Origin of the sequence: Aeromonas sp. R4-3 (genome assembly GCF_040908275.1) — a bacterium.
In the GTDB taxonomy this organism is placed as follows: Bacteria; Pseudomonadota; Gammaproteobacteria; order Enterobacterales; family Aeromonadaceae; genus Aeromonas; species Aeromonas rivipollensis.
Map to the genome: position 1 here is coordinate 1 of NZ_JBFODK010000020.1, position 112,024 is coordinate 112,024.

Annotated in this window: 107 protein-coding genes, 4 tRNA genes and 1 pseudogene; 54 read left to right on the forward strand and 58 right to left on the reverse strand. The window is 62.6% G+C overall.

The genetic code is table 11. The features are described 5' to 3' along the window. Window positions 1-3: 3 nt before the first annotated feature. The 10 genes from AB5Y91_RS03640 to pncC form a co-directional block, all read right to left on the reverse strand. Window positions 4-80, reverse strand: a tRNA-Arg gene (locus AB5Y91_RS03640). A gap of 26 nt (window positions 81-106) precedes the next feature. After that, a tRNA-Arg gene (locus tag AB5Y91_RS03645) sits at window positions 107-183 on the reverse strand. A gap of 98 nt (window positions 184-281) precedes the next feature. Then, window positions 282-358 (reverse strand) — tRNA-Arg (locus tag AB5Y91_RS03650). 3 nt (window positions 359-361) lie between these two features. After that, a tRNA-Ser gene (locus AB5Y91_RS03655) sits at window positions 362-454 on the reverse strand. A 213-nt stretch (window positions 455-667) separates the two neighbouring features. Then, window positions 668-856, reverse strand: a complete 189-nt coding sequence (gene csrA / locus AB5Y91_RS03660; protein ID WP_005315760.1) for a carbon storage regulator CsrA — start codon at window positions 854-856, stop codon at window positions 668-670. Window positions 857-949: 93 nt separating this feature from the next. Beyond that, the gene (locus AB5Y91_RS03665; RefSeq protein ID WP_139744991.1) at window positions 950-2,197 is read right to left on the reverse strand and encodes an aspartate kinase; all 1,248 of its coding nucleotides are present in this window, start codon (window positions 2,195-2,197) and stop codon (window positions 950-952) included. A gap of 16 nt (window positions 2,198-2,213) precedes the next feature. After that, on the reverse strand, window positions 2,214-4,838 hold the full coding sequence (gene alaS / locus AB5Y91_RS03670; RefSeq protein ID WP_307765342.1) for an alanine--tRNA ligase: 2,625 nt from the start codon (window positions 4,836-4,838) through the stop codon (window positions 2,214-2,216). A 277-nt stretch (window positions 4,839-5,115) separates the two neighbouring features. Next, complete coding sequence (locus AB5Y91_RS03675) at window positions 5,116-5,616, reverse strand: regulatory protein RecX (RefSeq protein ID WP_163135674.1); 501 nt, start codon at window positions 5,614-5,616, stop codon at window positions 5,116-5,118. Between the two features lie 47 nt (window positions 5,617-5,663). After that, the gene (gene recA / locus AB5Y91_RS03680) at window positions 5,664-6,725 is read right to left on the reverse strand and encodes a recombinase RecA (RefSeq protein ID WP_106885048.1); all 1,062 of its coding nucleotides are present in this window, start codon (window positions 6,723-6,725) and stop codon (window positions 5,664-5,666) included. 80 nt (window positions 6,726-6,805) lie between these two features. Further along, window positions 6,806-7,297 carry a nicotinamide-nucleotide amidase gene (pncC, locus tag AB5Y91_RS03685; RefSeq protein ID WP_368169185.1) on the reverse strand — a complete coding sequence of 164 codons (492 nt, stop codon included), beginning with the start codon at window positions 7,295-7,297 and terminating at the stop codon, window positions 6,806-6,808. A 249-nt stretch (window positions 7,298-7,546) separates the two neighbouring features. Here pncC and AB5Y91_RS03690 point away from each other — a divergent pair, with 249 nt between their 5' ends. Then, window positions 7,547-7,954 (forward strand): Spy/CpxP family protein refolding chaperone, encoded by a 408-nt coding sequence (locus AB5Y91_RS03690; protein ID WP_239497146.1) that lies wholly within the window; start codon window positions 7,547-7,549, stop codon window positions 7,952-7,954. Between the two features lie 270 nt (window positions 7,955-8,224). Next, window positions 8,225-10,795 carry a DNA mismatch repair protein MutS gene (gene mutS / locus AB5Y91_RS03695; RefSeq protein ID WP_368169104.1) on the forward strand — a complete coding sequence of 857 codons (2,571 nt, stop codon included), beginning with the start codon at window positions 8,225-8,227 and terminating at the stop codon, window positions 10,793-10,795. A 79-nt stretch (window positions 10,796-10,874) separates the two neighbouring features. Here mutS and AB5Y91_RS03700 read toward each other — a convergent pair whose 3' ends face one another. Together AB5Y91_RS03700 and AB5Y91_RS03705 are read right to left on the reverse strand one after the other, a co-directional pair. Beyond that, complete coding sequence (locus AB5Y91_RS03700) at window positions 10,875-12,473, reverse strand: BCCT family transporter (RefSeq protein ID WP_106885050.1); 1,599 nt, start codon at window positions 12,471-12,473, stop codon at window positions 10,875-10,877. Window positions 12,474-12,482: 9 nt separating this feature from the next. After that, a complete protein-coding gene (locus AB5Y91_RS03705) occupies window positions 12,483-13,010 on the reverse strand; it encodes a hypothetical protein (RefSeq protein ID WP_111913441.1) in 528 nt (175 codons plus the stop codon). A gap of 163 nt (window positions 13,011-13,173) precedes the next feature. Here AB5Y91_RS03705 and AB5Y91_RS03710 point away from each other — a divergent pair, with 163 nt between their 5' ends. Then, complete coding sequence (locus AB5Y91_RS03710) at window positions 13,174-13,653, forward strand: MarR family winged helix-turn-helix transcriptional regulator (RefSeq protein ID WP_025325615.1); 480 nt, start codon at window positions 13,174-13,176, stop codon at window positions 13,651-13,653. Window positions 13,654-13,718: 65 nt separating this feature from the next. Here AB5Y91_RS03710 and AB5Y91_RS03715 read toward each other — a convergent pair whose 3' ends face one another. Further along, window positions 13,719-14,300 carry a YjaG family protein gene (locus AB5Y91_RS03715; RefSeq protein WP_106885051.1) on the reverse strand — a complete coding sequence of 194 codons (582 nt, stop codon included), beginning with the start codon at window positions 14,298-14,300 and terminating at the stop codon, window positions 13,719-13,721. A gap of 161 nt (window positions 14,301-14,461) precedes the next feature. Here AB5Y91_RS03715 and AB5Y91_RS03720 point away from each other — a divergent pair, with 161 nt between their 5' ends. Further along, the gene (locus AB5Y91_RS03720) at window positions 14,462-15,406 is read left to right on the forward strand and encodes a D-2-hydroxyacid dehydrogenase (protein WP_106885052.1); all 945 of its coding nucleotides are present in this window, start codon (window positions 14,462-14,464) and stop codon (window positions 15,404-15,406) included. A 66-nt stretch (window positions 15,407-15,472) separates the two neighbouring features. Here the strand turns inward: AB5Y91_RS03720 and mepM are convergent, their stop codons facing one another. Next, window positions 15,473-16,810, reverse strand: a complete 1,338-nt coding sequence (gene mepM / locus AB5Y91_RS03725; protein WP_111913439.1) for a murein DD-endopeptidase MepM — start codon at window positions 16,808-16,810, stop codon at window positions 15,473-15,475. A gap of 270 nt (window positions 16,811-17,080) precedes the next feature. Between mepM and AB5Y91_RS03730 the strand changes: the two genes are divergently transcribed. Together AB5Y91_RS03730 and AB5Y91_RS03735 are read left to right on the forward strand one after the other, a co-directional pair. Next, on the forward strand, window positions 17,081-18,379 hold the full coding sequence (locus AB5Y91_RS03730) for a LapD/MoxY N-terminal periplasmic domain-containing protein (RefSeq protein ID WP_368169105.1): 1,299 nt from the start codon (window positions 17,081-17,083) through the stop codon (window positions 18,377-18,379). Continuing rightward, complete coding sequence (locus AB5Y91_RS03735; RefSeq protein WP_368169106.1) at window positions 18,376-19,317, forward strand: TAXI family TRAP transporter solute-binding subunit; 942 nt, start codon at window positions 18,376-18,378, stop codon at window positions 19,315-19,317. The genes AB5Y91_RS03730 and AB5Y91_RS03735 overlap by 4 nt, the downstream gene beginning before the upstream one ends. Here AB5Y91_RS03735 and AB5Y91_RS03740 read toward each other — a convergent pair. Together AB5Y91_RS03740 and znuA are read right to left on the reverse strand one after the other, a co-directional pair. Further along, the gene (locus AB5Y91_RS03740; protein ID WP_368169107.1) at window positions 19,312-19,986 is read right to left on the reverse strand and encodes a transglutaminase-like cysteine peptidase; all 675 of its coding nucleotides are present in this window, start codon (window positions 19,984-19,986) and stop codon (window positions 19,312-19,314) included. The genes AB5Y91_RS03735 and AB5Y91_RS03740 overlap by 6 nt on opposite strands. A 76-nt stretch (window positions 19,987-20,062) precedes the next feature. Beyond that, window positions 20,063-21,001 carry a zinc ABC transporter substrate-binding protein ZnuA gene (znuA, locus tag AB5Y91_RS03745; protein ID WP_368169108.1) on the reverse strand — a complete coding sequence of 313 codons (939 nt, stop codon included), beginning with the start codon at window positions 20,999-21,001 and terminating at the stop codon, window positions 20,063-20,065. 94 nt (window positions 21,002-21,095) lie between these two features. Here znuA and znuC point away from each other — a divergent pair, with 94 nt between their 5' ends. Both znuC and znuB read left to right on the forward strand, forming a co-directional pair. Then, window positions 21,096-21,860 carry a zinc ABC transporter ATP-binding protein ZnuC gene (znuC, locus tag AB5Y91_RS03750; protein ID WP_262112744.1) on the forward strand — a complete coding sequence of 255 codons (765 nt, stop codon included), beginning with the start codon at window positions 21,096-21,098 and terminating at the stop codon, window positions 21,858-21,860. A 20-nt stretch (window positions 21,861-21,880) separates the two neighbouring features. After that, the gene (gene znuB / locus AB5Y91_RS03755; protein ID WP_025325606.1) at window positions 21,881-22,660 is read left to right on the forward strand and encodes a zinc ABC transporter permease subunit ZnuB; all 780 of its coding nucleotides are present in this window, start codon (window positions 21,881-21,883) and stop codon (window positions 22,658-22,660) included. Between the two features lie 97 nt (window positions 22,661-22,757). Here znuB and AB5Y91_RS03760 read toward each other — a convergent pair whose 3' ends face one another. After that, the gene (locus AB5Y91_RS03760; RefSeq protein WP_025325605.1) at window positions 22,758-23,648 is read right to left on the reverse strand and encodes a LysR substrate-binding domain-containing protein; all 891 of its coding nucleotides are present in this window, start codon (window positions 23,646-23,648) and stop codon (window positions 22,758-22,760) included. 91 nt (window positions 23,649-23,739) lie between these two features. On the opposite strand from AB5Y91_RS03760, the gene AB5Y91_RS03765 reads away from it, so the two are divergent. Continuing rightward, window positions 23,740-24,597, forward strand: a complete 858-nt coding sequence (locus tag AB5Y91_RS03765) for a DMT family transporter (RefSeq protein ID WP_368169109.1) — start codon at window positions 23,740-23,742, stop codon at window positions 24,595-24,597. 1 nt (window position 24,598) lies between these two features. Here AB5Y91_RS03765 and AB5Y91_RS03770 read toward each other — a convergent pair whose 3' ends face one another. Further along, the gene (locus tag AB5Y91_RS03770) at window positions 24,599-25,180 is read right to left on the reverse strand and encodes a uracil-DNA glycosylase family protein (protein WP_368169110.1); all 582 of its coding nucleotides are present in this window, start codon (window positions 25,178-25,180) and stop codon (window positions 24,599-24,601) included. A gap of 101 nt (window positions 25,181-25,281) precedes the next feature. On the opposite strand from AB5Y91_RS03770, the gene rarD reads away from it, so the two are divergent. Next, the gene (gene rarD / locus AB5Y91_RS03775) at window positions 25,282-26,175 is read left to right on the forward strand and encodes an EamA family transporter RarD (RefSeq protein WP_163147994.1); all 894 of its coding nucleotides are present in this window, start codon (window positions 25,282-25,284) and stop codon (window positions 26,173-26,175) included. Further along, window positions 26,172-26,516, forward strand: coding sequence for a GIY-YIG nuclease family protein (locus AB5Y91_RS03780; RefSeq protein WP_368169111.1), 345 nt, complete (start codon window positions 26,172-26,174; stop codon window positions 26,514-26,516). Before rarD ends, AB5Y91_RS03780 begins: the two co-directional genes overlap by 4 nt. Before the next feature lie 56 nt (window positions 26,517-26,572). Here the strand turns inward: AB5Y91_RS03780 and pspG are convergent, their stop codons facing one another. From pspG to AB5Y91_RS03800, 4 genes are all read right to left on the reverse strand, one after another. After that, window positions 26,573-26,791 (reverse strand): envelope stress response protein PspG, encoded by a 219-nt coding sequence (gene pspG, locus AB5Y91_RS03785; protein ID WP_163147996.1) that lies wholly within the window; start codon window positions 26,789-26,791, stop codon window positions 26,573-26,575. Window positions 26,792-26,839: 48 nt separating this feature from the next. Next, the gene (locus tag AB5Y91_RS03790) at window positions 26,840-27,046 is read right to left on the reverse strand and encodes a PspC domain-containing protein (protein WP_005331055.1); all 207 of its coding nucleotides are present in this window, start codon (window positions 27,044-27,046) and stop codon (window positions 26,840-26,842) included. 2 nt (window positions 27,047-27,048) lie between these two features. Beyond that, entirely contained in the window at window positions 27,049-27,711 is a 663-nt protein-coding gene (gene pspA / locus AB5Y91_RS03795; protein ID WP_163147997.1) for a phage shock protein PspA, read from the reverse strand. A gap of 209 nt (window positions 27,712-27,920) precedes the next feature. Further along, complete coding sequence (locus AB5Y91_RS03800; protein ID WP_106885064.1) at window positions 27,921-28,649, reverse strand: 1-acylglycerol-3-phosphate O-acyltransferase; 729 nt, start codon at window positions 28,647-28,649, stop codon at window positions 27,921-27,923. Between the two features lie 176 nt (window positions 28,650-28,825). Between AB5Y91_RS03800 and AB5Y91_RS03805 the strand changes: the two genes are divergently transcribed. From AB5Y91_RS03805 to AB5Y91_RS03820, 4 genes are read left to right on the forward strand one after another with little or no spacing between them, the layout of a single operon-like run. After that, window positions 28,826-29,203, forward strand: a complete 378-nt coding sequence (locus tag AB5Y91_RS03805; protein ID WP_005331045.1) for a hypothetical protein — start codon at window positions 28,826-28,828, stop codon at window positions 29,201-29,203. A gap of 50 nt (window positions 29,204-29,253) precedes the next feature. Further along, window positions 29,254-31,296: a protein-disulfide reductase DsbD family protein gene (locus AB5Y91_RS03810; RefSeq protein WP_368169112.1), complete on the forward strand. Its 2,043-nt coding sequence runs from the start codon at window positions 29,254-29,256 to the stop codon at window positions 31,294-31,296. After that, complete coding sequence (locus AB5Y91_RS03815) at window positions 31,293-32,024, forward strand: DsbA family protein (protein ID WP_368169113.1); 732 nt, start codon at window positions 31,293-31,295, stop codon at window positions 32,022-32,024. The genes AB5Y91_RS03810 and AB5Y91_RS03815 overlap by 4 nt, the downstream gene beginning before the upstream one ends. Window positions 32,025-32,027: 3 nt before the next feature. After that, the gene (locus tag AB5Y91_RS03820; protein WP_303806882.1) at window positions 32,028-32,555 is read left to right on the forward strand and encodes a protein disulfide oxidoreductase; all 528 of its coding nucleotides are present in this window, start codon (window positions 32,028-32,030) and stop codon (window positions 32,553-32,555) included. Between the two features lie 79 nt (window positions 32,556-32,634). Here AB5Y91_RS03820 and AB5Y91_RS03825 read toward each other — a convergent pair whose 3' ends face one another. Next, window positions 32,635-33,054, reverse strand: coding sequence for an EF-hand domain-containing protein (locus AB5Y91_RS03825; RefSeq protein WP_106885069.1), 420 nt, complete (start codon window positions 33,052-33,054; stop codon window positions 32,635-32,637). Window positions 33,055-33,414: 360 nt separating this feature from the next. Here AB5Y91_RS03825 and AB5Y91_RS03830 point away from each other — a divergent pair, with 360 nt between their 5' ends. The 9 genes from AB5Y91_RS03830 (at window position 33,415) to AB5Y91_RS03870 (ending at window position 38,920) form a co-directional block, all read left to right on the forward strand. Continuing rightward, window positions 33,415-33,699 (forward strand): J domain-containing protein, encoded by a 285-nt coding sequence (locus AB5Y91_RS03830; protein ID WP_163135706.1) that lies wholly within the window; start codon window positions 33,415-33,417, stop codon window positions 33,697-33,699. A gap of 7 nt (window positions 33,700-33,706) precedes the next feature. Beyond that, window positions 33,707-34,237 carry a hypothetical protein gene (locus tag AB5Y91_RS03835; RefSeq protein WP_168236347.1) on the forward strand — a complete coding sequence of 177 codons (531 nt, stop codon included), beginning with the start codon at window positions 33,707-33,709 and terminating at the stop codon, window positions 34,235-34,237. Between the two features lie 13 nt (window positions 34,238-34,250). Further along, window positions 34,251-35,012, forward strand: coding sequence for a hypothetical protein (locus tag AB5Y91_RS03840; RefSeq protein WP_163135710.1), 762 nt, complete (start codon window positions 34,251-34,253; stop codon window positions 35,010-35,012). Window positions 35,013-35,022: 10 nt separating this feature from the next. After that, window positions 35,023-35,925, forward strand: a complete 903-nt coding sequence (locus AB5Y91_RS03845; RefSeq protein ID WP_168236346.1) for a hypothetical protein — start codon at window positions 35,023-35,025, stop codon at window positions 35,923-35,925. 341 nt (window positions 35,926-36,266) lie between these two features. Then, complete coding sequence (locus AB5Y91_RS03850; RefSeq protein ID WP_163135714.1) at window positions 36,267-36,482, forward strand: glycine zipper 2TM domain-containing protein; 216 nt, start codon at window positions 36,267-36,269, stop codon at window positions 36,480-36,482. 196 nt (window positions 36,483-36,678) lie between these two features. Further along, window positions 36,679-36,930, forward strand: coding sequence for a hypothetical protein (locus AB5Y91_RS03855; RefSeq protein WP_162520044.1), 252 nt, complete (start codon window positions 36,679-36,681; stop codon window positions 36,928-36,930). Window positions 36,931-37,001: 71 nt separating this feature from the next. After that, the gene (locus AB5Y91_RS03860; protein ID WP_368169114.1) at window positions 37,002-37,376 is read left to right on the forward strand and encodes a hypothetical protein; all 375 of its coding nucleotides are present in this window, start codon (window positions 37,002-37,004) and stop codon (window positions 37,374-37,376) included. 69 nt (window positions 37,377-37,445) lie between these two features. After that, on the forward strand, window positions 37,446-37,889 hold the full coding sequence (locus AB5Y91_RS03865) for a GNAT family N-acetyltransferase (RefSeq protein WP_368169115.1): 444 nt from the start codon (window positions 37,446-37,448) through the stop codon (window positions 37,887-37,889). Between the two features lie 233 nt (window positions 37,890-38,122). Beyond that, entirely contained in the window at window positions 38,123-38,920 is a 798-nt protein-coding gene (locus AB5Y91_RS03870; RefSeq protein WP_368169116.1) for a CPBP family intramembrane glutamic endopeptidase, read from the forward strand. Between the two features lie 114 nt (window positions 38,921-39,034). Here the strand turns inward: AB5Y91_RS03870 and AB5Y91_RS03875 are convergent, their stop codons facing one another. The 12 genes from AB5Y91_RS03875 to nudF all read right to left on the reverse strand — a co-directional run bounded on the left by AB5Y91_RS03875 (window position 39,035) and on the right by nudF (window position 51,824). Then, the gene (locus AB5Y91_RS03875; RefSeq protein ID WP_168236341.1) at window positions 39,035-39,247 is read right to left on the reverse strand and encodes a hypothetical protein; all 213 of its coding nucleotides are present in this window, start codon (window positions 39,245-39,247) and stop codon (window positions 39,035-39,037) included. A gap of 211 nt (window positions 39,248-39,458) precedes the next feature. Next, window positions 39,459-40,697, reverse strand: coding sequence for an ATP-binding protein (locus tag AB5Y91_RS03880; RefSeq protein WP_168236340.1), 1,239 nt, complete (start codon window positions 40,695-40,697; stop codon window positions 39,459-39,461). A gap of 89 nt (window positions 40,698-40,786) precedes the next feature. Then, entirely contained in the window at window positions 40,787-43,081 is a 2,295-nt protein-coding gene (gene parC, locus AB5Y91_RS03885) for a DNA topoisomerase IV subunit A (RefSeq protein WP_368169117.1), read from the reverse strand. A gap of 78 nt (window positions 43,082-43,159) precedes the next feature. After that, on the reverse strand, window positions 43,160-45,055 hold the full coding sequence (gene parE, locus AB5Y91_RS03890; RefSeq protein ID WP_111913471.1) for a DNA topoisomerase IV subunit B: 1,896 nt from the start codon (window positions 45,053-45,055) through the stop codon (window positions 43,160-43,162). Window positions 45,056-45,366: 311 nt separating this feature from the next. Next, a complete protein-coding gene (locus tag AB5Y91_RS03895; protein ID WP_368169118.1) occupies window positions 45,367-47,379 on the reverse strand; it encodes an FUSC family protein in 2,013 nt (670 codons plus the stop codon). Window position 47,380: 1 nt separating this feature from the next. Then, entirely contained in the window at window positions 47,381-48,247 is an 867-nt protein-coding gene (locus AB5Y91_RS03900) for an HlyD family secretion protein (protein WP_163135731.1), read from the reverse strand. Beyond that, window positions 48,240-48,482 carry a DUF1656 domain-containing protein gene (locus AB5Y91_RS03905; protein WP_106885084.1) on the reverse strand — a complete coding sequence of 81 codons (243 nt, stop codon included), beginning with the start codon at window positions 48,480-48,482 and terminating at the stop codon, window positions 48,240-48,242. Before AB5Y91_RS03905 ends, AB5Y91_RS03900 begins: the two co-directional genes overlap by 8 nt. A 96-nt stretch (window positions 48,483-48,578) precedes the next feature. Then, entirely contained in the window at window positions 48,579-49,202 is a 624-nt protein-coding gene (locus AB5Y91_RS03910) for an NUDIX hydrolase (protein ID WP_368169119.1), read from the reverse strand. Between the two features lie 2 nt (window positions 49,203-49,204). Then, window positions 49,205-49,792: a YqiA/YcfP family alpha/beta fold hydrolase gene (locus AB5Y91_RS03915; RefSeq protein ID WP_368169120.1), complete on the reverse strand. Its 588-nt coding sequence runs from the start codon at window positions 49,790-49,792 to the stop codon at window positions 49,205-49,207. A 13-nt stretch (window positions 49,793-49,805) separates the two neighbouring features. Continuing rightward, window positions 49,806-50,624 carry a 3',5'-cyclic-AMP phosphodiesterase gene (cpdA, locus tag AB5Y91_RS03920; RefSeq protein WP_368169121.1) on the reverse strand — a complete coding sequence of 273 codons (819 nt, stop codon included), beginning with the start codon at window positions 50,622-50,624 and terminating at the stop codon, window positions 49,806-49,808. 27 nt (window positions 50,625-50,651) lie between these two features. Beyond that, complete coding sequence (locus AB5Y91_RS03925) at window positions 50,652-51,098, reverse strand: DUF1249 domain-containing protein (protein ID WP_368169122.1); 447 nt, start codon at window positions 51,096-51,098, stop codon at window positions 50,652-50,654. An 84-nt stretch (window positions 51,099-51,182) separates the two neighbouring features. Further along, entirely contained in the window at window positions 51,183-51,824 is a 642-nt protein-coding gene (nudF, locus tag AB5Y91_RS03930; RefSeq protein ID WP_025325572.1) for an ADP-ribose diphosphatase, read from the reverse strand. A 307-nt stretch (window positions 51,825-52,131) separates the two neighbouring features. On the opposite strand from nudF, the gene tolC reads away from it, so the two are divergent. Continuing rightward, window positions 52,132-53,457, forward strand: a complete 1,326-nt coding sequence (gene tolC, locus AB5Y91_RS03935) for an outer membrane channel protein TolC (RefSeq protein WP_106885089.1) — start codon at window positions 52,132-52,134, stop codon at window positions 53,455-53,457. Between the two features lie 109 nt (window positions 53,458-53,566). On the opposite strand, the gene hldE is transcribed toward tolC, so the two are convergent. Beyond that, on the reverse strand, window positions 53,567-54,994 hold the full coding sequence (gene hldE, locus AB5Y91_RS03940) for a bifunctional D-glycero-beta-D-manno-heptose-7-phosphate kinase/D-glycero-beta-D-manno-heptose 1-phosphate adenylyltransferase HldE (RefSeq protein ID WP_106885090.1): 1,428 nt from the start codon (window positions 54,992-54,994) through the stop codon (window positions 53,567-53,569). 251 nt (window positions 54,995-55,245) lie between these two features. Here hldE and lpxL point away from each other — a divergent pair, with 251 nt between their 5' ends. Next, complete coding sequence (gene lpxL / locus AB5Y91_RS03945; RefSeq protein ID WP_290029442.1) at window positions 55,246-56,169, forward strand: LpxL/LpxP family Kdo(2)-lipid IV(A) lauroyl/palmitoleoyl acyltransferase; 924 nt, start codon at window positions 55,246-55,248, stop codon at window positions 56,167-56,169. 67 nt (window positions 56,170-56,236) lie between these two features. Here the strand turns inward: lpxL and AB5Y91_RS03950 are convergent, their stop codons facing one another. The 3 genes from AB5Y91_RS03950 to AB5Y91_RS03960 all read right to left on the reverse strand — a co-directional run bounded on the left by AB5Y91_RS03950 (window position 56,237) and on the right by AB5Y91_RS03960 (window position 60,011). Next, a complete protein-coding gene (locus tag AB5Y91_RS03950; protein WP_368169186.1) occupies window positions 56,237-58,216 on the reverse strand; it encodes a bifunctional 2',3'-cyclic-nucleotide 2'-phosphodiesterase/3'-nucleotidase in 1,980 nt (659 codons plus the stop codon). Window positions 58,217-58,343: 127 nt separating this feature from the next. After that, window positions 58,344-58,964 carry an L-lysine exporter gene (lysE, locus tag AB5Y91_RS03955; RefSeq protein WP_106885093.1) on the reverse strand — a complete coding sequence of 207 codons (621 nt, stop codon included), beginning with the start codon at window positions 58,962-58,964 and terminating at the stop codon, window positions 58,344-58,346. 264 nt (window positions 58,965-59,228) lie between these two features. After that, entirely contained in the window at window positions 59,229-60,011 is a 783-nt protein-coding gene (locus tag AB5Y91_RS03960; RefSeq protein WP_368169123.1) for a LuxR family transcriptional regulator, read from the reverse strand. Between the two features lie 64 nt (window positions 60,012-60,075). On the opposite strand from AB5Y91_RS03960, the gene AB5Y91_RS03965 reads away from it, so the two are divergent. The 8 genes from AB5Y91_RS03965 to AB5Y91_RS04000 all read left to right on the forward strand — a co-directional run bounded on the left by AB5Y91_RS03965 (window position 60,076) and on the right by AB5Y91_RS04000 (window position 70,644). Further along, window positions 60,076-60,702 (forward strand): acyl-homoserine-lactone synthase, encoded by a 627-nt coding sequence (locus tag AB5Y91_RS03965; protein ID WP_368169124.1) that lies wholly within the window; start codon window positions 60,076-60,078, stop codon window positions 60,700-60,702. Between the two features lie 239 nt (window positions 60,703-60,941). Beyond that, window positions 60,942-61,841, forward strand: a complete 900-nt coding sequence (locus tag AB5Y91_RS03970) for a LysR family transcriptional regulator ArgP (protein ID WP_368169125.1) — start codon at window positions 60,942-60,944, stop codon at window positions 61,839-61,841. A 100-nt stretch (window positions 61,842-61,941) separates the two neighbouring features. After that, on the forward strand, window positions 61,942-63,978 hold the full coding sequence (locus tag AB5Y91_RS03975; protein WP_368169126.1) for an exoribonuclease II: 2,037 nt from the start codon (window positions 61,942-61,944) through the stop codon (window positions 63,976-63,978). 673 nt (window positions 63,979-64,651) lie between these two features. Further along, window positions 64,652-66,580, forward strand: coding sequence for a PTS mannitol transporter subunit IICBA (locus AB5Y91_RS03980; protein WP_368169127.1), 1,929 nt, complete (start codon window positions 64,652-64,654; stop codon window positions 66,578-66,580). Between the two features lie 37 nt (window positions 66,581-66,617). Then, window positions 66,618-67,763, forward strand: coding sequence for a mannitol-1-phosphate 5-dehydrogenase (locus tag AB5Y91_RS03985; protein WP_163148016.1), 1,146 nt, complete (start codon window positions 66,618-66,620; stop codon window positions 67,761-67,763). A 114-nt stretch (window positions 67,764-67,877) separates the two neighbouring features. Beyond that, the gene (locus AB5Y91_RS03990) at window positions 67,878-68,399 is read left to right on the forward strand and encodes an MltR family transcriptional regulator (RefSeq protein ID WP_025325560.1); all 522 of its coding nucleotides are present in this window, start codon (window positions 67,878-67,880) and stop codon (window positions 68,397-68,399) included. Window positions 68,400-68,523: 124 nt separating this feature from the next. Next, window positions 68,524-70,311 carry a sodium:proton antiporter gene (locus AB5Y91_RS03995; RefSeq protein WP_171275346.1) on the forward strand — a complete coding sequence of 596 codons (1,788 nt, stop codon included), beginning with the start codon at window positions 68,524-68,526 and terminating at the stop codon, window positions 70,309-70,311. 84 nt (window positions 70,312-70,395) lie between these two features. Further along, complete coding sequence (locus tag AB5Y91_RS04000) at window positions 70,396-70,644, forward strand: hypothetical protein (protein WP_025325558.1); 249 nt, start codon at window positions 70,396-70,398, stop codon at window positions 70,642-70,644. Between the two features lie 39 nt (window positions 70,645-70,683). On the opposite strand, the gene AB5Y91_RS04005 is transcribed toward AB5Y91_RS04000, so the two are convergent. After that, window positions 70,684-71,202, reverse strand: a complete 519-nt coding sequence (locus tag AB5Y91_RS04005; RefSeq protein WP_106885100.1) for a mechanosensitive ion channel domain-containing protein — start codon at window positions 71,200-71,202, stop codon at window positions 70,684-70,686. Between the two features lie 9 nt (window positions 71,203-71,211). Further along, the gene (gene zntB / locus AB5Y91_RS04010; RefSeq protein WP_111910684.1) at window positions 71,212-72,177 is read right to left on the reverse strand and encodes a zinc transporter ZntB; all 966 of its coding nucleotides are present in this window, start codon (window positions 72,175-72,177) and stop codon (window positions 71,212-71,214) included. A 139-nt stretch (window positions 72,178-72,316) separates the two neighbouring features. On the opposite strand from zntB, the gene AB5Y91_RS04015 reads away from it, so the two are divergent. Together AB5Y91_RS04015 and AB5Y91_RS04020 are read left to right on the forward strand one after the other, a co-directional pair. Beyond that, a complete protein-coding gene (locus AB5Y91_RS04015) occupies window positions 72,317-72,769 on the forward strand; it encodes a YaiI/YqxD family protein (protein ID WP_139744100.1) in 453 nt (150 codons plus the stop codon). Window positions 72,770-73,304: 535 nt separating this feature from the next. Then, window positions 73,305-76,301: a beta strand repeat-containing protein gene (locus AB5Y91_RS04020; protein WP_368169128.1), complete on the forward strand. Its 2,997-nt coding sequence runs from the start codon at window positions 73,305-73,307 to the stop codon at window positions 76,299-76,301. Between the two features lie 196 nt (window positions 76,302-76,497). On the opposite strand, the gene AB5Y91_RS04025 is transcribed toward AB5Y91_RS04020, so the two are convergent. Beyond that, window positions 76,498-77,703 carry a NupC/NupG family nucleoside CNT transporter gene (locus AB5Y91_RS04025; RefSeq protein WP_106885103.1) on the reverse strand — a complete coding sequence of 402 codons (1,206 nt, stop codon included), beginning with the start codon at window positions 77,701-77,703 and terminating at the stop codon, window positions 76,498-76,500. A gap of 531 nt (window positions 77,704-78,234) precedes the next feature. On the opposite strand from AB5Y91_RS04025, the gene dbpA reads away from it, so the two are divergent. From dbpA to AB5Y91_RS04040, 3 genes and pseudogenes are all read left to right on the forward strand, one after another. Then, entirely contained in the window at window positions 78,235-79,614 is a 1,380-nt protein-coding gene (gene dbpA, locus AB5Y91_RS04030; protein WP_303806900.1) for an ATP-dependent RNA helicase DbpA, read from the forward strand. Between the two features lie 90 nt (window positions 79,615-79,704). After that, the gene (locus AB5Y91_RS04035) at window positions 79,705-79,995 is read left to right on the forward strand and encodes a YkgJ family cysteine cluster protein (RefSeq protein WP_139744102.1); all 291 of its coding nucleotides are present in this window, start codon (window positions 79,705-79,707) and stop codon (window positions 79,993-79,995) included. Between the two features lie 33 nt (window positions 79,996-80,028). Then, window positions 80,029-80,139, forward strand: a pseudogene (locus AB5Y91_RS04040) (YkgJ family cysteine cluster protein); the annotation flags it as partial. A 33-nt stretch (window positions 80,140-80,172) separates the two neighbouring features. Here the strand turns inward: AB5Y91_RS04040 and AB5Y91_RS04045 are convergent. Continuing rightward, window positions 80,173-80,580 carry a hypothetical protein gene (locus AB5Y91_RS04045; protein ID WP_368169129.1) on the reverse strand — a complete coding sequence of 136 codons (408 nt, stop codon included), beginning with the start codon at window positions 80,578-80,580 and terminating at the stop codon, window positions 80,173-80,175. Between the two features lie 259 nt (window positions 80,581-80,839). Between AB5Y91_RS04045 and AB5Y91_RS04050 the strand changes: the two genes are divergently transcribed. Further along, the gene (locus AB5Y91_RS04050) at window positions 80,840-82,234 is read left to right on the forward strand and encodes a PepSY-associated TM helix domain-containing protein (RefSeq protein ID WP_368169130.1); all 1,395 of its coding nucleotides are present in this window, start codon (window positions 80,840-80,842) and stop codon (window positions 82,232-82,234) included. A gap of 77 nt (window positions 82,235-82,311) precedes the next feature. Here the strand turns inward: AB5Y91_RS04050 and AB5Y91_RS04055 are convergent, their stop codons facing one another. From AB5Y91_RS04055 to AB5Y91_RS04075, 5 genes are all read right to left on the reverse strand, one after another. Continuing rightward, complete coding sequence (locus AB5Y91_RS04055; protein WP_171275341.1) at window positions 82,312-82,530, reverse strand: DUF6500 family protein; 219 nt, start codon at window positions 82,528-82,530, stop codon at window positions 82,312-82,314. Window positions 82,531-82,543: 13 nt separating this feature from the next. Next, window positions 82,544-83,557: a GTP-binding protein gene (locus tag AB5Y91_RS04060; protein WP_368169131.1), complete on the reverse strand. Its 1,014-nt coding sequence runs from the start codon at window positions 83,555-83,557 to the stop codon at window positions 82,544-82,546. A 158-nt stretch (window positions 83,558-83,715) separates the two neighbouring features. Beyond that, on the reverse strand, window positions 83,716-83,913 hold the full coding sequence (locus AB5Y91_RS04065; RefSeq protein ID WP_025325546.1) for a YbdD/YjiX family protein: 198 nt from the start codon (window positions 83,911-83,913) through the stop codon (window positions 83,716-83,718). A gap of 59 nt (window positions 83,914-83,972) precedes the next feature. Further along, window positions 83,973-86,099, reverse strand: coding sequence for a pyruvate/proton symporter CstA (gene cstA, locus AB5Y91_RS04070; RefSeq protein WP_368169132.1), 2,127 nt, complete (start codon window positions 86,097-86,099; stop codon window positions 83,973-83,975). A 286-nt stretch (window positions 86,100-86,385) separates the two neighbouring features. After that, on the reverse strand, window positions 86,386-87,291 hold the full coding sequence (locus AB5Y91_RS04075) for a 1,4-dihydroxy-2-naphthoate polyprenyltransferase (protein ID WP_162520039.1): 906 nt from the start codon (window positions 87,289-87,291) through the stop codon (window positions 86,386-86,388). 209 nt (window positions 87,292-87,500) lie between these two features. On the opposite strand from AB5Y91_RS04075, the gene AB5Y91_RS04080 reads away from it, so the two are divergent. From AB5Y91_RS04080 to AB5Y91_RS04115, 8 genes are all read left to right on the forward strand, one after another. Continuing rightward, a complete protein-coding gene (locus tag AB5Y91_RS04080) occupies window positions 87,501-88,820 on the forward strand; it encodes an isochorismate synthase MenF (protein WP_368169133.1) in 1,320 nt (439 codons plus the stop codon). A gap of 30 nt (window positions 88,821-88,850) precedes the next feature. Next, window positions 88,851-90,584 (forward strand): 2-succinyl-5-enolpyruvyl-6-hydroxy-3-cyclohexene-1-carboxylic-acid synthase, encoded by a 1,734-nt coding sequence (menD, locus tag AB5Y91_RS04085; RefSeq protein WP_368169134.1) that lies wholly within the window; start codon window positions 88,851-88,853, stop codon window positions 90,582-90,584. A 135-nt stretch (window positions 90,585-90,719) separates the two neighbouring features. Continuing rightward, a complete protein-coding gene (gene menH, locus AB5Y91_RS04090; RefSeq protein ID WP_368169135.1) occupies window positions 90,720-91,487 on the forward strand; it encodes a 2-succinyl-6-hydroxy-2,4-cyclohexadiene-1-carboxylate synthase in 768 nt (255 codons plus the stop codon). A 98-nt stretch (window positions 91,488-91,585) separates the two neighbouring features. Next, complete coding sequence (menB, locus tag AB5Y91_RS04095) at window positions 91,586-92,434, forward strand: 1,4-dihydroxy-2-naphthoyl-CoA synthase (RefSeq protein WP_205597051.1); 849 nt, start codon at window positions 91,586-91,588, stop codon at window positions 92,432-92,434. Continuing rightward, complete coding sequence (gene menC, locus AB5Y91_RS04100; RefSeq protein ID WP_106885114.1) at window positions 92,434-93,363, forward strand: o-succinylbenzoate synthase; 930 nt, start codon at window positions 92,434-92,436, stop codon at window positions 93,361-93,363. The genes menB and menC overlap by 1 nt, the downstream gene beginning before the upstream one ends. Before the next feature lie 10 nt (window positions 93,364-93,373). Then, entirely contained in the window at window positions 93,374-94,783 is a 1,410-nt protein-coding gene (locus AB5Y91_RS04105; RefSeq protein WP_368169136.1) for an AMP-binding protein, read from the forward strand. Window positions 94,784-94,960: 177 nt separating this feature from the next. Beyond that, the gene (locus AB5Y91_RS04110) at window positions 94,961-97,705 is read left to right on the forward strand and encodes a collagenase (protein ID WP_368169137.1); all 2,745 of its coding nucleotides are present in this window, start codon (window positions 94,961-94,963) and stop codon (window positions 97,703-97,705) included. A 154-nt stretch (window positions 97,706-97,859) separates the two neighbouring features. Beyond that, window positions 97,860-98,810, forward strand: coding sequence for an ElyC/SanA/YdcF family protein (locus AB5Y91_RS04115; protein WP_368169138.1), 951 nt, complete (start codon window positions 97,860-97,862; stop codon window positions 98,808-98,810). A gap of 60 nt (window positions 98,811-98,870) precedes the next feature. Here the strand turns inward: AB5Y91_RS04115 and AB5Y91_RS04120 are convergent, their stop codons facing one another. Both AB5Y91_RS04120 and AB5Y91_RS04125 read right to left on the reverse strand, forming a co-directional pair. After that, window positions 98,871-99,485 carry a superoxide dismutase gene (locus AB5Y91_RS04120; RefSeq protein ID WP_368169139.1) on the reverse strand — a complete coding sequence of 205 codons (615 nt, stop codon included), beginning with the start codon at window positions 99,483-99,485 and terminating at the stop codon, window positions 98,871-98,873. Window positions 99,486-99,508: 23 nt separating this feature from the next. Beyond that, window positions 99,509-99,934: a hypothetical protein gene (locus tag AB5Y91_RS04125; RefSeq protein ID WP_106887797.1), complete on the reverse strand. Its 426-nt coding sequence runs from the start codon at window positions 99,932-99,934 to the stop codon at window positions 99,509-99,511. Between the two features lie 280 nt (window positions 99,935-100,214). On the opposite strand from AB5Y91_RS04125, the gene AB5Y91_RS04130 reads away from it, so the two are divergent. Next, complete coding sequence (locus tag AB5Y91_RS04130) at window positions 100,215-101,126, forward strand: lipase family alpha/beta hydrolase (protein ID WP_368169140.1); 912 nt, start codon at window positions 100,215-100,217, stop codon at window positions 101,124-101,126. Continuing rightward, on the forward strand, window positions 101,123-101,872 hold the full coding sequence (locus AB5Y91_RS04135) for a lipase secretion chaperone (protein WP_368169141.1): 750 nt from the start codon (window positions 101,123-101,125) through the stop codon (window positions 101,870-101,872). The genes AB5Y91_RS04130 and AB5Y91_RS04135 overlap by 4 nt, the downstream gene beginning before the upstream one ends. A 45-nt stretch (window positions 101,873-101,917) precedes the next feature. On the opposite strand, the gene AB5Y91_RS04140 is transcribed toward AB5Y91_RS04135, so the two are convergent. Genes AB5Y91_RS04140 through sgrR form a run of 3 tightly spaced genes read right to left on the reverse strand, consistent with a single transcriptional unit; the run spans window position 101,918 to window position 104,846 of the window. Further along, a complete protein-coding gene (locus tag AB5Y91_RS04140; RefSeq protein ID WP_290029480.1) occupies window positions 101,918-102,631 on the reverse strand; it encodes a hypothetical protein in 714 nt (237 codons plus the stop codon). Between the two features lie 29 nt (window positions 102,632-102,660). Next, window positions 102,661-103,056, reverse strand: coding sequence for a thioesterase family protein (locus tag AB5Y91_RS04145; protein WP_171275328.1), 396 nt, complete (start codon window positions 103,054-103,056; stop codon window positions 102,661-102,663). A 50-nt stretch (window positions 103,057-103,106) separates the two neighbouring features. Then, window positions 103,107-104,846 carry an HTH-type transcriptional regulator SgrR gene (gene sgrR, locus AB5Y91_RS04150; protein ID WP_368169142.1) on the reverse strand — a complete coding sequence of 580 codons (1,740 nt, stop codon included), beginning with the start codon at window positions 104,844-104,846 and terminating at the stop codon, window positions 103,107-103,109. Between the two features lie 100 nt (window positions 104,847-104,946). On the opposite strand from sgrR, the gene AB5Y91_RS04155 reads away from it, so the two are divergent. The 3 genes from AB5Y91_RS04155 to AB5Y91_RS04165 all read left to right on the forward strand — a co-directional run bounded on the left by AB5Y91_RS04155 (window position 104,947) and on the right by AB5Y91_RS04165 (window position 107,271). Beyond that, complete coding sequence (locus AB5Y91_RS04155; protein WP_163155370.1) at window positions 104,947-105,123, forward strand: hypothetical protein; 177 nt, start codon at window positions 104,947-104,949, stop codon at window positions 105,121-105,123. 151 nt (window positions 105,124-105,274) lie between these two features. Continuing rightward, window positions 105,275-106,543, forward strand: a complete 1,269-nt coding sequence (locus AB5Y91_RS04160; RefSeq protein WP_368169143.1) for an O-acetylhomoserine aminocarboxypropyltransferase/cysteine synthase family protein — start codon at window positions 105,275-105,277, stop codon at window positions 106,541-106,543. 101 nt (window positions 106,544-106,644) lie between these two features. Next, a complete protein-coding gene (locus tag AB5Y91_RS04165; protein WP_368169144.1) occupies window positions 106,645-107,271 on the forward strand; it encodes a glutathione S-transferase family protein in 627 nt (208 codons plus the stop codon). A 150-nt stretch (window positions 107,272-107,421) separates the two neighbouring features. On the opposite strand, the gene AB5Y91_RS04170 is transcribed toward AB5Y91_RS04165, so the two are convergent. Next, window positions 107,422-108,597, reverse strand: a complete 1,176-nt coding sequence (locus AB5Y91_RS04170) for an iron-containing alcohol dehydrogenase (protein WP_234691724.1) — start codon at window positions 108,595-108,597, stop codon at window positions 107,422-107,424. Window positions 108,598-108,959: 362 nt separating this feature from the next. Here AB5Y91_RS04170 and AB5Y91_RS04175 point away from each other — a divergent pair, with 362 nt between their 5' ends. Further along, window positions 108,960-109,544 carry a hypothetical protein gene (locus AB5Y91_RS04175; protein ID WP_163135791.1) on the forward strand — a complete coding sequence of 195 codons (585 nt, stop codon included), beginning with the start codon at window positions 108,960-108,962 and terminating at the stop codon, window positions 109,542-109,544. Window positions 109,545-109,654: 110 nt separating this feature from the next. Here the strand turns inward: AB5Y91_RS04175 and AB5Y91_RS04180 are convergent, their stop codons facing one another. The 4 genes from AB5Y91_RS04180 to AB5Y91_RS04195 all read right to left on the reverse strand — a co-directional run bounded on the left by AB5Y91_RS04180 (window position 109,655) and on the right by AB5Y91_RS04195 (window position 111,852). After that, window positions 109,655-110,092 (reverse strand): hypothetical protein, encoded by a 438-nt coding sequence (locus AB5Y91_RS04180; RefSeq protein ID WP_106885127.1) that lies wholly within the window; start codon window positions 110,090-110,092, stop codon window positions 109,655-109,657. 224 nt (window positions 110,093-110,316) lie between these two features. Then, entirely contained in the window at window positions 110,317-111,063 is a 747-nt protein-coding gene (locus tag AB5Y91_RS04185) for an SDR family oxidoreductase (protein WP_111910704.1), read from the reverse strand. A 42-nt stretch (window positions 111,064-111,105) separates the two neighbouring features. Next, window positions 111,106-111,351, reverse strand: a complete 246-nt coding sequence (locus AB5Y91_RS04190) for a DUF3624 domain-containing protein (RefSeq protein WP_106885128.1) — start codon at window positions 111,349-111,351, stop codon at window positions 111,106-111,108. A gap of 27 nt (window positions 111,352-111,378) precedes the next feature. Further along, the gene (locus AB5Y91_RS04195; RefSeq protein ID WP_368169145.1) at window positions 111,379-111,852 is read right to left on the reverse strand and encodes a GNAT family N-acetyltransferase; all 474 of its coding nucleotides are present in this window, start codon (window positions 111,850-111,852) and stop codon (window positions 111,379-111,381) included. Window positions 111,853-112,024 lie beyond the last annotated feature (172 nt).

Here is a 112,024-nt window from a genome sequence, read left to right on the forward strand (position 1 = left end):
AAATGGTGCGCCCGAGAGGATTCGAACCTCTGACCACCTGGTTCGTAGCCAGGTACTCTATCCAGCTGAGCTACGGGCGCTCATAAATCGTTGATTTCACTTTAAATGGTGCGCCCGAGAGGATTCGAACCTCTGACCACCTGGTTCGTAGCCAGGTACTCTATCCAGCTGAGCTACGGGCGCCCTGATTTAAAGCGATAAAAAAAGCTTACTCAACAGTAAGCCTTTTCTAGCGTATCAACCTGCTGACGGCCGATACATGACTCATCATGAGTCGAATATGGTGCGCCCGAGAGGATTCGAACCTCTGACCACCTGGTTCGTAGCCAGGTACTCTATCCAGCTGAGCTACGGGCGCAAATGGCGGAGAAGGGGGGATTCGAACCCCCGATGCGGGTATAAGCCGCATACTCCCTTAGCAGGGGAGCGCCTTCAGCCTCTCGGCCACCTCTCCGTTTGCGGGGCTGATAATACTTCACAGGGATTTTTAGTCAAACACTTTTTTGGAGAAAACAGCGTGTTCGCTCAGCATTTGGTCAAAGCGTGGAATATTCAAGCAATATCGACACTTACCCCCTGCTTTCGGGCCCTGCAAGACGATTTGCAGGGCCCGGAAAAACAAAAGGCGACACCTGAGATGTCGCCTTGAAGCTGCCAATGGGATGGCTTAGAAATTCGGTTGGCCCGGTACTTTCTCGGCCTGTATCCGCATGTAGATCTCTTCGCGGTGTACGGAGACCTCTTTGGGTGCGTTCACACCGATACGAACCTGGTTACCCTTAACGCCCAGCACGGTGACAGTCACTTCGTCACCGATCATCAGGGTTTCCCCTACACGACGAGTCAAAATAAGCATTCGCTTGCTCCTGTATCCTGTTTTGTATTTATATCGATATGCGCCATTATCTTACAAAGATACCGATATGGTAAATGGTTGAAACTAAATCAATCAGGGATTGTTCCCCAAGGGCTGCTCATGAGGCTCATTATCCAGCCCGAACGCTGAGTGCAACGAACGCACGGCCAGCTCCAGGTACTTCTCGTCAATCACCACGGATATCTTGATTTCAGAAGTGGAGATCAACTGCATGTTGATCCCCTCCTCGCCCAATACCTTGAACATGGTGCGCGCGACCCCGGGATGATTCCACATGCCGACCCCGACGATGGAGACCTTGGCGATCTCCCCGTTGCCCTGCACGCAGGCTGCCCCCAACAGGGTGGCGGTCTCCTCCAGCAAGGCGCGAGCCCGGCGATAGTCATCGCGATTCACCGTGAAGGTGAAGTCGGCGGTGCCATCCCCCATGGTGTTCTGCACTATCATGTCGACATCTATGTTGGCGTCGCTGATCGGATTCAGGATCTGCGCGGCCACCGTCGGCCTGTCCGGCACACCCAGAATGGTCAGGCTGGCCTCGTTGCGATTGAACGCAATGCCGGATACCAGGGGTGCTTCCATTCTCTCACCTCCATATGTGATTAAGGTTCCCTCTCCGTCGACAAAACTCGACAGCACCCGCAGCGGTACGCGGTACTTGCCCGCGAATTCCACCGAACGGATCTGCAGCACCTTGGCCCCCAGACTCGCCATTTCCAGCATCTCCTCGAAGGTGATGGTGGAGAGGCGGCGTGCCTTGGGCTCGATGCGCGGATCCGTGGTATAGACCCCATCCACATCGGTAAAGATCTGGCATTCATCGGCCTTGATGGCCGCCGCCACGGCAACCGCCGTGGTGTCCGAACCACCTCGCCCCAGGGTGGTGATGGCGTTGTGTTCATCACGGCCCTGGAAGCCGGCGATCACCACCACCTTGCCCGCACCCAGCTCGGCCTGAACCTGCCCGGTGTCGATCTGGGTGATACGCGCCTTGCCATGGGCGGAATCGGTGTGGATACGAACCTGATCACCGGTCATTGAGACCGCAGGACAACCCCGTTTGTTCAACGCGATGGCCAGCAGCGCTATGGTGACCTGTTCACCGGTCGAGACCAGCACATCCATCTCGCGCCGGTTGGCATCCGGATCCAGCTGCTGGGCCATGCCCAGCAACCGGTTTGTTTCGCCCGACATGGCGGACACGACCACCACCACATCATGCCCCTGGGCGCGGCTCAGCTGAACACGATCAGCTACCGCCTCGATCCGCTCCAGCGTGCCGACCGAGGTGCCGCCGTACTTCTGTACATAGAGTGCCACAGATCACCTCGCCCGTTTACAGGCGCTCTTCCAGCCAGGAGTGAACGGATTGCAGGGCCGCCGGCACCGCATCAGGTTGGGTACCACCCGCCTGGGCCATGTCAGGACGACCACCGCCCTTGCCACCCACCTGCTGGGCCACCAGGTTGACCAGCTCGCCGGCCTTCACCTTGGCGGTCAGATCGCTGGTCACGCCGGCGATCAGGTTGACCTTGTCCTCGCTGCTGGTTGCCAGCAGTACGACACCGGACTTCATCCGGTTCTTCAGCTCGTCCAGCATGCCGCGAAGGGACTTGGGATCGGCCCCGTCCAGCGCCGCGATCAGCACCTTCTGGCCCTTGATCTCGATGACCTGGCTCAGCAGGTCGCTGCCAGCCTGAGCGGCCAGCTTGGCCTTGAGCTGCTCCAGCTCGCGCTCCATCATCCGGGACTTGTCCAACAGCTGGCGCACCTTGCTGCCGATGGAGAACTGGTCCCCTTTCACCAGGGCCGCAGCTTCTTCAAACTGCTCTGCCAGCTGGTGCATGAAATCGATGGCGCCCTTGCCGGTCACAGCTTCGATGCGGCGCACCCCGGCGGCAACACCGCTCTCGGCGATGATCTTGAAGAAGCCGATGTCACCGGTACGCTTGGCGTGAGTACCGCCACACAGCTCGGTGGAGTAATCACCCATGCGCACGACACGCACGTCGTCTTCGTACTTCTCGCCAAACAGCGCCATGGCGCCAGCGGATTTGGCCGCTTCCAGATCCATCACCTGGGTGACGACATCGTGGTTGGCACGGATCTGGGCGTTGACCAGCTCCTCGACTCGGCGAATGGTCGCCATGGTCAGGCCTTCGAAGTGGGAGAAGTCGAAGCGCATGCGCTCCGCCCCGACCAGGGAGCCCTTCTGGGTCACGTGATCACCCAGCGCCTGGCGCAGGGCCGCGTGCAGCAGGTGAGTGACAGAGTGGTTCAGAGCCACGGCCTGACGGCGCTCCCCGTCGACCACGGCTTCCACCTCGGCGCCCTTCTCCAGGGTACCCAGCTCCATATAGCCCTTGTGAATGATGGCATTGCCCGCATACTGGGTGTCGGTCACGGCGAAGATGCCGTCATCCACTTTCAGAATGCCGCTGTCGCCCACCTGGCCACCGGATTCGGCGTAGAAGGGGGTCTCGGCCAGCACGATCACCGCTTCTTCACCGGCGATCAGCCCACTCACTTCGACAGCATCCTTGTAGATGCCGACCACCTGAGTCGTTTGGCTCAGCTGCTTGTAACCGGTAAATGGGGTCTCGAAATCGAGTTTCAACACCTCGTTGTAGTTCACGCCGAAGCTGGAGGCCTCCTTCGCACGGGCGCGCTGCTTCTCCATCTCGGCCTTGAAGCCTTCCTCGTCGATACCGATCTCGCGCTCGCGGACCACGTCGGCGGTCAAGTCCGCCGGGAAGCCGTAGGTGTCATACAGCTTGAACACCACCTCGCCCGGGATGACCTTGGCATCGCCCAGGTTTGCCAGCACCTCTTCGAGCAGCAGCAGGCCCCTGTCCAGGGTACGGACGAACTGCTCTTCCTCGATGCGCAGCACGCGCTCGACCAGCGGCAGCTGGGCGATGAGTTCGGCAGCCACGTCCTTCATCTGCACCGCCAGCTCGGCGGCCAGCTTGTAGAAGAAGATCTCGGTGGCACCCAGCTTGCGACCGTGGCGCACGGCGCGGCGGATGATGCGACGCAGCACATAGCCACGGCCTTCGTTGGAGGGCATGACGCCGTCAGCCACCAGGAAGGCGCAGGAGCGGATATGGTCGGCGATGACGCGCAGGGACTGGTTGCTCAGATCCTCGGTGCCGACGATCTCGGCGGCCTTCTTGATCAGCGCCTGGAAGATGTCGATCTCGTAGTTGGAGTGCACGCCCTGCATGATGGCGGAGATACGCTCCAGGCCCATGCCGGTGTCCACGGACGGACGGGGCAGCGGCTCCATGGTGCCGTCAGCCTGACGGTTGAACTGCATGAAGACCACGTTCCAGATCTCGATGAAACGGTCGCCGTCTTCCTCCGGTGAGCCGGGAGGGCCACCCCAGAGGTGATCGCCGTGGTCGTAGAAGATCTCGGTGCAGGGGCCGCAGGGACCGGTATCACCCATCTGCCAGAAGTTATCTGAGGCAAAGGCGGCACCCTTGTTGTCGCCGATGCGCACTATGCGCTCGACCGGCACGCCGATCTCGTTTGCCCAGATGTTGAAAGCTTCGTCGTCCGTTTCATAGACGGTCACCAGCAGGCGCTCTTTGGGCAGCTTGAGGGTACCGGTCAGGAATTCCCAGGCAAAACGGATGGCGTCCTGCTTGAAGTAGTCACCGAAGCTGAAGTTGCCCAGCATCTCGAAGAAGGTGTGGTGACGAGCGGTATAGCCGACGTTTTCCAGGTCATTGTGCTTGCCGCCGGCCCGTACACAGCGCTGGGCCGTGGTCGCGCGGTTGTAGGCACGCTTCTCTGCGCCAAGGAACACGTCCTTGAACTGGTTCATCCCTGCGTTGGTGAACAGCAAGGTCGGATCGTTGTGCGGCACCAGCGAGCTGGAGGAGACAACCTGGTGCCCCTGGGAGCGGAAATACTCGAGAAACGCTGCGCGTAACTCTGACGTGGACATATACATGGAAAATCCTGCTTGATTCGGATACGGACTTTTAATCGCAATAATGTAAGTTTTCTGCGGGGTAAAGTAAAACGCGCGGGCCCGTCACGGGTGAAAAAGCCCCCAATGGACGGGGCAGCGGCAGGACGCCGTACAGGAGCAAGCCGAAAGGGGAGTCGGCTGGGTGGCGGATCATGGCGCCGCGGCCATCTGAAACAGGATAAAACAGGGAAAAGGCCCTCCCTTATCTGCACGCGTCGCAGGAACACGCCACGGCTCCATGGCCAGCACCGGCCCTTTATTCCTCCCCTTGCTGCAGTGCCGAGATGGCGTAACGCGCCTGATCCTGGGTAAAGCCCCGCCCAAGCAGGTACTTGAGCCATTTCATCCGCAGCTTGAAATCCCCCAGATCGGCGACTCTGGCACGCCGCTCCAGCAGGGCGAACGCCAGCTCGAACCAATCCAGCTCCGGCTGGTCGAATGCGGCGTCTATCTGCATATCGTCCAGCCCCTTGCGGCGCAGATCGAAGCGGATCTTGATGGGACCATGCCCCTTGGTCGCACCGGCCCGCACCGCCATGGCGCCGTAACGATCGTCATTGACCCAGTTGTAGCCGCGGCAATACTCGACAACCGCCTCGATCACCTCTTCATTGAAGCCCTGCAGCCGTAGCCGCTTGGCCAGCTCGGACTCGGCGCTCTCACGGCGAGCCAGACTGCGCATGGCAAAGGCGCGGGCGGCGGCAAACAGTTCTTCAAAGGAGAGTTCAACGGGTTCGGGGGAGGATTCATCGACCATAAATGACAAGGCCGGGTATTAACCCGGCCTTCCTTATTCCTTATTCCTTATTCGAACTCTTGTTCGCTTTCGTCTTCAAACTCTTCGGCGACCGCGGCCACCGGCTTCTCGACCGGTACGGCACCGGAGAGCAGCAGCTCACGCAGGCGGGCTTCCACCTCGGCGGCCATCACCTTGTTCTCGGCGAACAGCTTCATCACGTTGGCCTTGCCCTGACCTATCTTCTCGCCGTTGTAGCTGTACCAGGCACCGGCCTTGTCGATCAGCTTGTGCTTGACGCCCAGATCAACCAGCTCGCCCTCTTTGGAGATGCCGGCACCGTAGAAGATCTGGAACTCGGCCTGCTTGAAGGGCGGGGCCACCTTGTTCTTGACCACCTTGACGCGGGTCTCGTTACCGACCACTTCGTCGCCGTCCTTGATGGCGCCGATGCGACGGATATCCAGACGGACGGAGGCGTAGAACTTGAGCGCGTTACCACCAGTGGTGGTCTCGGGGCTACCGAACATGACGCCGATCTTCATCCGGATCTGGTTGATGAAGATACACAGGCAGTTGGCGTTCTTGATGTTGGCGGTCAGCTTGCGCAGGGCCTGGGACATCAGGCGGGCCTGCAGGCCGACGTGAGAGTCACCCATCTCGCCTTCGATTTCCGCTTTCGGCGTCAGGGCCGCCACAGAGTCGACGATGATGACGTCAACGGCGTTGGAGCGCACCAGCATGTCGCAGATCTCCAGCGCCTGTTCACCGGTATCCGGCTGGGAGATCAGCAGGTCGTCGACGTTGACGCCCAGCTTGGCAGCATAGATAGGATCGAGTGCGTGTTCCGCATCGACGAAGGCACAGGTCTTGCCTTTCTTCTGGGCTTCCGCGATCACCTGCAGGGTGAGGGTGGTTTTACCTGACGATTCCGGGCCGTAGATCTCGACGATACGACCGCACGGCAGACCGCCGATGCCCAGCGCCACGTCCAGGGAGAGGGAGCCGGTGGAGATGGCTTCGATATCCATGGTCTTGCTGTCGCCCAGACGCATGATGGAGCCTTTGCCAAACTGCTTTTCGATCTGGCCCAGCGCAGCCGCCAGTGCCTTCTGTTTGTTCTGATCCATGCCAATCTCCGCTGGGAATCGTGATGTAGAAGTGAAGTTGGGCTAAGTATACTGTTTATGCATACAGTATCAAGCCCAATTTATCTGAGCAGGGCCAGCAGTCCGGACAAGGCCTGCCTGACCGCCTGCTGGCGCACCTGATGGCGGTCGCCATCGAAGCGGGCGAGCAGGGATTGATGACGGCCCGTGCGATCCGCCCAGGCGAACCAGACGGTGCCGACCGGCTTGTCGTCACTGCCGCCACCGGGCCCGGCAATGCCGCTGATGGCGACGCAGATCCCCGCATCGGAACGGGCCAGGCCCCCTCTAGCCATCTCCAGCACCACGGCCTCGCTGACGGCGCCATGGCGCAGCAGGCTGTCGACGCTCACCCCCAGCATCTGCTGCTTGGCCTCGTTGGTGTAGGTGACAAAGCCGCGGTCGAACCAGCCTGAGCTGCCCGCAATATCCGTGATGGCCGTGGCAACGCCGCCCCCGGTACAGGACTCCGCCGTGGCTGCGAACCAGCCTCGTGCCTGCAATGCCTCGCCGAGCTCCCGGGATAAACGGTCGATCTCTGCCTCAAGCCCCATCATCATGCCCTCTCTGGCCCCTTGCGGGGGAAACATGGGGGTCATTATGCAGTCGCCCCGAATCGCGAGCAACCGACCCGGGGCCGGCTGCGTCAGCGACCGACCGGCATGGCCCTGCCGGACATTAGACGCAAGTGCGCCACAGCGGCAAGTCGCCAACGCTTAAGCTCCAGTACATGGGGGCTTCCTATAATCAGCAGGCACCGCCCTGTATGCGGTTTCTATCTTTTGGGATACTGGAGAAAGCAGATGAAGCATCAATTTAAAGTCGCCATGACTGCCCTGGCGATCTGTTTTGCCACCAACACCTTTGCCGCCGAGAGCGCCCCCGAGCTGCAGAGCGAAACCACCCTGGCGCAAGAGCTGAACCTCTCCACCGCACAGGTTGAGCAGATCAAGAGCCTGCGTGAGCAGGCGGCCAAGGAACTCGGTTCGGTCAAGCTCGACGCCATCGGTCAGGACGTCATCATCAACATGATCAAGACTGGCAAGTGGGACGAAGCCGCCGCCAAGAAGCAGTTGCAGACCATCAGCAACGTGCAGGCCGAGGCCCGCTACTACCGTGCCCATTACCTGTTCGAAGTCAGCAAGGTGCTGACCCCGGAGCAGAAAACCAAGCTGCACGAGATGCTCAGTGGCAACGAAGCCATGTATTGAGAGACGGCTCCCGTTTCTGTGACGCCAAATCCCCGCGCTGATGGCGGGGATCTTGCCCCTCCCCCCCCTCCACGCCTCGCACCCCCGCCCCTCTTCGCTTCTGATCCCGGTGACGGCCTGCCAACGCCACCCGGCCCCTGAAACCTCAGGACTGCCTTCCCCAAAGCGAGATAACCCCTCACCATCTCGGCCCGAGCATGTAGAATGGCCACCAGATTCAGACCCATTACGGCAGACGCTTGCCCGCAAGAGCACCTTCTGGAATAGAACATGACAGCACAGCACCAAGCCACCAGCGCCAACCTGAGCGCCCACACCCCCATGATGCAGCAGTATCTTGGCCTCAAGGCCGAGAACCCGGAGATCCTGCTGTTCTACCGGATGGGCGACTTCTACGAGCTGTTCTATGACGATGCCCGCAAGGCGTCCCAACTGCTCGACATCTCCCTGACCAAGCGCGGCCAGTCCGCGGGCAGCCCCATTCCCATGGCGGGCGTCCCCTATCACGCCATCGAGGGCTATCTGGCCAAGCTGGTGCAGCTCGGTGAATCCGCCGCCATCTGCGAGCAAGTGGGGGACCCCGCCACCAGCAAGGGGCCGGTGGAGCGCAAGGTCATTCGCATCATCACCCCGGGCACCGTCTCCGACGAGGCGCTGCTCAGCGAGCGACAGGACAACCTGATCGCCGCCGTCTACCACGATGGCCGCCGCTTCGGCTACGGCACCATGGACATAGGCTCAGGCCGCTTCTTCATCAACCAGTTCGACAAGGAAGAGACCCTGCTGGCGGAGCTGCAACGCACCAATCCTGCGGAGCTGCTCTACCCGGAATCCTTCGAGTTCCTGCGCCACGTCGAGGGTCGCCGCGGCCTGCGCCGCCGCCCGGAGTGGGAGTTTGAGCTCGGCACAGCCCGCAAGCTGCTCTGCCAGCAGTTCGGCACCCAGGATCTGGTGGGCTTTGGGGTCGAGCAGAGCGAGACAGCCCTCTGCGCCGCCGGCTGCCTGATGCAGTACGTGAAAGACACCCAGCGCACCGCCCTGCCTCACATCCGCAGCGTGCGCCTCGAGCAGCCCGATCATGCGGTCATCATGGATGCCGCCACCCGCCGCAATCTGGAGCTGACCCAGAACCTGGCGGGGGGCTATGAAAATACCCTGGCCGAGGTGCTGGACCGCACCGCCACCCCCATGGGCAGCCGGTTGCTCAAGCGCTGGATCCACCAGCCGATCCGCGATCGGGTGATCCTGAAGGGTCGCCAGAGCACCATCAAGGAGCTCATCGAGCAGAACCTCTATAACGAGCTGGGCAACCTGCTGCGTCAGGTGGGCGATGTGGAGCGGGTGCTGGCGCGCCTCGCCCTGCGCTCGGCCCGCCCGCGCGATCTCACCCGCCTGCGTCAGGCCTTCGCCCAGTTGCCCGAGTTGCAACGCCTGCTGGCCGGCAACGAGCACGAAGCGGTGCAGCAGCTGGCCGAGCGTGCCAGCACCTTCCCCGAGCTGCTCGACCTGTTGGAGCGCGCAGTGATGGAGGTACCGCCGGTGCTGATCCGCGATGGCGGCGTCATCCGTGACGGCTTCAATCAGGAGCTGGACGAGCTGCGGGATCTGGCCAACGGCGCTACCGCCAGCCTCGCCCGCATCGAGGAGCGAGAGAAGCTGCTGACCGGCATCAACACCCTCAAGGTGGGTTACAACAAGGTGCACGGCTTCTATATCGAGGTGAGCCGCGCCAACAGCCATCTGGTGCCGGCCCACTACATCCGCCGCCAGACCCTCAAGAACAACGAACGCTACATCATCGACGAGCTGAAGAAGTACGAGGACAAGGTACTCACCGCCCAGGCTCAGGCGCTGGCGCTGGAAAAACGCCTCTACGAGGAGCTGCTCGATGCCCTGCTGCCCCACCTTGGCGACCTGCAGGAGTCCGCCGCCGCGCTGGCGGAGCTGGACGTGCTGGCCAATCTGGCGGAGCGGGCCGAGACGCTGGACTATCGTTGTCCGACGCTCATCGATGAGGATCAGATCCTGATCGAGGCGGGCCGCCATCCGGTGGTGGAGCAGGTGATGAGCGATCCCTTTATCGCCAACCCCATCCGGCTTGAGCGGGAGCGGCGGATGCTGATCATCACAGGCCCCAACATGGGCGGTAAATCCACCTACATGCGCCAGACCGCGCTGATCGTGCTGCTGGCTCATATCGGCGCCTTCGTGCCCGCCGACAGCGCCCGCATCGGCCCCATCGACCGTATCTTCACCCGCATCGGGGCGTCTGACGATCTCGCCTCCGGCCGCTCCACCTTTATGGTGGAGATGACCGAGACCGCCAACATCCTCAACAACGCCACCGCCCGCAGTCTGGTGCTGATGGACGAGATTGGCCGCGGCACCAGCACCTACGATGGTCTCTCCCTGGCGTGGGCCTGTGCCGAACAGCTGGCGAGCAAGATTGGCGCTTACACCCTGTTCGCCACCCACTACTTCGAGCTGACCCGTCTGCCGGAGCTGATGAGCGGGCTGGCCAACGTCCATCTGGATGCGGTGGAGCACGGCGACACCATCGCCTTCATGCACGCGGTGCAGGAGGGGGCGGCCAGCCGCTCCTACGGTCTGCAAGTAGCGGCGCTGGCCGGGGTGCCGAAATCGGTGATCCATCAGGCCCGCCACAAGCTGGCAGAGCTCGAAAGCGCCACCCCGGTCGCAGCCGGTGAAAGCCGCCCGGCCCCGGTGAGCCTTGCCCCGCAGCCCCATCCGGTGGTGGAAGAGCTGGAAGCGGTGCGCCCGGACGAGCTGAGCCCCCGTCAGGCGCTGGACCTGCTCTATCGCCTCAAGCAGATGCTCTGACAGCTGCGCCGGAACACAGGCAATGAAAAAAAAGGGGAACCTCGCGGTTCCCCTTTTTTGCCTCAATGGCACTGGGCCATCAACCCGGACCTATGCGATCCAGCAGGCTCAGATTGACCGAGCCGGGATGGCGTTTGAGCTTCTGCCGGTATTCGAACTGGTGCTGACTCTCCTGCTTGAGCCCCTGCATCAGCGAATAGCACATGGCCAGCATGATCAGCGAGAAGGGCAGCGCGGCTATGATGCTGGCCGCTTGCAGGGCAGCCAGGCCGCCGGAAACCAGCAAGATGGCCGCCACCAACCCCTGACCCAGTCCCCAGATGGCGCGGTGCAGCACGGGGGGATCCTGATCGCCGATGGAGAGCAGGGTGGTGATGACCAGCGTGCCCGAGTCGCTGGAGGTGATGAAGTAGGTGCAAATGAGCAAGGTCAGCACCCCTTTCGCAATCCAGCCAAAGGTCTCCCAGTGCAGCAGCTCCACCGTCTTGTAGAGCGCCAGAGTCACGTCCTGATTGACTGCCGCCACCACGCCACCACCGCCGAACAGCTCCAGATGCATGGCGGTACCGCCGAACACAGTGAGCCAGAACATGCCGAGCAGGGAGGGCACCAGCAGCACGCCAAGCACGAACTCGCGAATGGTGCGCCCCTTGGAGATGCGGGCGATGAACATGCCGACGAAGGGGGCCCAGGCTATCCACCAGCCCCAGTAGAAGGCGGTCCAGCTCGATTGCCAGGCCGAGGTGCCGTTGGCCTCTGTGTTGGTCCAGAAGCTCAGTTTGACGATGTTTTGCAGGTAATCACCGATGTTCTGCACATAGGCGTTGAGGATATAGGTGGTTGGACCCAGCACCAGGAAGAGGGCGAGGATGAAGGCGCTGAGCCAGATGTTGAGCTCGGAGAGGATCTTCACCCCGCGCCCCACGCCTGAGATGGCCGACAGGGTGGCGATCAGGCTGATGCCGCCGATGAGCCAGAGCTGGCTGTGCTGGGAGACTTCCATGCCGAACATCTGGTTGAGGCCGGTGTTCATCTGGGAGACGCCAAGACCCAGGGAAGTGGCCACCCCGAACACTGTGCCGAACACCGCCAGCACGTCGGCGGCGTGGCCCCAGAAGCCGTAGATCCGCTCGCCGAGAATAGGGTAGAGCACGGAGCGAATGGCCAGCGGCAACTTGCGACGGTAGCTGAAGAAGGCCAGCGACAGGCCGACGATCACATAGATGGCCCAGGGGTGCAGACCCCAGTGGAAGAAGGTGAGGCGCATGGCGATCTGGGCCGCTTCCGGCGTCATCCCTTCGGTGACGAAGGGGTTGCCCTGCAGGTGATACATGGGCTCGGCTATGCTCCAGAACACCAGGCCTATGCCCATGCCGGCGCTGAACAACATGGAGAACCAGGCGAAGTAGCCGAACTCCGGTACCTGGTCGTCGTCGCCCAGTCGAATGCTGCCAAAACGGCTGAACATCAGGTAGACGGCGAAGAACAGGAACAGGGCAACCACCAGAATGTAGTACCACTTGAAGCCTGCAATGATGGTGTCCTTGGCGCCGGTGAACCAGGTTCCCGCGGTATCCGGGTCAAACACGCCAAACAACAGGAACAGGGTCACGACGGTGAGGGCCGTCATGGCCATGGTGGGATTGAGGCCTTTCAATAGCCCTTTGGTTGCTCTCATCGGGCCTCCTTAGTCATTGTTGAAAAAATCTTCACCCACGTGATCCCCCGCACCACCGATGGCGCGATAGACCAGTCGACCCGCCACCCGCTCGCGGTGATCCACCAGGGTGACCGAAGGCTGGCCGTTCACGGCGTGACGCTTGCCGAGGAAGATGGCCATGGGCACCCCCAGACTGGAGATCCCGCTGGTGATCCAGAGCCGGTTGAAGTCATAGGAGCCGCCGATGAACTCGAGCTGGGCCAGGCCATTGTCCAGACCGGCCAGGTAGAAGTTCATGGCACTCTCGTCGGGGAAGAGGTGCACCAGCACATAGGCGTAGCGCAATTCGTTCACCAACTCCTTTAGACTGAAAGAACCTGTGTCGCTGCAGGAGAGCGGCAGCTCACCATCGTAGTGATGCACCTGCAGGTTGTTGGGATCCTCGTCATAGGCGGGCTGATAACGCACGAAAGCCGAGGTATCTGGCAGTTCATAGCGGACCCTGACCACGCGAAGGTCGGCAACCAGGGACTTGATATCCAGGTCGTCATTCATTATGTCACTCCTCAAATATCGGGTTTAAATGCGGCAATTGTCCAATAACCTAACATAAAATTCATTAGAGCAGAAATGATTACACCAAAAACCATATTGACCTTGTTGGGGATTAGGCGGAGAATTTTGCGCCTCTCCACTGCCCTGCGATGACCCCGACTCCATGGAAAAACATGATGAAGTGCTGATTGCTCTGCGCCAGATCATCCGTGCCATCGACATGCACTCCAAACGCCTGATCAAGGAGGCCGGGCTGACGTCGCCGCAGCTCCTGCTGCTCAAGGGGATCAACGAGCTTGGCCAGATCTCCATGCGCCAGCTCGCCGATCACACCAACATGAGCCAGGCTACCGCGACCACCATCATGGACAGGCTAGAGAGCCGCCAGCTGGTGCAGCGCATCCGCAGCGAAACCGACAAGCGCAAGGTGCATGCGACACTGACTGACGCGGGTCGCGCCCTGCTCGCCCAGGCCCCCACCCCGCTGCAGGAGAGCTTCATCCAGCGCTTCCAGGCCCTGGAGAACTGGGAACAGGGACTGCTGCTCTCCTCCCTGCAACGGATCTCGGCCATGATGAATGCCGACGGCATAGACGCGGCTCCCGTGCTGAGCGTCAGACCGCTCACCGAAGAGCGCGCCTGAACAAAAGACGGCCATAAAAAAAGCTCCCGAATGGGAGCTTTTTTTATGGGAAGCATGCGGGGAGATCACTCTTCCAGGCTGATGCCTATGTTGGAGACGCCGCCCTGGGCCGCAAAGGTGCGGATGGCCAGGATGCGATCGCTGTCGCGCTCATGGGCGACCTGCTTGAGCAGTTCGACCTGGAACTCCAGTTCTGCCTCGATGTATTCGTGCTCGTAGAGCTCTTCGTCACTGAGATCCCGCTCTTCCAGCATCTCGATGAAACCGGCCACTGTACCGACCGAAGCGTGGCTGGCATCCATGGCTTCTTCCCCCACCCGGCAGATCACCGAGTTGTAGGCACAGCCCAGCGCCACACAGGCATCCAGCGCCGGGTAGGCCCCGTAGGATTCAAACTTGCCAGGCTCGGGAATATAGACCTCGAACGCCTCCAGGATGGCCCCCAGATTAACGCGGGATCCCTTCACGGTGAGGTAGTTCCACATCTGATCCAGCGCGTGGCGAAACGCCTTCGCATCCCCGAAACCGGCTGCCTGGGTAAACAGCACATAGTTGGGGTACATGCGCTCTGCCAGCGCCAGGGTGTAGACGGTCTGCTGCCAAGGCTGCAGCTCGGCCAGTCGCTTATAAAACTTGTCACCAAACACTGGAGTCGGATCCTTTGCAAAATGTGGGGCAGATTGTAGCCCACGAGGGGCGTGGCGAAAACGAAAAAGCGCCCTGGTCGACTATCTTGCCCGATCAACTGGGGTAAGATGAGGACAGACCCCTCCTCCGCCGTGCCGCAAACATGATAAGGAACAAGAGTATGAGCCAACGTACCCTGCTTCTGCTCAGCCAGGACAACAACCACTATGAGCGCCTGCTCAAGGCCGCCCGCCTTCCCCATTTGCACATACTGCGAGCCGACAACCAGAGCGATGCCGAGAAGATGATCGGTGATGCCCACATCCTGATGGCAGAACCGGCACGGGCCAGACCCCTGCTGGCCAAGGCCGACAGGCTGAGCTGGCTCCAGTCCACCTACGCCGGGGTCGACGTGCTGCTGGATGCCAGCTGCCGCCGCGACTACCTGCTCACCAATGTGCGCGGCATCTTCGGGCCGCTGATGAGCGAGTATGTGTTCGGCCACCTGCTCAACCTGTCGCGCCAGTTGCCGCTCTACCGCGAACAGCAGCAACAACGACTGTGGCAGAGCCATCCCTATCAGGGGCTCAAGGGACGCACCATGCTGATCCTGGGCACCGGCAGCATAGGCCAGCACATAGCCCACACCGCCAAGCACTTCGGCATGCGGGTGCTCGGCATCAGCCACAGTGGCAATGAGCGCGCCGGCTTCGATCAGGTGTATCAGCTGCCGACGCTGAACAAGATGCTGGCCCAGGCCGACGTCATCGTCAGCGTACTGCCGGCGACCCGCGAGACCCGCCATCTGTTCACCGCCGATCGCTTCAACCACTGCAAGCCGGGGGCCATCTTCTTCAACGTCGGCCGGGGCAATGCGGTCCATGAAGGGGATCTGCTGGCGGCATTGCGCGGCGGCAAGCTGGGCACTGCGGTGCTGGATGTGTTCGAGCAGGAGCCCCTGCCCGCCGACAGCCCGCTCTGGCATCAGCCCAATCTCATCATCACCCCCCACAACAGCGCCTACAGCTTCCCGGAAGATGTGGCCCAGATCTTCATCCGCAACTACATCCGCTTCATCGACGGCCAGCAACTCGATGGCCGCATCGACTTCGACAAGGGTTACTGAGCCCAACCACCAGCAAAAAGGCCCCGCCACATTGGCGGGGCCTTTTTTGTATCCGCAGAGAGGGGCTCAACCCGCCTCCATCTCCTTGCGATAGCTCTTCACCTTGGCAAGGAATTGGCGCTTGTCCTTGCCGGAGAGCGGCTCCGCCATCGGCAGCTTGACCTTCATGGGGTCCACCGGGCGGTTGTTGACTCGCACCTCATAGTGCAGATGGGCACCGGTAGAGCGGCCCGTGTTGCCGGAGAGCGCTATCTTGTCCCCCATCTTCACCTTCTGGCCGGGTTTGACCAGCAACTTGCTCAGGTGCAGATAGCGAGTCATCAGGGTGCGGCCGTGCTTTATCACCACATAGGTGCCCGCGAGGGGGTGGCGGGTCGCCTTGAGTACCACACCGTCACCGGTCGCCATCACGGGCGTCCCCACCGGCAGGGCAAAGTCAGTCCCCTCATGGGGGCGGACCTGGCCGGTAATGGGGTGGCGTCGGGCCGGGTTGAAGTTGGAGCTGACCCGATAGCGACTATGGGTCGGATACCGGCGGAAGCCGCGCTCCAGGCTGTTCGCCTGGCCGTCATAATAGTTGCCATCTTCCGACAGCCAGGCCGATACCGCCTTGCCCTGGCTGAACACTTCGACGCCCAGCAGTTGGGTGTTGCCCGTGCTCTTGCCCTCGACAGTCTCCTGTCTCACCAACACCTTGAACTTGTCGCCTCTTTGCAGATCCTTGGCGAAATTCAGGCGCCACTGGAACAGGTTGGCAATCTTCTGGATGTGGTTGGCCGGGATCCCCGCGTTGCGGGCGCTGACGTAGAAGCTGCCATTGATGACGCCGTCATAACTCTTCTGCTGCCACTGCACCTCTTCATTGAGCATGTTGGCGCTGTAAGTGTCGTCGGTACGCTCCAGCACCAGAGTCTGCTTGATGTTCAGGCGGATCTTCAGTTGCTGCAGTATGTTGTCCTGATCGATCAGCAACTCTATGGTCTGGCCAGGCTTGAGGCGGGCCAGATTGTTCTTGGCATCCGCATCCAGCACCTTGTAGAGGGTGGTGGTGGAGAGGCCGAGATTGTTGAAGATGGTGGTCAGGTTCTCGCCGTTGCGTACCCGGTAATCCTGCCACTGGGGCGTGGCATCGGCCGGAATGTCATCTTCCGGCGCCGCGGCTTCCACCAGTTCGTGATCCGGGATGTCGTTAAAATCCGTATTGTCTTCGTTGGTTGCCGTGCCAGTGGTGGCAATGGGCAACTCCAGACGCAATGGCCGCTCAAGGATGTCACCTGGAGCTGGCAATACGGCTACCGCTGACAGCGTCATGGCCGTGAGCAATAGCATGGCGTAAAAATGTTTGCGGGGAACCGGGGGTTCCCAATTGGCAGCCTGTGCTACCAAGGGACGGAGACGTTTCATCCGCTATCCTGTTATTAGATCTAAGGGTGGTAGTTGTGGGTCTGTTTTTATGATTTTTTATTATGAAAACCGAATATCTGGGTTTTAGACCTAAATACTTACAAAAAGTTCATCGCGATATGCACGAAACTCACATTTTATGCATAACCTTCCTGCATGGGCAGAAATGATCGCCTTTTTCAGCCATTTTTTTCTATTTTTAAGAACCAAGTCCGGTTGCGTTCACCCCCGGACCATCAGATGTTGCAAAAACATTTCCAGGGAGTGGGTATGTCATTGGCAAGATTGTTAAATGTAATCATTCTGATCCTGTTCACCATTGGTGCCATCCTGCTGCTCATGCTGGAGATCACCACGGTACGGCAGTCCATCCTCGATCAGATGTCGGCCAACCTGGAGACGGCCATCACGGCCCTGGGTCTGGTACTGCAAGGCACCCTGCTCAACGATGACAAGGTGCTGGCGGAAACCATAGTCAACGCCATGTTCGATGGCGGCTTCGTCAGCTCGGTCACGCTGCTGGATCCCGATGGCCAGTTGCTGTTCCAGAAAGTCTTCCACACGGCCCAGCAAAATATCCCCAGCTGGCTGCCGGCTGTCGTCCACATGCCACCTGTCAAGATCGAGCAGGAGCTCACAGATGGCTGGCGCATTCTGGGCACCCTCACCCTCGAGGGCCACGAGGGATACGCCTACCAACACCTCTGGAACGCCATCAGCCGCACCGGACTGGCACTGCTCGCGGGTCTGCTGGTATTCACTCTGGTGATCACCTGGGTGTGCGGCCGCCTGCTGCGCCCCCTCGAACAAGTCAGCCTGCAACTGGTGCAGATCCGCAAACGCCAGTTCAGCGGCAATCTGCCAACCCCATGGCTTCGCGAGTTGCAGGAGGTCGTGGTCTCCATCAACCAGCTGGTCTCCGAGCGCAAGCGGGATCTGCTGCAGCAAAGGCTCAAGATCACCCAGCTCGGCAAACATGACAGCCTGCAGGCCCATCAGAAACTCGCGGGGTTGACCGACATCGCCAACGGCATGTATCTGCAACACTTTTTCTCCACTCAGGGAAACATCCGCCTCTATAGCCGGTTACTGCCCCAGACCCCACCAACCACGGACAGCTCGCCGGATGAGATCCGGGCGCTGCTCAACGACTGGCTGACTCAGAAGACGGAAGGGCTACAGCTCCCCCTCAGCCTGCTCAATCATCCTGACTGGGCACAGTTCGCCTCCTCCCTGGCCAGCGCCAGGGGCAAGACCCTGGACTGGCGCTGGGATCTGGCCAGCTTCCCTCCCCTGGCCGAGGAGCGCCTGGGGGCGCTTCAGGCTCAGGGGGTCGAGATGGCATTCAGCAATGTGCCCATGAACAACGACAACCTGACAAAGCTAGACCCCATCAAGCCGGTCTTCATCAGCTGCCAGCTGACCCAGGTCCCCCTCTACTGGAACCTGCTTTCCCAGTGTCTGCATGCCTCCGGCTATACCCTGCTGGCAGAAGCCGGCGACATCAACGACACGGATACCCTGCGCAGTTGGGGCATCGATGGCTATGCCAGCCAGGAGGCATCATGAGAATCCCTATCCTATTGCTTGCCCTGTTGTGGCAGCCCGGCTCGCATGCGGTGTCCATGACCATAGGCACGGGGGGAGAACAGGGTATCTATTACCAGGTCATCAAGGAGTTCTGTCGACTGGCTCACAAGAGCGACCCCACACTGCAATGCAAACCCCAGGCCAGTTCGGGCTCCATCGAGAATCTGCGGCAGTTGCAAGCCGCAGAGATCCCCTACGCCCTCGTCCAGTCTGACTGGCTCTATCAGGCCAGCCAGGGCACGGGACCCTTCGCCAAGCAACCCCAGCCCGAATTGAGAACCCTCTTTGCCACCCATGCTGAGCCTTTCACCATAGTGGTGCGGGCCGATGGCGACATCACCACCCTGGAGCAACTCAAGCTGGCCCCCATCGGCATGGGACTCAAGAGCTCGGGCACTCGCCAGACGGCGATGGCACTGTTCAACGTCTTGGGGGCAAAGGAACAGGATCTCGATCTGAAGAGCGTGGCCAATCTGTCCGAAGCCTTGTGCAGCAAACAGATCGATGCCTATGGGTTGGTGATGGGGCACCCGAACCGCATCGTGCTGGAGACATCCAAACGCTGCGCCATCCGTTTCATGGCCATCGAGGGCACGACCCGGGATCAACTACTGCAAGGCGTCAAATACTACCAGCGCAGCCAGGTACCGGCCCGCATCTATCCCGGCAACCTGAAAGCCACCCCCACCTTTGCCATCGCCGCCACCCTGGTGACCAATGCCGCCACGCCGGATGAAGACGCCTATCGCCTGACCAAGGCCATGCTGAGCCAGCAGACCAGTTTCAACGAGCAGACCTATGGCTATGCCAACCTGTTCCACAAGGCGCGCAACAAGATTGGTCCTGTGCTGAACGCCCCGCAACATCCGGGGGCGGCAAGGTATTTCGAGGAGTTGAAGGCCGCAGGCAAGCTATAGCTGGCGGCGAGGGGCACGCAGATGTTCGCTGGAGAAGCGGCTCTGCATCGACTTCCATTGGGTCAGGCGATCGGCACTCCCGGCCAGGGTCCCCTCACGGCGTGACTTCATGACCCAGATGCTCTTGGCATCGAAGCTGTACACGGGTTGCAGGTCATTGCGCTTGCTGCCGGGCAGGATGCGACCATTGATGTTGTCCAGCACCAGAGGGTCGGACTTGGTCGTCGGGAAATAGAGCGTCACCATGTGAAACTGGTTGTAGCGGATCGCCTTCACATAGGCCAGCCGCAGTTTCTTCTCGTCGACGCCGAGCTCCATCAGGGTGTAGTACTTGGAGATGCTGTAATCCTCACAGTCACCCCCTCTGGCCCCGATGAATTCCAGCGGATTGGCCCAGTAGTCCTCGTCCCCCCAAAGCCTGGGATCCTCGCTGTAGGTCAGATTGTTGAAGTAGTTATTGACCAGTTCCAGCTTCTGCTGATCCGTGGTGCCCGCTCTGGGCGCGAGCAGGCGTGAAAAGGCCTCGGCGCGCTGGATAGCCCTGGCGCCATAGACTTCCTGCATTTTTGCCTTCAGCTCGGGGCTGGCAATGTGCTCGGACAGGCGGGAGGCCTGCACGCTGGCACAGAGCAGTGCCAGGGTGCAGATGGGGACAAGCAATAATTTCATAACTGACGCTCCATATCAGACGCTGGAGGTCAGTATAGTTGGCCGCGGCCGCCCCATAGGGCGAGTCTGGGATGACTCAGCGGCACTGGGCGAAGGCGTCTGCCAGCTGTTGCATGAAGTGCGGATAAGCATCAGCACCAAGCGGCACCTGCTCACCCACTTCATCCAGCAGCAACACCTTGGCGCCTGTGTTGCGGGCGACCGATTCGATCACCGCAGGCGAGAATTGCGGCTCGGCATAGATGCAGCTCGCCTGCTTCTCTTCAAGCGCCTTGCGGATCTCCACCAGTGTCTTGGCGCCGGGGCGACGCTCCGGGCTCACGGTGAAGTGGCCCTTGGAGCTCATGCCGTAGTGACGCTCCCAGTAACCATAGGCCTCGTGAAACACGAAATAGCCCTTCTGGTTCACCGCCTTCATCTGTTCGGCGATCACCTTGTCCTTGGCGTCCACCTTGGCATCGAATGCGGCAAGGTTGGCGGCATAACGGGCCTGATTGGCTGGATCCTGCTTGCCAAGCTCGGTCGCGATCGCCTTGGCAATCACCTTGGCCTGGGTCGGCCCCAGCCAGATATGGGGATCAACCCCCTCGTGGTGATGCCCCTCATGACCTTCATCGCGGTCATCATGCCCATGGGCGGCGTGATCATGGTCGTGGTCGTCATGATGAACGGGATCCTGGCTGCCCTGAGTCGCGTAGTTGAACAGCGGCATCCCCGGAACCTGGGTCAGGGTCAGCTTGTGGGGATGATCGGCCAGCGGCTTGGCCATGAAACCTTCCAGCTCGGGGCCGACCCACACCACCAGATCGGCGTCATTGATGCTGCGAATATCGGAAGGGCGCAGGGAGAAGTCGTGGGGAGAGGCACCGGTTGGCAGCAAGACTTTGGGCTCGCTCACGCCATCCGTGATGGCCGCCGCGATAAAACCAAGGGGTTTGATGGTGGTCAGCACCTCGAGGGCGCGGACAGGCAGACTCACTGCCAGCAGCGCAGTGATCAGAGTAAGAATTCGCATAGAGGTCTCGTCAGGGAGTGAGTGTGTGATAATATAACAAACCAACGTCGCTGTTATATTATAACTCTCACAGGCTGTAAACCCCGGAGCTGTCATGACCCAACTGGTGGAGCTGAAAGAGGTCTGTCTGTCATTTGACGGACGGTCCGTGCTCGACAAGGTCTCCTTTACCCTGAACAAAGGCAAAATCACCACGCTAGTCGGCCCCAACGGGGCGGGCAAGAGCACCCTGAGCAAGCTGGTACTGGGCCTGCTCAACCCGGACTCCGGCAAGATCATTCGTCGTCGCGATCTGCGGGTCGGCTATGTTCCCCAGCGCCTCTATCTGGATCCCACCCTGCCGCTGACGGTGCGCCGCTTCCTGCAGCTCGGCAAGAACAGCCGCCTCTCCATCGAGGAAGCGCTGGAGCGGGTCGGCGCCCAGGAGCTGCTGGACAACCGGATGCAGAAACTCTCCGGCGGCGAGATGCAGCGAGTGCTGCTGGCCCGTGCCCTGCTGGTCAAGCCCGAGCTGCTGGTGCTGGACGAACCGGTCCAGGGGGTGGATATCACGGGCCAGATCGAGCTTTACGCCCTGATCGGCCAGCTGGCGGCCGAGTTCAACTGCGCCGTGCTGATGGTCTCCCACGATCTGCACCTGGTGATGGCCAGCACCCACGAGGTGATCTGCCTCAATCGCCACATCTGCTGCCACGGCGAGCCGGAGAGCGTGGCGCGCCACCCCGAATTTGCCCGCCTGTTTGGACGCCCGGAGCGGGAGGTGCTGGCGGTCTATACCCACCATCATCACTGCGACGGCGAACACCATCATCATGAGCCGCAGGTCCCCGTCATCCGCCTGCCGTCTCGCAATCCATAAGCGCAGTTAAGGACATTCAAGTGGACAGCTTTCTGTTATATGCCCTCGCGGCCGGCCTCGGCATCGCCCTGCTGGCCGGGCCTCTCGGCAGCTTCGTGGTGTGGCGCAAGATGGCCTACTTCGGCGACACCCTCTCCCACGCCTGTCTGTTCGGCATAGCGCTGGGCATACTGCTGCAGGTGGATCTCACCCTGGCGGTGGTAGTCTGCTGCCTCGCCATGGCCATGCTGCTGGTGATCATGAGCCGCAACCAGCAGGTGGCGACCGACACCCTGCTCGGCATCCTGGCCCACAGCGCCCTCTCCCTTGGCCTGGTCACCTTGAGCTTCATGGACAATGTACGGGTGGATCTGATGGCCTACCTGTTCGGCGACCTGCTCTCGGTGCAGCCCATGGACCTGCTCTGGATCTACGGCGGCGGCGCCCTGGTGCTGCTCACCCTGTGGCGGCTGTGGGATCCCCTGCTCTCCATGACCATCTCGGAGGAGCTGGCGCGGGTGGAAGGGGTGCGGGTCGACGTGCTGCGCTGCGTGCTGATGCTGCTGATAGGCCTGGTGATCGCCGTGGCCATGAAGTTTGTCGGGGCGCTGATCATCACATCCTTGCTGATCATTCCCGCCGCCACCGCCCGCCGCTTCAGCCAGACGCCGGAGCAGATGGCCGGCTTCGCGGCCCTGATCGGCTGTCTCGCCGTGCTGGGGGGCCTGACCCTCTCCTGGTACCAGGACACCCCCGCAGGCCCCTCGGTCGTGGTCTGCGCCACCAGCCTCTTTATCCTGAGTCAGTTCAAGAAAGCCTGAGCCTGGAGTGGCCTGATCCTAGTTATCAGGCCACTCCGAATCTCGGCCCCTCGTTCATCCCCTGCCCTTTGTTTATCCTGAGCCGGCAGCCCACCGGCTAGAGCGGCATGCTCTGGCGCGTCTCCATCATCAGCCATTGGCGCAGCCGGCTGATGGCGGGCTCATGGGCCCGGGATCGCTTGCAGGTGAAGTAGAAGGCATCCCCCGTCTCCAGCTGGTGCACCGGCAAGGCCACCAGCTGGGGATCGTCCGGTCGCAGCATGTAGTCGTTCACAAATGCCACCCCCTGATCCCAGGCCGCCGCCTCCATCGCCAGCAGCACATGACTGAAGTGGTGCATCCGCGCCTCGTCCGGAATGACCAGCCCCCCCGCCTTGGCCCAGCGCTGCCAATCCTCCCCCCGCGCCTTGTAGATGGACTGCACCGAGAGCAGCGGCAACTGCCAGATGGCGGCAGGCCACTCTCCCTCCACCTGCTGCAACAGGCGACGGCTGCAGACCGGAAAGAGCCGCTCCCGATAGATGAGATCGTGGCAATAGCCGCGCCCGTGGGGGGAGACGGTAATGAAGCAATCCGCCACCCGATCGGAGAGTTCGGGATCTTCCGCCACCATCTCGAGGCTCAGATCCAGCTCGGGGTAGAGCTGGCGCAGCCCGGCCAGCCTGGGGATCAGCCACTTCACCGCGAACGAGCTGTAGACCGCGAGCCGCAGCCGCATCTCGCCGCCACCGCGCAGCTGTTCGCTGCTCTGGGCTATCTGGCCGAGCCCGGCGGAGATCCCCTCGAAATAGCTCTCCCCCTGGGCGGTCAGTGACAGCAGGCGCCCCTGGCGCAGCAGCAGCCGCTCCCCCAGAAAGTCCTCCAGCAGGCGGATCTGGTGGCTGACCGCGCTCTGGCTGACATTGAGCTCCAGGGCCGCACGGGAGAAGCTGAGCAGGCGGGCAACCGCCTCGAAGTATTGAACGGCGCGCAGGGGAGGTAGCTTCATTATCCAAAATTCTCATGGATGGTGATTTTTTATCATTTTACTGGATAACGGGCGTCAGACTACCCTTCCCTCATCTAACGTGGGAGGTGGTATGAACGCAGTCGGGATTGGCATCCTCTATCTGGTGCTGGGCAACATGGTGGCGGTCTTCTCCGATGCGCTGGTCAAGGTGCTGGAGCCGAGCCAGCCGGTGTTCCAGTTCGTCTTCTTCCGCCAGCTCTCCGCCGCCCTCCTGCTGGCACCCTGGCTGCTCTGGTCCTGGCGCCGCAACCCGCCGGTGGCCATCAAGTGGCACCTGCTGCGGGCCCACATCTGGGCGATCGGCGTCTGCCTGATGGTGGTCGCCCTCACCCGCTTGCCGCTGGCTACCGCCAATGCCCTCTTCTATGCGGCCCCGCTGCTGATGGTGCCGCTCGCGGTCTGGCTGGCAGGGGAAGCGCTGTCGCGCCAGAAGGTGCTGACGGCCCTGGTGGGTTTCATCGGTGTGCTGATAGTGCTGCGCCCGACCGAGGTGAACTGGGCCGCCCTGGCGGCGCTCGGAGTGGCGCTCTCCATGGCGGTCAACAACCTGCTGATCAAGCGGATCCCCCTCCAGCAGCCCATAGCCCAGACCCTGTTCTTCACCAACGTGCTGAGCATGCCGATCATACTGGCGCTGGCCTGGTGGGAAGGGGGAGCCTGGCAGTGGCAGATGTGGTGGCCCGCCTTCGGCTCCTCGGCGCTGATCATGGTCTATGCGGGCTTGTGCGTGGTGGCCTATCGCAAGGCGGAGGCGAGCAAGATCGCCTCGGCGGAGTACACGGGCCTGCTGATGGCGGTCGCCATCGGGGTCTGGTTGTTCGACGAGCAACCGGGTCTGCCGCTGCTGCTGGGGTGCCTGTGCATCATACTGCCGCTGGTCGCCATGGCGCGCGGCAAGTCAAAACCGCTGGCCGAGCCGGCGGTCTGAATCAGAGCAGCAAGGGGGCAACCCTCTGCTGCAGATGGGGGATCACCTCCTGCTCGAACCAGGGATTCTTCTTGAGCCAGAAGGTGTTGCGGGGGGAAGGGTGCGGCAGCGGCAACCAGGCCGGGCCATAGTCAGCCCAGTTGCGCACCGTCTCGGTAAGCGAATCCTTGCCCGCCTCCCGCAGATAGTGGCGCTGGGCATACTGGCCGATCAGCAGGGTCAGCTCTATGTTGGGCAACAGCATCAGCACCTTGTCGTGCCAGGTGGGTGCGCACTCGGGTCTGGGCGGTAGATCCCCCGACTTGCCCTTGCCGGGGTAGCAGAGCCCCATCGGCATGATGGCGATGCGGGACTCGTCGTAGAAGGTGGCTTTGTCCACCCCGAGCCAGTGACGCAGCCGATCGCCGGAGGGATCATCCCAGGGGATGCCGCTGGCATGGACGCGGGTACCGGGCGCCTGACCGATGATCAGCAGGCGAGCACGCTCGCTGCCGCGGATCACCGGCCTGGGCCCCAGCGGCAGGTAGGCCTCGCACAGGCGGCAGGCCCGGATCTGTTCAAACAGCAGGTCGAGTCGGTTCATGGCCTGATGGTAACAGAGTTTCCGGCAGGATCCCGCTTGTGGAACCGGCGGCAGATACTTATCATGCGGCCACATTTGTTTAATTTAATAAACGGAAAGCGATGAAGAACTGGCTGGGCCCCGGCAGTGCGGCCCTCTCCTTCGTGCTCTGGGGCATGCTGCCCCTCTATTACCAGTTCATGCCCGAGATCAACATGTGGGAGCTGCTCTCCCACCGGGTACTCTGGTCTGTCATCCTGCTGGGCGGCCTCTTCCTGCTGCTCGGGGTGCGGGTCCCATGGGCACGCCTGCGCAGCGAGCCCCGCCAGCTTGGCCTCATCCTGCTGGCGGGCCCCGTCATGTCCATCAGCTGGTGCATGTTCACCTGGTGCCTGACCACAGGCCAGGTGCTGGCCACCAGCCTCGCCTTCTTCATGACGCCGCTGTTCAACATCGCCTTCGCCGTGCTCTTCCTCAAGGAGCGGCTCACCCCCCAGAAACATCTGGCGGTCGCCCTGGCCCTGGCGGGGCTGGCCTACATGCTGTTCTCCTACGGCGAACTGCCCTGGTTCTCCCTGATCATGGGGGCCAACTTCGCCTTCTACGGCCTCATCAAGAAGAAGGTGCGCCACGATGCCGGTGTCAGCCTCTATCTCGAGTCCCTGGCCCAGCTTCCCGTCGCCCTGCTGATCCTCGCCTGGCTGGGGCTGCACGGCATAAGCCAGTTCATGGCCGGTGACTGGGCCGACAAGCTGCTGTTGATGGGCACAGCCCCCGCGACCCTGCTGCCGGTGGGGCTGTTCTGCTACGCAGTGGCACGCACCCGCATGAGCACTGTTGGGCTGCTGCAATACATAGAGCCGAGCCTCGCCTTCCTGCTCGCCATCTTCTGGTTTGGCGAGATCCCGGATCCGGTGAAATCGGTGGGCTTCGCCTTCGTCTGGGCCGGCCTGCTGGTGAGCCTGCTGCCCCTGCACCTGCTCAGGCGCGGCGGGGTCGAATGGCGCAAAACATGAGCATGACCATCGCGGCCGATACACCGTCCCCCCGCTGGTTTATCTATCTGGTACGCACCGGCGCGGGCTCGCTCTATGCGGGGATCAGCACGGATCCCGAGCGGCGCCTGCGCCAGCACCAGAGCGGCAAGGGCGCCCGTGCCCTGCGTGGCAAGGGGCCGCTGACCCTGGTGTGGCACCAGGGGGTGGCAGACAAGGGCGAGGCGCTGCGCCTCGAGTATCGCCTCAAGCAGCAGAGCAAGGCATTCAAGGAGCGCCTGGTACTCGACCCCGAACTCTGGCACGACTGGAGCCGGCCCTGGCTGAGCGCCGCCGCAGCCCCCATCAATCCGTCCCCCTGAACCAGCCGCCATAAAAAAGGCCACCCAAAAGGGTGGCCGTAAAGGGTCAGGGAGGTTTAACGGTAGGTGTTCGACTGCTTGCGCCTGTGGCTGAGCAACCAGCACACCGCCAGCACCAGCAGCAACCAGGGCGCCAGCTTGATGATGAGGGCAAACATGCCGGCCAGGGCGCCAAACAGCACGAAGACCCCGCTCACCAGCAGCATGGCCAGCACGGTAAAACCGGTCAGCGCCATGGTCACCAGCACCAGCATCAAGACGATAAATTCCAGCATGTTGTGCTCCTCACAGGCTTGCAGTGGCCGGCGGTTCTGATCCGGGGATCAATCCAGCCAGCGTTTCAATTCACGACGGGGCGGCATGACAAGCACCGCCAGCAGATAGAGGGCCAGGGCCAGGGGCGGCATCAGGATAAGCGCCAGCAAGGCCAGCACCCGCACCGTCACCCTCGAGATCCCAAGCCCGTTGGCCAGACCGGCACAGACCCCGGTCAGCTTGCGATGGGCCAGATCTTTGGGCCAGGGGCTCATGGTTATGCCTCCGCCTTCCGGCTTTTCAGGCGAGCCAGCTCGCGCTCAATCTCATCGTTCAACTCCAGCTCGCGGAACTGGGCCTCCAGCGAGGGATTCTGCCCCAGGGTAGCCGCCTCCAGCTGGGCTTCCAGCTGATCGACCCGGCCCTGAAAGCCGTCGAAGCGGGCCATCAGCTCATGCATGCGCTGGTTGTCCACCTGGGCGCGGGCACGGATCCGGCTGTGGGCAGTCTGTTCGCGCAGGGTCAGCATCTTCTGCTTCTCGCGGGCCTCGGTCAGCTTGGTCGCCAGCCGCTCGCTGTCGGCGGTGAGCTGGGCCAGCACCTCGGCTACCCGGGCCTTGTCCTGCTCCAGTTGCTCGCACTTCTTGACCTCGGCCAGCTTCTCCGTGAGGGCGGCACGGGCCAGATCCTCACGTCCCTTCTGGATGGCGAGCTCAGCCTTGGCAGACCACTCCTGGATCTGGTGGCGCAGCGCCTGCTGATGGCGCTCCAGCTGTTTCTGTTCGGCGATGACGCGGGCAGCCTGGGTTCTCATCTCTATCTGCACCTGCTCCATCTCTTCGATCATCAGACGCAGCATCTTTTCCGGCTCTTCACTCTTGTCGAGCAGGCTGTGCAGGTTGGCATTGATCACGTCAGTCAGGCGGCTGAATACGCTCATGGTCTGGCTCCTTGTTCATGGGGATGGCTATCTCTTCCCATGGCATTACAAGAGCCGTGCCAAGATAATTTATTGTTGCTTTACAGATAGATGGAGATTCGACGTTGCCATCTCAAGGCCATGAGTTGGTAAAAATGGCCAACATGGTGGTGATTTTAACCAATAAAAAAGGGAGCCGGCGGCTCCCTTCATGCAGTTGGGCTCAGACATCAGGCGGCCGGGCGATGGCCCAGCTTGCCATCCAGCTCCGCCAGCTTGGCTTCCATCTTGGCCCGGCAGGTATCCGACAGATCGCGGATGCCGGCGGCGCCGTGCTCCTTGCTGCACAGGGGGGGCAGCATCTCCAGCAGCACCTCGCCGTTGTCCCAGCGGTTCAGGTCAACCTGACCGAAGTAGCTGGAGCAGACGATGGGCACCACGGGCACTTCGGCCTGGACGGCGGTGTGGAAGGCGCCGGCCTTGAACGGCAGCAGACCGCGGCCCTGGGAGCGGGTCCCTTCCGGGAACATCCAGATGGAGGTGCCGTGATGCTTGATGCGATCCACCACCTGGCCTATGGTGCCGATGGCGCGGGAGCGGTTGGATCTGTCGATCAGCACGTTGCCGGAGAGCCAGAAGATGAGGCCGAAGAAGGGCAGCCACAGCAGGCTCTTCTTGCCCACCGCCACCACGCCGGGGCGCACGGCACCGGTCACGGTGAAGATGTCGAAGTTGCTCTGGTGATTGCAGACATAGACGGCAGGCCCCGCCGACTTGACCTCGTCCGGAATGGTGACCCGGACCTTGAGCCCGATGAGCGGGCAGACGGCATGGTACATGCGGGCGAAAACATAGACGTTGTTGGGGTGGCGCGGACGCACCAGACAGAGCAACAGACCAAACACGAACCAGAAGATGAGCAGCAGGGTAAGCAGCAGCACACGGGCAAGTTTGAGCATCGAACACCTCGGAATTTGACTCGGCGCAGTATACTGGTCCCCCTTTTAGCGAACAAGCGTTCGCCAGACAGAACCGACCACCCCAGATGGAGCATGTGGTCGCATCGAATCCCGCTGGCTTGCTCACGCCACCATTGATCGATAGGATATGCCCCATTCAACAGGGTAGGACGAGCATGATTTTGCGACAACGCGTGGCGACAAGACTCCTGCTGCTGGTCTGCATCCTGGTGCTCAACTGTGCGGCCCAGCCGCTGGCCAGGCTGGCACAGCTCGACCAGGCCCTGAGCTGCCAGATGCTCCCCCTCTCCTCGTCCAGCGCCGATGCAAACGAGGGGCAAGCCGCGACGCCCCAGCCCAGCAGTTGCCAGCTCAACGGCAAGTGGCTCAGTGCCGCCAATCTGCTCTGCGCCGAGCAGATCTTCTTTGCCATCGCCTTCGTGATTGCCCTGCTGGCGCCCCTGTCGCGCCGCGCCCCTGCGCTTCCTCCTCCCATCAACATCTCGCCTCCCGAACGGCGACTGCACCTCACCCTCTGCGTCTGGCGGGAATGAGTCTGCGGCGGTTTTCTCCACCCTGACTTTCATTTTCAAGAGACAAACACATGTCAAACATCATCAAGACCGCCCTGTTGCTGAGCGGTCTGCTGTGGCAATCCATGGGGTTGGCCAGCGACACCGGCTGGCTCACCAGCCCCCAGAACGATCACGCCAAGGTGCGGCTGCAAGCCGACACCCGGGATCCCGCCGCCCCCCGGGTGCTACTCAACCTGCAGCTTGAATCCGGCTGGAAAACCTATTGGCAGAACCCGGGGGAAGGCGGCATAGCCCCCGAGATCCTCTGGGATGAGCCCCAGCCCGCGGCGCAGTGGCACTGGCCAGTGCCCAGAAGGTTCGACGTCAGCGGCATCTCGACCCAGGGCTACCAGGGGGACGTCAGCCTGCCCATCAGCCTCACCCGCAGCGGCGGCGAGGCACTGACGGGCACCCTGCGCCTCTCGACCTGCAGCAACGTCTGCATCCTGACCGACTACCCCTTCACCCTGGTGCTGGACGGCGCTGCCCCTGAGGGGTTCGACCTTGCCTATGCGAAGGCGATGAGCACCCAGCCGCAGGCCATGCCGGACACTGTGACCCTAAAGGCGGGCTACCGGCAGAACCAGCTGCAGCTGACCGCAGACAACCACCAGGGCTGGCAGGATCCCCAGGTGTTTCTCCACCGCCTGGAGGGGGCCGAGTTTGGCGAGCCCAGCCTGGAGGTGCAGGGCAACACCCTGATCGCCCGCATTCCGGTCAGCGATGGCTGGCAGGGGGATGCCCCCGATATCCGTCATCAGCCACTCGGGTTGGTACTGGCGAGCGGCGAGCAGGCCTGGCAGAGCGAGGTCCGCATAGGTGAACCCCTGACCCTGCCGAGCGGCGGCCAGTCGCTGCTCTGGCTGCTGGGAGCCGCGCTGCTGGGGGGGCTCATCCTCAACCTGATGCCCTGCGTGCTGCCAGTGCTGGCCCTCAAGCTGGGATCCGTGCTGCAACTCGAGAGCCGGGAGCGCCGCCCGGTGCGCCTGCAATTCCTGGCGGCCAGTGCCGGCATCCTGGTCTCCTTCTGGGCGCTGGCGCTGATGAGCACCCTGCTGCGCGCCACCCAGGGGGCCGTCGGCTGGGGCATACAGTTCCAGAGCGTCTGGTTTATCGGCTTCATGGTGGTGGTGACGGCGCTGTTCTGCGCCAATCTGCTGGGGCTGTTCGAGCTGCGGCTGCCGAGCAAGCTCAATACCCGCCTGGCCACCAGCGGCGGCCAGGGCCTGGGGGGTCACTTCCTGCAGGGCTGCTTTGCCACCCTGCTGGCCACCCCCTGCTCCGCGCCCTTCCTCGGCACTGCGGTCGCCTTTGCCCTCGGGGCGCCGCTGGGTCAGCTCTGGCTCATCTTTACCGCGCTGGGTGTGGGCATGAGCCTGCCCTGGCTGCTCATCGCTGCCGTCCCCCGCCTGGCGCTCTGGCTGCCGAAGCCGGGCCGCTGGATGGGGCGCCTGCGCACCCTGCTCGGCCTGATGATGCTGGGCTCCAGCCTCTGGCTGCTCAGTCTGCTCGGCAATCACATAGGCCCCTTCTGGATGCTGATCCTGATGGCGCTGATGCTGGTCGCCCTGCTGCTGGCCGTGGTGTGGCGCCACGGCATACGCGCGCTGACCCTGGGGCTGGCACTGGGCTGCCTGCTGGGCGGGGCCCTGCTGCTCGGTGGCGCCTTCACCCTGGACGGCAAGCCCCAGCAGGACAGGGTCGACTGGCAGCCGCTCTCTGAGCAGGCCATAGCGCTGGCGCTGGCCCAGAACAAGCGAGTCTTCGTCGATGTGACCGCCGACTGGTGCATCACCTGCAAAGCCAACAAATTCAACGTACTGCTGCGAGATGACGTGCAGCAGGCCCTGAGCGCCCCCGATGTGGTGGCCCTGCGCGGGGACTGGAGCCGCCCCTCCGACAGCATCGCCAGCTTCCTGCGCCAACGCGGCAGCGTGGCCATTCCTTTCAACCAGATCTACGGGCCCGGCCTGACGGATGGCGAGATCCTCTCCCCCCTGCTGGACCGATCGACCCTGCTTGCCACCCTGGCGCAAGCCGGTATTGCCCCCTCTCAAGGAGAAACCAAATGAAACCGACCCTGCTCGCCCTGACCCTGCTGGGCACACTCTTGACCCCGTCCCTGCACGCCGCCCCCTTCACCCCGGAGCAGGAGGCCCGCATCAAGGAGCTCATCCGCGAGACCCTGGTCCAGAATCCGAAGATCCTGGATGAGGCGGCCGAATCCTGGGAGAAACAGAACGCCGCCGCTCAGGCGGCCCAGCTCGGCGACTTCATCAAGGGCAACAAAGATGTGCTGTTCAACAGCGCCACCAGCCCGCGCCTGGGGGCCAAGAACCCCAAGCTGACCCTGGTGCTCTTCACCGACTACAACTGCCCCTACTGCAAGCAGTTCGATCCAGCGGTAGCCAAGCTGCTCAAGGCCTATCCGAACGATCTGGGGCTGGTGATCAAGCTGCTGCCGTTCAAGGGACAGACCTCCGCCAAGGCGGCCCAGTACAGCCTGACCCTGTGGCAGCAGGATCCGGCCCGCTTCCTCGCCCTGCACGACAAGCTGATGAGCAAGCAGGGCATGCTGACCGAGGCGGACATCAACAAGGCGCTGGCGGCCACCGGCAATGTGGCGCTCAAGCCTGAGGGCAAGGCCACAGAGGAGCTGCGCAATAGCCTGCGCATCGGCACCCTGCTTGGGGTGCAGGGCACACCGGCGACGCTTATCGGCAACCAGCTGGTGCCGGGCGCGCTTCCCTATGAACAGCTCGAGCAGCTCGTGAAAACTGAACTGGCGAAACTGGGGTAACCAATGACCGAGACAGTCACCCCCAGACCCCGCTGGCGACGCTGGGGCAAGGAGGCGCTCTGGCTGCTGCTGTTTGCCCTGGTCATCACGACCCTGATGGATCTGTGGCGTAGCCCGGCGCTGCCGGAGGGGAGCCCGCTGCCTGTGCTGACCCTGCAAGATGGCACCCAGGCCGACCTGCAGGCCATGAGCCGGGACAGGCCGCTGCTGGTCTACTACTGGGCCAGCTGGTGCGCCGTCTGCCGCTTCACTACCCCGACGGTGGAGCAGCTCTGGCAAGAGGGCGGTAACCTGCTGACGGTGGCGCTGCGCTCCGGCGACGACGCCAGGTTGCAACAGGGCATGGCCAGGAAGGGGCTGACCTTCCCCACCCACAACGATGAGCAGGGGGCGCTCGCCGCCCGCTGGCAGGTGAGCGTCACCCCCAGCTTCCTCATCATCAAGGAGGGCAAGGTGGTGAGCAGCACCACGGGCTGGAGCAGTCGCTGGGGCTTGCAGCTGCGGCTGCTGTGGGCCAGCTGGCTGGCTTGAGCCCCCTCACAATGAGCAGAGCCCGGTATGACTACCGGGCTCTTTTTTTATCTGAAGGCCGAACTTGCTGACTCGCCCCCTATTGCGCCGGTGACATGGCCCCCTGCCCGATCCGGGCCTTGACGCTGGCCCGCTCGGCCTCGTCGATCACGCCGTCAGCGTTCTTGTCCAGACGGGTGAAGAGGCTCTCATGGCGCTGGATGAACTGCGCCTTGGTCGTATCCTGCATCGGCCTCATGTTGCCCATCTTGCCCGGCATGGCCTTGCCCGATTGCTTCATCGCCTCTTGCATTTTGGCCATGGCGACCTCTTTCTCGGCAACCGACAGGGTGCCATCACCGTTGCTGTCTTGCCGGGCGAAGCGCTGCTCGGCTCTCTCCATAAACTGGGCCTTGGTGACATCCCCCTTGAGCAGCACCAGCGGCTCATCGAGGCTCTCATCGGCGGCGATGGCGAGGCCGCCCAGCAGCACCAGAGGCAGAAGATAAAGTTTGAACATGGCGGTTAATTCCTTTTGGTGGCCGCGATCTTGTCGAGGCCTGATGAGGATCGCCAGGGCAGGTCCCTTGTCACATGCACGTCCGGCGATTTGGTACCGGCATGGGCGCACTGTCGCCCGTCACGGATACCCTCTGTCAGTGTAGTCCCCATGCAGGGGCCCCACGCCAGACGGGCTGGCAAGCCGCTTAATGACGACCGGGCTCCCCGTTCGCCCCGGGTCGCTGCCATATCGCGTCCTATTCATGGCGGTGGCCGGTGGTTTCCGTTAAAATGACGGGTTTTTACCGTGCCTGGTTCCCCAAGCCCCATCAGGCGCCAGCATTGTGACTCTGATGATGCCAGTGATGCAGGATCTGCCATGAACAACTACTTTCGGGTGCTGGGCGTCAAGTCCAACGCCAGCGAAAACGACATCAAGAAAGCCTATCGACGGCTGTCTAACCAGTACCACCCCGACAAGCTGCTCGGGGCGACGGATGAAGAGCGAGAGCAGGCAGCCCTCAAGCTGCATCAGGTGAAGAAGGCATACGAGGTGCTTTCCGATCCCAAGGCGAGAGCCGCTTTTATCAAAGATTTCAACAACGTCATCGTGACCGATCCCGCTGCTGCCATGCAGGAGATGTGGGACCAATTCTACCCCTGAGGGCGCTATGCAAAAAAAATGGGACCAGGCTCGACTCAAGGCGCTGCAAAGTGATGCCAGCGAGAACATCGAATCCTACCGGGATCAGGATCAGCCCAAGGCACTCGAGCAGTTCACCGGCAAGATGAAGGCCTTGCTGCTGGCCGACATCAGCATGCTGGAGTTCATGCCCGAATACCTGCCGCTGGCCCTCTATGGCCGGGTGCAGTTCCCGCCCAAGGCGAAGCCGCAGTGGGCCAGGTGGCTCGCCGACGGCGTACAACCCTCATGGGACGAGTTCAAGGTGTCGGTGGCCTTCAACAACGCCGATCTGCCGCTGGTCAAGGCGGTACGAGCCCAGAGCGAAGATCAGCTGATCGAAGCCTGCGCCGTGCTCTACCTGCTGGACAACCCCCTGCCCCGCGGTGGCCGTCGTGCCGATGACGACTACGAGTTGCGCGACGACGAAGATGACGACGGGGAAGATGCCGACGCCGACTATCATGGCGGTGATGGCGAAGAAGACGATCAGGACATGTACGACGAAGTGCGTTTCTAATTTGAGGCAAAGCATGAACAGTCTGATAGAAATTACCGCCATCGAGATCAAAGAGCTGGCCGTGGTCGAGCCCAAACAGGCCAGCGAAAAGTTCGAGCTGATCGCCAAGACGATGTCCGACGAGCAACTGGCCGAAGTCATTGAAAAAATTGATATCGTCACCCTGACCCAGATCAACGGCCAGCACGACATCTCCTTCCCGTCCATCATCTCCGAGCTGATGACCCCGGAGCGGATCCGCGACATCGTCTGCCAGCAGCCTCTCTACTGGGAGGAGGCCATCAAGAACAATGCCGAGGAGCTGCAACAGCACACCTTCGACTTCCTCAACTACCTGATCCGCACCCAGGACAGCGAGGCCAAACAGCGCGAGATCCTGGAGTGCATCGCCGAGGATCCCGCCGGTCTCTTCTACCTCGCCATCCCCTTCATCGAGTTCTATCGTGGCGATCGCTACGAGGATGAAGAGGGCTATAGCGATGGCCTGCACGCCGAAGAGGAAGATCTCGAGGAGTCCCTCGCCTACAGCGAGCGCCAGCAGAGCGAGGATGCCCACGACTACCCGCTGGATGATCCGAGAAGCCTCTTGATGCTGATCCGCGAGCAGGCTCCCGAGGTGGAGAAAGCCATCAAGTCGCTGCTGCGCAGTGAGAACGCCACCTGGGAGGGGATCATCAACAAGTTCGCCAACGAGCTGGTGATGCAGGCCAAGGAGAAGAACCAGGTCAGCGACGAGTACGACGAAGTGGACGACATGTTCAGCTTCCTGGATTGAGGAGAGCCCTATGCAACTAGTCATCCGCGAGGCCAACGAAGGCCCCTTCCTCACCCAGGTGCTGCGCTTTGGCGCCGAGCGTGAACTCCTGAGCGCCCAGCAACTTGCCGCCATCAAGGGCAAGGCGGTGCTGATGAGCCTGAAATTCGCCGACAAGTACTACAACAAGTACAAGATGCACCTGCTGGAGCAGGCCGCCCACGACGTCATCGGCGTGGTGAGCTTGGGATTGCAGGAGCTCTCCGGGCGCGACACGGCCCGGGCCCTGGCCCTGCTGCAGGCGCCGGAAGGCCCCATCAAGCCGTTCCAGAAGGGCTGGTCCATGCTGATCTCCGTCAGCCCCAGGCAGACCGGCAACAGCCTCTATGGGGACGTGGATGCCAGGCTGCTGGACAAGATCTCCAGCCCTCCCGATGTGGAGGAGTGGCAAGGGTGGCAGGAGTACGAGAAGGCACTGACCGAGCACAACAAGGTCCGCCTGATGGGGCTCATCGATCAGCACTTCTTCGCCTGCGAGAGCGATCACCCCACCATGGAAGACAAGCTGGCCGAGGCCCTGCTCTACCGCATCCTCTGTGGCAAGGGCAGCGGCGCCGCCCCCCTCAAGGTGAAACAGGATCTCAAGCGCCGGCTGGCGCGGGAGATTGAGCTCGACGAGGCCTGGTACGACACCGCGCATCTGACCACCCAGCTTGCCCTCATGCTCGCCGAGCTGCCCGCCGACATGGCCGCATCCCTGCGCCAGGAGCTGAGCCCGGGCTTCGTGCCCAACCTGCTGCACACCCTGGGGTTTGTGCGCCAGTACCAGCAGCAGCAAAGGGAGAACGCCTCGCCGGAGAAGCTCGACAACTTCGAGATGCGCGCCGGCCTCAGGCACCCCCTGCTCGGTTGGCCCCTCTACCACGACTTCTAGGGCGCTTGTCTGCCTTGAGAACTTGTCCCCCAACGCCCGGCTCGCCGGGCGTTGTCATCTCTGCGCTCCCACAAACAGGCGCCGCCAATAAAAAGTGTCCCTATAAGCGCTAGCGTACAGACGCCCCTGCCGGGGTGAGGGAAGATGGCCCCATCACGAACAGGCGCAGGTCGCGCCGACCGATATACGGCCCCCTGGCGCGTCATCCCCTGCGCCCTGGCGTCCCCTGAACCAACCACTATCCGGGCTGATGCGTCGGGGTCCGGGTCGGGATCGGCAACCCCACCGGGATGGCTTGCCGCATACCCCAGGCGCATTGCACAACATCAAGAGGTAACCCCATGAACAAGCTCCATGGTTTGACACGAGGGGCGGTGGCAATGGCCCTGCTGATTGGGCTGGCAGCCTGCTCCGGCATGTCGCAACAGGGCAAGAGTACCGCCGTGGGTGCCGGCATAGGTGCCGTCGGCGGCGCCGTACTGACCGGAGGCAGCGCGGCCGGCACCATAGGTGGTGCCGTCGTCGGTGGCGTCATCGGCCACGAGATCAAGAAATAGGTCTCCCCCTCCCTTCTCATCCAGCGCCCGATCCGTCGGGCGCTGTTCTGCCTGAACTCATGACCCCCAATGCCGGCCGGGTGGCGCCAACTACCTCCTCAGCGTCATTGGCCCACATTTTGTCGGGGATATAATGGCCCCCTCATACCGACCGCAGGGGAGCGCCGTGAGCAGAAAGCCCGACAGGATCACCGCCATGCAGCAGATCATCGATGCCGTGAAGCAAGAATTCCCGCTCTATCAGCCAGATACCTTCAAATGCGGGCCCGACAACAGCTGCATCGGCTGCCCCAAGAAGCTGATGGAGCTGGTGGATACGGATCTCTGCTACTGGCAATATCAGATCCAGCGCGGCATTGCGCCCAGCTTCGACGAGCTCAACCGCTTCGGCAAGATGTGCAAGAACATCCGCCGGGCGCTGGTGCGCAGCGGCCGCATCCCCGCCTGATGCTTTGCACCCGCATCTGATAAGGTGTGACCGACAGGCCCGGATCGGGCACTAGCGAGAAGGAGACCAAGATGACCCAGGAGCGGATCCAGACCCGATATAAGCTGGCGGGCCCCTTTGCCACTCAGGCCGAGTTGGAGCAGGCCATAGCCGGGGCAATAGAGCACCACAAGCAGGACTTCTTCCCCCTGCTGGAGCGGCTGGTGGACGTGGGGGACACCAGAGTCAACCTGAGCCAGCAGAACCCGCTGCGGGTGCTTGGCATAGCGCTCGACGCCGCAGACGCCACGGGCACGGCCCAGCTCAACTACGAGTCCAACTTCGCCGAGAGCTGCCTCATCATCAACGAATATGACCAGCACCAGACCAGCGTGCCTTTTCGCCTGGAAGGGAACGAGCTTGTCTTCGACCTTGAGCTACCCATCGCCTGGAATTTCAATAATTAATACTTCGGCGGTGCGATTCACCTTGTTTATTGCGCCCTGCCGGCTCTTGAGCACTGATAAGGACATTAGATGCATATTCACCAGGCAACCTCCGTTGATATCGACGATCTCACCCTCTTGTTTGATGCCTATCGCCAATTTTATGGACAAGAACCGGCGCCCATGGCCGCAGCCGCCTTCATTGCCGAACGTCTTGCCAAAAGTGAGTCTGTTATCTTTCTGGCTCGCAGTGAGACGGGTGAAGCCATTGGCTTTGCTCAGCTTTATCCCGCCTTCTCATCCGTTGCGATGAAGCGGATGTGGTATCTCAACGATCTGTTTGTCGCAGCATCGGCCCGCCAGCAAGGAGTCGCGAGAGCCTTGCTAAAACAGGTGGCGACCTTTGCCAGGGAGACGGACGCACTGACGGTCAAACTGGCCACAGCCGTATCCAATCTGCCCGCAAAAGCCCTCTACGAATCGGAGGGATATCAAAAGGTTGTCGCCTTTGATCACTATACCCAGCGGGTTTAGCGAGCAGGGTTGAGCGACGCAGCCTCATCGGCCATGGCGCTGCTCCCGTCGCCACAGGCAAAGAGGGGGAAAAGATTGGGTGTCCGCAGCATAGTAGCTGCCAGGAAGGCAGGTGCTCCGCAATAACAGCTTGATGGTCGATCGTTAAATAAAGAGGCTGACGTGGCCACTCAGCCGCTCCACTTGGTGTAGGGTTGTCTCCATGCCAACTGAATGAACTATCGGGGGTCAGCATGGGTGAGCACCAATCAGCAGCAAGGCCGGAATTGAATGACGGTGATTGCTATGGCTTCGAGCGCAACAGTGCCGGGGACTTCCCCTTCTATCGCCAGTCCCCAAATGCCTTGTCTGGCCGCAGCTGGGTGCTGATCCTGCTGGGAGTGGTGCTGGGTTTTACCGTGCTGACGGCGCACATAGGGTTTTATAAAACCACGGTGGGCGGCTTTGTCCCCGCCATCCTGTTTCCTCTCATCCCCCTGGCCGTGCTCGCCATGGTGGCGGGGAAGGCATGGCGATCGCTGTTTCGAACGCCGACGGGGCGGGATGTCCTCTTGATGCTGGCGATTGCCGGCGTCAACATCCTGGTCTCGGTCGCCGTTGCCTTGGTACTGCAGCACCTGTTCAAGATGAGTGAAAACCCGGTCAACGCCATGCTGGCGGAGGCCTCCAATACGGCGCGCATCCTCTTTTATATAAAAACGGCGCCCCAGCTCTTTGGCGAGGAGGTGGTCTCCATACTGCCTTTTCTGGCCATCCTCTGGTTTTGTCACACCAAGCTCAGCCTGAGCCGCAAACGAGCGCTGCTCACCGCCTGGCTCTGCACCGCCCTTATCTTCGGGGCCATGCACCTGCCCACTTATGACTGGAATTTTCTGCAATGTTTTCTGGTGATCGGCACGGCCCGCATAGTGCTGCTCAGTGGCTACATCATCACCAAAAATATCTGGGTATCGACCGGCGCACACATCATCAATGACTGGCTGCTGTTTACCGTCATGGTGCTGCTGCGTGGTGGCCAGGCCGGCATATAAGACCAACAACAGGCCGGGGCATGATCACAGGAAAGGAGCCTTGCTGGCTCCTTTTTCCATTGCCCATAGAAAAGGCGAGGCCCTTGCCTCGCCTTTGCCTGCATCGGATGGGCATCAGGTGAGATAGTAACGCCACGACCTGCTCGGCTCTGCATAGCCGACCCGGATGCAGAAGGGCGCAAGCTCGTGATTGGCCTGCTCCAGGCTGAGGGTCTGGTGGGCATCCTGCTGACACCACTGCACGAACTCGTCGCTGTTGAAGCTGTAGTGATCCCCGTGAAAGGCCCCGTGGGCCTCGATAAGCCCTATGGCTTGCTCCGTTTCCATGTCTGGCCTCCTGGCACTGTGCTGTTCCCTTCAAGGTTAGCGAGCAGAGGCGACTTGCGGGGCCTAATCGGCCATATCCTTGACCTGTGGCAATAGGCAAAGAGGGAGGAAAGGGAGGGTTGCCAGCAGGACAGTGGCCGCCGATCTTCACGAACGTCTGATTACGCTGCGCTAATCAAACCTGCGGCCCGATGCCCTTCCAATGAAAAATTTAATCGTCTAAAAATTCACTATCTGGAATCACGGCCAAATTGGCCAGTTTGATAAAACTCGGCATTCGTGGGTCATAAAATTTATACACCCCCTTCGCTAGCCTCTTCAAAATCGTCTCTTTATCATCTGAGACAATTTTTTTCAAAAAATTATTAAACCAGCCTTGATTTTTTTCTTGTCCATATATTTTCATATAAGCATGTCGTAATTCAGACGCAGTGAACTCATCTTTATTTATCATGCTGGCAGAAATCAATATATTTACAAATTCTTTAGTGTTTGATGAGCGTACAACCTCATTATACTTTGTTCTCAGTGTACCTTCTGCATCACCCATAGCATCATCTGTAGCATCTTTTATATGGGGCACATCGATCTTTTTTCTATCATTAGTAATAGCGACCTCTGCTGATTTAAGCGCCAATAGATGCGTAAAATGCGCATAACCAGAGCTAATACTTCTAATCCGCGCGATAGCTTTTGGCGTAAACTCTAAACCTATTTTATCTGCTCCCGATAAAATTATTTCGTCAATCTCTGATGCGGACATTTTCGGTAATCTTGTTTCTTTTAAACATCGCTGAACTGATGGATGACCATGTGTTAATTCTGTAGCGGTTTCAGCGATACCTACTATTAAAAATTTTAACTGAGAACCTTCATCACTTAGTTGCTTTACTAATTCTGCTATCTTCCATTTTTCCTCCTCATCAATTACATCGATCTCATCAAGTAAGAAAATGACTGATAGACCTTTAATTTTCTCCGCAACCCAACTTGGTGATATCGCTCGTCCTTTAGCTCCATTAGATACTGTCTTATCTACAGTTTTACTTTGTATACCCGCAGAAGCACACGGAATTTTTACTGTGGCATTTCCGCCCTCCTCTTTTTGAAATTCTATTTTATCAACAAAGAGGTCACATCCGACTTTTTGTAAGAGTGATTCCACAATAGTTTCAAACTTATCGTGACTATCGCATCTCTTTTTTAGTAGTTCACGACTCATCATTCGAGAAAGCACATCACAAACAATATTAGCCAAAGAGCTTTTCCCAACACCTCGATCACCAAAAAGAACTGAGTGCTGCCCTGGTGTATTGAGTTGTTGGACTATATTACCAATTTCTTTTTTTCGACCAAAAAATAGACTGTTAGTTGTAATTGGTTGATAAGGCGTGTAAATGTTTCTCACCCCTGAGTCTATTATCTTCTGTTCCCCTGTAAAATCAAACATCCCAATCTCCCGAAAAACACTGTTAACATAACGTCAAATTCATTGGCATATTAATTTAAAAAGGCGCGAATATTTCACGCCCTTTTCCCTTACCCTTCCTGATTTTCCTCGGCGACCGGCTCTGCACCAGCGGCGGGTTCAATCTCGATGCGATCGACCCGCTGCAAACCACGGGGCAGCTTGGCGCCACGGCGGCCGCGCTCGCCACGGTAGTAGTCGAGATCAGAGGGTTTGAGGGTCAGCTTGCGCTTGCCGGCAAACAGGGTGACATATTGCCCCTGCGGTATGATGGCGGCCATCACCATAAACTCCTCCCGCGCCTTGACGCGAGCGGATGGGATGCTGATCAGCTTGTTGCCCTTGCCCTTGCCGAGCACCGGCAGGGTGCTGAGCGGGAACAGCAACATGCGCCCCTCGTTGGAGATGGCCATGCAGAGATCGGTCTCTGGCGAGCCAATCTTCTGGGGTGCCATCACCAGGCCCCCTTCCGGCACCGTCAGCAGCGCCTTGCCGTTCTTGTTCTTGCCAATCAGGTCGTCATATTTGCAGACGAAGCCGTAACCGGCGTCGCTGGCGATGAGATAAGGCTCGCCCTCATTGCCCATCACCAGATGGCGTACCTCTTCCCCCGCCCCCAGGGCAAAGCGGCCGGTGAGCGGCTCCCCCTGACTGCGGGCGGAAGGCAGGGTGTGCGCCTCCAGGGAATAGGTGCGGCCCAGGCTGGAGAGGAAGACTGCCTGCTGGTTGCTGCGCCCGCAGGCGTGGGCCAGATAGCCATCCCCCGCCTTGTAGGAGAGGCCGGCCACGTCTACGTCGTGGCCCTTGGCAGCCCGTACCCAGCCCTTGTCGGACAGAATGACGGTCACCGGCTCGCTCGGGGTCAGTTCCTTCTCGGTCAGGGCCACGGCTGTGGCGCGCTCCACCAGCGGGGTGCGGCGATCGTCGCCGTACTTCTCGGCATCCGCCAGCAGCTCTTTCTTGAGCAGGGTGTTGAGGCGACGCTCGGAGCCCAGGATCAGTTCGAGCTTGTCGCGCTCCTCGGCCAGCTCTTCTTGCTCGGCGCGCAGCTTGAACTCTTCGAGCTTGGCCAGATGGCGCAGTTTGAGCTCGAGGATGGCCTCGGCCTGGGTCTCGCTGATGTTGAAGCGCTCCACCATCACCTTGCCCGGCTCATCCTCGGTGCGGATGATCTCGATCACCTCGTCGATGTTGAGGTAGGCGACCAGCAAGCCTTCGAGGATGTGCAGGCGCGCCAGCACCTTGTCGAGACGATATTGCAGACGGCGACGCACGGTCTCGCGACGGAAGACGATCCACTCGGAGAGGATCATCTTGAGGGTCTTCACCTGGGGTCTGTTGTCCAGCCCCAGGATGTTGAGGTTGACGCGATAGTTCTTCTCCAGATCCGTGGTGGCGAACAGGTGGGCCATCAGCCCCTCCACGTCCACCCGGTTGGAGCGGGGGATGATCACCAGACGGGTCGGGTTCTCGTGATCCGACTCGTCCCTCAGGTCGGTGACCATGGGCAGCTTCTTGGCCACCATCTGGGCGGCGATCTGCTCCATGATCTTGGCGCCTGAGGCCTGATGGGGCAGCGCCGTGATGACGATGTCGCCATCCTCCTCGCTCCACACCGCCCGCTGCTTGATGGAGCCCTTGCCGGTCTCGTAGATTTTGCGGATGTCATCGCGCGGGGTGATGATCTCGGCATTGGTCGGGTAGTCCGGCCCCTGAATATGCGTCATCAGCACATCCAGCCCCGCATTGGGGTTGTCCAGCAGCTCGGCACAGGCAAGAGCCACTTCCCGCGCGTTGTGGGGCGGAATGTCGGTCGCCATCCCCACCGCTATGCCGGTCACCCCGTTGAGCAGTATGTGAGGCAGGCGGGCGGGCAGCACCACGGGTTCCTTCATGGTGCCGTCGAAGTTCGGCGTCCACTCCACGGTGCCCTGGCCGAGCTCGGAGAGCAGCAGCTCGGAGAAGCGCGACAGCCGCGCCTCGGTGTAACGCATGGCGGCGAAGGATTTGGGATCGTCCGGCGCACCCCAGTTGCCCTGACCGTCCACCAGCGGGTAGCGGTAGGAGAAGGGCTGGGCCATCAGCACCATGGCTTCATAACAGGCGCTGTCGCCGTGGGGATGGTACTTACCCAGCACGTCACCCACGGTACGGGCCGACTTCTTGTGCTTGGAGAGCGCGGAGAGCCCCAGCTCGCTCATGGCGTAGATGATGCGCCGCTGCACGGGCTTGAGGCCATCGCCGATATGGGGCAAAGCCCGATCCATGATGACGTACATGGAGTAGTTCAAGTAAGCCTGTTCGGTGAAGGCGCGCATGGGCTGGCGCTCGACCCCGTCCAGACTGAGCTCGATAGCATCACTCATAAGGTTGTTCTCTTGCTAGGGTGCGCCACTGGGCGGCGCACCTGAAAGTCGGGTCGGCTGATGACAGAGGCCATTGGCTTAGATGATCGCAAGGTTGCCCTTCTCCTCAAGCCACTCGCGGCGATCCGGGGCACGCTTCTTGGCCAGCAGCATGTCCATCAGCTGCAGGGTCTCGTCCCCCTCCTCCAGCTCGCCCATAGTGAGCTGCACCAGCCGGCGGGTGTTGGGATCCATGGTGGTTTCCCGCAGCTGTTTCGGGTTCATCTCACCCAGCCCCTTGAATCGGGTCACCATCACCTTGCCCTTCTTCTTCTCGGCCTCGACCCGTTGCAGCACGCCGTTCTTCTCGTCCTCGTCGAGGGCATAGAAGACCTCCTTGCCGATGTCGATCCGGTAGAGCGGCGGCATGGCCACATAGACGTGGCCCTTGTTGACCAGGGTTCTGAAATGCTTAACAAAGAGTGCGCAGAGCAGGGTGGCGATATGCAGACCGTCCGAGTCCGCATCCGCCAGTATGCACACCTTGCCGTAGCGCAGGCCGGAGAGATCCTCGGAATCGGGATCCAGGCCTATGGCCACAGAGATGTCGTGCACTTCCTGGGAGGCGAGCACCTGACCGGCCTCCACCTCCCAGGTGTTCAGGATCTTGCCGCGCAGGGGCATGATGGCCTGGAATTCACGGTCCCGCGCCTGCTTGGCACTGCCGCCCGCGGAGTCACCCTCCACCAGGAAGAGTTCCCCCTGCATGGGGTCGGCGCAGTTGCAGTCGGTGAGTTTGCCGGGCAGGGCCGGGCCTTGGGTTATCTTCTTGCGCACCACAGTCTTGGCGGCGCGCATCCGGCGCTGGGCGCTGCTGATGCAGATCTCGGCGATCTGCTCCGCCAGCTCGGTGTTGCTGTTCAGGTAGAGGCTGAAGGCATCCTTCACCACCCCGGACACGAAGGCCGAGCTCTGGCGGGACGACAGCCGCTCCTTGGTCTGACCGGCGAACTGGGGATCCTGCATCTTGACCGAGAGGATGTAGGCGCAGCGATCCCAGATGTCTTCCGGCGTGAGCTTGACCCCGCGCGGCAACAGGTTGCGGAACTCGCAGAACTCGCGCATGGCGTCGAGCAGGCCCTGACGCAGGCCATTGACGTGGGTGCCGCCGAGCGCCGTGGGGATCAGGTTCACATAGGATTCGGCGAGGCACTCGCCCCCCTCCGGCAACCAGCACAGGGCCCAGTCCACCGCAGACTGCTCGGTGCTGAAGGCGCCGACGAAGGGCTGCTCCGGCAGGCAGGTGAACTGTTTGACCGCATCAACGAGGTAATCCTTGAGGCCATCTTCGTAGCACCACTCCAGCTTGATGCCGGTGTTCTTGTCGAGGAACTTGATGGTGAGGCCGGGGCAGAGCACGGCCTTGGCCTTGAGCAGATGCTCGAGCTTGGAGACCGAGAAGCGCGGCGAGTCGAAATAGCGAGCCTCTGGCCAGAAGCGCACCCGGGTGCCTGTGTTGCGGCGCCCGCAGGTGCCTGTGATGGTGAGCTCCTGCACTTTCTCGCCACGTTCGAAGGCGATGTCATAGACCTGACCGTCGCGACGCACCGTCACCTCGACCCGATCGGAAAGGGCATTCACCACAGAGATGCCCACCCCGTGCAGACCGCCGGAGAACTGGTAGTTCTTGTTGGAGAACTTGCCCCCCGCGTGCAGCTTGCAGAGGATCAGCTCCACACCGGAAACGCCCTCTTCCGGGTGAATGTCGACCGGCATGCCACGGCCGTCATCGACAACCTCGAGGGACTGATCTTCATACAGGGTCACCTCCAGGGTGCGGGCATGGCCCGCCAGCGCCTCATCGACGCTGTTGTCGATGACCTCCTGGCCGAGGTGATTGGGCCTGGTGGTGTCTGTGTACATGCCGGGGCGGCGACGCACCGGTTCGAGGCCATTGAGGACCTCAATGGCATCCGCATTGTATTGAGTGGACATGGAGGGCCTTGCGAATTGACGTTTGGAGGGAATCTTACTCGCTGGGAGGGTCTTGGACAAATAGGGCGGTGGCAAAGGGTGATCCAGAGAGGCTATGGCCCCGCGGGATCAGGCGGGCGCCAGGGCCATGGGCTGCGCCTGCCACAAGGGCAAGAGGGAGCAGACGGTGCCAGGGCCATGGGCTGCACCTGCAACAAGGACGAGAGGGATCAGGCGGGCGCCAGGGCCGAAGGCTGCGCCTGCAACAAGGACGAGAGGGATCAGGCGGGCGCCAGGGCCATGGGTTGCGCCTGCAACAAGGACGAGAGGGATCAGGCGGGCGCCAGGGCCGAGGGCGGCGCCTGCAACAGGGGGGATAGGGAGCAATGGAGTCGCCACACCAGGCCCGCAAGCTCTCGGGCCGAGGGTTCGGGGTGATCGGCCAGGCCGAGGCTGATGCGATCCAGCTCGGCCAGGGTCTGATGGAGGGAGCCATGTTGCACCCCCTGCTCGGTGAGGATCCCCTCCAGACAGCGCACGCAGGCGTCCCGCACCAGATAGAGTGCCGGCTCCCTGCCCCGCCACTGGCGCAACTGCCAGACGATGTGGCTGCAGTTGAGCAGCACCACGCCCCAGCGCAGCACCCAGAGCCGGGCGCTCTGATCCTGCCCCTGACCGAGCTGGCTGATGCAGTGATAGATGAGGGATTCAAACTGGCTCTCGCTCTGCCGGGGCCTGGCGGCCAGCTGATCGATGAAGTGGCGACGCAGGGAGCGGATGAGGCGGCGGCTCTTGCGCCTGTCCGAGCTGGGCCTGAGGATCTGGAACGCCAGTCCCGCCACCATGACCCCCAGCACCTTGCCGATGCTGTCGTTGACGAAGGCTTGATAGTCGTAGCTCGGCGGGTTGGTGATGGCGAGGAAGGAGCCGAGCAGCACTATGAGCTGGCCCCAGAGCGCCGACGACGAGGGGCGCTGCAACTTGATCAGCTGCATGGTGATGAGCGCCGGGAACAGCAGGGCGCAGAACAGCCAGAAGTCGTCGATGCGGATCATCAGGCCGAACTTGACCGCGAAGCAGACCAGGCTCAGCAGCAGGATGGCCTGCAGCATGGTCTGGGTTCCCTTGGTCGGCGCCGGGGTGGCCGAATAGAGCACGCAGCAGATGGACAGCAGGGTCAGGGCCGAGGCGCCCGACTCCCACTGGGTGTTGATCCAGAAGGCGCAGCCCAGCAGCACGCAGAGGAAGGTGCGACCGCCGTTGTAGGCCGCCTCGACGCTGTCGTTGTAACGGGTGAGCGAGCTGTGGCGCGGCGGCGTGGGCCACTCCTGGCCGTCATAGGGCGCCAGCCGGCCGAGCCAGCGCTGGCACTCCAGATAGCTCCAGCAGAAATGGCGCAGGCGCAGCCAGAAGGTGCGGCGGCGAAAATCGCTGCCCGACTCGGCCACGAAGGGAGCCAGCAGGCGGGCGATGCGGTATTTGTCGCAATCGGGCTCGCCCAGCGCGCGGATCACCGAGGTCAGCAGGGGGGTCAGTCCGTCCGGCGGCTGCGGCCAGTGTTGCAGCATGCGGCGCACCCCGGAGATCAGGCTGACCATCCGCAGCTGGCGGTGCAGCAGGAAGTTGAGCAGCCGATTGTGGCGGCGCAGCCGGTGGTGACTCCACACCGCCTGAATGCGCAGCACGTTCATGGTGAGGATCTGGCCGATGATTCCCTCGTGGGCACCGCGCACATCGGCCCCCGCCTCCCCCAGCCAGAGCAACTGGGCGTGCTCCCGCAGCCGGGCCTGACTCTTGCCAAGGGACGCCAGCAGTGTCTCTCCATCCGAGAGGCTCGGCAGAATCATCATCATCAGACCGCCGCAGAGGATGCCCACTATCACCTCGCTCACCCTGGCCTGGGCGATGTCGAAGATGTGCTCTGTCTCGGTCACGTTGACGCAGGAGAAGGCGATGATGGCCGCAGTGTAGCCCGCCAGGGCAAAGGCGTAGGAGACGTTGTTCTGATAGTGGTTGGAGATGTAGGTGCAAAGGCCGAGCCAGAGCGCGATAAGGAAGCTGAACAGCCAGGGATCGCTGATGCCAAGACCGGTGATCATCACGGCCGCCATGGCGCCGATGAGGCTGCCCACTACCCGCCCCAGGCTCTTGCTGATGACGCCGCCGACGGTGGGAAAGCTTACCACGGCGGCCGAGGTCATGGCCCAGTAGGGGGCATCCAGTTGCAGCACGAAGGCCAGCCAGAGCGACAGGCACATGGCCAGGCTGTTGCGCAGGGCATAGCGCCACTGGCCCTCATTGGCCTGACCCCAGGGTGTCTGGCGCCAGCGTCCCCGGCCTGCCACCCTATTCCCCTATGGTGATGGTGCAGGTGGTGCCCGCGATCAGGGCAAGCTCGGGCGGCACATCCAGCAGACGGATCCGCACCGGCACCCGCTGGGCCAGCCGCACCCAGGGCACGTTAGGCTTGACGTCGAGCAGCAGCCCCTGGCTCCCCTCCAGGCTCTGATCGTGAATGGCGCGCCCTATGCTCTCCACCTCCCCCTTGAGCGCCTGCTCCCCGCTGTAGAGCACCATGCGCGCCGGCTTGCCCGGCGCTATGTGCCTGAGCTTGGTCTCTTCGAAATAGCCCTGCACGTAGAAGGAGTGGATATCGACCAAAGCCACCAGGGGCACCCCGGCGCTGGCGTAGTTGCCGACCCTGGCCTGCAGGTTGGTGATGTAACCGTCGCTGGCGGCGTGTACCTCGGTTCGCGCGAGCGACCATCTGGCCTGCTCCAGATTGGCCTGGGCCACCTGATAGGCCGCCTTCATCGCCTGGGCATTGAGCCTGGACTCGTCGACCGCCTCGGCGGAGATGACGGTGCGGGACAGTCCCTGGCGACGCCTGGCCTCGTGCTCCGCCTTGTCGAGATCCGATTTCGCCTTGGCCAGCGCCGCGTTGGCGTTGTCCAGGGCAATCCGGTAGGGCACGGGATCCAGGCTGAACAGGGTCTCCCCCTTCTTCACCAGCTGGTTGTCCTTGATCCAGATGCTGACTATCTTGCCCGACACCTCGGGGGTGATGCTGACCAGCTCGGCCCGCACTTTGCCATCCCGGGTCCAGGGGCCCTGCATGTAGTAGTTCCACAACCACCAGAGCGACACCAGCGCCAGGGCGCACACCAGCAGGGTGGAGAAGTATTTGAGGGTTGCCAGGGGAGATTTAGCCATGTAGCAGTATCCAGAGTGCGCCACTGACGGCGAGGATAAACAGGGAGAGATCCATCAGAAGAGGGTGCCAGACGTCCCCGCCGTAGAGCCAGTCTCTCAGCAGGTGGTGCACCGGCAACCAGCCGAGCAGGCCGAGCAGCACCGCCTTGAACAGGGGGGGAAAGTAGAGCGAGGCCCCCAGGATCAGATCCGGCAGCGCTGAAGCAGTCGTCACGGGCAGGCTCCCGGTTGGCAAGAGGAGGAGAATGGCCCGCCAGAGCGCAGGCTGACCAAGGTTAACACAGCCATTTCGGCGGCTACAGAAGCAGATGACACCATGCCGTCACCTCTGTCAGTCAAACAGGGTATGACGCCGTCCCTGCCGCACATGGTCGTGAAGGCAGCGCAGCTGGGACTCCACCACCCGGTGACGGGAGAGCGGAGGCAGGGCGTCGATGGGGAAATAGGCCGCGCCTAGGGTCTCGTCAGTCTCGGTGAGCAGCACTCCCCCCGTCACCTCGCACAGGAAGAAGGCCTTGTGGGCATGGGGCAGTTGCGGGGGATGGGGGTGTTTGAGCTTGTCGAACAGGGCCAGCAGTTGCACGGCGCGGCACTCAAGGCCCGTCTCTTCAACAACCTCGCGCACCACTGCGCCCGCTGGCGAGTCGCCTATGTCGCACCAGCCCCCAGGCAGAGTCCAGAGTCCGTCGCTGCGCTCCTGCACCAGCAGCAGCCGGCCCGCGTCATCCCGGATCAGCGCCCGCACATCCAGCTTGGGGGTGGGATAACCGCTGTCCAGAGCAATCCAGTGGGCGATGGCCTCGTGATCCAGCTCGCTCTGGCTGGCGATAAGCGTGGCAGCCGCGTTTCGCAGCGCCTCGAAGCGGGCGATATCGAAGGGATCTTGGGAGTAGGTGAGCCCGGCCTGGGCCGTGGCCAGCACCTGTTCCAGAAAGGCGGCCAACGGCGGTTGCACGGCTAGAGCCCGAGGAAGCGCACTATCTGGGCAGGATAGCGCTCGAAGCCGACGAAGGCGTGGTTGCCGCCGCACTCCAGGGAGAGGCGGGCAAACTCGTATTCCCTCAATGCCTTGCGATAGTCGAGCACCTCATCCTCCTGCTGTTGCAGGATCCAGAGCCGCTCGGGGGCGCTCACCGGCACCGCCAGCGCCCGCAGCTCGTCCATGTGGGTCGGCAGCAGCTCGTAGCGCTCGTCGGTATAGGGATTGACCTGGTGCCCCAGGTAGTCGCAGAGCAGTTCATGGGGGCGCACCGCCGGATTGATCAGCGCCGCGCGGCAGCCATGCAGCTCGCTCACCCGGGTCGCCATAAAGCCGCCGAGGGAGCTGCCCACGGCACCTAGCCTGAGGCGGCCATCATGGCGAGCCCTGGCCTCGGCAATGACGGCTTCGATGGCTTCCCAGGCCGCCGCCGGGGTATTGGGCTGGGTCGGGATAAGCACTTCGATGTCGGGCCTGTGCTCGGCCACCCAGGCAGCCATCTGCTGCGCCTTGGCCGAGCCGGGCGATGAGTTGAAACCGTGCAGATAGAGCAGAACCGGGGTCATGATGGCGGACTCCTCAATACCCGGTGGCGTTGGGGTCGGGCACGAACTGCCCCACCGGCAACCGCCACACCTGGCTGGAAATGCGGCCATCCGGATGCAGGGTGAGATAACGCCAGCCCGGGCCGGACTCGTCCAGGGCGAAACCGTCGGAGAGCGGCTTGAACTGGATGCAGGTGGAGGGGCTGGCGATCAGCCTCACCCCCTGGTGCACCTCGTCAAACTCCTGATGCACATGGCCGAACAAGATGGTCTTCTGCTGGGGATGGCGGGCCAGCACGGCGAAGAGATCATCGGCATTCTTGAGATTGTGCTGATCCAGCCAGGCGCAACCCACCGGTACCGCCTGATGGTGCAGGGCGATGAGGGCGTGGCGCTCGGGATGCTGACGCAAGGCGCTGTCCAGCGCCGCCAGCTGGTGATCCCCGAGCACCCCATGGGGTTTGCCGCGCACCTGGGTATCGAGCAGGATCACCTGCCAGTGGTCTCCCACCAGCTGCTTGGCTTCGCTGATCCCGGCGGCGTGGAGGTACTCCGTCATCAGGGGGCCGTCATCGTGGTTGCCGGGCAACCAGTAGATGGGGCGCGCCAGCGGGGCCATCATGGAGGCGAACCGCTGATAGGATTCCGGGCTGTGATCCTGGGACAGATCCCCGGTGGCGAGGATCAGATCGAACGGATGGGCGTTGGCCTGCACCTGCTCCAGCACGGCAGCCAGGCTCTCTGCGGTTCGCACGGCCAGCAGTCGTCCCTCTGCACTGGCGAAGAGATGGGTATCGGTAATCTGTAACAGGCGCACACTGCCGTCCGGCGCCTGAGGTAGCTCTGTTTCCAAAATCACGCTTCTTTTTTATGGGTTCGACTAGAGGATGTTGATCAGGCTGGTGCCATGTTTGAGACAAAATCTTAGCCAATCGGCCAAGAATAGATTTACCTGCTCTTTTTCATCCCTGTGGTGCATTTTTTTATTGGGATAATCATAACGTGGTTGCAACATTGAAATCTGTTGCGCCGCACACACTTCCGCCATCCGCACATCGTGATACAAACGAATCTCTATACGAGCCTGCAAGTAGCTCGGCAACTCGGGATTGTGCTGGGCCAGGATCACCTGACTGGTGAAGCGGCTCTCTTCGCTGACGGTGAGCTGGAACTGCAGGCCGTTGCCCACCTGATAACGGCGCACCGCCCCCACGCTACCGCCGGGGGGCAGCAGCTTCATCAAGGCCATGTAGTTGACCTCGCAGGTGCGCTGCAAGGACATCAGATCAGGCACATAACGTTTCATCGGGCTCTGGACTAATGGCATATCGCAACTCCATCAATCAGGATCCATGGACGATTGACCTCGCAGACAGGAGGCACATGGCGCCTGACGTGCACGAGCACCACCTCAGCGCCCCGCCAGCCAGCGGGCCTGCAGCTCGCCATGATTGAGGGCCAACCATTGCAGGGCGATGACGGAGGCGGCATTGTCGATGCGCCCCTCCTTGAGCCAGGCGTAGGCCTGCTCGCGGCTCACCACATGGACCCGGATGTCTTCACCCTCTTCCGCCAGACCGTGGATCCCCGCCGCCTGGCTGGCATCCACCTCCCCCACATAGACCTCGATACGCTCTGTGCTGCCACCCGGGCTCACCAGGTAGCTGATGGCATGCTCGCAGCGACCCACCTCGATGCCCGCCTCTTCCACCGCCTCGCGGCGCACCACGGCTTCTGCTGTCTCCCCTTCATCTATGATGCCGGCCACCAGCTCCAGCAGCCAGGGAGTGGGGCTGGTCTCGATGGCTCCGATGCGGAACTGCTCCACCAGCACTATCTGGTCGCGCACGGGATCATAAGGCAGCAGCGCGGCCGCATGGCCCCGCTCGAACAGCTCGCGGACTATGGGCTCATTCCAGCCACCGGCAAATAACCTGTGTTGCAGGCGATAGACGTTCACTTTGAAAAAGCCGTTGTATCCAGATGATTTATCGATGATTTTCACATCATCACCGGAATAGTGACTGGTTTGAGGCAAGGCTTGCTGTGACATACGAGACTCCTACCAGCTTGACTTGGCTTGGTTTGACCATAATATTCGGGGGCATGAATGAACATTCATTCACTCGCTCTCGCCGACGATGAGGGATGGATTTTAGCAGCCACAGGACATTTGGCTAGGCGCGTGGCCGAGAAAACTCGCCCTGACTCTTGACGTTTCTGTCGCTGGAAAAGAGACAGTTCGCAATGAAATCTGCTTGTAGTAGAGTGGTTAAGCTGAAATCAAGCTTGGTCGGTGACAATCCCCTCCTTCATCCAGCGGACAGCTTTGGGTTGATAAATAAGGTTAAAACTATCATATGAAAAGAACACTCTTGTCAGTCATGGTGATGCTGGGTGTGAGCAGTGCCGCTCATGCCGAAAACCTGCTCGAAATCTACCAGCAAGCCCAGATCAAGGATACCCAGCTGCTGGAATCCAAGGCCAAGCGGGACCAAGCCTTCGAGAAGATCAACGAATCCCGCGCCGCTCTCTTGCCACAGATCAATCTGGGCGCCGGCCTGAACTACCTGCAGAACAAGGACGATACCCAGACCAACAGCGGTGCCAGCGGCAGCGTCACCCTGGATCAGTCCGTCTATCGTCGCAGCAACTGGGTCAACCTGGACCTGACCGAGAAGAGCGCCACCCAGTCCGACGTGGCCTACAACCTCGAGTACCAGAACCTGATGCTGCGTACCGCTCAGGCCTATTTCGACGTGCTCAAGGCGATGGATACCCTGGAGTTCGTCCGTGCCAACAAGACCGCGGTAGAGCGTCAGCTGGAACAGACCCAGCAGCGCTTCGAAGTGGGCCTGACCGCCATCACGGACGTGCATGAGGCCGAGGCCGAGCGCGATCAGGCGCTGGCAGACGAGATCAATGCCGAGAACACCCTGGACAACAGCTACGAGAGCCTGCGCGAGCTGACCGGCATCGATCATCGCCAGCTGGACGTGCTCAACACCGAGCGTTTCGCCCCGCAGAAGACCCCGTTCAACTCCGACAAGTGGCTGGAGCTGGCCCTGGACAAGAACCTTGAGCTGCACAGCGCCCGCATCGGCAAGGACATCGCCAAGGAGCAGATCGATCTGGCCAAGACGGGCCATGAGCCGACCCTGGATCTGGGCGCCGGCCTCACCGCCGGTTACAACGACTACAAGGACGAGATCCGCAACCCCGAGAGCAACAGCAATCAGGGCAACATCGGTCTGAACTTCAACCTGCCGCTCTACACCGGGGGCGCCACCACCTCCCAGGTCAAGCAGGCCCAGTTCAACTACGTGGCCGCCAGCGAGCAGCTGGAGCGCAGCTTCCGCTCGGTACAGAGCACAGTGCGTTCTTCCTATAACAACGTGAACGCCAGCATCGGCTCGGTGCGCGCCTACAGCCAGTCCGTCATCTCCGCCGACAGCGCCCTGAAGGCGACCGAGGCCGGTTATGAAGTGGGTACCCGGACCATAGTCGACGTGCTGGACTCCACCCGCAAGCTCTACCAGGCCAAGCAGAAACTCTCCGAGGCCCGTTACAACTACATCCTCAGCATCCTCTCCCTCAAGCAGGCCGCCGGCATACTGGAGCAGAAGGATCTGGAAGACGTGAACCAGGGCCTGATGCCCGCCGCCCAGGTCACCAAGAAGTCCTGAGCCGGATTCACGGCATGAAAAAAGGCGACCTTATGGTCGCCTTTTTGCTGCCTGCTTGCCGCTCGCCAGAGGCGAGTGGTCAGGCACATCCGGCCGAGGCCGGAGGTGCTCAGCCGCGTTCGCGTATGGTCTTGATGATCTCGCTGGTGGAGCAGCCGTCCTCGAAGTTAAGCACCCGCACCTCGCCACCGTTGGCGGTCACTTCGGCATAGCCGGCGATCTCTTCGGGCTTGTAGTCGCCCCCCTTGACCAAGAGGTCTGGCAGGATCTCGGCGATCAGTCGCTGGGGCGTGTCCTCACCGAAGGGCACCACCCAATCCACGGCACCCAGGGCCGCCAGCACCGTCATGCGGCGCTCTGTGGGGTTGACCGGACGGCCCGGCCCCTTGAGGCGGCGCACGGACTCATCGGTGTTGACCGCGACTATCAGGCGATCCCCCAGCTTGCCCGCATTGGCCAGGTAGGAGACGTGGCCAGCATGCAGGATATCGAAGCAGCCGTTGGTCATCACCACCTTCTCGCCGCGCAGGCGGGCGGCCTGTACGGCAACCTTGAGCTGGGCCTCGGACATGACGCCAAAGCCGGTCTCCTGCTCGGTGTAGAGGGCGTTGGCCAGCTCCACCGGGCTCACTGTGGAGGTACCCAGCTTGCCCACCACTATGCCGGCGGCTGTGTTGGCCAGGGCACAGGCCTCGTCCAGGCTCATACCGGCGGCAAGCGATGTCGCCAGGGTGGAGATGACGGTATCGCCGGCACCGGTGACGTCATAGACTTCGTGAGCCTGGGCCGGCAGGTGCAGCTCGGGCTGCCCTTCGCGGATCAGGGTCATGCCGTTCTCGGAACGGGTCACCAGCAGGGCGTCCAGCTCGAAGCGCTTGACCAGCTCCAGCCCCTTGGCGACCAGCTCCTCTTCGCTCTTCACCTTGCCCACCACGGCCTCGAACTCGGACATGTTGGGGGTCAGCAGGGTGGCGCCGCGATACTTCTCGAAATCCGTCCCCTTGGGATCCACCAGCACAGGGATGCCGGCGGCACGGGCGCGGGCAATCATGCCAGGCACGTCGTTCAAGGCGCCCTTGCCGTAGTCGGAGAGGATCATCACGTCGGCCCCTGGCAGCGCCTGCTCAACCTTGCCCATCAACAGGCTGGCGTCCACGTCGTGGAAGGCCTCTTCGAAATCGAGGCGCAGTAGTTGCTGGTTGCGGGACAGCACCCGCAGCTTGGTGATGGTCGGGTAGTCGGTCAGACGAACGAAATCACAGGCGACCTTGACCCCTGCCATCTGGCCGGCCAGGGCATCGGCGGCCTCATCCTGACCGGTCAGCCCCAGCAACACGGCCTGGGCACCCAGGGCGGCGGAGTTCAGGGCCACGTTGGCGGCGCCACCCGGGCGCTCTTCGATGTGCTCGACCTTGACCACGGGCACCGGCGCCTCGGGGGAGATGCGGCCGGTGGGGCCATGCCAATAGCGATCCAACATGACATCGCCAACGACCAGAACGCGGGCTTTCTCAAACTCGGGCAGGGTGATTTTCATCTGTATCGGCTCTCAAACCTGAAAATTTCAGCGGCCGATTTTATCACACTCTTTTCCGGGACGTGAAAAAAGCACAGCCATGCCCGCCACGGCGCCCCCGTCTGACCCCTCTGACCAGGTGATGGCGATTCGCACCCACCCCCATTTTTCGGATAGAATCCCCAGATTGCGAGTGACAGCCTATCCAGGGGCTCCGATCCCCCCGTGTCGGCTGGGCTCCCTCCCTTGCCTTTGTGAACAAGAGACTCTTCATGGCCAACGAACATGCCCCCCGCCTCGAACCCCGTCTGTTCCATCCCCGTTACTGGGGCAGCTGGTTCGGTCTGTGCCTGCTCTGGCTGCTGGTACTGCTGCCCTGGCGCAGCCAGATGTGGCTGGGTCGCCAGCTCGGCACCCTGGCCCGCAAGGTATTGAAATCCCGCGTCAAGATTGCCCGTCGCAACCTGGAGCTGGCGATGCCCGAGCTCAGTCGGGATCAGCGGGAAACCCTGCTCAAACAGAACTTCGAGAGCGTGGGTTGCGCCATCTTCGAGGTGGGCATGGCCTGGTTCTGGCCAGACTGGCGGATGCGCCGCCTGATGAAGGTGGAAGGGGAAGAGCATGTCATCGACGCCATCGAAAAGGGTCAGGGCATGCTGCTACTCTCCTGCCACTTCCTGACGCTGGAGCTCAACGCCCGTTGCTTCGGCCTGGTGCGGCCCGGGGTCGGCGTCTATCGTCCCAACACCAATCCGGTGCTGGAGTACGCCCAGTATCACGGTCGCTGCGCCTCCAACAAGTACCTGGTGGATCGCATGGATGTGAAGGGGATGATCAAGGCGCTGCGCAACGGCGACGCCCTCTGGTATGCGCCTGATCACGACTACGGCAGCCACGCCAGCGTCTTCGTGCCCTACTTCGCGGTGGAGCAGGCGGCCACCATCACGGGCACCGCCACCCTGGCCAGGGTCAAGAACACAGTCACCCTGCCCTGCTACAACATCCGTACCCAGGAGGGCTACACCCTGTACATAGGGGCGCCGCTGGAAGGCTACCCGAGCGGCGACGACCTGGTCGATGCCGCCCGCGCCAACCGCGAGATTGAGGCCGCCGTGCGCAAGGCCCCGGAGCAGTACATGTGGCTGCATCGCCGCTTCAAGACCCGTCCCAACCCGGACGACGCGGGTTTCTACTAAGGCCCCTTCCCAATGAAAAAGCCCTCGCATGCGAGGGCTTTTTTACGGGTCTGCGACCGCGCCTGAATTACTGGCGGATCAGGCGGTAGATGGCGTAGCCGGGATGCTTGGCGTCGTCCATCGGCAGGGTGGACTTGTACTCAAGATCCGCACCGGCCAGGGCCTTGGCCTCATCGCTCGGCGAGGAGTAGAGCCGCACGTCAACCCCCACTGGCAGCGCCTTCATGTGCCAGTTGTTGTTGGCCGCCGGGCTGAAGCCCGCCGGATTGGCAGCAGACTGGGACTTGAGGTACTGGGCGATGATCTCCCGCGTCTCGAAGGGATCTTCATGGACTATGTTGCTGCCATCTATGCCCGGGAAGTGACCGCCGCCGCTGGCGCGATAGTTGTTGGTCACCACGTAGAACTTCTGTGCCGGATCCACCGGCTGGCCGTTGAAGGTGAGGCCGCTGATGCGCTGACCGTCGCTCACCTTGAGCCCCTCCTTGCTGTAACGGGCTGGCTGGGTGATGTCCACCTCGTAGCTCACACCGTCGATCACGTCGAAGTTGTAGGTGGGGAAGCTTTCGTTCACCAGCCACTGCACCTCTGTCTTGCCGGTGTCTATCTGGTTGAACTGGCCGGCGCTCATCTCCAGCCACTCCTTGACGGTGGCCCCGTTCACCTCGACCACCTGCAGGGTGTTCGGATAGATGTAGAGATCGGAGACGTTGCGCAAGGAGATGTCCCCCTGGGCCACATAGGTGAAGTCATTGATGCCGTTGCGCCCGCCGCGGAAGGGGGCCGCCACCGACAGGATCGGGTAGGGCTCCTTGAGCAGACCGTCTCGTTGCAGCTGCTCGGCGTGCTGACGCTGGGCATCGCTCACCAGTTGCACCGAAGGGTCGTCCTGCACCAGGGCGAAGAAGCTGTGAATGGGAGAGGTGATCTTGCCCAGCGGCTCGTCCAGCCACTGGTTGGTGGCGTCATGATCCGCCTGCACCAGATCCACCACCCGCTGATCCACGGCGCTGCCTTCGCTTGAATCTATTTTGCGCAGGCTGGCCTGGCTCTGCTTCACCTGCCACTTGCCATCCACCTGCTCCAGCTTGAGGTCTATGATGCCGAGGTGGTTGCCCCAGTAGCCGGGCATCACGGTCGGAATGCCACTCAGAGTGCCGGCCTTGTTGTCCACCTCGGGCAGGTCCGGGAAGTCACCGGGGAAGTTCTTGTGGGCGTGACCCAGCATCAGGGCATCTATCCCCTTCACCTTGGCCAGGTGCCAGGCGGAGTTCTCCATCATGGCCTCGTAGCTGTTGGCATTGATGCCGGTGTGGGCCACCACCACCACCAGATCGGCACCCTTGGCGCGCAGCTCGGGCACATAGTGGTTGGCGGTCTCGACCATGTCGGCCACCACCACCTTGCCTTCCAGATGGCGCTTGTCCCACTGCAGCACCTGGGGCGGCGTCAGGCCCAGGATGCCGACCCTGACGGTCTGTGACTGGCCCTTGTCATCGGTCACCTGGCGCTCCAGCAGCAGATAAGGGGTGAACTTGTTGCCGCTCCAGTCAATCTGTCCCTTGGCGTCGCGCTTGAAGGCGCCCGCCTCGAACACGTTGGCGTTCACATAGGGAAACTCGGCCCCCGCCAGCACCTTGCCGAGGTAATCCAGGCCGTAGTTGAACTCGTGGTTGCCGAGGTTGCCCGCGTCATACCCCAGCTCGTTCATCGCCTTGAACACAGGGTGGGCCTGCTTCTCGAGGTAACCGGCACCGGACTGCTCGAAGATATAGTCCGCCAGCGGCGTGCCCTGGATCAGGTCACCGTTGTCGAGCAGCAGGTTGTTGGGGTTTTCGGCGCGGGCAGCGCGGATCAGCAGGGCGGTGCGGGAGAGGCCGAACTTGCGGTCTTCCTTGTTCTGGTAGTAGTCATACCCCAGCACGTTGGAGTGGATGTCGGAGGTCTGGATCAGGCGCAGGGAGACTGTCCCCGGCTGCGCCTTGCTGTCATTTTCATTGCTGCAGGCGGTCAGCAGCACGATGGCGGCGATTGCCCCCAGCTTCATGGAGTTATTCACTGTCTTTTCCCTTTTATTATGAGTAACGCTTTACCAGCGCCGGGAATTTAACAGACGAATATGTCAGCAGATGACACCGAGACTCATTTTTATGAAGCCCGGCACAAAAATAGCCTTATGAGGCCAGCAGAGCCCCGCTGGCCAGCTTGACTGCCAGCACCAGCATTATGATACCGACAACCATATCAATGACTTGCTGCACCCTGCTCCGGGCAAGCCAGGGAGAAAGCGCCGCCGCCCCGAAGGCCAGCCCATAGAACCACACCAGAGAAGCCAGCATGGCACCTGCGGCGAAGGCGGGCCGCAGATCCTCGGCAAACTGGCTGCCGAAGGAGCCGAGCAGCATCAGGGTATCCAGATAGACGTGGGGGTTGAGCAGGGTCACCCCCAGCGTCATGGCCAGCACGCTCTTGACCCCCATCAGCTGGGGAGAGTCCGCCAGGGCCGCCCCCTGCCCGCGCCAGGCACTGCGCAAGGAGCGCACCCCGAACCAGCCGAGGAACAGCACGCCGCCCCAGGTCAGCAGCGCCAGGCCGATGGGGCTGGCCGCCAGCAGGTTGGCACCGCCAAACACCCCTATGCCGATCAGCACGAGATCGCACAGACAGCAGAGGGTCGCCGTCAGCAGATGGTGGTTGCGGTGAATGCCCCGGCTCAGCACGAAGGCATTCTGGGCACCTATGGGGATGATCATGGCAAGGCCGAGGGTAAAGCCCTGCAGTGTGGTCGCAAACATGGACAAACCTTTGTGTGGGAGATCTGGGGGCACTATAAGGGGAGGCGTGGAATCAGAGAAATTCATTCATTTTCTGATGCATTCAAAAAACTGATAAGGCGGGGCGAAAAACGACATCTGGCAGGCTGTCAATTGCAGGATCTGACAATTGTGGCCCCGGAGGCCCGCCCCGAGAATCGCCAAAGTGACGGGATCGGCTTGGGACACTGGGTGATGGCGACAGAGGAGATGCCGAGCGACAGGGCAGCGTCGCCAGGCCGGCATTCACTGCAACAGTCTGGGGAAGTTGGTGACCACCACCTGCTCCAGATTCGGCAGCAAGATACCGCTGCTGACCCCCTTGGCGATGGCCTGGTAGCGATTCATCGACCCCGTTTTGCGGGTGACCTGGTTGAGGTGGTAGTTCACGGTGCGCTCGGTGATCCCGAGGATGCAGGCGATCTCCCCCGATGTCTTCCCTTCGCTGGCCCAGAACAGGCACTCGGTCTCCCTGTCCGTCAGGGCCTCCTGGGGATCCTCCTCCCTCATGCTTTTGCGCACTATCCGGATCGCCGCCTCGAAGATGTAGTTGGACATCCAGGAGAGGATGGGCGAGGACTCCAGCAACAGATCACTGGATGCCCGTTCCCGGGTGATGAACGACAGTATGCCGTTCTCCCCCGTCGCCCCGTGCAGCGGAAACGAGATGCCGTTGCGCAAGCCGAACTCCGCCGCCAGCCCCATCACGTCCATGCTCCCCTCTTGCAGGAAGCGCGCCTTCTCGTCCAGCCGGTTCCAGTAGATGGGCAGGGTCTGTGTGCGGGCGAGCTGGATGATGGGATCGCAGGCCAGCATGTTGTTCACCGTGTAGGCCTGCACCCAGGAGTCCGGGCACTGGTTGAACAACACCACCTTGGGCCTTTGCATCGACATGGGCAGGATGAGCGCAAATCGATAGTAGTCGTAGCCCATGCCCAGGGTGAAGCGGCCGATCAGCTCGGCCAGCCGGTTTCCATCCGTTACCAGCGTGAAATGTTCCAGATACTCAAGCAGTTGGTCGCGTGTCATAGGCTAGCCTCCCCTGGCCAAGGCCTTGGATTATAGCGCCTAACCATGAAATGGAGAGACATGAATGCTTGTTTTCAAAGGAAAATTGAAAGAACACCCCAGATGGGAGGTCGAAAACGAGCTTTATCGCTTTCGCAAGCGCGTCTTCTCCGATCGGCTCGGTTGGGACGTGGAATCCCACCGGGGTCTGGAGCGGGACAGCTTCGACAAACCCGATACCCACTGGGTGCTGATTGAAGATGAAGAGGGTCTGTGCGGCTGCATCAGGCCGCTCAGCTGCGCCCAGGACTACATGCTGCCCAGCATCTTTCCCGGTGCCCTCGCCGGCGAGCGGCCTCCGCGCGGCGCCGATGTCTGGGAGCTGACCCGGCTTGCCATCGATGCCGGCCGCGCACCCGCGCTCGACAACGGCATCAGCGAGCTGACCTGCGTCATCTTCCGCGAGGTTTATGCCTTCGCCAGGGAACAGGGGATCCGGGAGCTGGTCGCCGTGGTCAGCCTGCCGGTGGAGCGCATCTTCCGCCGCCTCGGCCTGCCCATAGAGCGGCTCGGTCACCGTCAGGCGGTGGATCTGGGGGCCGTGCGCGGGGTCGGGATCCGCTTCCAACTGGACGAGCGCTTCGAGCGCGCCGTCAACCGTCCCCTGCGGGGGGAGTACGTCCCGGCCGGAGAGCTGCTCGGCATGAGCTGACCCCATAAAAAAGTCCCAGGCTGACACCCGGGACCAAAACTCTCGCTATGGCCCGTTTCCACCCCATGCAAAAACGGACCAAATGAGTATCTTATGAATCTCACTTTGTCGCTACTGTCACATCTCACAGTGACAGCCCGGGATGCCCCCACGCAGTGCCCGCCGCCGGGCCAGGTTGTTCTCCCTCCGTCACTCCAGTAGCATCCTTGCTCAATCCCCTTCTCTGATAAGGAATGCTGATGAAGACGCTGGACTACAAGCTGCTGCTGGCACTGGATGCCGTGATGCAGGAACAGAACTTCGAGCGCGCCGCCCAGCGTCTACACATCACCCAGTCCGCCATCTCCCAGCGCATCAAGCAGTTGGAGCAGCAGTTTGCCGAACCGCTGATCATCCGCAGCCAGCCCCTGCAGGCCACGGCCCTCGGGCAGAAGCTGCTGGCCCACTACCGTCAGGTACGCCAGCTGGAGCTGGAGCTGGCGGGCGAACTCTCCCCCGCCGAGCCCCAGGCGCCGATCCGGGTCAGCATAGCCGTCAACGCCGACAGCCTGGCCACCTGGTTTCTGCCCGCCCTGGCCCCCCTGCTGGAGCAGCACCCCATAGAGCTGAACCTGCTCGTGGATGACGAGAGCCGCACCCTCGACAAGGTGCGCGAGGGCCAGGCGTTCGGCGCCGTCAGCCTGCAGCCGCAGGCCCTGGCCGGTTGCTGCGTCGACGAGCTCGGCGAGATGCGCTACCTGCTGACCGCCAGCCCCGCCTTCGTCGCCCGCCACTTCCCCCGCGGGCTCACCCCGGCGGCACTGGCCAAGGCACCGGCGGTCGCCTTCGATCAGCGCGACGACATGCACGTCAGCTTCATGGCCCGTCACTTCGCCCTGGCCCCCGGCGGCTACCCCTGCCACACGGTGCGCTCGTCGGAGGCCTTCGTCGCCATGGCCGAGCAGGGGCTGGCCTGCTGTCTCATCCCCGAGTTGCAGATCCGCCAGCAGCTCGCACAGGGGCTGCTGCTCGATCTCAGCCCGGATCTCCACCTGGTCGAGCGCCTTTACTGGCACCGCTGGGTGCTGGAGCGGGGGCTGCACAAGCAGATCTCATTGCGCCTGATCGAGCAGGGTCGCCGGGCACTGCAACCCCGCTGAGCGGGCCATTCACCTTGGCTTTGGAGGGGTAAAAACGTATAGTGCTGGGCGATCCTTCATCAGGTCTCCACCCAGGTTTTCCACTTCAGGTTCCTCACTTATGTTCCAAGACAATCCGCTGCTGGCCCAGCTCAAGCAACAAATCCGCGAAAACATCCCCAAGAAAGAGGGTGTTATTCGCGCCTCCGATCGGGGCTTCGGCTTCCTGGAGGTCGATGAGAAGACCAGCTATTTCGTGCCGCCTCCCTACATGAAGAAGGTGATGCACGGTGACCGGGTGAGCGCCCTGATCCGTACCGAGAAAGAGAAGGAAGTGGCCGAGCCGGATGCCCTGCTGGAGCAGGCCGTGGTCCGCTTCGTCGGCCGCGTCAAGATGTTCCGCGACCGCCTCAACGTGGTGCCTGATCACCCCCTCATCAAGGACGCCATCAAGGCCCGCGCCAAGAAGGGTCTGGACGAGAAGTCCTTCAAGGAAGGGGACTGGGTGGTGGCGACCCTCAAGCGTCACGCCCTGGTGGATGGCAACTTCTCCGCCGAGATAACCCAGCTCATCGCCGACAAGGACGATCACAACGTGCCCTGGTGGGTAGTGCTGGCGCGCCACAACCTGGCCCAGATCGAGCCGGCGGACCTGCCCGAGTGGAACGTCATCGAAGAGGAAGAGCTGCCCCGTCGCGATCTGACCCAGGTGCCCTTCTTCACCATAGATGGCGCCAAGACCAAGGACATGGATGACGCCCTCTCCATCCGCAAACTGGACAACGGCTGGGAGCTGCTGGTCGCCATCGCCGATCCGACCGCCTACGTGGCCGAAGGCAGCGAGCTGGACCAGGAAGCCGCCAAGCGCGCCTTCACCGTCTACATGCCGGGCCGCAATGTGCCCATGATACCGCGCACCCTCTCCGACGAGCTCTGCTCCCTGAAAGAGGGCGAGGAGCGCAACACCCTGTGCGCACGTCTGCTGATCGCCGAGGATGGCCTGCTGCTGGAAGAGACCGAATTCTTCGCCGCCCGCATCGTCTCCCACGCTCGTCTGAACTATGACGACGTCTCCGACTGGGCCGAGCACGGGAAGGCGCTGGACATAGACGCCGGCGTCCTGGCCCAGCTGCCGCTGATGAAAGCCATGACGGAGGCGCGTATCAAGTGGCGTACCGAGCACGCCCTGGTGTTCCCGGACCGTCCCGACTACGACTTCGAGCTGGGTGAGAACGGCGCCGTGCTGGCCATCCATGTGGAGCCGCGCCGCATCGCCAACCGGATGATCGAAGAGTCGATGATAGCCGCCAACATCTGCGCCGGTCGCGTGCTGGGCAAGAGCGTCGGCTACGGCATCTTCAACGTCCACACAGGGTTCGATGAAGAGTCCCTCGACGGCGCCATCGACCTGCTGAAAAGTGCCGAGGCCCCGTTCGAGAAGGAAGAGATCGCCAGCCTGACCGGCTTCTGCGCCCTGCGCCGCTGGATCGACAGCCTGGACACCCGCTGGCTGGACGGCAAGATCCGCCGCTTCCAGAGCTATGCCCTGATGTCCGCCGAGCCGGGTGCCCACTACGGCCTGGGGCTGGATGCCTACGCCACCTGGACCTCCCCGATCCGCAAGTACGGCGATATGGTCAACCATCGTCTGCTCAAGGCCGTCATCGCCGGCAAGACCCCGGGTGAGCGCCCGAGCCAGGAGCTCACCGAGCACCTGACCGAGTGCCGCCGCCTGCACCGCAGGGTGGAGCGCGACATCGGCGACTGGCTCTATGTCCGTTACCTCCAGGCCGCCGCCGGTACCGATCAGGTGTTCAACGCCGAGATCATCGATGTGATGCGGGCCGGCCTCAAGCTGCGTCTGCAGGAGAACGGCGCCGTGGTCTTCATGCCCGCCCGCCATATCCTGGACAACAAGGACAGGCTGGAGTGCAACTGGGACAACGGTCGCGTCTACCTGGACAAGACCGAAGTGGTCTATGAGCTTGGCCAGATCATCGAGGTGAAGCTGAGCGAGGCGGTGGAAGAGACCCGCTCCCTCATCGCCAAACCGGCGGTGGCCCTGGTGCCGGGTCCGGCACCGGAAGCACCGGCGGCCGAGAACACAGCAAGCGAGAGCAGCGAGGCGGCGGCCGACGCGGCCCCCAAGGCGGAATAAGCCCCGCTCCCCAGCATGCCAAGAGCCCGCAATATTGCGGGCTTTTTTTATGGGCGCGGCAACCTGGGCAGAAGCGTCAGGGGGTGTGGATGGGCTGGGTCGGCCTGTGCTTGTGGCTGTGCAGACACTCCCATTTTTCGCAGCGGGTATTGGCAGGCGTCGCCAGGGAGGCCCATCAGGGCCTGCCAAAGGAGGCGGGACAGCGCCCAAGTGGCCGAAAGCGCGGGGAGCAAAACTGAAAGTGGGTTACAAAACCACTGATTCATTGATTAGTAGTCGATGATGATGCGAGATCCATCGTCGCCATCCTCTGAATTGCCGTCACCAGGCATGCTCCAATTGGCTACAAATGAAAGATTTGTGATAGCAATCACATTGACATGGGGTTTGCGCAAACGACAAAGGGTGATCCGAGTCACATTAAAAAGCCGTTCATGACGAGAAAGATCGAAATGTAGCCAAACTACAGCGCCTGAATGTGATCGATATCACCATGAAGGGAGGGGGGAGGTCGGGGTATTTGAGAGCTGGGTCACAAGACACCCCGTTTTCAGCCTAATTTGATCACAAGCTGGTAGATTGAAGTTGCTTAGACGACAGGGATGGGGGTTCGGCAAAACCCGTCATCCCGACTACCACTTTCAATCACACAGGCTTAAAACGGGGTCCCGACATGTTATCACCGGATACCAAAGTCAAGATACAGAATTTTGGACGCTTCCTGTCCAATATGGTCATGCCCAACATAGGCGCCTTCATCGCCTGGGGCTTCATTACCGCACTCTTCATCCCCACCGGCTGGCTGCCAAACGAAATCTTGGCCAAGCTGGTCGGCCCCATGATCACCTACCTGCTGCCCCTGCTGATTGGCTATACCGGCGGCAAGCTGATCGGGGGGGAGCGGGGTGCCGTGGTCGGTGCCATCACCACCATGGGCGTCATAGTGGGGACCGACATTCCCATGTTCATGGGCGCCATGATGGTCGGCCCGCTGGGTGGCTGGGCCATCAAGCGCTTCGACAAGGCGATGGAAGGTCGGGTCAAGAGCGGCTTCGAGATGCTGGTCAACAACTTCTCCGCCGGCATCATCGGCATGTTGTGCGCCATCCTCGCCTTCTTCGTCATAGGTCCCTTCGTCAAGGTGCTCTCCGGCGCCCTGGCCGGTGGCGTCGACTTCCTGGTCGCCCACGGTCTGCTGCCGCTGACTTCCATCTTCGTCGAACCGGCCAAGATCCTCTTCCTCAACAACGCCATCAACCACGGCATCTTCTCGCCGCTGGGGATCCAGCAGGCCACAGAGCAGGGTCGCTCCATCTTCTTCCTGATCGAAGCGAACCCGGGTCCGGGTCTGGGGGTGCTGCTGGCATACATGGTGTTCGGCCGTGGCGCCGCCAAGCAGTCCGCTGCCGGTGCCTCCATCATTCACTTCTTCGGTGGCATCCACGAGATCTACTTCCCCTACGTGCTGATGAACCCGCGCCTCATTCTGGCGGTGATCGCCGGTGGCATGACAGGGGTCTTCACCCTGACCCTGTTCAACGCCGGTCTGGTCTCCCCGGCCTCCCCGGGCTCCATCTTCGCCGTGCTCTTGATGACGCCGAAAGCCTCCCTCATCGGGGTGCTGCTCTCCATCATCGCCTCCGCCACCGTCTCCTTCCTGGTCGCCGCCGTGTTCGTCCGTGCCCAGCAGCCGGAAGCCGACGAGGCCGATGCCCTGGGTGAAGCCACCCGCAAGATGAAGAGCATGAAGGGTGCCAAACCCGAGACCACTGCGGCCAAGAAGCCGGGTGCCGAGCTGACTGCGGTGCGCAATATAGTGGTCGCCTGCGATGCTGGCATGGGCTCCAGCGCCATGGGCGCCGGCCTGCTGCGCAAGCGGGTGCAGGCCGCCGGGCTCAACATCAGCGTGACCAACCGCGCCATCGATCAGCTCGACGATCAGGTGGACTGGGTCATCACCCACAAGGATCTGACCGAGCGGGCCCGCCGCCACGCGCCCCACGCTCACCATATCTCCCTCTCCAACTTCCTCGACAACGCCCTCTATCAGGAGCTGGTGCAGAACCTCAGCCTGGCCAGGGCCGCCAACGACGACGTGGCCAACCCGCAACTGCTGGTGGCGGCCAACGACGACAGCTACGAGCCGCAGGCCGCCGAGGTCTTCACCCTGAGCCTCCAGGACGTGCACCTGGGCCTCAAGGCTGACAACAAGGAGGCCGCCATCCGGGCTGCCGGCAAGCTGCTGGCGGAGCGGGGCTATGTGGCGCCCGACTACGTCAACGCCATGCTGGAGCGCGAGCTGCTGGTCTCCACCTACCTCGGCGAGTCCATCGCCGTCCCTCACGGCACCATAGCCGCCAAGGAGCACGTGAAGCGTACCGGCATCGTCATCTGCCAGTACCCGGCCGGAGTCGCCTTTGGCGAAGCCGCCGACGAGGTGGCCCGCCTGGTGATCGGCATCGCCGCCCGCAATGACGAACACATGCAGGTCATAACCCGCCTGACCAATGCACTGGATGAACCCGGTCTCATCGACCGGCTGGCCAGCACCCAGGATCCCCAGGAGTTCCTGGATCTGCTGGGGGCCGAACAGGCTGCCTAATCGTCCTTCATCGTCTTTGGTTGTAGAGGTTAATATCATGAAAACATTGCATTTTGGTGCCGGCAACATAGGCCGTGGCTTCATCGGAAAACTGCTGGCGGACGCCAGCCATCAGGTCACCTTCGCCGACGTCAACGAGACCCTGATCGATCAGCTCAACCACCGCCAGGAGTACAAGGTGCACGTGGTGGGCACGGATCAGAAGCTGGACGTGGTGCGCAACGTGGCCGCCGTCAGCTCGGCCGGGCACGAGGTAATAGCCCGTATCATCACCGCCGATCTGGTGACCACTGCGGTGGGCCCCAACATACTGGACAAGATAGCCAGCACCCTGGCCAAGGGGCTGCAGGCCCGCTTCGATGCCGGCAACCTGACCCCGCTGAACGTCATCGCCTGCGAGAACATGGTGCGCGGCACCAGCCACCTCAAGCAGGAGGTACTCAAGTACCTGCCGGTCGCGTATCATGCCACCCTCGACAACTGCGTCGGCTTCGTCGACTCGGCGGTGGATCGCATAGTCCCCCCGGCCGCGGCCAACGACGATCCGCTGGAAGTGACGGTGGAGAGTTTCAGCGAGTGGATAGTCGACCAGACCCAGTTCAAGGGGGCGTTGCCCCAGGTGGCGGGCATGGAGCCCACCGACAACCTGATGGCCTTCGTCGAGCGCAAGCTGTTCACCCTCAACACAGGGCACATAGTCACCGCCTACCTCGGCAAGCTGCGAGGCTATCGCACTGTGCGGGAGGCGATCGAGGATCCGCTGATCCGCAGCAAGGTGCGCCGCGCCATGGAAGAGAGCGGGGCCGTGCTGGTGAAACGCTACGGCTTCGATCCGCGCCTGCATGCCGCCTACATAGAGAAGATCCTGTCCCGCTTCGCCAACCCCTATCTGGTGGATGAAATCGACCGGGTCGGCCGTCAGCCGCTGCGCAAGCTGGCGGCGGGAGACAGGCTGGTGAAGCCGCTGCTCGGTACCCTGGAGTACGGCCTGCCGAGCGACCACCTGCAGGAGGGGATAGCCGCCGCATTGCACTACCACAACGACGATGATCCCCAGGCGGTGGAGCTGCAGGCCCTGCTGGCGGAGCTGGGCCCGGCCAGGACCCTGGCCCGGGTGACCGGGCTGGATGAAGGCAGCGACATAGTGCGCGCCATCGTCGCCCGTTATGACACCTTGAAGTGATCCCATGGGGCGCACTCGCCGGCAGCCCGAGCGCATGGCGAGTGACGCCGCCCCATATGATAAAAACCGGGAGAGAGGCACTCTCTCTCCCAGTCAGCCGGACCTTAAGCACCTATGACCACACACCAGGAAGATGATGTACTGGAGCGACTGAACGAGCAGGATGGCCCCCGCGGCTTCTTTCTCGAGGTTGTGACCATCCTGGAAGAGGCGGTCGACTCCCTGATGCGGCGCGCGTTCCGCCAGGAGGAGTATGCCGTCAAATACGCCATCGAACCCCTGCTCAACCAGAGCGGCCCCCTCGGCCAGCTGGAGGTGCGCCTCAAGCTCATCTTCGCCCTCGGCCTCATCTCCCTCGAGCACTACCAGGATCTCGAGGCCTACCTGAAGATCCGCGATTTTCTGGTGCGCGACCCCAAGGATTATCGCTTCAGCGACAAGCCGATCCGAGACCTGCTAAGCCGCCTGCATGCCATCCATCAGACCAGCATGATGCCGCAGGATCCCCCGGCCAACGAGGAGGACTGGCCCCTCTATCAAATGCAGCTCAACCGGCTCGATCAGATGGTGCGCTCCGCACTGGTGCTGGCGGTGACCGACTGCGTCACCGAACTCCACAAAGAGAGCCCCATCTGATCAGGCCAGCCCGCTGAGGCTACTCCCGGGATACCGGCCTCCCCGAGGCCGCCTCTACCGGGTGTCAATTTGCCCTCCTTCCCCGCTACACTACTCCCAACCCCATTACCCACCCGAGGTTGGCATGATTGCACTCTCTCTCGCCGGGATCGCCCTGATCTCCCTGCTCGCCCAGTGGCTCGCCTGGTCACTGCGGGTCCCCGCCATCCTGTTCCTGCTGCTGAGCGGCCTCTTGCTCGGCCCGGTGACAGGGGTACTGGACCCGGATCAACTGCTGGGGGAGCTGCTGTTTCCGCTGGTGTCGCTCTCGGTCGCCATCATCTTGTTTGAAGGGGCCCTGACCCTGCACCTGACCGAGCTCAAGGGGATAGGCAAGGTGGTGCGCAACCTCTGCTCCACCGGCATGCTGGTCAGCTTCGCCGTCATAGGCGCCGCCAGCTACTGGCTGCTGGGGCTGGACTGGCGGGTTGCCATGGTGCTCGGCGCCGTGCTGGTGGTGACAGGGCCGACCGTGGTCGCTCCCATGCTCAGCGTCATTCGGCCGGTGCGGGAGGTGGACAAGATCCTGCGCTGGGAGGGGATAGTCATCGACCCCATCGGCGCCCTGTTTGCGGTATTGGTGTTCGAGGCGGTGCGCCTCGGCAGCCAGGGGGATCTCATCGATCACACCCTGCTGGCCCTGGCCAAGACGGTGGGGGTGGGTTCGCTGATCGGGGTGGCGGCTGGCTGGATCACCACACTGATCATGCGCAAGGACTGGTTGCCGGTCAGCCTGCACAAGTTCGGGGTGCTGGCCCTGGTGCTGGTCACCTTCACCCTGTCGGACTGGCTCAGCCACGAGTCCGGTCTGCTGGCGGTGACGGTGTTCGGCATCTGGCTCGCCAACCAGGAGGGACTGGATCTGGAGGAGGTGCTGGCATTCAAGGAGGATCTGGCGGTCATCCTCATCTCTTCCCTCTTCATACTGCTGGCGGCCCGACTCGATCTGGCGCAGCTCTGGCAGCTCGGCCCCATGGTGCTGGTGCTGCTGTGCGTGGTGCAGTTCGTGGCCCGTCCGCTCTGCATCCTGGTCTCGACCCTGGGATCGGATCTTCCCTGGCGCGCCCGGGCCCTGCTCGCCTGGATAGCCCCCCGCGGCATAGTGGCGGCGGCGGTCAGCGCCTCCTTCGCCATCAGCATGCACGAGGCTGGCATTGAAGATGCCGACAAGCTGGTGCCCCTGGTGTTTGCCGTCATCATCTTCACAGTGGTGTTGCAGAGCCTGACGGCGACCCCTCTGGCCAGGCTGCTCGGCATGCGCCAGCCCGCTCCCGACACCTGGCTGCTGATCGGCGCCAATTCGGTGGCCCGCGCCATAGGCCGGGCGCTGGCGGATCAGGGCATACCCGTCCATCTCTCCGATCCGGCCTGGGAACATTGCAAGCTGGCCCGCATGAGCGGCCTGCCCTGCTACTTCGGCAATCCACAGTCGGAACATGCAGAGCTGCACCTGCCCCTGACCAGCATACATACGGTGCTGGCGCTTTCCCCCAACCGTCACAACAACGCCCTCGGGGTGCTGCACTTTGCCCACCTGTACGGGGAGGAAAAGGTCCACTCCCTGCGCTCCAGCGAGCAGCACGGCAAGGCGAACCGGGAGAGCGCCACCTTCCGCGCACGCCAGGATCTGTTCGGGCCCGAGATGAATTTCGCCCGCCTGAGCGGCCTGCTGAGCCGGGGCGGCCAGATCAAGGCGACCCGCCTGAGCGAGGCCTTCGACTGGACCCAGTATCAGGACGCCAATCCCGGCGCCATTCCCCTGTTCATCGTCGATGCCAGGGGAAAACCCCGGGTCGTCACAGGCCCGGTGGCGCCAGTAGCCGGGGAGCTGCTGATCGCCCTGCAGCCACCACGGGAGCCCCAGGCTGCCTGATGCGCCGCCATCCGGCGATCCGGGCCTGCGACCGCCGCAGGCGACTAGACTTGAGGGTGGCGCCATGAGTCACAGGAGGATGTCATGACAGTCAGCGAATTGCGTGCGCTTCACCAGCAGCACAGATTCAGGGAGGCGGAGATCATGCATGACATCATCTCCCCCGGCTGGGTAGTGGAGTTTCGGGGTCAGGACGGCCATCTATACATGATGACGGACACCCTGGGTTGCCCGATGAGTTTCTCCTCGACCGAAGAGGCTCGCGACCATATCCACCTGGTAGCCGATTGCCCCATCCAGGTCGAGCACCTCTATCGCTTCTTCGAGCGTTGAGACCGATGCCAGCAAAAAGGCTCCCAAGGGAGCCTTTTCTCATTCCGGCTGCAGTGGCTCGGTTTCCTTGCCCTCCAGCCGCCTGACCGGCTTTTGCAGGATCAGGTTGGCCGGGTAGGTCACCAGATCGCCGTTGTCATCCCGTACCCGCAGGTAGAACAGGCCTATCTCGGTGATGACGCCGGTGACTGAGTCATCCTTGTCGAGGATGCGGATCCGGTCGCCGATCTTGTAGGGGAAGGCGAAGAAGATGGTGATGCTGGCGGTGATATTGGAGAGGATCGACCATTGCGCCACCATGGCGACGCCGAGCACGGCAAAGAAGGAGGAGGCGAGCACCACCAGCCGGGAGAAGTCGAGCCCCCACACCCCTGCCAGGATCAGCAGGGTGGCGCAGCCGAGCAGGAAGTGGAACACATGCTCCACATAGAGCACCCGGTTTTCGCTCACCTGTCGGCTCTGGCCTAGCGCCATCAGGCTCTTGTGAATGAGGCCGCGGATCAGGGTGTGTCCCAGCAACAGCAGCAGGGTCACACCAAAGGATTCCCATGTCGTCATGCGCGCTCCTTACCACCAGCGTCGATATTTGAGCCAGACCGCCAGCCCGGTCGCCAGCCCCACCAGAGATCCGCAGAAGATCCAGAAGGCGGTCGGGCTCTCGGCCCCGGGGATGCCGCCCAGGTTGATGCCAAACAGGCCGGTCAGGAAGCTGGCGGGCAGGAACATCAGCGCCATCACCGACATCTGGTAGGCACGGCGGTTGGTGGCCTCCGCCGTCAGGTTGTTGATCTCGTCCGCCAGCACGGCGGAGCGAGCCACCCCGGCGTCCAGATCGTCCAGCCAGCGGCGCAGTCGATCGGCGATATCGAGCAGGCGACGACGGTCATCCTCATCCAGCCAGGTGAGCTTCTCGTTGGCGAGGCGCGCCACCAGATCCCGCTGGGGAGAGAGGTAACGGCGGATCATGATGAGCTGCTTGCGGATCCGCGCCAGTCTGCCGGTGGCGGGCAGTTCACGCATCAGCACTATCTCTTCCAGCTCAAGGATCTGATCGTGCAGCTCCTCGACAAACTCCCCCGCCCTGTCGGTCAGGGCATCGCAGATCTCCACCAGCCAGTCGGCGGTGGAGATGGCGCCGCCCCCCAGCGCCAACTGCTGGAAGACATCTTTTTCCGACAGCAGGGAGCGACGGCGACTGCTGAGAATGAAATCCGGGGTGATGTAGATGCGCAGCGCCACCATCTCCTCGGGCCTGTGATCCTTGTTGTGATTGATGCCACGCAGGATCAGCAACACAGTCTCCCCCATCCGCACCAGCTTGGGCCTGTTGCTCTGGCCGAGCAGGGATTCGCGCGCGGCGTCATTGAGCAAGGGGGTCTGCAACAGCCAGCGGGCCGCCTCCGGATTGCCGTAATCCAGATGCACCCAGCTGGGCTGGGCTGCCGGGATCTCGCTGCCTGTGGCAAGCGGGGTCATGCCCCCCTTGCCATCCAGGGTCAGACCATAAATTACGTCACTGGGCACCCGATCCATCTCGTCTCCTTCTCGTTCATGCTCAGGCCCCAGCTTACACGAAAGCGGGGACCGACTCAGCCCCACACCGGGAAGGGGGCGTCTGTGCTACCATGCCCGCTCTCGTTTTATGCCCGTTTCAACTACAGGAAACCATGCCATGCCCATCTGGGTCGATGCCGATGCCTGCCCCATTCCGGTCAAGGAGATCCTCTACCGCGCCGCCCACCGCGCCCAGGTCGTCACCACGCTAGTGGCCAATCAGGGGCTGCGGGTCCCCCCCTCCCCCTTCATCAAGACCCAGCAGGTGGAGAAGGGATTCGATGTGGCGGATCATGTCATTGCCCAGCAGGTTCAGCCCGGCGATCTGGTGATCACCGGCGACATCCCCCTCGCCTCCTGGGTGATCGATGCCGGCGGCGAGGCGCTCAATCCCCGCGGCGAGATCTACACCCGCGAGACCATCCAGGCCCGGCTCGGCATGCGCAACTTCATGGAGGAGCTGCGCTCGGCCGGGGTACAGACCGGCGGCCCGGCCCCCTTCAACGCCGCCGACAAGCAGCGCTTCGCCAATGCCCTCGACAAATGGCTGCTCAAAGGCAAGCTGACCTGAGTCATCACAACGGGGCAAGGCTCATGACCTGGCTGATGATGAGCCCCCGCCCCCCAGATAGCTGATAGCTCACCGCTTGCCGGCCCATCTTTCCCCATCACCTGGCGCCATGCTTGACCCGCAGACGGCGCCCACCCACTCCACGTGCCAGCCCCGCCAATAAGATCCATTTTGGATATAACTTTTTTGTCGATTTCGTCAAAAAACAATATTTTTAATTCTATCATTAGTGATTGAATTATCATTGCCGCTATCCTAGACATATTAAAACACCACAAATAATATTTTTATCATTATTGGGTGATGCCAATTAACCCATGTCTAAAAGGATGCTTTAAATAACTACCAAATATTGAGTATGCCTGACCGATAAAAATAAAACCCAATCATAACAACACCTTTTGTGATTTCGTTATCCATTCAACATTGAGGCGGCCATAGCTGCAGGATTCGCTGTTCCCATACAGGAGTACCGGGATGATCTTCACTTCATATTAAGCACAGGGATTGAAGGGGAATATCAATGAGCAAGCCAATGAATGTATTTCTTTCACTGCTTTTCACTCTTTTCTTATTCAGTTGCGGCGGGGGAGGTGGCGGAGGAGAGGATAACCCGACCAATCCGGCTCCCGTCACCAAGTCACTGACCCGAATCGACATATCAGCCGACACCGCGGGCAACAAGGCGCGGGCCGAAGCCAACCCCAGCACCCCGCTCGGGATCAGCACCCAATACCTGGCCATCGCGACCTACAGCGACAACAGCACGGCCGACATCACGGATGTCGCTAGCTGGATCAGTGCGGATAGCAGCATCGCCACCATAGATGAGAAGGGCCTGGTCAGAACACTCAAGGTCAGCAGCATCGGGATCAGTGCCAGCTATCAGGGGGTCACCAGCAATATCTCCACCCTCACCATCACGGATGCCATTGCCACCAAGGTCTCTATCATTCCCCCCACCACCAAGTTGGCCAAGGGGCTGACGCTGCAACTGCAGGCTATTGCCACACTCTCTGATGACACAACCAAGGATGTGTCGACCCAGGCGAACTGGCAGAGCAGCAACCCGACCGTATTGAGCGTCGATGACCAGGGAAAAGCCACCGCTATCGCAGCCGGTGATGCCACTGTCACGGCAACGGTGCAGGGGGTCACAGGCCAGACTACTGTCTCGGCAGTCGATCTGACCGTCAGCCAGCTCCAGATCATCCCGGCCACAGTGCAACTGGCCATAGGCACCACGACCAGGCTGACGGCCATCGCGACCTTCGCCGATCAGAGCACTCAGGATGTCTCCTCCCAGGTAGGTTGGTTAAGCAGCAACACCGCCGTCGCCACCGTAGATAGCACGGGTCTGGTGACCGGCGTTGCGGCGGGCTCCACTACCCTGTCCGCCAGCCTGCTGGGGGTTACTGCCAGCACCAGCATCCAGGTCAACAACACCAGTGTCAGCGCTCTGCAGGTCATTCCTGCCGTCACGACCATAGCCCTTGGCACCAAGAGCCAGCTGCAGGCCATCGCCACCTTTGCCGACGGCTCGACTCAGGATGTGTCATCACAGGTACAGTGGAGCAGCAACGACCCCATCATCGCCGGTGTCGATAGCCTGGGACTTGTCACGGGGAGCGGCATCGGTCAGGCGACCGTCACCGCCACCCTTGGTGCCATCAGCCGCAGTGCGACCCTGACTGTCACCAATGCCATCGCCACTGCGCTGCAAGTCATACCGCCGACGGCATCCCTGCCCAAGGGAGCCAAGCTGCAGTTCCAGGCCATCGCCACCTTCAGCGACAACTCATCGCAGGACGTAACAAGCCAAGTCAATTGGAACAGCTCGGATATCAGCGTCGCGACCATAGATCTAAACGGTGAGGCCACCGCGTTCAGTGAAGGGGGGGCGGACATCTCGGCCAACTTCTTGGGCGTCACCAGCAATACTGTGCTGCTGGTGGTCACCAATGCCACCGTCAGCAGCATCCAGGTCGTCCTGAATGGCGGCAGTGGCAACCTGGCCAAGGGCAGTTCGGTGCAGTTCAATGCCCAGGCCGTATTGAGCGATGGCAGCACCCTGGATGTCTCTAGCCAGGCCGCCTGGTTCAGCAGTGATCAAACCAAGGTCACCATCAATGCCCAGGGCCTGGCCACCGGGATTGCCGTGGGTACCAGCACTATCAGTGCCAGCCTGAACGGCGTCACCAGCGCCGGGACTGTGCTGACCGTCACCAATGCCACCGTCACTCAGATCCAGATCACCCCGCCCAGCCTCACCCTGGCCAAGGGGACCAAGGGCAAGTTAACGGCGATCGCCACCTATAGCGATAACAGTACCCAGGATGTTTCGAGCCAGGTGGTCTGGAACAGCTCGAATATAGGGGTAGCCACCATCAACCAGTCCGGCGAAGTCAGCGCTGTCAGCAACGGCAGTGCAACCTTGACCGGTCGTGTGGGCGCGGTCACCAGTAACGGCGTCAGTTTGAGCGTGACCAATGCCAGCGTGAATCAGATCGATTTGTCGGCAACGGCATCGACCCTGGCCGCCGGCACCAAGGCTCAATTGACCGCCGTCGCCAGCTACTCCGATGGCAGCAGCCAGAACATTACCCCCCTCGTCTCCTGGAGCAGCAGTGACAGCGACGTCGCAACCGTCAGCACCAGTGGTGAAGTCACCGCAGTGTCCCCGGGGACGGCCGTCATCACCGGCAGCTTCGCCGGGCAAATCAGCACCTTGACCGTCACCGTCACGGCTGCGACTGTGAGCGCCATCCAAATCAGCACACCCCTTACCTCACTTGCATTGGGGACCAATGGCCAGCTGAAGGCTCTCGCAACCTACTCTGACGATACCCTGGTTGATGTGACCGGCCAGATCAACTGGAGCAGCAGCGCCCCGGCGCTGGTCAGCGTGGATGCCAATGGCCAGATCAAGGCGCTGGCAGTAGGCTCTGCCGTCATCAGTGGCAGTCTGGGAGGAACCAGCGCCACCATCAACATCGCAGCGACGGCGGCGACCCTGACCGGGCTCACCATAGACCCCATTCCCAATCTGGCGAGCGGGAATCAGGCCCAACTCAAGGCGACGGCCAGTTTCAGCAACCTGACCAGCCAGGATGTGAGTGCCCTGGTCAACTGGCAGAGTGACAACACAGGAGTCGTGACCGTATCCGGCACAGGATTGGCCCATGGGGTGGCCGCTGGAACAGCCAATATCACCGCCAGCTTCCTGACCGGGACAGACAGCAAGCCAATCACCATCACGGCGGCAACCCTCGGCAGCATGACTGCCAGCTGTACCACACAGGTCCAGCTGGGACTGCTCGGCCTGCCGATCGCCAACATAGTGACCCGCAAGGCCGTCGCAACCTTCTCTGACGCCAGCACGCTGGATGTCAGCAACAGCGTCACCTGGAGCAAAAATGGCATTGTCATCGGGGTGACCCTGAACAACACCGATATATTGCTGCTGACCCAGTCGGTGACCTATCAGGCCACTCTCAATGGCGTGACCAGCAACACAATCACCTGCCCTTGATACGAGGCATTGAGCCACCATCGACGGAGCTATGGTGGCTGGCCACCAAACGAAGAGGCCGCCAGCATTGGCGGCCTCTTCTTATCCTCTCGACATGCGGCAAGTCATGATGAGCAGAACAACCTTTCGACTGACTCATCCAGAAAAACAAACCCCTGCCGAAGCAGGGGTTTGTCATTGTGATGGCGAGGGGCGATTAGATCATCACACCGGCGATCACGGCGGAGAGCAGGCTCACCAGGGTGGAGCCGTACACCAGCTTCAGGCCAAAGCGGGAGACCATGTTGCCCTTCTCTTCGTTCAGCGCCTTCACCGCACCGGCGATGATGCCGATGGAGCTGAAGTTGGCGAACGACACCATGAAGATGGAGAGGATGCCGACGGTGCGGGGCGAGAGATCGGCGGCAATCTTGCCCAGATCCATCATGGCCACGAACTCGTTGGTCACCAGCTTGGTCGCCATGATGGAGCCGGCTTGCAGCGCCTCACCACCCGGGATGCCGAGGATCCAGGCGATCGGGTAGAAGAGGTAGCCCATGACGTACTGGAAGTTGACGCCAAACGCCATCTCGAACAGGTAGTTGACCAGGGCGATCAGGGCAATGAAGCCCACCAGCATGGCGGCCACTATCACGGCAACGGAGAAACCGGCCATGATGTACTCCCCCAGCATCTCGAAGAAGTTCTCTTTCTTCGGGGTGTGGTGCTCGTCACCCTCGGCGATGGCCTTCAGGTCGGTGACCGAGTTGTCCGGCTCGTACGGGTTGATGAGCGACAGCACAATGAAGGTGCTGAACATGTTGAGCACCAGCGCGGCCACCACGTAACGCGGTTCGATCAGCTGCATGTAGGCACCGACGATGGACATGGAGACGGTGGACATGGCGGTCGCCGCCAGGGTGTACATCTGCTTCTCGTTCAGGTGCGGCAAGGTGTTCTTGAGCGCGATAAAGTTCTCGGACTGGCCGACGATCATGGAGCTGATGGCGTTGAAGGACTCCAGCTTGCCCATGCCGTTGATCTTGGCCAGCACTGTGCCGATGCCACGGATGACGATGGGCAGCAGGCGGATGTACTGCAGTATGCCGATCAGCACAGAGATGAAGACGATGGGCATCAGCACCATCAGGAAGAAGGAGAAGGCTCCTTCGTTGACCAGGCCACCGAACACGAAGTCGGTCCCCTGCTTGGCAAACTCCATCAGCTTGGTGAAGCCGGCGGCGAAGCCACCCACGACTGCCAGGCCCACTTCGGAGTTCAGCATGAACCAGGCCAGCGCCAGTTCCACCACCAACAACTGCCCGATATAGCGCAGCTTGATCTGTTTCCAGTTGCGGCGGTTTGCCAGCAACGCCAACGCGAGGACCATCACGAGTCCAAGCACAAAGTGAACGTATTCCATACTTGTAGCACCTGAATGAATTGTTATTTTTGACCGGCGCCATCATAAAGAATCGTATATTTAAAAATCAGATAGCCATCACAATCTGACTCAATAATATGTATGCGAGATAATACAAACGTTTTTAAATTAATTAACCATTAACAGTATATTAATCGTGCAACATCAAGTTAAAAATACCTTATAGAACATGTCGATAGGAATATTCTGATTGCGCTGACAGCGCCAATGGATATTCCAGTATCATTTTCGCAACACTCCTTCTCATGCACGGCACCTATTTCATCCAGGAAATTTAATCAACCAGAATAGAAAACGTTTACCCCTGATAAATAATTAGCGAATCACTGCAAACATTCACCAGGTGCCACCCCGGTTGCACCTCTCTGTCGCCATGGGGACAGATGAACCCGCCCTGAGGTTGCACCGGCTTAAGCGTTCAAAAATCCGCCACATCCGGCGCCACATTCTGGTATGATGCGCGGCCTTAGCGCTCGCGCATCCCCGTTTTCTCCGAAATAGAGTCCTTTTGTGAACAACAGCGAATTTAGCAGCCTCAATCTCTCCCCCGCCCTGCAAGAGAACCTCACCAGCCTGGGTTACCTGCAGATGACCCCGATCCAGGCCCAGAGCCTGCCCCTGGTACTCGAAGGCAAAGACCTGATCGCCAAGGCCAAAACCGGCAGCGGCAAGACAGCCGCCTTCGCCTTGGGCCTGCTCTCCCGCCTCAACGTCAACCGTGTCGACGTACAGGCCCTGGTGCTCTGTCCGACCCGCGAGCTGGCGGATCAGGTGGCTCAGGAGATCCGTCGTCTGGCCCGCGCCCTGCCGAACGTCAAGCTGGTGACCCTGTGTGGCGGTACCCCGACCGCACCTCAGTCCGCCACCCTGAGCTTCGGTGCCCACATCGCCGTCGGCACCCCGGGTCGCATTCTCAAGCACCTGGAGCAGGGTACCCTGGAGCTCTCCAGCCTGGAGACTCTGGTGCTGGACGAGGCAGATCGCATGCTGGACATGGGCTTTGGCGAAGACATCAACAAGGTCATTAGCTATGCCCCCGAGCGCCGCCAGACCCTGCTGTTCTCCGCCACTTATCCGGAGGGGATAGCCCAGATGAGCCGCGGCGTGCAGCGCAACCCGGTCGAGGTGAGTGTGGAGTCCCTGCACGAGGGCAGCGCCATCGAACAAAAGCTGTATGAAGTGCCGGCCGGTCAGCGCCTCGACGCCCTCACCTGGCTGCTCAGCCACTATCAGCCGAGCTCCTGCGTGGTGTTCTGCAACACCAAGCGCGCCTGCAACGACGTGGCCGATCACCTGGCCGCCAAGGGCTTCTCGGCCCTGGCGCTGAACGGCGATCTGGAGCAGCGGGAGCGGGATCAGGTGCTGGTGCGCTTTGCCAACGGCAGCGCCACCATACTGGTCGCGACCGACGTAGCGGCCCGGGGCCTCGACATCAAGGAGCTGGGCGCCGTCATCAACTACGAGCTGACCTATGACCCTGAAGTGCACGTGCACCGCATCGGTCGTACCGGTCGTGCCGGCCAGCAGGGCCTGGCCCTGAGCCTCTATCAGCCGAACGAAGCCCAGCGCGTCAACCTGATCGAGGAGTACCAGCAGGCGCCGATGCCGCTGGGGGATCTCGACACCATAGGCCGCGACATCAAGCCGATAGCTCCGCAGATGGTGACCCTCTCCATCGATGCGGGCCGCAAGACCAAGGTGCGGGCCGGTGACATCCTGGGCGCCCTGACCGGCGAAGGCGGCATTGCTGGCGCCGATGTGGGCAAGATCCAGATCTCCGAGCAGTACTCCTACGTGGCGGTCAAGCGTCAGGTGGCGAGCGCCGCCCTCAAGCGGCTGCAGGAAGGCAAGATCAAGGGGCGCACCTACCGCGCCCGCAAACTGGGCTAAGGTTCTTCACAAGCCCTTAGCCAGACCACAGGCGCCTGACAGGCGCCTGTTTCATATATTTCGATGCCGCCATGCGGCAAGACAGGCACTATGACCCAAGCAATCCAAACCGACGTGAGCTGCCAGAACTGCGAAGCCTGCTGCTGCCGCCTCGAAGTGATGCTCTTTACCGATACCGGCGTGCCGGATCGCTATGTGCTCGACAGGGAAGGGGAAATCCCCGTGATGCGCCGGCTGGAAGATGGCTGGTGCGCGGCCCTCGACCGCAACACCATGATGTGCCGCATCTATGAGGTGCGCCCCCTCATTTGTCGCGAATTCGAGATGGGCGAGCCCGACTGTGTCGACGAGCGGGACAAGTGGTTTATCAAGCTGAGTTGACCAAGGGGTAGCAAGCCGCGCTGGGCTGCCCTATCAACGATGTGCAACTTCTATGAGGTGCGGCCGCTGATCTGCCGTGAATTCGAGATGGGTGAGCCCGACTGCGTCGACGAGCGGGATAAATGGTTTATCAAGCTGGAATGAGACGGGCAGACAAGACGGCCCCGGGCTGCCGGGTCAACTCACCGATGTGACGTCGCCGCCGAGCTGCTCCCCCAGCCAGCGGATGGCCGCCGCCTCCTGCTCGAAGTAACCCACGGCCCTGAACGGCAGATCGCTGAAGACCTGATCCGCCAGATAGCGTTTGAACCCGCCCACCACCACGACCGCGAGAAAGGCGCAGCCATTGGCGGCGCACCAGCCAAACTGCCGACGAAAGCGCGCCAGCACCTCGGGACCGGCGGCCTCGAACTCGGTCGCCACCTCGACAATACCCCAGGGTGCATCGCGCAATCCTGCGATCTGCTGGCTGAAGGCAGCCTCATAGGCCATGGCACCCGCCAGATTGAAGGGGCCGCTCGGGCGGCAAATCAGCACCTGCCCCTGTCGCTGCATCTCGAAATGGCCGTGTGGTTGCAAGTGCACGTCCCCCTCCTCCCCTGAATTTTTCGCCGCGCCGACGCCGCCTGATGTTGCAACAAGGTAAGGATTTATATGCAAAAAGTCCATCGAGCCCAGGCCATCACCGACAGACATCGACGCCAAATGGCACAGTTTCTGTGCGCAACGAAGTGAAGGCGGAGCCAGCATGTTCTGTTGCAGTTAATAAAACGTTGCTGCTATCATCCGCGCCAACCAAACATTCCACCAACTGAAACCTTTAGCCTGGGCGCAAGGATCAAAGATGAAGAATCAAGACGCGAGTTATTACCAAAGGATCTGGCGCTGGCATTTCTATGCCGGTCTCTTCGTCGCCCCCTTTCTGATCCTGCTCTCCCTCACCGGCATCCTGTACCTGTACAAGCCCCAGCTCGACAACCTGCTCTACCCCGAGTTGATGAAGGTGGCCCCCGCCACCCAGGCCCTGAGCGCCGATCAACTGCTGGCCAAGGCGAAGATCGCCATGCCAGATGCCAGCCTGCGCAAATACCTGCCCCCCGTGGCCACCGACGCGAGCGCCCAGCTCATCGTCAACCAGGGTGAGCGCGAGCTGACCCTCTTCATGGATCCCGCCAGCGGCGCCCTGCTCGGCACCATGGACAACAAGTGGAACCTGCAGGCGGTGGCCCGTGCCCTGCATGCAGAGCTGCTGCTCGGCACCACAGGGGATCGGCTGATCGAACTGGCCGCAGGCTGGGGCATAGTGCTGCTCGTCAGCGGGCTCTACCTGTGGTGGCCGCGCAAGGGACCCGGCGTAGGGGGCATCCTCTGGCCCAGAATGAACCAGCGCGGACGTCTCTGGTGGCGCGATCTGCACGCCGTGGTCGGCTTCTGGGGGGCGGGTTTCCTGCTGCTGCTGCTCTTGAGCGGCATGACCTGGACCGGCTTCTGGGGCGATCAGTTCGCCAACGTCTGGAATCGTTTCCCGGCCGCCATGTGGAACGAGGTGCCCAAATCCGCCCCTCTCGCCCGCACCCTCAACCATGCCCATGAACAGACTGTGCCCTGGGCCGTCGAGAACACTCCCATGCCGAGCTCGCAGCCAGCGCCGGAAAGCCATGATCACAGCGCCATGAACCATGGCGGGGAACACGACGGCATGGTCATGGCCAGCCACCGCATCCCCCTGCAACGGGTAGTGGAGATCGCCACCGAGCGCGGAGTTCACTCGGGTTACAGCATCACGCCGCCGGTCGGTGACACAGGCGTCTATACCATAGCCCTGTTCGCCGATGACCCGCGCAACGACGCCACCCTGCACATAGATCAATACAGCGGCAAGGTGCTGGCCGACGTGCGCTGGCAGGATTACGGTCCGGTCGCCAAGACGGTGGAAACCGGCGTCATGCTGCACATGGGCAAGATCTACGGCTGGCCCCACCAGCTCGTCATGCTGATCATCTGCCTGATGGTGCTGGCAAGCTCGGTGAGCGGGCTCTGGATCTGGTGGAGCCGCCGCCCCAAGGGCCGGCTCGCCGCCCCGCCCCTGCCCGCCAAGTTGCCCCCCATGGGCGGCGCCATCGCAGTGCTGGTGCTGCTCGGGATCTGCTTCCCCCTGGTGGGCGCCTCCATGCTGGTCATCTGGCTGCTGGACTGTCTCTTCTTCTCCCGCCGGACCGCAGTGGCGCCAGCCAGCTAAGGCCACACGGCCGCGATGGCTGCAAACCATAAACAAGAAGGGCTCCTCATCAGGAGCCCTTCTTGTTTCATCCCGCCCTATTTCATGGCCTCGACCAGCGCGATGATCTTGCGCGCCTTCTCGAAGTGGTCGAGTTTCTGGGTCTGGATCCACCAGGTCGCCGCCTCCATCAGCAGCTCGGGATCGTCGTTCCTGTTGGCGAAAAAGGCATAGAAGGAGACGCCCACCCCCTCCCCCTTCTGGCCGATCTTCTGGTGGCAGACCTGGATGATTTTCTGTTTGAGTGATTCACGCATCTGTCATGTTTCCTCAGGCCCGGGTCAGGGCGAACCCCTCTTCCAGCGCCTCCAGAGGCAGGTAGCGACCGATCACCACCAGCCGCGAGCAGGGCACCTCGTCACCCCAGGGAGAGCCGTAATCGAACCCCGCCACCCTGTGCACCCCCTGCACTATCAGCCGGCGCGGCTCCCCGGCGATGGCCAGCACCCCCTTGTAACGCAACATGTCGTTGCCATGCTGCTCTATGCACTGCTCCATGAAGGCCCCTATCTTCTTCAAGTCCAGCTCGCCCCCCTCGAACAGGTGGGCCGAGATGACATCCTGCCAGGAGCGGGGCCGGGCCGAGAGGGGCGCAAACGCCTCGACGCCCTGACCGCCCCCACGCACTATCTTGATGCCTTGGCTTAGGCTCAGCTCGTCGCTCAGGGCGAAGGCATCCAGATCGAGCCAGAGCCCGGCCGGGCACTCCCCCCGCACTATGTCGATGATCTGCGCCTTGGGGTTGATGCCCTGGACTCGCGCTATGGCCGCCTCCCGGGTCGCCCCGTCCACCCTGTCCGTCTTGGTGAGCAGGATGCGGTCGGCAAAGCCGAGCTGGGACGCAGCCACCGGGTGCTCATCCAGTTGACGACCTATGTGCTCACAGTCGGCCAGGGTGATGACGGCATCCAGGCGCAGGGCATCCCGCAATGCTTCTTCAACGAAGAAGGTCTGGATGATGGGGGCGGGATCGGCGAGCCCCGTGGTCTCGACGATCAGCCGCTCGAACTGCAACTCCCCCGCCGTCCGCCGGGCCAGCAGATCGCTCAGGGCGGCCCGAAATTCACCCCGCACGCTGCAGCAGACGCAGCCGTTGCTGAGCTCCACCACGCTGACCCCCGAGCCTCCCTCCAGCAGGGCACCGTCGATATTGGCGGCGCCGAACTCGTTCTCGAGGATGGCCACGGAGGCATCGCCATGGTGGCGCAGGAAATGGTTGAGCAAGGTGGTCTTGCCGGCGCCGAGAAAACCGGTCAGCAGGGTGACCGCTACAGCCTGGGTCATGATGAAAGTCCTGTGGTGAGGGGATATATCTAGCCAGAGCCGAGAAAACCATTCAAGCAAGGGTGACCACTACCGCTTGCGTCATGATGGGCTCCGGTGATGGATGTATGAGGGGCCGTTGAGGTTTCATCGCGACAGCGCCGAAACCTCAACGTCTCCTAACAGCAGCGCCCGCCATTCTTGCCGCCGTAGCGGGCATCCTGGCGTTCGCGAAAGAACTCGTCGTGGCTCATGGGGGTCTGCTCCGGGTGAGTCAGCCGCATGTGCTGCACATAGTTGTCGTAGTCGGGTACGCCCACCATCAGCCTGGCGGTCTGCCCCAGATACTTGCCCGCCTTGGCCAGGGTATCAAACATGCTTGCTCCTTGTTCGTCGTCAGTGAGGAGCCGGCACCCTGGGGTGCCGGCCTGCTGACTTACTTGAGGCTGGGAGCCAGATCGCCGTCGTCATCAGACTGGGGCCGGGTGGCACCCTGTTGCGCCGGCATCGGCTGATAGGGGGTCTCGTTGGCGGTCGGCTGCGGGTTCTGCAGCGCCTTGAGGGCCGTCTTCAGGGAGAAGCCGGCGAGCACCACCACCACCCCCATGAAGAAGATGGTCAGCCCCGCATCCAGCCGGTTGTTGAACACCAGCTGGGCCAGCTGGAACTCGGTGTACTGGGCCGGGATTGTTCCACTGTCGATCATCGCCTGGAACTTGTTGGCTATGGCCAGGAAGCCGAGCTTGGGATTGTCGCTGAAGGTCTTCTCCCAACCCGCCGACAGGGTGCAGATGAGCAGCCAGCTGGTGGGCAGCAGGGCCACCCAGGCATAGGCCTGACGCTTCATCTTGAACAGCACCACGGCGCACAGCATCAGCGCCATGCCCGCCAGCATCTGGTTGGCGATACCGAACAGCGGCCACAGGGTGTTGATGCCGCCGAGCGGGTCCACCACCCCCTGATGGAGGAAGTAACCCCAGGCCAGCACGCACAGGGCGGTGGCCAGCAGGTTGGCAGGCAGGGAGTCGGTGCGTTTCAGGGAGGGGGAGATGACCCCCATCAGATCCTGCAGCATGAAGCGCGCCGCCCGGGTGCCGGCATCCACGGCGGTGAGGATGAAGAGCGCCTCGAACAGGATGGCGAAGTGGTACCAGAAGGCGACGTTCATCAGGCCGCCGAGGGCACCGTGCAGTATGTAGGCCATGCCGACCGCCAGGGTCGGGGCACCGCCGGCACGGGAGATGATGCTCTGCTCACCCACCTCGCTGGCGATGCGGGTCAGGGTCTCCGGGGTGATCTGGAAGCCCCAGCTGCTCACCACGGCGGCGGCGGAGACCACCACGTCGGCGGTGCCCGCCGGTGCCAGCACAGCCATGGGGCTGTTCATGGCGAAGTAGACGCCCGGATCGATGACGCAGGCGGAGACCAGCGCCATGATGGCGACGAAGGACTCCATCAACATGCCGCCATAACCGATGAAGCAGGCCTGGTTCTCGTTGGCCAGCATCTTGGGGGTGGTGCCGGAGGAGATGAGCGCATGGAAGCCGGAGACGGCGCCGCAGGCGATGGTGATAAACAGGAAGGGGAAGAGATCCCCGGCCCAGACCGGGCCTGTCCCGTCCACGAACTGGGTCAGCGCCGGCATCTGCAGGGTCGGCTGGGTCACCAGTATGCCGATGGCCAGGCCTATGATGGTGCCTATCTTGAGGAAGGTGGAGAGGTAGTCCCGCGGCGCCAGCAGCAGCCAGACCGGCAGCACGGAGGCGACGAAGCCGTAGCCCACCAGCATCCAGGTCAGCTGCACCCCGTCGAAGTCGAAGTAGGGAGCCCAGGTCTGGCTCTCGGCCACCCAGCCACCGGAGACGATGGCGAAGATGAGGCACACCAGACCTATGATGGAGACCTCACCGATGCGGCCCGGTCTCAGGTAGCGGTTGTAGATCCCCATGAAGATGGCGAGCGGTATGGTGAAGGCCACAGTGTAGGTGCCCCAGGGGCTGTGGGTGAGCGCCTTGACCACTATCATCGCCAGCACCGCCAGTATGATCACCATGATCATGAAGGTGGCGACCAGGGCGATGACCCCGGCGACCGGGCCCATCTCCGACTTGATCAGCTCGCCGAGGGAGCGACCATCGCGACGGGTGGAGACGAACAGCACCATGAAGTCCTGCACAGCCCCCGCCAGCACCACACCGGCCAGCAGCCAGAGCATGCCGGGCAGATAGCCCATCTGGGCCGCCAGCACGGGGCCGACCAGGGGACCGGCGCCGGCGATGGCGGCGAAGTGGTGGCCAAACAGCACCTTCTTGTCGGTCGGCACATAGTCCAGACCGTCGTTGTGCCGCACCGCCGGCGTCATGCGGCTGCTGTCGACCGCCAGCACCCGCTTGGCGATGAAGAGCCCGTAGTAGCGGTAGGCGATAAGGTAAACGCACACAGCCGCGACCACTATCCAGAGCGCGTTGATCTGCTCGCCCCTGTTGAGGGCGATGTAACCGAGGGAGCTGGCGCCCAGCAGTGCCAGCAGCCCCCATCCAAGATGCTTCCCTAACCTGTCCATAAGCCTGTCCCTGCCATTGGTTTTTTACATATGAAACCCCATACGCTTACATCTCTATAGCAATCGACGCCGTGCCACAATCGAGGCCCGTCACAAGTCGGCGACCCGTTCCGAGAATTTCTCAATATTGCCAGCCGGATCACGGCCATCAGGCCTGGAGCAGGAGGGAAAAGCGCTGAAATGCTTGAAGAAAACGGCAAGGCACACCAACAGTAAGGGCCCCTTCAACGGGGCCCTTCTTGGTCTGGCGCACTACAAACAGCGCCAGTCCATGGCGGCACAGCGCTCAGGAGAGCGCCAGCCCGACCGAGAGCAGCAGGCTGAACAGGAAGGCGCTGATGGCGGTCTTCTTGAGGGCGCCGGTCAACACCTCGCCATCGAAGCTCTCGCGCAGGGTGCGGGCGGCATCGGTGAGGGGCTTGATGGCGGGCAGGAAGATCCAGGGCCAGACACTCGCGGGCTGGGTCAGCAGGAAGGCGATGGTGGCCAGCAGCGCCCCCCCCAGCAACCCCCAGTGATAGGCGATGGCGCGGTTGCGGCCGAGCCGCACCGCCAGGGTGATCTTGCCGCTGGCGGCATCGCTCTCTATGTCCCGCACATTGTTGATGTTGAGCACAGCGGTCGCCAACAGGCCGCAAGCGGTAGCGGGCAGCAGCAGATCCCACTGCAGGGTATGGGTGAACAGGTAGTAGGAGCCGAGCACCCCCAGCAGGCCGAAGAACAGGAATACCGAGATGTCCCCGAAACCGCGATAGCCGTAAGGGGTCTTGCCCACCGTGTAGGTGATGGCCGCGACTATGGCGGCGCCCCCCAGCAGGATGAAAGTCAGGATCTGCTGCCACTGCTCCCCGAAGGCGCAGACCAGCAGGGAGAGGCCGCTCACCACGGCCGCCAGCGCGGTCAACCCCATGGCGATGCACATCTGGTGGCGGGTGATGAGGCCGGATACCACGGCACGCTGGGGCCCGATCCGCTCGCCGTTGTCGGCACCGGAGACCGCATCACCATAGTCGTTGGCCAGGTTGGAGAGGATCTGCAGCAGTATGGCGGTCAGCAGGGAGAGGCCCATGATGGCGCCGTCGAAGGCCCCCCGGCTGGCTGCGAGCCCCGAGCCCAGCAAAATGGAGGAGCACGCCAGGGGCAGTGTTCGCAAACGCGCCGCCAGCAACCAAACAGAGAAGGTATTTGTCATATTGTGATGGCCAAACAATCAGATATTGATCGTGTTAAGGGTTATCGAACCGGATTTAGGTATACTTGGCTCCGTGGGGGCTGGGCTCCCTCGGGCAATTTACATGGAAGAATGGGCAGATAATATATAGGAAATCATCGCCCTTTGGCATCAACCTGCGCCATCCTCCCCCAGAGCGATTGCGACTATCCGGCTCAGACAAGACATCCATGTTGGCTCAGACCCATCTCAAGCAACAACTGGACGCCCTGCGTCACAGCAATGTCAGCGGCTTCGTGCGGTTGCGCGTGGCGGCCAACGTCGACCTCTTCCCGGGATGGCTGGCGGCGCAGACCCTGTATCCCCGCATCTATTGGCAGGCCCGTGGCCCCAGGAGCCCCGAGTACGTGGCCCTCGGCGCCATCCACGAGCTGACCCGGCCAGCGGATATCCAGCGGGTCTGCGATCTCGCCAACTCAAACAGTGAAGACAGCCCCCGTTACTACGGCGGCCTGGCGTTCGATCCGGCCCAGCCCGGCTGGCAGGGGTTCGGCCCCTGCCGCTTCGTGCTGCCGCGCATCGAGCTGGTGCGCCGGGGAGAGTGTGTCAGCCTCTGCCTCAACCTCTGGCTGACCGACGGCAATCTGGATACCGAACTGCAGGCGGCCGAGGCCGCCCTCGACGCCCTGAAACCGGAAGCCCCCCTGCCCCCACTGCAAAAAAGCCCATGGCAGCGCCAGGATGTCCCGGGTCAGGCCCAGTGGCAAACCCTGGTAGAGCGGGTAACGGCGCCCGCCTTTCAGGCCCACACCCCCAAGGTGGTGCTCTCCCGGGAAAGCGTGCTGACCGGCCAGCATGGGGATGCCCCCCTCTGCCCCTGGTCCCTGCTCACCCAGTGGGCAAGTCACGCCCAGGAGTGCTTCCACTTCGGCTTCCAGTTCTCCCCCGAGCAGAGCTTCATCTCCTGCTCCCCCGAGCGCCTCTATCGCCGGGAGAGCGGCCACCTCTTCACCGAGGCGCTGGCGGGCACCATACGCCGCTCCGGTGACGAGGCGGCCGACGCTGCCCTGGCCGCCGAGCTGCTGGCCGACAGCAAGAACCGGCTGGAGAACCGGCTGGTGCACGCCGACATCCTGAGCCGCCTGGCCCCGCTCACCACGGACGCCACCCTGACCGAGCCGCGCATCCTGAAACTGCGGCTGCTGCAACACCTCAAGTGCGACATAGAGGCCGAGCTCAAGCCCGGTGTGTGCGACTGGCAACTGCTGGCTGCCCTGCACCCGACGCCGGCGGTGGGCGGTGCCCCCCGCGAGGCGGCGCTGGCCTTTATCCGCGAATATGAACCTTACCAGCGCGGCTGGTACGCCGGTGCCTGCGGCATGCTGAGCCGGGAGACCTCTGAGTTCTCGGTCGCCATCCGCAGCGCCCGCATAACGGCCCGGGGCATCAGCCTGTTTGCCGGCGCCGGCATAGTGGCCGGGTCAGAGCCCGCCGCCGAGTGGGCCGAGCTCGACAACAAGATCGCCAACGTGCTCTCCCTGCTGGGATAGCGTTTTTCATCGACCCACTGCGAGAGCCTTATGCCCGCCAGCCAATTGCCTGAGCACCGAGCGTTTGCCAGCCAGCATGCCACCTTCAACCACGTCTGGTCTTCCCTCCTGCTGGAAGAGCTCTATCGCCTCGGGGTGCGGGACATAGCGCTGGCCTCAGGCTCCCGCTCGGCGCCGCTCACCATGGCCGCCGCCGCCCATGCCGGTTTTCGCCGTCATCTCCACTTCGACGAGCGGGGTCTGGGGTTTATGGCGCTGGGGCTGGCCAAGGGGAGTGGCCGACCGGTGGCGGTGATCATGACCTCGGGCACAGCGGTGGCCAACCTCTGGCCCGCGGTGGCAGAGGCGCAACTCACAGGCGTGCCGCTGATTATCCTCTCGGCCGATCGTCCGCCCGAGCTTATCGACAACGGCGCCAACCAGGCTATCGATCAGCAGGGGATCTTCGGTCGCTACCCCGTCTATCAGCAGAACCTGCCGAGCCCCACCCCGACCATACCGGCAGCCTTCGTGCTGAGTTCGGTGGATCAGGCCCTGGCCAGACAGGCACTGACCCCGGGGCCGGTTCACTTCAACTGCATGTATCCCGAGCCCCTCTATCCCGGCGAGGCGTACCTGGATTTTTCCGACTACCTGGCCCCCCTCGGTGACTGGCTCCATTCAAACGAGCCCTGGAGCCCCTGGCAGCAGGGCGAGCAGCACTGCCCCCGCCAGCCCGACTGGGCCGCCTTGCAGGGCAAACGCGGTGTCATAGTTGCGGGCCGCATTCAGGATCCGGCCGAGGCGCAGAGGGTAGCCCAGCTGGCCGAGCGCCTCGGCTGGCCGCTGCTGGCGGACTTGCAGAGCCAGATCCGCTTCGACAGTCGCAACCTAATCCACATGGATCTCGCCCTGCAAAACAGCTGCTTCGTGACCGAGCTGGCCCGGGCCGAGGTGCTGCTGCAGTTCGGTGCCCGCCTCATCTCCAAGCGGCTCGGCCAGTTCATCAAGCAACACCCCTGGCAGGATTACTGGCTGGTGGACCCGCAGCCGGCCAGGCTGGATCCGGACTACCGGCTGCGTCGCCGCCTGGTGTGTACGCCCGGCGCCTTCGCCGCGGCCCATCCGGTGGACCACCGCCATCTACCCTGGCACCGGCTGGCGGAGCGCCAGCAGGGCATCAGCGGCCAAATTCGCCGCGCCTGCGATCGCTTCTCCGAACTCGGGGTCTGCCACCGTCTGACCCAGCTCATCCAGGGCCAGCTGTTCGTCGGCAACAGCATGCCGGCCCGGTTGATGGACATGCTCGGCGAAACCGGCAAGGGCCCCAGCCGGCTGATGACCAACCGCGGCGCCTCCGGCATCGACGGCCTGATCGCCACTGCCTTCGGTTTCTCTCTGTCCAGCGACGAGCCGACCACACTGCTGATCGGCGATCTCAGCGCCCTGCACGATCTCAACAGCCTGGCCCTGCTCGGCAAGGGGAGCCGCCCCCTGGTGGTGATCCTGCTCAACAACGACGGTGGCAGCATCTTCCGCATGCTGCCGGTACCGACTAAAGATGCGTTGCTGGAGACCTACTACTGCCTGCCCCACGGCCTGCACTTCGAGCACGCCGCCGCCATGTTCGGCCTGCACTACAGAGCGCCGACCACCCTGGCCGAGTTCGAGCAAGATTACGCAACCGCCCTGGAAAAAGGGGTAACCCTGATTGAAATCAAGGTGCCGAGCAACGAGGTGGCCGAGGATCTTAAAGCACTGGGAACCCTTATCCGTGGCATATGAAATCAAGGTTCTGCGTGACAACGAGGTGGCCGAGGATCTTAAAGCACTGGGGTCCCTTATCCGTGGCATATGAAATCAAGGTTCTGCGTGACAACGAGGCAGCCGAGGATCTCAAGGCACTGGGAACCCTTATCCGTGGCCACTAACAGAACCCAGCCAACCCTGGTACTGCTGCACGGTCTGCTCGGCAACGCCGACGACTGGCAGCCAGTGATCGAGGCAATGCCTGGAATAGATTGCCACGCGCTGGACTTGCCGGGCCACGGCAGCAACAAGGGGCTGAGGGTGAGCGGCTTTGACGAGGCCCACGAGTGGCTCTGCGGCGAGCTGGCCGCGCGGGGTATAACGCGCTACCAACTGGCGGGCTACTCCCTGGGGGGGCGGCTCGCTCTCTATCACGCCAGCCAGTCCCCCGCCGGATTGCAGGCGCTCTTGCTGGAGAACTGCCATCCGGGCCTGCCGGTGACCGAGCGCGCCGCCCGCCTCAAACACGACGAGGGCTGGGCCCGGCGCTTCGAGCGCGAACCCCTGGCCCAGGTCTTGGCGGACTGGTACCGGCAGGGGGTGTTCGCCGATCTGGACGAGGAGGCCCGTGCCCGCCAAATGGCTAAACGCCTTGGCAACGAGGGCAGAGCCGTGGCGACCATGCTGCGCGCCACCTCCCTTGGCAAGCAGCCGGATCTCGCCCCCTGGCTGGGCAAAACCCGGTTGCCGGTGCGCTGGATCTCCGGCAGCCGGGATCACAAATTCCATCGCCTAGCTTGCCAGCTGGTCAAGCAAGGCTGCAATATCAATCACTTGGCTCTGGATGGCGGGCACAACCTGCACGCCAGCCAGCCCGACACCTTTGCCCGGCTCCTGCGGGACTGGGTCAAGCAACCAGAAGAGAAGAGTCATGACTGACGCAATGACGGAAGCGCAACCCTATGCCCCCGTCGCCCCTGACAGGGTTGCCCGGCTGACCTCTACCACACCAGAAGGAAAACACCATGATTGAGGCAATGACGGAAGCGGAACTGTACGCTCCCATTGAGTGGCAGGATTGCTCCGCCGGTTACGAGGACATCCTCTATCACAAGTCCCAGGATGGCATTGCCAAGATCACCATCAACCGCCCCCAGGTGCGCAACGCCTTCCGCCCCCGCACTGTGAAAGAGATGCTGCAGGCCCTGGCCGATGCCCGCTACGACGACAAGGTGGGCACCATCATACTGACCGGCTTTGGCGAGAAGGCCTTCTGCGCCGGCGGTGACCAGAAGATCCGTGGCGACTACGGTGGCTACCGCGACGACGAGGGGACTCATCACCTCAACGTACTCGACTTCCAGCGCGACATCCGCACCTGCCCCAAACCCGTGGTCGCCATGGTGGCCGGTTATGCGGTCGGTGGCGGCCACGTGCTGCACATGATGTGCGATCTCACCATAGCCGCCGACAACGCCCAGTTCGGCCAGACAGGCCCGAAAGTCGGCTCCTTCGACGGCGGCTGGGGCGCCTCCTACATGGCCCGCATCGTCGGCCAGAAGAAGGCCCGCGAGATCTGGTTCCTGTGCCGCATGTACGATGCGAGCCAAGCCCTCGACATGGGGCTGGTCAACACTGTGGTGCCCCTGGCCGAGCTGGAGCGGGAAACCGTGCGCTGGTGCCGGGAGATGCTGCAAAACAGCCCCATGGCGCTGCGCTGCCTGAAGGCCGCACTGAACGCCGACTGCGACGGCCAGGCCGGTTTGCAGGAGCTGGCGGGCAATGCCACCATGCTCTTCTACATGACCGAAGAGGGTCAGGAAGGGCGTAACGCCTTCAACGAGAAGCGCCGCCCCGACTTCTCCAAATACAAGCGGAACCCCTGATGACACTCGCCCTCTATCGCTACCAACTGCCCTTTACCCAACCCCTGACCTTTCACGGCAAGGTGGAGGTGGCGCGAGAGGGCCTCTTGGTGCGCATCAACGACGGCTGGGGGGAGATAGCCCCCCTGCCCGGTTTCTCCAGGGAGAGCCTGGCCGAGGCGCAAGCCGAGAGCCTGGCCTGCCTGGCGCAACTCGCCCGGGGGCAGACCATAGCCCCCCGGCTGCCCTCGGTGCAGTTCGGGCTCGACTGTGCCCGCCGTCACTGGCCACAGCAGAGCACCAGCCTGCCCGAACCCTATCCCCTCATTCAGGGCTCCCCTCAGGAGCTGCTCAAGAACTGGAAGCAGTGGCTGCACGAGACCCCCCTCAAGGCCAAGCTGAAGGTGGCCCGCTATCCCATGCGGGACGAGCTGGCGCTGATCCGCCTGTTGCTCGATCGGCGCCCCAATCTCAAGCTGGTGCTGGATGCCAACCAGGGCTGGACCCGCGAGGAGGCCTGGGCCTTCTGCGGTCACCTGGATCCGAACCGGATCGAATACCTGGAAGATCTCTGTGCCGACTTTGCCGACATCGCCTTCGTCGCCAACCGTACCGGCATGCCGGTGGCCCTCGACGAGTTGCTGGCCCAGGGCAAGCCATGGGAACCCATACCCCAGTTGAAGGCCCTGGTGCTCAAGCCAACCCTGCTCGGTTCCCTGGCCAACAGCGAGGCCCTGGTGGCCCGCGCCCGCGAGCTTAAGCTGAAGGTCATCGTCTCCTCCTGTTTCGAGTCCGGTGTCGGTCTCGGTCAGCTCGCCCGCCTCGCGGGGGAGTGGGCGCCGGATCAGGCCCCTGGCCTCGACACCAGGCGCTGGCTGGCCAGGGACCTGCTGGACAAACAGGGTCAACCCGACCCAAGCCTGATGACTCCCCTGTTTCACCGTGACTGAAGGGGCTCCCATGCCGCCCGTCCGTGCAGCTGGCACCTCACTGGAGGCCTGCCCGGTGCGCCACTGGGCACAGACAACGCCCGAACGCATCGCCATCCACGGCAACGGCTCCCTCAGCTACCGGCGGCTGGATGCACGGCTCAACGGCCTGTGCAAGCAGCTCGAGCAGGCGGGTTTAAAGGCCGGAGACCGGCTGGTCGCCGTGGTGCGCGGCGCCCTGGAGGACGTGCTGCTGGCCTGGGCCTGCGTGCGCAGCGGCCTCGTCTTCTGCCCGCTCAATCCCGCCTTCCCCCTCCCCAGGCAGGCCGAGCTGGCCGCACAGCTTGATGCCTGCGCCTTCTGGTCAGCGGGGGAGATTCCGGTGGGGAGCGGGTTGCCATTGCAGCTCGACTTCAGGGGTGAACTGCCGGCAAGCGAGGAAGCCTGGCCGCTTGAACCGGCCCAGCTCAACAACATGATCCTCACCTCGGGATCCAGCGGCACACCCAAAGCCGTGGTGCACCGCCTCGCCAACCACCTCGCCTCGGCCCGGGGCTCGGCCAGCCTGATCCCGCTCGATGCCGACTGCGGCTGGCTGCTCTCCCTGCCGCTGTTTCACGTGGGCGGCTACGCCATCCTGTTCCGGGTCTTCCTGGCGGGGGCCAGCCTGGTGCTGGACGATCGCACCCAGCCCCTCAAGGGGCGGCTGGAGGATCAGCCCATCACCCACCTCTCGCTGGTACCGACCCAGCTCTGGCGCCTGCTGGCGCAAGGCTTCGACCCCGCCCGCACCCGCTTGCGCGAGCTGCTGCTCGGGGGGGCCGCCATCCCTGAGCCCCTGGTCAATCGCCTCAAGGCCCTGGGGTTCACCCCCAAGTCGAGCTATGGCCTCTCCGAGATGGGCAGCCAGGTCTGCACCGGCCTGCCTGCCGGTGCCGGGGTAGTGGGCAGGCCTCTGCCCGGGCGGGAGGTCTGCATCCGCCAGGGGGAGATCTGCGTGCGCGGCGACACCCTCTTTGCCGGCTATTTCCAGGCCGGGGAGCTGGTGCTGCCGCTGGATGAAGAGGGCTGGTTCCACACCCGGGACAAGGGTCATTTCACCCCGGACGGCGAGCTGGTGGTGGAGGGGCGGCTCGACAACCTCTTCATCTCGGGAGGGGAGAACATCCAGCCCGAGGCCATAGAGCAGCGGCTGGTGGATCACCCCGCCGTGGCCCAGGCCCTGGTGGTGCCCATCCCCAGCGCGCAGTGGGGGCAGCGCCCCGTCGCCTTCATCGACTGGCTGGCAGAGCCCGTGCCCCACGCCGAGCTGGCCGCCTGGATCAGGCAGGCGTTGCCTGGCTTTATGGTGCCGGACCGCTGGCATCCCTGGCCGGATCTCGGCGGCAGCCTGAAACCCTCCCGCACCCTGCTCGCCCGGAGCCTGCAAGCCGGGGACTGAGAACGCCCCCCATATGAGGCGCAGTCCTTGCTATCAACACAGCCCCTTTTGGGGCTGTTTCTATGTTGTTTCCTCCCGAATGCATGATTCCTCGGCGCCATCTGGTGCGTTGATATTCCTTTGGAGCCCAATACCCTGTCTGGTCCCCACGCCACTCCATCCACCAAAGGGATCATGATGAATCACCTCTCTACCCGGCTGCTGCTCCTGGCAGCCCCCGGCCTGCTCGCCACCTCGGCGCTGGCCAGCTACTCCCCCGACTGGCAAGAGTACCGGCTGAACAGTGAATCCAGCCGCCAGCTGGGAGACAACCTCATCGAAGTGACCTATGAGCTGAGCGCCCGCGATGCTAGTGCCCCCTATCGGCAGCTGAGGGTCTATCGCCGCTTCGACTGGCAGGCCACCAAGCTGGACGCCCTGGCCGAGCAGCAGTGCGGCGAGCCGCAGCTCAAGGTCGAGCAGGGCTGGCAGATCCGCTACCTCAACTGCGAACAGGTGGTGCCGGCCGGCAAGGCCATCCCGGCCAGCAGTTATGACTATGGCTACGGCCTGAAACAGGGCCGCTGGGAGCCGCTGACGGGCACCCCGACCGCACCCCGTCAGGATCGTCTGCCGCTCCCCGAGCGCATCGTCCTGGGTCACAGCCAGCAGGAGCTGGATCGCTGCGAGCTCAACGCCCAGGGACGCTGCGCCGAGCAAGTTTGGCAATACCAGCCGCAAAACTGGCAACAGCTGAGCGTGCTGGAGGAGACCCCCAACGAGCGGGACGGCCGCCTCGAGCAGATCTTCTTCCGCCTGCAACCCGTGCCAGGCAGTCAGGCCGCCAGCCAGGTCCGCGAGCTGCACGTCTGGCGCCAGTACAGCTGGCAGCTGGACGAGAGCAGGGCACAGCAGGAGTGCGATGAGCCCCAGACCCGCCAGGAAGGGGACAAGACCATCAGCTATCGGGTTTGCCGCCAGACCCTGCCCGCCGGCAGCGAGGTGCAGGTGGTGCTCAAAGACAGCGGCTATCAATACCCGGTGGGTGGCAGCGAATGGCAGAGCCTGCCACAGACCGACGAATGGCAGGAGAGCCGGGTGCTCAATCGTCCCATAGTGCTGGCCAGCAAGGAGGAGCAGCTCGACTGCCGTCGCGCCGATGGCCGCGCCTGCTCCGAGCCGGAGCAACCAGGCACGGATCTGCTGGATGCTGACGCCGCCAGGATAGTGCAGGACGCCAGCGGCCAGCCCGCTCCCGTCTGGCAGGAAAACTATGGCCACGATGACACCAAGCTGCTGGCCGTGTCACGGGGCATGCAGAGTCTGCTGGCGGCCAATCAGCCCGCCCATCCGGCCATGAAGCTGCTGCTCGAATATGTGCGCGCCCACAACTATCACAACCATGGCAAGCACAAGGAAGATGGCCCGGCCGCCGCCGAGGCGCTGGCTGAAGCCCTGACTGCGCTCGGTACCCATCCGCTGCTCTATCCGGAGCAGGCCAGCGATGAGGTGGGAGCCGTCATGGGTGCCTGGAGTATCGCCCTGCATGGCCAGTTCAAGAGCCCGGCGGTGCAGAGCCGGTTCGGTACCCTGCTCGGCCAGTTCAACCAGATGCTGGCTTACAGCACCCGCCACGCCAGCGAGATCAATGGTCAGCATGCCTGGGCAACGGGTCTGTTCGATCTGCTCAACTTCCTCGACTTCGCCAGCGACCATAGCGATGCCTTCGCCGCCGATTTCCGCCAGCAGGATGGTGAGCTGCGCAAACAGCTGCACGCCCTCGGCATGAGCGAGCTGTCGCTGTGGCAAGGACGGGATGGCAAGGATCTGTTCCTGCTCAACAACGTGCTGGATGCCTACACCCGCCTCTATCGGGTCGCCCGTTATACCCGTCCCGACGAGAGCGAAAACTATCGCACCCTGCTGGATGGCTCAGTCATCGATCTCATCCGTCATCACAGCCTGATCCCGGGTGGCCAGCAGAGCCAGGATCTGCTGGAAGACATGTCACTGACCCTCTCCACCTACTATCTGACCTACACAGATCGCACCAGCGAAGCCTGCATCAGCGGTGACTTTGCCGGTCTCTGCACCCCGATACGGCTGGAGGATGTGCTGCCGTTCGAACACACCTGCTCGCCGACCCTGCGCCTGCGGGCCCAGGAGCTGAGCCAGGATCAGGCCGATGGCATCTGCCGCGAGCTGGGCGCCGAGGAGCAGCAGTTCCATCAGCAAATGGAAACAGGCTGGCAGCCGGTGGCGGATGACAACAACGAGGCACTGGAGCTGGTGATCTTCAACTCCTCCGCCGACTGGAAACGCTACGGCAGCGCCCTGTTTGGCGGTGTCTCCACCGACAACGGCGGCATCTACATCGAAGGGGATCCGGCCCGCCCCGGCAATCAGGCCCGCTTCTTCGCCTATGAGGCCGAGTGGAAGCGCCCAGCCTTCCAGGTGTGGAACCTGCGCCACGAGTACGTTCACTACCTGGATGGTCGCTTCAACCAGTACGGCAGCTTCGGCCACTACCCGCTCAATCGCACCACCTGGTGGTCGGAAGGGCTGGCGGAGTTCATCGCCCACGGTCAGTGCTTCGCCCGTGGCCTTGACAACGTGGCGGGTCGCCCGGCGACCGAACGACCGAGCCTGGCCGACATACTGCACCTGGATTACGACAAGGGGGGCGAGATGGTCTACTCCTGGTCCTACACTGTGCATCGCTTCCTCAGCGAGACCGGCCGCGGTGCCAGCTGGCTGGCCATGGCTCAGGCCCTGCGCAACCCGGACCAGCAGCAGGCGATGAGCGCCTTCGAAGCCGAGCTGGATCAGCTGATCGCGAGCGACAGCGAAGCCTACCAGAGCTGGCTGAGCCACGAGCTGCTGCCCTGGTGGGGCGCCAACAAGGAGTCTGACGAGTGCAAGGCGAACGACTCGGCCCATTGAGGGGGAGGCGTGAATGAGACAGGGCGGCCATGGCCGCCCTTTTTATGACGCCCTTTGATGGGCTCAAGATCGCGCCGCGCTCTGCGACAGCCTGTGCCCGAGTGACGCCATGCCAGAGCATCAAACCTGACGCGCCACGGCAACTTGTAATAGAATGGCCCCCTGTCATCTCTTACTTCAGACCCGAACCGCACCGCGCATGAAGAAGTTTGCCAAGATCCTGCTCGCCTGCCTCTGCCTGCTGCTGGCCTCAGTCGCCGCGCTGCTGGGCTACAGCGAGTGGACCGTCTCCGACGCCCGTCACTACACCTACGACGACGTCGATGCGGTGCCCTACAATCGGGTCGCCCTGGTGCTCGGCACCTCCAAATATCTGATCGGGGGCAGCCCGAACCACTACTTCAAGTACAGGATCAAGGCCGCCGCCGAGCTCTACAACAACGGCAAGGTGGACTACATCCTGGTGTCCGGCGACAACGCCACCGTCCAGTACAACGAGCCGCGCCAGATGCGGCGGGCCCTGATCCAGGCGGGCATCCCGGCCAGCGCCATCTACAGCGACTACGCGGGCTTTCGCACCCTGGACTCTATAGTGAGGGCCAAGGAGGTGTTCGGTCAGGCCCGCTTCACCGTGGTCTCCCAGGCCTTCCACAACGAGCGCGCCATCTTCATCGCCCGCCACTTCGGCATCGAGGCCGTCGGCTTCAACGCCCTGGATCCCAGCGCCTATCAGGGCATCAAGACCCGGGTGCGCGAGGTGTTCGCCCGCCTGATGGGGCTGCTCGATCTCTACGTGCTGGACAAGGGGCCCAAGTTCCTCGGCGAGCCCATCGTCATCGGCGGCCCCATCCCCTGCCAGGCCCTGAGCACCATAGGGGCCAGCCAGCCCTGCCTGCCCATGGCACCAGCCACCAAGCCAACACCTGCCCCTGCCGTCAGTGCGGCCAAGGCGACCAGTGCCGCCGTCTCGACCACGCCAGCACAGGCACCGAGTGATGCCGCCAGTACATCGCCATCGACCAGCGCGGCCGTCTCGACCGCCCCAGCACAGGCACCGAGTGGTGCCGCCAGTATACCGGCATCGACCAGCGCGGCCGCGCCCTGAGCAGAGCATAAAAAGAGACCCGCCTGATGGCGGGTCTCTTTTTATGAGGGAAAAAAGGGCTCAGGCCAGCGCCTGCCGGTAGCGGCGGGCCACCTCGTCCCAGTCGATCACCTGGTAAAACGCGGCTATGTAGTCGGGACGCTTGTTCTGGTACTTGAGGTAGTAGGCGTGCTCCCATACATCCAGCCCCAGGACAGGCACCAGCCCTTCCATCAGGGGACTGTCCTGGTTGGCGCTGCTCACCACCTGCAGGCGGCCCGCCTTGTCCACCACCAGCCAGGCCCAGCCGCTGCCGAAACGGCTCAGGGCCGCCTGAGTGAAGGCCTGCTTGAAGGCATCCAGGCCCCCCAGATCCCGGGCAATCGCCTCGGCCAGCTCACCGCTCGGCTCACCGCCCCCTTGCGGGCTCATCACCTGCCAGAACAGGCTGTGGTTGGCATGACCGCCACCATGATTGCGCACCGCACCCTGCACCTTGGCCGGCAGGCTGTCGAAGCTCAGCAGCAGCTCGTCCACCGGCAGGGCCGCCAACTCGGGGAGCTCGGCCAGAGCGGCGTTGAGGTTGGTGATGTAGGTCTGGTGGTGGCGGCTGTGGTGGATCTCCATGGTCAGCGCGTCTATGTGGGGCTCCAGCGCGTCATAGGCATAGGCGAGGGCAGGCAAGGTATGGCTCATGTTCGTTCTCTCTCTTGTTGGGCTCAATGCAATTGATGGGCGGGCTCGTTCTGGCACTGACATTGACCGAGGCAGCGCAAGATGCCGTCGTGATGACCGTGCTTGCGCACGAAGGCGAGCAGCTCGGTGCGAGTGCCACGGCTATGGCGCAGGGCCGCCGCCCGCAGGGGATCCGGACTTGCGGGAGACTGGCTGGTGGCGAGCAGGCAGTCGTGGATATGGCACAAGATGTCGGCGGCCCTGTCCGGCAGCGTCATGGCCACCAGCAGATCCGCCAGGTTGTGGTGGGCCACCACCAGGGCTGCCACGGCTTCGTCCGCATCCGGCCAGCAGGGGAACTGCTGACGGGCCAGCCACAGGGCCTGCTGGTAATAGTCGAGCGCCCTGGCGTGCTCACCCGCGTCGAAGTGGCGATTGCCACAGAGGGTCTGCGCCTTCCAGTGCGCCATGCTGCTCTCCCCGTCGGTGGCACCGACCCATCCCTTCACCCAGGTTAACGTCATGACTTAGACACTCAAATGATAATAATTATTATTTAACTTATTTGATGGGCGGACACAAGGAATAGTTGGCGCGGCCCCTTTTTGCCCATATGGGTAGGGTTTTTCTGCAATCCCCGGTTTAGTGATCCCATCCACAGATACATTTGAGTTCAGCTACCATGCTGCTGCTACTGGCATGAGGCCGGTGGCTGCCGGAGCGCAGCCGGTTTTCACAAGGATGGTGAAGATGAAAAGATGGCTATTGGTGCTCTTGTGCGCCCTGCCCATGCTGGGCCAGGGGGCCGGTTATACCCAGACCCGCTACCCCATAGTGCTGGTGCACGGACTGTTCGGCTTCGACAAGCTGCTCGGGGTCGACTATTTCTACGGCATTCCCCAGGCCCTGACCCGGGACGGCGCCCGCGTCTATGTGGCGCAGGTCTCCGCCACCCAGAGTTCGGAGCTGCGCGGCGAGCAGTTGCTCAGGCAGGTGCAGCAGGTGCTCGCCATCACGGGGGCCGACAAGGTGAACCTCATAGGCCACTCCCACGGCGGCCCCACCATTCGCTATGTGGCCTCGGTCGCCCCCGAGCTGGTCGCCTCCGCCACCAGCGTGGGGGGCGTCAACCAGGGCTCCGAGATCGCCGATCTGGTGCGCGCCAGGGTGGCGCCGGGCTCGGTGGCCGAGCAGTTGGCGGTGGCCGCCGCCTCGGCGCTCTCCGGGGTCATCTCGCTGCTCTCCGGCGGCAGTGACCTGCCCCAGGATCCCCTCGCCTCCCTCGATGCCTTGACCCGCGCCGGGGCCCAGCGCTTCAACCAGCGCTATCCGGAAGGACTGCCCAGCCAGCACTGCGGCGAGGGGCCGCTGCTGGCCGACAATGGCGTCTACTACTTCTCCTGGAGCGGGCGCGGCAACATGACCAACATACTGGATCCCGTGGATCCGGCGCTGGCCCTGACCGGCAGCTTCTTTCACGAGCCCAATGACGGCCTGGTCGGGGTCTGCAGCAGCCACCTCGGCAAGGTGATAGGCACGGCTTACCGGATGAACCACCTGGACGAGGTGAACCAGTCGTTCGGCATCCACCACCTGTTCGACACGGATCCCGTCACCCTCTATCGCCAGCATGCCAACCGCTTACAGAGGCTGGGGCTATGAGACGGATACTGCTGGTCGCCCTCTCCCTGGCCGCGGCCCTGCTGGGTGCACTCCTGCTCTGGCCCGAGCCCGCCCCTGATCTGGCGGCGGCCCCCGAGCGGGGAGCCCTGCGCCACCAGCTGGCCCAGCGGCTGGAGCAGGGCGAGACGGACGAAGAGGACCCCATGCTGGCCCGCTACCGCCAGTTTCTGCGGGCGGAAGGGAGCCTGACGGTGCCGACGGATCCGGGCCTCGCCAGCCTGCAACTGCTGTTTGACGAGCGTGAGCGGCTGCGCCGGCAACACTTCAGCCCCGCCGAACAGGCGTCGCTCTTTGCCGAAGAGAGGCTGATGGAGCAGTGGACCCTGAGGCGCAAGGCGCTGGCAGAGTCCGATGCCGCCGACAGGGTGATGCTGGGGGAGGAGCTGGCGCTCTGGCTGGCGGAGCAACCCCAGTGGTTCAGGGAGGCCGAGGCCAACGGCCGTCTGCTCGGCGATCTGCAGCGGCTGGAGCGGGTCTCTCCCGCCGAGCGGGATGCCATGCTGCTGGAGCAGCTGGGACCTGAGGCGGTGGATCGGCTGCGCCAGCTGGCGCAGAGCCAGCAAGGGTTCGATCGGCAGTTGGCGGGCTATCTGGCGGAGCTCGAGCCCCTGCTCCCCCTGGAGCGGGCCGAGCAGCAGCAGGCGATCCTGGCGCGCTGGTTCGAGCCCGGGCAGTGGCGGCGGGTGGAGGCGCTGACCCGGCTGAGGCTCGGGGAGCGACCATAAATAGCGAGGGGGCCCTGCTGGCCCCCTCGTCGATCCTCGATGCCGTTATTGCGGCTTGTTGGCTCCTGGCAATGGCTGCCAGGTGAGGCGGGTCACCTGGGTGCCCTGTACCTCGCAGGTGAGGCAGAGATCCTGCCACCCCTTCTCCTGGCGCAGGGAGACCTCCCCCTTCATGCCCTCTGGGCTGGTCTTGAGCTTCGCCTGCTCGAAGGTCACCTTGTCGCCCTTGGCGAGCGCCATCAGCTTGCCGTTGCAGAGCCACTGGGTCAGCTCGGCCCCCTTCAACTTGACGCCGCCTTCACCTGCCTGCTGCTCCGCCTGACTCGGCACGAACAGCGCGCTCAGCTCGCCCGCCCGCCGGGTGAGCCAGGCCTCCCGCTGCTGCATGCTCATCTTGCTGACGAACTCCGCCGGCTGGCCCTTCTCGTCGAGCCACTGGGTCAGCTTGCCGTCGTCGTCAAAGGCGAACTGGGCGGCGGGCTCCTTCACCCCGAACAGCTTGCCCCCCTTGAAGTAGTAGCGGCTCTCCCCCTCCTGCTTGCCCTGCTCGTTCAGTATGGGCACGGCTATGATGACGGGAACCCCGTCGATCCAGGCCTTGATGTCCACACCGTCATGGCTGAACAGCCGGGTGTCGAGGCCATAGTCGGCCCCCTTCTCCATCAGGGTGAACTGCTCGGCCAGGGTGGTGGCCAGAGAAGGCAGGGAGCAGAGTCCCAGTCCCAAGCCGAGGCTCAGGGCGATCGCTGTCTTGCGCATAAGTGTCCTGTGATGGCCCAAAGGCCAGGTTAACTCTCTACCAGCCAGGCCCTCAGCCCCTCCCGGTGCGTGTCACTCAGGGGGATGGACTGACGGGTCTGGTAGTCAAAATGGATCAGGGTCGTCTCGGCGGTCACCGCCAGCTCACCCCCCTGCCAGGCCTCCTGCCAGAGGGTGAAGGAGCTGGTGCCGATGCGCCGCACCCCCGTCTTGATCAATACCTGCTGGCCATAGAACAGCTCCCGTTTGAACTGCACCGTATAGCCCGCGATGATCAGATGCCAGTTGTGCACATCCAGCTCGGGAGAGAAGAGGCGGAACAGGGGATCACGGGCCGATTCAAACCAGACCGCCGGCACCGTATTGTTGATGTGGCCGAGGGCGTCCGTCTCTTGAAAACGGGGTTGGATCTGCATTTCCAGCATAGGTTTAGACTCCTTGTCGTAGGACCGCGCACAGGCTAGCGCGCCAACCCTTATGACTCAAGCGTCCCGGCATCCGGGTGGGAGCCGCCTCCAGTTTCCGGCGCCGCCATCCCCTGTTCGGGTTTGAGCCAGGCGCTGCGAAAATCGAACCAGCCGAGGGCCGTCATCCGCACCCCATGCACGCCGACCCGGCTCTCCAGCTCCAGCCAGTGGTGAAACAGCGGCACGAACCAGCCCTGACGCTGCACCTCGGCCAGCAAGGCGCGCGGGCCAGGCTCTGCGCCGCTGGCGCGCCACTGCGTCAATCCCTGCCACAGGGCCTGCTGACCCCCCCATACCCGGCGCAGCAAGGGGGTGCCCTGCAGCCAGGCGTAGGGGGCGAAGGCGTGTTCATGCTCCAGGTTCAAGGTGCCGAGCCAGAGATCCACATCTTCATCGGCGCCGCTCACCCAGCGGCCGTAATCCAGGGTGCGTACCTCGAGCCGGATCCCCTGCTCTGCCAGCAGGCTGGCCATGGCATTGGCGCACTCGTTGAACTCCAGATGCTGGTTGAAACAGGCCAGCACCAGCCGGGTCGGCAGCAGCGCCGGTTTAGGCTCCTCGGCGGGCAGGGCCTCGCGCCAGTGGGGCAGCAGGCCGAGGGCGCTGGTCCAGCCCCGCTGCAGCTCGGGGGCGACCCGCCCCATCAGGGCTATGGGGTTGAGCAGCCGGGTCAGCCATTGGCGCAAGGCGGGATCCTGCAGCAGGGGGGATCTGTCGTCCTGCAGCAGGAAGTAGCAGCCGGATTCGAGCTCGGACTCGCCGCGCATGGTGCCGAGCTCGGGGCTGTCGCGCCCCAGCTGCAGGTGGCTCTCCAGCCGCTCCGCCAGCTCCGGCAGCATCCAGATGTCGATCTCGTCGAGCAGGGCCCGCAGGCCGAAGTAGTCGTCGAAGGCCTCAAGGCACAGCTGCAGGGGATCGTTGGCGGTGACTCTGTAGGGGCCTGTGCCCACCGGTTGCAGGGCAAAGCCCGCCTCCCCCTTGAGCTCGCGCGGCAGGATGGCCGCCACCGGCTCCGCCAGCAGGTGCAGCAGCAGGGGATCCGGGCTGTCGAGGTGCAGATCCAGGGTGCGCGGCCAGCAGCTCTCCAGCCGGGCGAGGTGAGCAAACAGCGGACGATCCCGCAAGGCCAGCAGGCTCTCCATCACATCCTCCACTGTCAGCTCGCGGCCGTGGTGAAAGCGCACCGCCGGGCGCAGATAGAAGCGCCAGTGGCAGGGGCCCAGACACTCCCAGTGGTGGGCCAAGTCCCCCTCGATTTCCCCATTTTCCTCATTTCGCCGGGTGAGGCCGTTGAAGATCTGGCGGCTCAGGTGAATTTCGGAGCGGCGCAGGGGATCCGTGGGCAGCAGGCGGGGCAGCGGCCGGTAGTAGGGCACCCGCAGGATCTGGCGCCCCTCCCGGGTAGCCTGACCGAGCTGCTCGATGAGCAGCGGGGTGAGCAAGTCCAGCCGCCCCTCCGCCAGCCGCACCGCCTGGGCGAGCTGCCCCTGGCTCAGCAGATCCCGCAGGCGGCGGCGAGTCAGGCTCTCCTGATTGTCCAGCAGGATGAGCCGGGAGCGCCGCCCCCGTCCCGCCTCGGCCGACCAGCTGAGCCAGCCCTGATCCTGCATGCGGCGCAGCAGCAGGCGGGCGTTGCGCGGGGTGCAGCAGAGCAAGTCCGCCACCTCGGCGAGGCTGGCCTCCCGCTCATCGCAGCCAAGCTGCTGGGCGAGCCGTTGAAATTGCTGGTAGAGGCGGCTGCTGGGCATAAAAGAGGAAATCCTTGTCAGTCAATTCGTCAGTTTTTACTTCCTCATTTTAGCTCAATACTGTTGGCGAACGTGAGCACCACAGCACAGGAGCACCATCATGAGCCAGACCAACCCCCATGCACCGAACCGGATCCAGCAAGGAATGCGCCGCTACTTCCGCCGGATCCTGCCCCGCCCGCTTGCCCTGATCGAGGATCCCATGCATCAGCTCAACCGCCTGATGCAGTGGGACATGCACCAGATAGACGACAGGGAGTATCGCCGTCGCCTCTGATTGGGTCAGGACTCCGGGCAGGGAAGGGCGCCGCAGGATCACTGCAAGCCTCTATGCTTTGCCGGATTGGGTGGTTTACATCGGCGCAGGGCCTGCTAGATTGGACGTCTATCCATCCATAATGGCGACGACGTCCAACAAGGAGTGTGTGATGAAAGATGCGACCCTGGCCCTGCACCACGGCTTTTCCCACGATCCCGCCACCAAGGCGGTGGCCGTGCCCATCTACCAGACGGTGGCCTACGAGTTCGACAGCGCCCAGCACGGGGCGGATCTGTTCAACCTGGCGGTGCCTGGCAACATCTACACCCGCATCATGAACCCCACCAACGACGTGCTGGAACAGCGGATGGCCGCCCTCGAGGGGGGCATAGCCGGTCTGGTGGTCTCGGCGGGGTCTGCCGCCATCACCTACGCCATTCAGGCGCTGACCGCCGCCGGCGACAACATAGTCTCCACCCCCCAACTCTACGGTGGCACCTACACCCTGTTCGCCCACATGCTGCCGAGTTTCGGGGTCGAGGTGCGCTTCGCCAGGGATGACAGCGCCGAGGCCATCGCCGCCCTCATCGACGACAAGACCAAGGCGGTCTATTGCGAGAGCATAGGCAACCCGGCGGGCAACATCGTCGACCTGGCGGCCTTCGCCAGGGTGGCCCACGCCCGCGGTGTGCCGCTTATCGTCGACAACACTGTCGCTACCCCCGTGCTGTGCAAACCCATAGAGCACGGCGCCGACATAGTGGTGCACAGCCTCACCAAGTACGTGGGTGGCCACGGCAACTCGCTGGGGGGTGTCATCGTCGACTCGGGCAAGTTCCCCTGGGCGGATAACGCCGAACGCTTCCCCCAGCTCACCCAGCCGGAGCCCTCCTACCACGGGGTTGTCTATACGGAAGCCTTCGGGCCGGCAGCCTTCATAGGCCGGGTACGCACTGTCCCCCTGCGCAACACGGGCGCAGCCCTGGCCCCCATGAACGCCTTCCTGCTGCTGCAAGGGCTGGAGACCCTGAGCCTGCGCATGGAGCGCCACGTGGACAACGCCCTGCGGGTCGCCCACCACCTCAAGCATCACCCCAAGGTCGCCTGGGTCAGCTACGCCGGTCTGCCCGGTCACCCCCACTATCCGTTGGCGGAGAAGTACATGGGCGGCCGCCCCTCGGCCATCCTCTCCTTCGGTCTGAAGGAAGGGTATGAAGCGGGCGTGCGCTTCTACGATGCGCTCAAGATCTTCAAGCGGCTGGTCAACATAGGGGATGCCAAGTCCCTGGCCTGCCACCCCGCCTCCACCACCCACCGCCAGCTGAGTGACGCCGAGCAGGCCAGGGCCGGGGTCAAGCCGGAGATGATCCGGCTGTCGGTGGGGATCGAGGCGATCGAAGACATATTGGCGGATCTGGATCAGGCGCTGGAGGCCTGAGTCAGCACAGAGCGGGCATCTGTCCGCTCTTTTTTGTCTGCCGGTGAACCAGTCACCACGCCAGCGCGTATCAGCCGCTTCCGCCACCCATCGAGGTTCCCATGATAGTCCTGCACCACCTGAACAAGTCCCGCTCCCAACGCATCATCTGGCTGCTTGAAGAGCTGGGCCTGCCCTACCAGATCAAGGCCTACCAGCGCGATGCCACCAGCTTCCTGGCTCCCCCCGAGCTCAAGGCCATCCACCCCCTCGGCAAGTCACCCGTCATCGAGTTCGACGGCCGGGTGCTGGCCGAATCCGGCGCCATCACCGAGTACCTGATAGCCCGCCACGCCCCGGATCGGCTGGCGCCAGCCACCGACAGCCCGGAGTATGCCGAGTACCTGCAATGGATCCACTTCGCCGAGAGCTCCGGCATCTTGCCGCTGCTGCTGGACATGTTCGTGCGCAAGGATGGCAGCCCGATGCGCTTCCTGCCGGGCTATGCCAAGGCGGAGTGCGCCAAGGTGCTGGGCTATCTCAACGAGGTGCTGGCCAGCCGCCACTATCTGGTGGGGGATCGCCTCTCCGGCGCCGACATCATGAACTCCTTCCTGGTGGATCTGCTGGCCCAAAGCGGCCAGCTGGCCCAGTTCCCGCACCTTAAGAGCTACTGGGAACGCCTCAATACCCATCCGGCCCGCCAGAAGGCGGCAGCCCTGGAGCGCGAGCTGGATCAGAGCGCCTGATCGAATGCCCCTGCCCTGGAATGCAAAACGCCCCGACAATCGGGGCGTTTTCTTTTCAGCTCGGGAGCCGAGGCTTAGAGGGTGTGGGAAAGGATCCGCGCGGCTGTTATTGCCCGGCTCTCTCTGTCGCCCGAAGCTGGAACCCCAGACTTAAAGAGCATGTGAAAGGATCCTGGCGACCTTGTCCGGATCTATGTCCTGCTGCTCACCGAGGGCGGTCAGGCCGAAGCGCTTGAGGTTGGAGCAGATGGCGGGGATGCAGCTCTCGTTCAGGCCGTAGTCGGCGAGGCGGGTGCCCACCCCCATCTGCTGGAAGAACTGCTCGGTGCGGATGATGGCCTCCTCGATGCGCAGCGCCTTGTCCTCCCGGCGGGAGTGCCAGACCCGCTCGGCGAACTGGGCCAGTTTCTCCTGCTTCTGGGCCGCCTGTTCCCGCAGCAGGGAGGGCAGCACCACCGCCAGGCTCTGGGCATGATCCAGCCCGTGCAGGGCGGTGAGCTGGTGGCCTATGGCATGGGTGGACCAGTCCTGGGGCACGCCGCGCCCGATGAGGCCGTTGAGGGCCAGGCTGGCGGCCCACATCAGGTTGGCCCGCACCTGGTAGTTGGTGGGCTCCGTCAGCGCCCGCGGGCCGTTGTCCACCAGCACCTGCAGCAGGCCCTCCGCCAGCCGGTCCTGCACATCCCCTCCCACCGGGAAGGTGAGGTACTGCTCCAGGATATGGACGAAGGCATCCACCACGCCGTTGCCCACCTGGCGCACCGGCAGGCTGTAGGTGGTGGTGGGATCCAGCACCGCAAAGCGGGGCAGCACCAGCGGATTGTAGAAGGAGAGCTTGGCCTCCCCCCGGCTCACCACGGCGGCGGGATTGCTCTCGGAGCCGGTGGCAGGCAGGGTCAGCACGCAGCCCAGCGGCAACGCTGCTTTGATGGGCGCCTTGTCCAGCAAGATGTCCCAGGGATCCTCCCCCTCGAAGCAGGCCGCGGCGGCCACGAACTTGGTACCATCCACCACGGATCCGCCGCCGACCGCCAGCAGGAAGTCGATGCGCTCGCGCTTGACCAGATCCACCGCCTCCATCAGCTGATCGTACTGGGGGTTGGCGCCTATGCCGGGAAACTCCTGCCACTCCCGCCCCGCCAGCGCCTGGGTCAACTGCTCATAGACGCCGTTCTGCTTGATGCTGCCGCCGCCGTAGAGCACCAGCAGGCGGCTGCCCGCCGGTATCAGCTCCGGCAGCGTGGCTATCTGGCCCTCCCCGAAACAGACGCGGGTGGGATTGGCATATTGGAAGTTGTACACGGCAGAGCCCTCGGTTGAATGCATGCAGGGGGATTGTGCGCCAGCCATCCCATCAGGTCAAAAACGGGAGCAGAGGGATCACTCCCCTGCTCCCCCATGGCGCCGCGCCATGCCGTCATACCATCAGGTCAAAAAACGGGGGCAGAGGGATCACTCCCCTGCTCCCTCATGGCGCCGCGCCATGCCGTCATCCCATCGGGGCAAAAAACGGGAGCGAGCCATCAAAATGGCGATGCGCTCTCTTTGACATGATGGTACTCAGGTGTGACTTTGCTATGGTGTCACTGGAGCCGGGGGAACACTCCCCGCTCCGTCATGGCGCCGCGCCATGTCGTCATCCTGACGCCTCTCGCGGGGTTCTGTTTTCCAGTCATAGGGTCTCAATCATGAAACTGAAGCACGCATGGATCGCAGGAGTGCTCACTCTCTGTGTCAATCCCCTGATACAGGCCGCCGAAGTGACCGCCAATGTGGCCGTCACCCCGGGCCAGGCCAGCCTGGCAGAAGAGGTGAAGGCCGAGGCGACCGTCACCGCCATCGATCTCGCGACCCGCAAGATCAGCCTGAAGAATGCCGAAGGCAAGACCTTCGATCTGGTCGCCGGGGAAGAGGTGACCAACCTCCAGAACCTCAAGGTGGGGGACGTGGTGGCGCTGCGCTACCTGCAACTGCTGGATCTCGAGCTGCTCAAGGGCACAGCCGGCGTGAGAAAGCGGGTGGTGGAAGTAGAGGGGAGCAAGGCGGCCGCCGGCGAGCAGCCGGGCGCCGGGGCTGGCATGCAGGTCACCATCTATGCCGACGTCATCGACGTCGACAAGGCGCAGCAGACCATCAGGGTCAAGGGTGTGGACGATACCCTCACCCTCAAGGTGAAGGATCCTGCCCAGTTCGCCCTGATCGCCAAGGGTGATCAGATCAAGGCCGTCCAGACCACGGCCATCGCCATAGGGATAGTGCCCAAACAGCCCTGAGGCACACCGTCTGCGGCAGGGAGGGCGCTGGCGCTCCCTGCTTCATCCTTCGCATCCGGGGCAAAATCTTGCCCAGTTGACACCAAAGATTGCCGTTCGAGTCGTTGGTATCAGGCCTGGGCGCTCTGCCCGCTCGACGACTTGCCGGTAAGCCTGTCCATGGCCGCCTTGAGCATGGCATCACGCTGCTCGGTCAGGGCCCGGGTCTGGGTCTCACGCTCTTCGGCCGAGAGCGCCTTGTTGTCGGCCACCCCCTTGATCTGGCTCTCGAGATCGTCAAATTTTTTGCGATCGAAGCCGAGTGCCTTGTCCACCAGCTGCTGTACCACCGTATTGTTGGCGCTCCCGGCCAGGGAGGCGCTCTTGCCGCTTCTGGCCAGATGCTCGTAAGTCAGTACCTGCTGCGCCTTGCCGGTCAGCACCTGGCTGGAGAGGCTGACCTGCTGATCCCAGCTCCCCTGCTGGCTGTCATCGCCACTGAGGGTGGCCAGGGCACGGCTGTGGGACGCACTCTGGGCGAGTTGCTGACCATAAGGTTTGATGTCCATGAAGGCTCCAAGCTGCTGCCGGCCAGGCCGGCGTCCGGGGAGAGACTCCCCGCCAATAACCATGACTCAGCAAGTTGCAGGCCAACTTGACCACTGGGTGGCAGCGACCTGGGATAGCGGATGAATGACGCCAGATAGCGCAGCGGGCAGGCGGAGAAAAACGACAGGGCAGCAGCGAGAAGAGGCACCCAGAGGTGCCTCTTCTCATCCCGGCAAGACGGGGTTCAGCGACGGCTGATCTGCAGCGGGCCGAAGGTCTGGGCCACCGGCATGATCTCAATGCTGTTGATGTTGACGTGGGCGGGCTGCTGGCTGACCCAGAGCACCGTATTGGCGATGTCCTCCGGCTGGATGGCCTGCACCCCCTGGTAGACGGTCGCCGCCTTGGCGTCGTCACCGTGGAAGCGCACGTTGGAGAACTCGGTGCCGCCGCACAGGCCAGGCTCCAGGTTGGTGACGCGGATGGCGGTGCCCGCCAGATCGGCCCGCAGGTTCAGGCTGAACTGCTTCACGAACGCCTTGGTGGCGCCGTAGACGTTGCCGCCCGGGTAGGGGTAGGTGCCGGCGATGGAGCCGATGTTGACCACGTGGCCGCGATTGCGCGCCACCATGCCCGGCAGCAGCAGGCGAGTGAGCAGGGTCAGGCCGCTGATGTTGGTGGCTATCATCTGCTCCCAGTCTTCCAGATCCGCCTTGTGGGCAGGCTCAAGCCCGAGCGCCAGCCCGGCGTTGTTGACCAGCAGATCCACCTCCTGCCAGGCGGCCGGCAGCCCCTCGATGGCGGCGCGGGTGGCCGCCTTGTCCTGGACGTCGAACGCCAGCGGCAGGAACTGCTCCCCCAGCTCGTCGGCCAGGGCAGCCAGCCGCTCGGCACGGCGACCTGTGCCTATCACCCTGTAACCAGCCTGCACCAGCTGACGGCTGATGGCCTCACCAAACCCGGACGAGGCGCCCGTTACCATTGCGATCATCTGAACCTCCATTGTTATTTATCTGGTTGAAACAAAAAGAATTCACTCATTATCCAGCTCGCGCCCCGTCACCTTGCGCCAGAGGAAGACCGACAGGTGCAGCAGCAGCAGGCCGCTGCCCCCCAGGGCAAACAGCAGGCCGGTGAGGGCGTTGACCGAGGTGTCGGCGCCACACCACCACCAGACCAGCCAGCCCACGGCCCCGATGACGAAGGTCTGGATGGCGCAAACCGGGCAACGCCCGAGTTTGGCCTTGATGGCGGTGGCAAGGCAGTCATCACAGCCCATGTCGGCCCCTCGATGGCTGGACGCGATTCACGACGGGTCCCGCCCGGCGGGGCGCAGCGCCAGCACCAGCCGGTGCGCATGCTGACCCGGCCCGTAGTAGTCCGGCAGCCTGAGCCTTGGGCGAAACCCCAGCCTGTGGTAGAGGGTCTGGGCCTCGGGGTTGGCGTCGGCCACCTCGAGCCGGATGGCGCCCCAGCCCGCCTCCCGGCCCTCCCGGATCACCTGCTCCAGCAGGCGCCGGGCCCAGCCCTGGCGGCGCACCGTCCAGCGAATGGCGAGGGTCTGGATGATGAGCCTGTCCCAGCCCCTGTGCTCCAGCACGCTGAGGTAGCCCATCAACTGCGCCTTCTCATCTTGCAGCAGCAGGGTGCGCCCCTTGGCATGGCTGAGCAGGTAGTGCCAGCGGCTGCGGCCGAAGGCGACTTCGGGGGGGAAACAGTAGCGTTCCAGCTTCACGATGGCGCCCAAATCATCGGTTCGGGCCGCGCGCACGGTCAACACGGGGAGTCCTTGTTCGGTTATTTATCCTCAGCACCAGAAATGCGACTTGTATCACAAGTTACCAAGGCAGAATATTAGGCACTGTAACCTCTTGTTTCCCCTCGCGCCATTGTCGTGCTTGTCGGTGCATCGAAGCCCACTGGGGATCCTGCCTTTTCAGGCAGTCCTTTCT

Bases quoted from the DNA above. Each gene is read 5' to 3' on its own strand.
- AB5Y91_RS03985 (WP_163148016.1), top strand. From the start codon at position 66,618: ATGAAAACATTGCATTTTGGTGCCGGCAACATAGGCCGTGGCTTCATC.
- AB5Y91_RS04140 (WP_290029480.1), bottom strand. From the start codon at position 102,631: ATGCGCAAGACAGCGATCGCCCTGAGCCTCGGCTTGGGACTGGGACTC.
- AB5Y91_RS04170 (WP_234691724.1), bottom strand. From the start codon at position 108,597: ATGCATTCAACCGAGGGCTCTGCCGTGTACAACTTCCAATATGCCAAT.
- AB5Y91_RS04135 (WP_368169141.1), top strand. From the start codon at position 101,123: ATGAGACGGATACTGCTGGTCGCCCTCTCCCTGGCCGCGGCCCTGCTG.
- zntB (WP_111910684.1), bottom strand. From the start codon at position 72,177: ATGGATCGGGTGCCCAGTGACGTAATTTATGGTCTGACCCTGGATGGC.
- AB5Y91_RS03810 (WP_368169112.1), top strand. From the start codon at position 29,254: ATGTCAAACATCATCAAGACCGCCCTGTTGCTGAGCGGTCTGCTGTGG.
- AB5Y91_RS04115 (WP_368169138.1), top strand. From the start codon at position 97,860: ATGGCCCCCTGTCATCTCTTACTTCAGACCCGAACCGCACCGCGCATG.
- AB5Y91_RS03710 (WP_025325615.1), top strand. From the start codon at position 13,174: ATGGAAAAACATGATGAAGTGCTGATTGCTCTGCGCCAGATCATCCGT.
- AB5Y91_RS03845 (WP_168236346.1), top strand. From the start codon at position 35,023: ATGCAACTAGTCATCCGCGAGGCCAACGAAGGCCCCTTCCTCACCCAG.
- znuA (WP_368169108.1), bottom strand. From the start codon at position 21,001: ATGCGAATTCTTACTCTGATCACTGCGCTGCTGGCAGTGAGTCTGCCT.
- AB5Y91_RS03720 (WP_106885052.1), top strand. From the start codon at position 14,462: ATGAGCCAACGTACCCTGCTTCTGCTCAGCCAGGACAACAACCACTAT.
- AB5Y91_RS04125 (WP_106887797.1), bottom strand. From the start codon at position 99,934: ATGGCGCACTGGAAGGCGCAGACCCTCTGTGGCAATCGCCACTTCGAC.
- AB5Y91_RS03675 (WP_163135674.1), bottom strand. From the start codon at position 5,616: ATGGTCGATGAATCCTCCCCCGAACCCGTTGAACTCTCCTTTGAAGAA.
- AB5Y91_RS04180 (WP_106885127.1), bottom strand. From the start codon at position 110,092: ATGGACATCAAACCTTATGGTCAGCAACTCGCCCAGAGTGCGTCCCAC.
- AB5Y91_RS03840 (WP_163135710.1), top strand. From the start codon at position 34,251: ATGAACAGTCTGATAGAAATTACCGCCATCGAGATCAAAGAGCTGGCC.
- nudF (WP_025325572.1), bottom strand. From the start codon at position 51,824: ATGTCACAGCAAGCCTTGCCTCAAACCAGTCACTATTCCGGTGATGAT.
- AB5Y91_RS03860 (WP_368169114.1), top strand. From the start codon at position 37,002: ATGACCCAGGAGCGGATCCAGACCCGATATAAGCTGGCGGGCCCCTTT.
- AB5Y91_RS03875 (WP_168236341.1), bottom strand. From the start codon at position 39,247: ATGGAAACGGAGCAAGCCATAGGGCTTATCGAGGCCCACGGGGCCTTT.
- AB5Y91_RS04110 (WP_368169137.1), top strand. From the start codon at position 94,961: ATGAATCACCTCTCTACCCGGCTGCTGCTCCTGGCAGCCCCCGGCCTG.
- AB5Y91_RS03965 (WP_368169124.1), top strand. From the start codon at position 60,076: ATGCTTGTTTTCAAAGGAAAATTGAAAGAACACCCCAGATGGGAGGTC.
- recA (WP_106885048.1), bottom strand. From the start codon at position 6,725: ATGGATCAGAACAAACAGAAGGCACTGGCGGCTGCGCTGGGCCAGATC.
- AB5Y91_RS03830 (WP_163135706.1), top strand. From the start codon at position 33,415: ATGAACAACTACTTTCGGGTGCTGGGCGTCAAGTCCAACGCCAGCGAA.
- cstA (WP_368169132.1), bottom strand. From the start codon at position 86,099: ATGGACAGGTTAGGGAAGCATCTTGGATGGGGGCTGCTGGCACTGCTG.
- AB5Y91_RS03835 (WP_168236347.1), top strand. From the start codon at position 33,707: ATGCAAAAAAAATGGGACCAGGCTCGACTCAAGGCGCTGCAAAGTGAT.
- znuC (WP_262112744.1), top strand. From the start codon at position 21,096: ATGACCCAACTGGTGGAGCTGAAAGAGGTCTGTCTGTCATTTGACGGA.
- AB5Y91_RS03880 (WP_168236340.1), bottom strand. From the start codon at position 40,697: ATGTTTGATTTTACAGGGGAACAGAAGATAATAGACTCAGGGGTGAGA.
- AB5Y91_RS04165 (WP_368169144.1), top strand. From the start codon at position 106,645: ATGATAGTCCTGCACCACCTGAACAAGTCCCGCTCCCAACGCATCATC.
- AB5Y91_RS04190 (WP_106885128.1), bottom strand. From the start codon at position 111,351: ATGGGCTGTGATGACTGCCTTGCCACCGCCATCAAGGCCAAACTCGGG.
- AB5Y91_RS03740 (WP_368169107.1), bottom strand. From the start codon at position 19,986: ATGAAATTATTGCTTGTCCCCATCTGCACCCTGGCACTGCTCTGTGCC.
- AB5Y91_RS04175 (WP_163135791.1), top strand. From the start codon at position 108,960: ATGAAACTGAAGCACGCATGGATCGCAGGAGTGCTCACTCTCTGTGTC.
- AB5Y91_RS04050 (WP_368169130.1), top strand. From the start codon at position 80,840: ATGAAGAATCAAGACGCGAGTTATTACCAAAGGATCTGGCGCTGGCAT.
- AB5Y91_RS03825 (WP_106885069.1), bottom strand. From the start codon at position 33,054: ATGTTCAAACTTTATCTTCTGCCTCTGGTGCTGCTGGGCGGCCTCGCC.
- AB5Y91_RS03980 (WP_368169127.1), top strand. From the start codon at position 64,652: ATGTTATCACCGGATACCAAAGTCAAGATACAGAATTTTGGACGCTTC.
- AB5Y91_RS03700 (WP_106885050.1), bottom strand. From the start codon at position 12,473: ATGAGAGCAACCAAAGGGCTATTGAAAGGCCTCAATCCCACCATGGCC.
- AB5Y91_RS03975 (WP_368169126.1), top strand. From the start codon at position 61,942: ATGTTCCAAGACAATCCGCTGCTGGCCCAGCTCAAGCAACAAATCCGC.
- tolC (WP_106885089.1), top strand. From the start codon at position 52,132: ATGAAAAGAACACTCTTGTCAGTCATGGTGATGCTGGGTGTGAGCAGT.
- AB5Y91_RS03730 (WP_368169105.1), top strand. From the start codon at position 17,081: ATGTCATTGGCAAGATTGTTAAATGTAATCATTCTGATCCTGTTCACC.
- AB5Y91_RS03800 (WP_106885064.1), bottom strand. From the start codon at position 28,649: ATGCTCAAACTTGCCCGTGTGCTGCTGCTTACCCTGCTGCTCATCTTC.
- AB5Y91_RS03970 (WP_368169125.1), top strand. From the start codon at position 60,942: ATGAAGACGCTGGACTACAAGCTGCTGCTGGCACTGGATGCCGTGATG.
- AB5Y91_RS03960 (WP_368169123.1), bottom strand. From the start codon at position 60,011: ATGACACGCGACCAACTGCTTGAGTATCTGGAACATTTCACGCTGGTA.
- parC (WP_368169117.1), bottom strand. From the start codon at position 43,081: ATGAGTGATGCTATCGAGCTCAGTCTGGACGGGGTCGAGCGCCAGCCC.
- alaS (WP_307765342.1), bottom strand. From the start codon at position 4,838: ATGTATATGTCCACGTCAGAGTTACGCGCAGCGTTTCTCGAGTATTTC.
- AB5Y91_RS03780 (WP_368169111.1), top strand. From the start codon at position 26,172: ATGAGCATGACCATCGCGGCCGATACACCGTCCCCCCGCTGGTTTATC.
- menC (WP_106885114.1), top strand. From the start codon at position 92,434: ATGACACTCGCCCTCTATCGCTACCAACTGCCCTTTACCCAACCCCTG.
- AB5Y91_RS03850 (WP_163135714.1), top strand. From the start codon at position 36,267: ATGAACAAGCTCCATGGTTTGACACGAGGGGCGGTGGCAATGGCCCTG.
- AB5Y91_RS03820 (WP_303806882.1), top strand. From the start codon at position 32,028: ATGACCGAGACAGTCACCCCCAGACCCCGCTGGCGACGCTGGGGCAAG.
- AB5Y91_RS03705 (WP_111913441.1), bottom strand. From the start codon at position 13,010: ATGAATGACGACCTGGATATCAAGTCCCTGGTTGCCGACCTTCGCGTG.
- AB5Y91_RS03805 (WP_005331045.1), top strand. From the start codon at position 28,826: ATGATTTTGCGACAACGCGTGGCGACAAGACTCCTGCTGCTGGTCTGC.
- menD (WP_368169134.1), top strand. From the start codon at position 88,851: ATGCCCGCCAGCCAATTGCCTGAGCACCGAGCGTTTGCCAGCCAGCAT.
- AB5Y91_RS04120 (WP_368169139.1), bottom strand. From the start codon at position 99,485: ATGAGCCATACCTTGCCTGCCCTCGCCTATGCCTATGACGCGCTGGAG.
- AB5Y91_RS03760 (WP_025325605.1), bottom strand. From the start codon at position 23,648: ATGAAGCTACCTCCCCTGCGCGCCGTTCAATACTTCGAGGCGGTTGCC.
- AB5Y91_RS03990 (WP_025325560.1), top strand. From the start codon at position 67,878: ATGACCACACACCAGGAAGATGATGTACTGGAGCGACTGAACGAGCAG.
- AB5Y91_RS04155 (WP_163155370.1), top strand. From the start codon at position 104,947: ATGAGCCAGACCAACCCCCATGCACCGAACCGGATCCAGCAAGGAATG.
- AB5Y91_RS03735 (WP_368169106.1), top strand. From the start codon at position 18,376: ATGAGAATCCCTATCCTATTGCTTGCCCTGTTGTGGCAGCCCGGCTCG.
- AB5Y91_RS03870 (WP_368169116.1), top strand. From the start codon at position 38,123: ATGGGTGAGCACCAATCAGCAGCAAGGCCGGAATTGAATGACGGTGAT.
- AB5Y91_RS04065 (WP_025325546.1), bottom strand. From the start codon at position 83,913: ATGTTTGATACCCTGGCCAAGGCGGGCAAGTATCTGGGGCAGACCGCC.
- AB5Y91_RS04025 (WP_106885103.1), bottom strand. From the start codon at position 77,703: ATGGAATACGTTCACTTTGTGCTTGGACTCGTGATGGTCCTCGCGTTG.
- lpxL (WP_290029442.1), top strand. From the start codon at position 55,246: ATGGCCAACGAACATGCCCCCCGCCTCGAACCCCGTCTGTTCCATCCC.
- AB5Y91_RS03865 (WP_368169115.1), top strand. From the start codon at position 37,446: ATGCATATTCACCAGGCAACCTCCGTTGATATCGACGATCTCACCCTC.
- AB5Y91_RS04015 (WP_139744100.1), top strand. From the start codon at position 72,317: ATGCCCATCTGGGTCGATGCCGATGCCTGCCCCATTCCGGTCAAGGAG.
- AB5Y91_RS03690 (WP_239497146.1), top strand. From the start codon at position 7,547: ATGAAGCATCAATTTAAAGTCGCCATGACTGCCCTGGCGATCTGTTTT.
- AB5Y91_RS04160 (WP_368169143.1), top strand. From the start codon at position 105,275: ATGAAAGATGCGACCCTGGCCCTGCACCACGGCTTTTCCCACGATCCC.
- AB5Y91_RS03900 (WP_163135731.1), bottom strand. From the start codon at position 48,247: ATGGCTAAATCTCCCCTGGCAACCCTCAAATACTTCTCCACCCTGCTG.
- pspA (WP_163147997.1), bottom strand. From the start codon at position 27,711: ATGAGCGTATTCAGCCGCCTGACTGACGTGATCAATGCCAACCTGCAC.
- sgrR (WP_368169142.1), bottom strand. From the start codon at position 104,846: ATGCCCAGCAGCCGCCTCTACCAGCAATTTCAACGGCTCGCCCAGCAG.
- AB5Y91_RS04075 (WP_162520039.1), bottom strand. From the start codon at position 87,291: ATGACAAATACCTTCTCTGTTTGGTTGCTGGCGGCGCGTTTGCGAACA.
- lysE (WP_106885093.1), bottom strand. From the start codon at position 58,964: ATGTTTGCGACCACACTGCAGGGCTTTACCCTCGGCCTTGCCATGATC.
- hldE (WP_106885090.1), bottom strand. From the start codon at position 54,994: ATGAAAATCACCCTGCCCGAGTTTGAGAAAGCCCGCGTTCTGGTCGTT.
- AB5Y91_RS04185 (WP_111910704.1), bottom strand. From the start codon at position 111,063: ATGATCGCAATGGTAACGGGCGCCTCGTCCGGGTTTGGTGAGGCCATC.
- menB (WP_205597051.1), top strand. From the start codon at position 91,586: ATGACGGAAGCGGAACTGTACGCTCCCATTGAGTGGCAGGATTGCTCC.
- AB5Y91_RS04060 (WP_368169131.1), bottom strand. From the start codon at position 83,557: ATGACCCAGGCTGTAGCGGTCACCCTGCTGACCGGTTTTCTCGGCGCC.
- AB5Y91_RS04020 (WP_368169128.1), top strand. From the start codon at position 73,305: ATGAATGTATTTCTTTCACTGCTTTTCACTCTTTTCTTATTCAGTTGC.
- AB5Y91_RS03765 (WP_368169109.1), top strand. From the start codon at position 23,740: ATGAACGCAGTCGGGATTGGCATCCTCTATCTGGTGCTGGGCAACATG.
- AB5Y91_RS03950 (WP_368169186.1), bottom strand. From the start codon at position 58,216: ATGAAGCTGGGGGCAATCGCCGCCATCGTGCTGCTGACCGCCTGCAGC.
- AB5Y91_RS04005 (WP_106885100.1), bottom strand. From the start codon at position 71,202: ATGACGACATGGGAATCCTTTGGTGTGACCCTGCTGCTGTTGCTGGGA.
- pspG (WP_163147996.1), bottom strand. From the start codon at position 26,791: ATGCTGGAATTTATCGTCTTGATGCTGGTGCTGGTGACCATGGCGCTG.
- AB5Y91_RS03790 (WP_005331055.1), bottom strand. From the start codon at position 27,046: ATGAGCCCCTGGCCCAAAGATCTGGCCCATCGCAAGCTGACCGGGGTC.
- AB5Y91_RS03855 (WP_162520044.1), top strand. From the start codon at position 36,679: ATGCAGCAGATCATCGATGCCGTGAAGCAAGAATTCCCGCTCTATCAG.
- AB5Y91_RS04055 (WP_171275341.1), bottom strand. From the start codon at position 82,530: ATGCGTGAATCACTCAAACAGAAAATCATCCAGGTCTGCCACCAGAAG.
- AB5Y91_RS03915 (WP_368169120.1), bottom strand. From the start codon at position 49,792: ATGACCCCGGTTCTGCTCTATCTGCACGGTTTCAACTCATCGCCCGGC.
- AB5Y91_RS04105 (WP_368169136.1), top strand. From the start codon at position 93,374: ATGCCGCCCGTCCGTGCAGCTGGCACCTCACTGGAGGCCTGCCCGGTG.
- AB5Y91_RS04000 (WP_025325558.1), top strand. From the start codon at position 70,396: ATGACAGTCAGCGAATTGCGTGCGCTTCACCAGCAGCACAGATTCAGG.
- AB5Y91_RS03995 (WP_171275346.1), top strand. From the start codon at position 68,524: ATGATTGCACTCTCTCTCGCCGGGATCGCCCTGATCTCCCTGCTCGCC.
- AB5Y91_RS04080 (WP_368169133.1), top strand. From the start codon at position 87,501: ATGTTGGCTCAGACCCATCTCAAGCAACAACTGGACGCCCTGCGTCAC.
- csrA (WP_005315760.1), bottom strand. From the start codon at position 856: ATGCTTATTTTGACTCGTCGTGTAGGGGAAACCCTGATGATCGGTGAC.
- AB5Y91_RS03815 (WP_368169113.1), top strand. From the start codon at position 31,293: ATGAAACCGACCCTGCTCGCCCTGACCCTGCTGGGCACACTCTTGACC.
- AB5Y91_RS03770 (WP_368169110.1), bottom strand. From the start codon at position 25,180: ATGAACCGACTCGACCTGCTGTTTGAACAGATCCGGGCCTGCCGCCTG.
- AB5Y91_RS03925 (WP_368169122.1), bottom strand. From the start codon at position 51,098: ATGCCATTAGTCCAGAGCCCGATGAAACGTTATGTGCCTGATCTGATG.
- pncC (WP_368169185.1), bottom strand. From the start codon at position 7,297: ATGGGGCTTGAGGCAGAGATCGACCGTTTATCCCGGGAGCTCGGCGAG.
- rarD (WP_163147994.1), top strand. From the start codon at position 25,282: ATGAAGAACTGGCTGGGCCCCGGCAGTGCGGCCCTCTCCTTCGTGCTC.
- mepM (WP_111913439.1), bottom strand. From the start codon at position 16,810: ATGAAACGTCTCCGTCCCTTGGTAGCACAGGCTGCCAATTGGGAACCC.
- parE (WP_111913471.1), bottom strand. From the start codon at position 45,055: ATGTCCACTCAATACAATGCGGATGCCATTGAGGTCCTCAATGGCCTC.
- AB5Y91_RS04145 (WP_171275328.1), bottom strand. From the start codon at position 103,056: ATGCTGGAAATGCAGATCCAACCCCGTTTTCAAGAGACGGACGCCCTC.
- AB5Y91_RS04130 (WP_368169140.1), top strand. From the start codon at position 100,215: ATGAAAAGATGGCTATTGGTGCTCTTGTGCGCCCTGCCCATGCTGGGC.
- mutS (WP_368169104.1), top strand. From the start codon at position 8,225: ATGACAGCACAGCACCAAGCCACCAGCGCCAACCTGAGCGCCCACACC.
- AB5Y91_RS04035 (WP_139744102.1), top strand. From the start codon at position 79,705: ATGACCCAAGCAATCCAAACCGACGTGAGCTGCCAGAACTGCGAAGCC.